The organism is Streptomyces litmocidini, assembly GCF_014649755.1.
Classification (GTDB): domain Bacteria; phylum Actinomycetota; class Actinomycetes; order Streptomycetales; family Streptomycetaceae; genus Streptomyces; species Streptomyces litmocidini.
In genome coordinates, this window is record NZ_BMTQ01000002.1 from 585,163 (window position 1) to 698,487 (window position 113,325).

Below are 113,325 nucleotides of genomic sequence, written 5' to 3' on the forward strand. Positions count from 1 at the left end.
AGGATCTCCATGATGGTCACCAGCGGGACGCCCAGTTCGTTCAGGATCGTGCCGGCGGTGTGGCGGCTCCCGTCGTAGAGGCGCCGGTCGTCGATCCCGGCCTCGTCGAGCAGCTCCTTGAACTCCTCCCAGTCCTGGCGCGGGTCGAGCGGTCGGCCGTCCGCTCGCGCGAACACGACATCGTGGTCCTCCCACAGCTCACCCGCCGCGGCGCGCTCCTGCTCCTGAAACGCCTGCAGTTCTCGCAGCGGCGGGATGAACGGTGGCGGGATCGGCACTGGCTCCTGGCTCTTCTTCGTCTTGGGCCGGGTGAACACGAGACCGCCGCCCTTCCGCAGGGGGCAGGTGCTCGCATGCTTCGTGCACGTCTTCTCGCAAGGCTTGGGGCAACCGCGCTTGTAGCCCTTGTGGGTGGTGCAGGCCGGCGGGCACGGCTCGAACCGGTGAAGCCGGCCGCCGCAGGCGTGTGGGTCGGTGCAGCCGTGCCTCCAGGTGAGCCGCTGGAGCTGCCAGCGCGGGTGGAACAGCCCCGCATCCAGGTCGACGTACTTCCACCGCATGCCGAGCGTCTCGCCCTGGCGGAAGCCCATGCCGACACCGACCAGCCACCGCACGAACGTCGGCCGCTTGGCCGCCGCCTCCAGGAAGGCGTGAGCCTCCTCCTGGGTGAAGGGGTTCGTCTCAGTCTCGTCCACGGTCGGCGGGTCCACCAGCGTCGCGACGTTCTCCACGATCATCCGGCGTCGGTGCGCGATCTTCAGCGCCCGGGACAGGATCCGGTGGGTCTTCAGCACGTGGGAGGGGGCGTGGCCCTCACGGAGCATGGCCGCGTACATCATCTCCAGGTGCTCCGGCTCCAGCTTGTTCAGCCGGTGCTGACCTACGCCAGGGATGATGTCGTTGCGGGTCTTGGACCAGTAGTCGTCCAACGACCGGGGCTTGAGCTTCAGGCTCGCGATCGTGGTGAGGTAGGTCTCCATCCACTGCGCGACGGTCGGCACGCGGCCGGCCTTCGGGGCGCGCTGCTCGTCGCGGAGCTTCTCCAACTCCTTGACCTTGCGCTTGATCTCGGGCTCCGTCTTGGCCCGACGGTGGCGACGGTCGGGGCTCCCGTCCGGCTTCACGCCCATGGTGACGCGACCGTGCCACCACCCGTCGCTTCCCAGGTAGATGGACGACTCCATGTTCGGCTTGCGGATCATCTTCGCCTTTCATGAGCGAGGCGGCCCCGGTTGAGTCCGGGGCCGCCTCAGGGAGGTTCGCTGATCAGGTAGTGGACAGCTCCAACTGGGCTACGAACGCGTCGAGTTCGGCCCGGCGGATACGGCGGATACGGCCGACCTTGGTGTACGGCAGCTTGCCGGCGGCCATCAGCTCGTAGATGGTCGACCGTCCGAGGGAGAGGTACTCGGCGGCCCCCTTGACGGTGAACAGTGCGCGGGTGGGGGCGGGGTTCGCGGCGGTGGTCACTACGTACGCCTCCTTGGCGGGTTGCGGGACTCCTCAGCGGAGGTGAGGTTGGGGAGCGAGGGCGATGGGGGTGGTCGGCATGTGTCCGAGGTGAGGATTTTTGCGTCACTGCGTCATCAGCGTCACTCAGGGGTGCTGACCTGCGAGTTTTGGGTGACGCAGGGGGCTGCGGGCTGCGTCACCGGTGACGCAGCCGTCCGTCACGGCGTGACGCAGGTGACGCAAGGTGACGCAGAGATTCGGGTTCTGCGTCACCCCTGTCGATGCAGCTCAGGAGCGGTTTTCGGGCCCGTGGTGACGCAGGTGACGCAGCGTCTTCCTACTTAGGAAAAAGAGGGGGCTGTGTCTGTTGTTGTGCGCACCTTCGGGCGTGAAGAAGGAGCCGCGATGCGGCACGACCATCGAGCGGCGGCACGCCGCCGAAGAACAAGAGGAGCACCGCCGCGCCGGGCCCGGGGTGCTCCTCTTGCCTGTGCGGCCGGGCCGCGTGGTGCGGATCTAGAACGCCTGCTGCTGCTCGTCGGCCGGGGGCTTGGGGCGGGTCATCTCGATGTAGCGGGCGCTGTTCTTGCGGCCCCAGTCGACGAGGACGCCGCGGGCGGCCAGGACGGGCTGCAGCCGCTTGAGCCGGTCGGACAGGACCTTGCCGGTGGTGGGCCACCCCTTGGGCAGGGGACGGAAGTCCTCGCCGGTGTAGAGCTGAGTCAGCGCGTGCAGCCACTCGGCCGACGTCATCCGCACCTCGATGCCCGGTTCAGTGCCGGCGACGTGCTTGAGGACGGTCTGCGCGAGCAGGTCGCCCTCGATGACGTCGTCGTTGAGGTCGTCCAGGCTCGCCCGGTAGGCGTCCAGCGCCCCGAAGTTCCGGGCAGTGTCGAGCTGGGCGCACAGGTGCGCGAAGTCCGCCATCCGCAGGTCGGTGGGGATGTCGGCCCGGGCCGCGCGGACCTCGACGGCCAGGTCGAGCACGGACCCGAGGATCACCGGCAGCGCCTCGGCAAACTCCCTCCACAGCTCCGCCTCGGTCCGCCGCACCCTCGGGCGCTCCAGCCGGAGCGGGAGGAGGCGTTCGGCGAGGTCGGGGCGGATGACGCCGACGTCGATCCCGGTGAGCAGCATCGGCCGGCGGTAGCGCGAGCGCACCACGTCGCCGTCGGTGAACAACGCGCGCTTGATGTTCTCCGCGCCGGTGACGATGCAGCACATCAGGTCCGACAGGTCCGGGCCCAGGTGGGAGAGGTTGTCCAGGCCGGTGACCCACCCGGCGGCCACGGCGGTGATCAGATTCTCCTCGTCCTTCGGCGCGCGCCGGAGGTCACCGCTCATGCCCTCGATGATCCGCACGAGCATCTTCCCGGCGGTGGACTTGCCCGCGCCCTGCGGCCCGGTGAGGAACGGGGCGGGGACCGGGACGTCCGGGCCCAGACAGCCGACCAGCCAGGCCAGGGCCAGGGACTCGGCGCGGGCGTCGGAGAAGTTGCACAGCCGCATCAGCCGGTCGATGCCCTTGCCGTCGGTCTTCTGCACGGGGAGCGGGAGTTCGCCGGTGAGCTGGGTGCGCCGCCAGCACACCTCACGGGGGTCGGGGATGCGGATGTCCCAGCCGGTGGGGTGGATGCGGACGGACCGGCCGTCGTCGCGGCCCAGGTCCAGCCAGGTGGCGCCGTCGAAGCCGGGGGCGACGCGGATGTGGACGGGCTGGACGTCCTCGGTGAGCGCGAGTGCTTCGATCAAGTCGAGTGCCTCCTTGAGAGCGGTTCCGTTGAAGACGCCGAGCCCGTCGCGGAACAGGCCGACCATGAGTTCCTGGCGGTGGCTGCCGGTGGTGCCCTGGGAGCGGATCGGGCGGGCGACGGGGTGGCCGTTGCGCTGGGCGTAGACGGTGCCGTCGACCGTGCGGAAGTAGCGGAAGTGCTCCTGCGCGTAGTCGGCGATGATCGCGCGGGCGGGATTCTTCTCGTCCTCGGACATCGCTACATCCCCAAAGCGGTGAGGGCGTTGGACCACGCGTCGATGCAGTGCCGGGGAGACTCGCCCTTGGCCTGCGCGGCGGTGAACAGGCGGGCGATGTGCTCCTCGGTGAGGCAGCCGCACCGGCCGTGCGCGGAGAGCACCGCCAGGAACGTCCGGTACACCGTCGCGTGCACCCCGCTGACCGTGTCGGTGATCCGCTGCTCCGCCATGGCAATCCCCCGCTCCAGGTAGGCGGGCGAGCGGTGCCGGCACCGGCCGCCCCTGGCAGGAGCGGGCACGGTCACGGCGCGAGGCGCGGGCCGGACGGCGGTGGGCGCTTTCTCGGCGAGCGCGCGTACGACGTCCGGGAGGTCCGTCAGGGTGCCGGTGCCGGGGCCGAGCCAGCGGGCGTAGGACATCGTGGACTTCAGGTCGACACCGGGCCGGACGCCGTTGACCGACCGCATGGTGCCGGAGTAGATCCAGTGCTCGCCCCGCGTCGTCGCCACGGTGCGGGTGGGCGGCAGGGTCGCACGGGCCCAGGCGACGGCGTCGGCGTCGTCCAGGTCCACGACCGTGACCCCGGCGCCGCCCGGGTGATAACCGACGACCCCCGCGTCCCGCCAGGCGGTCGCCCACGCGGGCGAGGTGAGGATGCGCGGCTCGGTGGTGGCGGCAGCCCAGGCGTGGCAGGGGCGCGGGCAAGCACAGAGGCCGGGGGTCTTCATGTTCGGCCGGCCGCCGCACGCGTTGCCCGCGCAGGTGCGGCAGTTACCGAGCGGCCCTTTCCCAGCGCGCAGCGGCAGGACCGGCAGGCCCAGGGACGCCAGGTGCAGCGCGAGGGCGAGGTGGCCGGTCCGGACTTCTCGCCGGATCGGGACGGCATGAGTCATGCTGGATATCTCCAGTTCTCTAAGCGGTGCTGGATGTGAGGGCGGCCCGGTCTTTGGCGAGATGGCGGGCCGCCCTTGGCGTTGTCAGAACGGCGGCTCGTCGCTGTAGCCGCCGCGCGGAGTGCGGCGCGGGAGCGGGAGGAGGGCCCAGGAGTGGTCCTCGTGCCAGCAGGGGCAGGGGTCCCACTCGGTGCCGGCGTACTCGCCGGTTTCGGGGTCGCCGTAGTCGTAGGCGTGGCCGCCCGCGCCGTCGCAGCGGGGGCAGTCGGGGCGGGGGGTGTCGGTGAGGGTCAGGGCCCTGCGGGGCCAGTCCGTGACGCGTAAGCGCAGGCGCAGCATGGTTCTCCTCAGTGGTGGTTGATGGTTCCGTTGGCGCGGCCGAAGAGTCCGGTCGCGGTGATGTTCTGCGTGATGTGCGTCGTCGACCCGCCCCCGTTGCCGGTGCCGGTCGCCGCGCGTCGGACGGTGCGCAGCAGGAGGGGGACGGCGGTGACGGCGGCGACGACGAGGGCGGCGGCGGACCACAGGGCATGGCTCATGGCGATCAGTCCCGGGGCGGCGTAGGAGAGTCCGATCCCGGCGGCGGCGATCCCGCCGCCGAGGGTGGGGGCGAGCAGGGCGGTGGTCTTGGCCCAGGCCGGGATCGGCTGTGCGGGCGTAACCGGAATCTGGGGTGCGGGTGCGGGGTGGGTGTAGGCGAGGGTGCGGACCCCGTTGGGGAGGGTGACCCAGTCGACCCCGGACGGGATGTCGGCCGGGAGGATCACGGGCTGGGCGGTGGTGGCCGGCGGCGGGGTCCAGGGACGCGGGGTGGTGATCTCGTACGCGGTCGTCTCGTGCACAAGGTGCCCCTTCTCAGCGGGCCGGGCAGCACTCCGAAGGTGGGGTGCTGCCCGGTGCCCTGCTTGTCGTGTCGCTTGTCGTCTGGCTTGTCGTCTGGCTTGTCGTGCGGCTTGTCGCTTGTCTTGTCTTGTCGCTTGTCGCGTCCCAGGTCAGAAGCCGTTTTCGGGCCCCTGAGAGCCACTGAGAGCCCTTCCCGGCAGAGACGGGCGACAGGCGACAAGGTCAGTCCTCGGCGGGGCCACCGGTGGCGTGGCGGTGGTGGATGTAGCGGGTCTTGGTGCCGCTGCCGGTCCGGACCGTGATGCCCTGCTCGGTCCACTCCTTGAGCCAGCCGACGACCGTCTGACGGCTGGTGCCGTGCTCGTCGGCGAGCGCGCGGGCGATGGCCGACGCCCCGGTGCCCTCCGCTCCGGCGGCGAGGAGAACGTCGAGCGCGGCCTGACGGGCGGCGCCCTCGTTCTGCCCGTTCCGGAACGCACTCAGGTTCAACCCGCGCGGCCGCTCGCGCTCCTCCCGCTCGTCCTCGTCGGGCTCGCCGGTGGTGCCGAACTCGGCGTCGATGAGGGCCTGGAACCGTGCGTCGAACGCCTCGTTCGCCACTGAGGCAGCCGGGGCGGGGGCGTCACGGAGCGCGGAGAGGTTCAGCCCGCCCGGTCGGGCGGGCCGGTCCTCGGCCGCCGGTGCGGGGCACTCGTCGACCATGGTGTCGCGCATCCAGGCGATGCGGTCGGTGTCCCAGCGCCGGGCGTAGCCGGGTCCGGCGGCCTTGGCGGAGACGTCGTCCAGCCGGGGGTGGAGGGTGGAGGTGGCGTGGACGATGTCGGCGATCTGCTGGGGCAGGATCCGCCAGGCCTTGAACAGGCCGGCCGGGGACTCGGGGGTGCCCATGAAGCCGGAGCCCTTGTAGGGGGCCTGGGTGACCTTGAGCCCGCGTGAGCCGGGGAACACCTTCTGGAGGTCCATGCCCTCGACCTCCCCGCCGGTCAGGCAGACCCGGGCCTTGGCCTCGCGGCGGATCATCAGGTTGCCCAGCACCGACCCGGTCGCCCCGAGCGCGGTCAGCACGGTGCGGATGCCCATGGCGCGGAACTGCCGGATGATCTCAAGGATCTTCGCGGCGAGCTTGCGCATCTTCGGGTCGTTGGAGGTGAGGATCTCGGCGCCCTCGTCGATCACGATCATGATCTGCGGGATCCGCTTGGAGACCGGCAGCAGATCGGTGTTCGCCTTCGCCATGAGGTCCTGATAGGCGACCTTGCGGTGCTTGCCCACCGCGACGGCCGTCTCCAGCATCAGCATGGCCTCCTCGTAGGAGGAGGCGAGCCAGTCGATCCCGGGCCGCACCGCCTCCCCCTCACCCTGGGAAGCCAGGGCGGGACGGACCCAGGGCAGGCCGGCCGATCCGGCGTTCAGGTCGATCACCCAGCTCAAGATGTCCTCGGCGCGAGCGAACCCGGCGAACACGTCATGGACGAAGTTCGTCTTGCCCGACCCGGTCGGCCCGACGATCAGGGCGCACTGCTCGCGCAGGTAGACCCGCACCTCCTTCCCGTCCGTCCGCACCCCCCAGGGCAGGCCGGTGTGGATGGACAGGGGGCTGTAGTCGGTGGGGTAGCCGATCTCCTCGGCCAGGACATTGACGGTGGTGACGTCGATCAGGACCCGTCCCTGGTTGATGCCCTGGGAGGCGGTGGCGGTGCAGCCGTGCGGGAGACGGGCATCGGCGGAGAGCTGCGGCGCGTACTGCGCGATCCGCTCGTACGTCACCCCACCGGCGGGGAGTTCGGCGTCGATCGTGAAGCCAGTCCCGGTGGGCCACTGCTCGACGGCCAGGACGCGCAGGGTGATGCCGCCGCAGACGCGCTGGACGCGGTCGACCCACTCGGCCGCGATGGCCCTTCGTTCGGCGGACAGTTCGCGGGAGACCTGGCGTTCGGCGGCGGCCAGGGCCTCGAGTTCGCGGGCCTCTTCGTGCAGGAGGGTGGAGCGGGCGGCGGCGCCGATACCCACCCCGAGGGTGGCGAGCGAGCCGAGGGCGGTCCAGGTCAGCGGGCCGGTGGTGATGGCCCAGGTGGTCCATCCGGCGCCCAGGAGCCAGGAGGCGGCGCGCATGGCGATGGTGCGGGCGGCCAGGCGCTCACGCCAGCTGGTGACGGTGTGGCCGATGGCCCCGGCGGTACCGATGGCCAACGCCCAGGTGGGGGGCATGTGGGTGGCGGCGCCGGTGGTGGCGAGGGCGAGGGCTCCGGTGGTGGCGGACAGGGCGCCGGTCACGGGTCCGTGACCGGCCGCCCAGTCCCACACCGGCCCCGTAGAGGCGGTGGTGGGTGCCATGGTCAGACGTTCCATCCCTTCTCGGCCTCGGGCCCGTTGCGCGGGTCCTCGTGGCGGGCGATGTCCTGCTCGTGCGCGGTGCGGAACAGCGGCCCCATGTCCTCGGCGACCGCGACCGCGGACATGAGGGCGCCGAAGATGTCGTTGAAGCCGTCGGCTACCTCCTTCTCCAGCGGGAACTCCGAGTCGGCACGCTCGGCCAGGATCCGCATCACGTTCGCCACGCTCGTGAGCGCGGCCGGGAGCCCTTCGACCATGGCGAGGATCTCCATGGCGCTCTCGGGCTCATAGCTGTTGGCGGCGGCTTCCATCTCCGCCGCGTACTCCTCGAACCGGAAACCCGACACGATCTCTCCCTCACTGCTCTCACTGGTAGATGTGCTGGGGACGAGTCCGGCCGGACGCTCGGCGGTGTCCCCGATCTGCTCGCTCTCCTCTGCGGCCTCGGCGTCCGCGATGGCCTCCAGGACCGTGAGCTCGGCGCGGGTGACGCGGTCCCGCTCGTCCCGCTCGTCGGCCGCCTGCTTGAGCAGGCGGGCGTAGAGGCGGCGGCCGGGGTGCTGCAGCCACGCCCACCCGAGCTTCCGGCCGAGTGGGGTGGTGACCATGCCGACGATGCCGAGCAGCCCGGCCAGCAGCGCGGCGAGCAGGCGGCGGCCCTGGAACCGGGCCGCCGACCTCCGCAGCGCCTTGCGGGCCCTCGCTCGTGCCGGGGCCTTGCGGATCTCGGCGCGCCGCTCGGCGACCTTGCCGGCCGCCTGCGTGTCACGGGCCCTGCGTAGCTTCCCGAGGACCGTGCCGCGGGCGGTGCCGAGGCGGCCGGCGGCCTTGCCGACCGCCCGGCCCAGCGGCCCCTTCTTCGCGGCGGCCGTGGTGCGGGCGGCGGTCTTGGCGGCCCGGCGGGCGTCGGCGACCTGACGGCGGGCCGCCGTCGTCTCCGCCCGCCGCCCCGCCCTCGACGGCGAGGCCGAACGGGCCTGCTCGCGCAGCGCCTTGACCTGCCCGAGCCGTCCCCGCGGCTTCCCCGCACCCGAGGACCCGACCGGCGACGAACCGGTGCCGGCCGCCCGCGACCCGGCACCCTTCGCCAGACCCGCCTTCCGGCCGCCCGTGCCCGCCGACGTGCTCGCGGACCGCAGCGCACCGGACCGGGCACTCCGGCCCGACGCGGCAGACGCTCCGGCCCGCTTCCCGGTCCTGCTGCCGGTGGCGGAGCCGGAGCCGCGCCGGGGCTGGGACGGGACACCGCCGAGCCCGCCGCGCGAGCCGCCAGCCGCCTTCCCCGCCGACGCGGTGCTGTGCCTGCCCGCCTTCGCCTGCCGGGCCTGCTTGGCGGCGGTGGTCTTGGCGGTGCGGGCGGTGGTGGCGCCCAGGACGACGGCGCCGGTCGCCGCGAGAGCCGCCGCGACCGGTCCGCCGGCCAGGGCGGCCCCGGCGAGCAGCGTCACCGTGGCGTTCGCGCCGGTCAGGGCGAGGGGGACGACCGGCCAGCCGCCCGCCGTGTGCTCCACGGACGGCTTCTCGGGCTTGGGCGTCTCCTCGGCCGGGCCGGAAGCCGGGACGACGGGGGGAACCGGCTCGGGGTCGGTGAGGATCGGTTCGGTGCTGAGGTCCGTCATCGGGCCGCCCCCTGACCGGTCAGGTCGTTCATCTCCAGGGCGAAGTAGACGACGATGGAGCCCTTCATCGGCGGGTACTGGCGGATCGCGTCGAGCCGGAGCCGGTTGAGGATGTCGAACCGGGTGTCCCACGGGTCCGGGGTGCAGGTGCCGGAGATCGTGCAGGCGCTCATCTGACGGTTCTGCAGGGACAGCACATACATGTGCGTGCCCTGCGCGGTGTTGCTCTCCACGAGGAAACCTCCAGGTCAAGCAGCGAGTGGGGGAGCGTCCGCGCACGGGACGCACATGCCGAGCGAGGGCGGGATGCGGTACCCGGCGTTCCGCCCGCACTCCGGGCAGATCCGGCGGGCGGCGTTCGCCCGCTCCAGGGCCGCCCACCGGGCGGGGGTCATCGGACGGACCGGGCGGGCCCGGTCGATCCGGTACAAGAAGGCGACCAGCGGTTCGCGCCGGCGACGGGGGCGTTCGAGCTGGGCCACCACCGGCTGGCCACCGGGCCGGAGTCCCAGCGCCCGCAGCTGCCGGAAGGTGGCCAGCCCCTCCGGCGCCAGGCGCCAGCGGTAGACGGGGAGCGTGCTCACCGGCCGGCCGCCTCAAGGGTGCGGGCGGTGGGCGTCTCGCGGAGTTCCTGGTAGCGGGCGGTGACCCAGCCGGTGGACCAGCCGCACAGCTCGGCCGCCTGCCGCACCGACAGGCCGGCGGCGAACGCCGCGGCTACCGTCCGGCGGGCCAGCTCCTTGCCCTGCTGCTCCTGGGCGGGGCCGGCGGCGAGGAGTTCGGCGCGTTCACGCTCGGCCCGCTCGGCCTGCTCGCGCTGTTCACGCGCGGCCTGCTCGGCGCGCTCCCGGCGCTCCTTCTCCATCCGCGCGGCGGCCTCGCGTTCACGGCGTTCACGCTCAGCGCGCTGCTGTTCACGCTCGCGCTCATGGCGTTCACGAGCTTCGCGCTCGGCCCGCTCGGCGGCCTCGGCCCGCTCCCGCTCCTCGCGCCGGGCCCGCTCCTCCCGCTCGGCCTGTTCACGGACGAGCGCGGCCTCGTGCTCGCGCTGTTCACGCGCCATCCGGGCCTCGAACTCCCGCGCCTCCCGCTCCCGCTTGGCGGCGGCTTCGGCGCGCTCGGCGGCGGCCTTCTCTCGTGCTGCCCGCTCGGCGCGTTCACGCTCCTGGATGGCCGTGAGCGCATTCGTGATGGCCGTGCGGTAGGCCAGGCCGGTCTCGGCCGTGACGATCAGCAGCAGCGGCGCCACCGCGTGTACCGCCACCCCGACCAGGTCTTTTGCCAGGGCGGAGTCGGCGATGTTCAGGGCCAGGGTCATGCCGCCGGTCATCCACCGCAGCACCACCGGCCACCGCCCGCCGTGCCCGCCCAGACGGGCCAGGACCGAGTCCAGGCGGACCACGATGACGACGGCCGCGTCCACCACGAGGGGCAGGATCGGGGCGGTCCACCGCCAGTCGGCGGGGGTGTGGGCCCGCATCAGCGGGGTGACGGTGAGGACGGAGAACAGCATCGCCCCGGCCACGATCAGCCACGTGCCCACCGACAGGGCGCGTTCCGCTGAACGGATCTGAACACCGTTCATGACACCGCTCCGTTCCGCCGGAACGGCATGATCGACCAGCCTGTGGGGGTGCCGCCGACGAGTCCCGGAGCCGTCCAGCCCGACGGGTTGGCGCCCAGGGTGGCGGCGTGGTCCTTGGCGGCCTGAACGCTCGCGTGAACACTGTGCGGGGCCCCGTCCCGCAGCAGCAGCGCCATCGGCACCACAGCCGCCCGGCGGGCGACGTCCAGCTCCTCCCGCAGCGCCCCGACCTCGGCCGCCGACTCCTTCAGCGCGGTCTCGCACTCGGCCACGTGCTCGCGCAGGATCGCGGCGTCGCTCTCGGCCGACTCCACCCGGCCGTTCAGGTGGTCCACCCGAGCGACGTGCCGGCGGTGCAGCTCCGAGGCCCGGGCGTTCGCCTCGACCGCATCGGCACGCGCCTGCTCCGCGTCCTCCAGCAGACGGCGCAGACGCTCGGCCGTCACCACCCGGATCATGCGGCACCGCCCAGCGTGGCAGCGCGGTTGCTCAGCGAGCGACGCTCGGCCAGCACCCGCCGGCGGGCCCGGCGGATGCGCTGCTCGTCCAGCTTCGTGGCCGGCCGGTCCAGCGTCTTGATCACCGCGTCCAGCAGCTCGACGTCCGCCAGGATCAGCGGCATCTCCAGCTCGACCGCGTCCAGCTCCACGTCCGACGGCTCACCGTCGAACGCCAGCGCCCCGCTGGTGGCGGGGAGTGTGATGATGGACTTCATTGGGTGTGTTCCTTCCTGAGAGGAACGGCCCGAACGAGGTCCCGGAGTTGCAGCTCCGGGGCCTCTCGCCGTTTGGAACCATCCGGCTCCCCTCGACCCCGCCCGTACGGTGCCCCGCGAAGGGGCCCGGACGGGCGGAGGAGGCAACCGGCCGCCGTCCGCAGGGGTGCGGGGCGGAGAGGTCGGGTTGCGCTGATCCGTACGCGAGGACAGAACTCGCATACGCCGCCCACTTGTCGCTTGAGGGGGACGGATACCTCGGCACTCTGTTCAGTTCTCAAGCAGCAGCCGCTTCCATCGAGCCAGCCCGCCTACACGGAGCTCTCCGGGCGCCGGGAGCAGCCCAAAGAAGGCCCTCCCACACTCGCTGTCCTGGGACTGCGAAGCGCTTGGGAAGACTGTGGCGCACAGTCCCGGGACTGTCAACAGTCCTGGGACTGTGTTTGACTGGACTCAGTCGAGAGGAGTTCGCGTGGCACCGAAGTGGCGGGAACTGGCGGACAAACTGGCGGAGCAGATCAGGAACGGGGAGTACGCCCCGGGCCAGCAGCTTCCGCAGATCCGCGACCTGGTCGAGGTGGGCGAGGGGTCGAAGACGACCGTCCACGCGGCCTACAAGGCGCTGGAGGCAGAGGGCCTGGTGACCTCGTCTCGCGGGCACGGGACTGTGGTACGGGAGCGGGCGCCGCTCAAGCGACTGGGTATTGCTCGATACGACAAGGCGAAGTGGCGGGACGGAGATGAGGTGGCGTTCATCGCAGACCGGGTCGCTTCTGGACGGGCATACAAGCGCGGCGAGCAGACACAGACAGTCAGCCGCATCGTGGCGCCCCCCGCCGTGGCGGCGGCACACGGACTCCCCGAGGGCGCCGAGGTGTACGCGCGGGCTCGCCTCGTGAAGGAAGGGGACCAGCCGACGCACACCCTGACCAGCTACTACCGCCCGGAACACGTCGAGGGAACGCGCATCGTGGACCCGACCCCCGGCCCCGCCGGCCGGGGCGGCGGCTTCCGCGTCCTTTATGACGCGGGGTACGAGATCGACCACATGCGGGAGGAGTTGTTCGCTCGCGCCGCGAAGCCGGAGGAGGCGGAGCAGCTCAAGCTCCTGCCGGGAGAGTGGGTGGTCGAACTGCACCGGAGCACGTTCACGGCGGACGGCACGCTCGTGGAGTTCGCCATCGGCGTGCACGCGGCGACGCGCTTTGCCTGGGCATACGACTTCAAGGTGCCCGACTCGGCGGCAGAAGGGGAAACGCAGTGATCTCCGATCGGAACTGGGCCGATGCCGAACGCCTCTGGGAGTTCCAGCAGATGGGCCACGAGCCGCGCCCCTGCTCGGTCGGCATCGGCCTGGGTAGCCACGACCTGGGCGTGGCAGACGTGACGGTCGACCTGTACCGCCGCGGTCTATTTCCCCTGATCGTCTTCACTGGAGCCACCAGCCGCACGACTGAAAGACGAATGCCTCGCGGCGAAGCAGAGCACTACCGAGACCGGGCGCTGGAGTTGGGGGTGCCCGCGACCGCGATCCTCGTCGAGCCCCATGCTCGGAACACGGGCGAGAACATCCGGCTGTCCCGTGCCTTGCTCGTCGAGCAGGGGGTGGACGTGCAGTCTGTGCTCCTCATCAGCAAGCCGTACGAGGAGCGGCGGGCGTACGCGACCGCCCGGAAGCTGTGGCCGGACGTTGACATCGTCAGTGCGTCGGCGTCCATGACGCTCAAGGAGTACGTCGACTCGATCCAGGACGCCACGCTCGTATTGGACATGCTCGTCGGTGCACAGCAACGCCTGCTGCTCTATCCGCAGCGCGGCTTCATGATCTCGCAGGACGTACCGGAGGACGTTCTGGCGGCTTATGAGCGGCTACGCGACGGGGGTTTCGTGAACCGACTCATGCCGGAGTGAGAGGCCAGGAAGCTGTGCGGAGAATTGGCCAATCCGGCAGTGCACTGTCTCTGCGAGTACGTGACGCGTTGGACCACGGGTGACCGTGGTTGGACAACCCGCTGACAAAACATGTTCCGACCTGCGCTGATCTCCGTTCTGGCGACCTATGGCTGTGCTGCTCGATGCCGCAGCCGCCGGGCTCTACTCTCCGTGCACTAGGGCCTGTCCGGCGGATCATGGCCGTAGCCATATAAGGATGGCTGCCTGGTGACGTGGGTGTGTTCTTCGCGGAACGCATGTTTCTCGTGAGCTGGGGCTACCTCAGAGGCACCCTGGACGCGGGTTCACCTGATCGACTGAACCTGTACCGCCTCACAACGCGTCAATTCCCGGCCAGACCGGGGCTCTTCGTCGGCCATGCAAGGCGAGGTGCGGGCAAACGGTGATCGCTGACCATCAGGATGGGCTTGATCACCGGCAGACGCCGGTCTTACCTGTGAGAGGCGGGCAGGACGAGATGGACAAGGGTGAGCTGGCCAATGTGGTCGCTACGACGGCCGATATTCCCAAGGCTTTGGCCAAGAAGGTCGTGGACGCGTGGATTGCAACGATCACCGACACGTTGAAGCAAGGTGGGGACGTGATCCTGCCCGGCTTCGGCGTGTTCTACGTCAAGCAACGCGCTGAAGGGACTGGGCGGGACCCGCAGACGGGCGAGACTATCGCGGTCGCCGCGGCCCGTGTCCCCAGCTTCAAGGCGGACAAGGGCCTCAAGACCGCAATGAACTGAAACGGCGGACCCGGCTCCCGGCCGGTACAAAGCAGGGCGGCAGGGTGCCTCCCGGTACTGGCTCTCGCCGGAACCTGACCGCGATGTGTCTCTACGGCAGAGTCTGGCGAATCGGCTTGGATCGCCACACTGACGGTGGCGATCTGTCGCGGGAAGTCCCACCCTCTACTGAGGCCGATCTCCGGCAGTGGCCGGATCTATCACGGAAGAGATCCGAGAATATGAACAACACCGAGATGGCCGCGGTCTTCGCGGAGCAGTGCGACCTGAGCGAGACGAAGTCCAAGGTGGCGCTCAATTCACTTCTCGAATCCATCACCGGCGCGCTGAAGAGTGGTGAAACGGTGGCGCTGGACGGGTTCGGGACTTTCGAGAAGCGTCAGCGCGAAGCGCAGACCGGCACCAAGGCATCTGCCACGGTCGCGTTCACGGCCGACAAGGCCCTCACGGACGGTGTGAACTAGGGCCCGTCCGGCGGATCACTCGACGAGCCAGAGCCTGATGGCTGCTGTGGTGATGGTGCCGTGGAAGACGTAGGCACGTTTGTCGTATCGGGTGGCGACGGCCCGGTGGTGTTTGAGCCGGTTGATTGTCCGCTCGACTTCGTTGCGGCGTTTGTAGAGCTGGCTGTCGAAGCTGGTGGGCCGACCGCCCTTGCTGCCACGGCGTTTGCGGTTGGCCCGCTGGTCCTTCGGCTCCGGGATCGTGTGCTTGATCTGTCGTCTTCGCAGGTGGCTGCGGTTGCGGCGTGAGCTGTATGTCTTGTCGCCGCTGACGTGGTCAGGCCTGGTGCGGGGGTGCCCGCCTCCGGGCCGGCCGACACGGATCCGGGCAAGGACTTCGGTGAACTGGGGTGCGTCGCCCCACTGGCCCGGAGTGACCAGTAAGGCCAGTGGGCGGCGGCCACCCTCGCCAGCGAGGTGGATCTTGCAGGTCAGGCCGCCCCTGGACCGACCAAGCCCCTCGTCGGGACGGTGGTTTCGAGGCGTCGTCCTTTTTTCGGAACCCTGGGGGCGGCCTTGCGGGCCCCGGCCGCGTGCTGGTGGACCCGGCACGTGGTTGAGTCGACGCCCACCATGCTCCAGTCGAGCCGGCCCGCCAGATCGGTATCGGCCTGGACCGACCGCAGGATCCGATCCCATGTGCCGTCGGCGGACCAACGCCGATGACGTTCGTAGACCGTCTTCCAGCTGCCGTATCGCTCGGGGAGGTCTCGCCACGGGACCCCGGTCCGCACCCGGAACAGGATCCCGTTGACCACCTGGCGGTGGTCACACCAGCGTCCACCGCGCAGGCCGGCGGCGGGCAGATGCAGCGCAAGCCGCACCCACTCCGCATTCGTCAGATCACCCCGCCCCATGCCCGGACCAACGACCGGACAAGCAGACAGTCACAAGATCCGCCGGACAGGCCCTAGGCCGAATCCGACTCTGGTGACCACAGCTGTTCCCTCATGAGAAGGAGCTCTGCCGTGCCCGGAACCCTCGCAGTGGCGTCGGATCGGAGCGGTCGCAATTCGGCCAACCTGGCGCCGAATGACCTAGCAGCAATTAGAGGTAGTTAGCAGCTGTTAGTCGTCTCATGGCGTCTCATGGCGTTTCACCTGCGGCGATGCGTCAGTGAGCGGTTCTTGTTGCAGCCGGTCGCCAACCTGATCCGCCGCCCCTACGCTCTCAGTGCACCCCAAATCTCGGGTAGTTCATATCTCATCGCGCCCCGCCTGAAGGGAGCTTCGCCATGCCCGCTTGGCCGCGTATCACCTGCCCTGTCTGCCGGCGTTCTGTCGCCGTCAACCCAGACACTCGTCGGATCGCTGATCACAAACACCCACGCCCCCGAGAGCGTGCCCTTGACCTGATCTTGTGTCACGGATCCGAGAGACAGGTCGAGTTGGGCGGAGTGATGTTCTTGCCGTTCGCGGCTGAGGAGCCGAACAGAGAAGCCACGCTCTTCTGATCTGTCTGACGGCCGGCCTACGCATCGGGTGAACGCTTCGGCGAGCTCCCACCCGTATGCAGCCGAGCGCGAGGTGGTCTCAGTCCTGGTCTCAGAATGACTCGGTTCCGGAGACGTCCACGACTGTTCGGCAGGGTCCGCTTGGGTCGCTGACCTGCGGCGCAGACGTTTTGGCGGACCTCCACGGACGCCCCCGGAACAAGATCGGACAACTCGTAATGCGTAGGTCTCGGGTTCGAATCCCGAAGGCGGCTCGGAAACACCCCAGGACTCACTCGCCGTGACCTGGGGTTTTTTCATGCCCGGGGCGTGCCGGGCCGGCCGCGGCGGCCGGGCGGTCCGCGTCTCCTCGCCCGGCACGGCCCCGAGCGGGTCGTCCCCCGGGACGGTTGTCGGACGGATGGGGTGGCGGGCCGTCAGGTGGCCGGGTGCTTCGGGTCCGCCTCGCGCACGAGCCGCGAGAGGTCGTCCGCGTGCGCGGTGGACCCGGGGCCGGGATCCGGATCGGTGAGCACCCGCGCGACCTCGGTCCGCGGGATCGCGGCGCAGCGGATCGGGGCCGCGAGGCTCTGATCGGCGAAAGCGGGATTCGGCGGCATCGCACGGCGCCGCCCGGGGCGATCCCGTGGGCCCTCGTCATGCGGGGTCCCGGGCCCGCGTCCCGGGCCCGCGTCCCGGGCCCGCGTCCCGGGCCCGCGTCCCGGGCCCGCGTCCCGGAGGGGGCCCGGTCGGGCGTCGTCCGGCCCGGCCTCTTCCGGTGCCGGAGGGGCGAGGGCCCGGTGGCCCGGGGCGGGACGCCCCGGGCGGGCGGGTCAGTGGGGGAGGCCCGGCTGGTCGAAGGTGGCCGGGACGGGGAGGGTCGACCAGTGGGAGAACGGCCAGGCGACCACGACGGCGCGGCCCACCACGTCCGTCACGGGCACCATGCCGCCCCGGGGGTCGCTCCGGTGGTAGCGGGAGTCCTGCGAGCTCTGCCGGTGGTCGCCCATCACCCACAGGTGGCCGGCGGGGACCGTGACCTCGAACTGGCCTTCCGGGTCCGTGCTGCAGGCCGTGTTCCCCTGGAAGACGTACGGCTCGGTCAGGGGCTTGCCGTTGACCTTCAGGGGGCCCGTGCCCTTGCACTCGACGGTGTCCCCGGCGACGCCGATGACCCGCTTGATGAGGTGCTGTTCCCCGGCCGCCGGCATCAGGCCCACGAAGCCCAGGGCCTTCTGCAGCGTGGTGGGCTGCTTCACCGGCCGTCCCACCAGCCAGTCGCCGGGGTCGCGGAAGACCACGACCTCGCCCCTGTCGGGTTCCGCGCCGAACCACGGGGTGAGCTTGTCCACCAGGACCCGGTCGTCGACCTGCAGGGTGTTCTGCATGGATCCCGAGGGGATCAGGAACGCCTGGAGCAGGAACGTCTTGATCAGGAACGCCAGGACGAGCGCGATCCCCGCGAGGAACGGCAGCTCGATCCAGAAGGGCCGGCGCCGTTTCGCGGCGCGGCCGGCCGCCGGGGCGGCCTCGCCCGGAGGGCCTCCCTCCGGGCCCTCCCGGTCGGATCGCTCCTCGGTCGCCAAGTCGCTCATGTCCACCCTGACTTCGTCGTGTCCGTGTCGTCTGCACGGACCCTATGCCCGGGAGCGCCCGTACGGCGGTCCCGGAGCGCTCTTCACCACGTACGGGTGACCCCGAGGCCCCTCAGGGGCCCGGCTGCTCGCGCTCCTGCTGGGCCAGGAGGTATCCGGCCTGGAAGCGGCTCTCGGCGCCGAGGGCGGCCATCACGTCGGCGACGTGACGGCGGCAGCTGCGGACCGAGAGCCCCAGGCGGCGGGCGATCGCCGCGTCCGTCAGGCCCTCGGTGAGCAGCCGGACGATGGTCTGCTTCAGCTCGTCGGAGATGTCCATGATGGTCTGCCGGTCCCACTCCGTCTCGAACGGCAGGGCCTCCAGCCACAGTCGCTCGTACGCGCCCACCATGAACGCCACCACGTGCGGTTCGCGGACCAGGACCGCCGCGTGAGGGTCGTCCGGGACCGGGATGACCGCCGTCGAGCGGTCGAAGACGAGCATCCGCATGAACTCGTCGTCCAGGGTGCGGACCTGGGCCCCGAGCCGGCCGACCCGCTCCACGTAGGCGCAGGTGCCCGAGGAGAAGCGGGCGGTGTGCTGGTAGAGGACGCGCATCCGGACGCCGCGGCGCAGGAGTTCCTCGTCGCGGGCCACCGCCTCCTCCAGGACCTCGGCGCGCCGTCCGCCGCCCGGCTGCGCCGTCATGACCTCGCGCTCGCAGGTCCGGCCCAGTTCGGTGATGGCCTCCCGCACCGCGCGGAGGTCGGTGAGCAGCTCCACGTACTCCGCCTGTCGCAGGTGCGTCAGCCGGAGCAGGTGGGACTCGTACAGCGGCATGAAGGCCATCAGCTGCTCGCGGGTGCGTTCCATGTGCTGGCGGCGGGCGCGCATCTCGCGTTCCAGCGGCCCCAGGGTGCGCTGGACGGCCTCGTCCGGCGCCACCGGGAGCACGGCCCGCTCCGGGGTGCGGCGCAGCAGGCCCATGTCGAGGAGGGCCGAGACGGCCGACTCCACGCGGGAGAGGGGGAGTTCGAGTTCGTCCGCGAGGTCGGCGGAGTACGCGGGCGGCCGGGCCGGGTCCCTGGCCAGGAGGCAGGTGTAGACCCGGGTCAGGGGGTCTTCGGGGTCCTCGGAGGGGGGTGCGGGGAGGGCCGTTCCCGCCGCTCCCGTCGCCTCTTCGATCGCTGCCGGGGCGGTGGGTTCCGGGGCCGCTCCCGTGGGTTCCGGAGCCGTTCCGGCGGATGCCGTGTCCGCCGGAACGGCGGAGTCCGGAGTTCCGTCGTCGCCCTGGGCTCGCAGTATGTCTGGTATCGCCACCTTTTCCCCCGTTTGTGACGGCGTCCTCTTGCTGCCATGCAGCCTAATGAGCCATGCACTCCGCCCCATAGTCATGCCGCCCTGGATACGTTCGTACCACCGCCCACAAGGTCAAAGCGCACCAAGCTCGCGCAGCCAGCGAACATCGCAAATCCCCATGCACACCCATGAATCGCCCCTCGCCGAAGCGGAAAGAGAGCACACGACATGAAGCGGCGGATCCGCACCACCCTCCTCACCACCCTGGTCGTCGGCCTCGCGGGCCTCACCACCGTCACCGCCGGCGCCGTCACCGGCGGCACGGGCACCGACGACACCGGCTGGGGTGCTGCCGTCCTCACCGGCACGTACGACACCGGCTGGGGCGCGCCCGCCGCGGGCACGGGCACGAACGACACCGGCTGGGGGTGACCGGATGACCCTGCTCGACTGCACCCTGCGCACCGGCGGACGGCTCACCGGCGGATCCGTACCTCCCGCGCTGGCCGCCGACTACCTCGCGGTCTGCGCGCGGCTCGGCATCGACGTCATCGAGCTGGGCGACGTCCACGACCCCGCCGACCGCTCCGCCCCGCACGGCGCACTGCTGCCGGTCCCGCTCCCCGAGCGCTACGGCCCCCGCTTCTCCGTCCTCCTCGACACCGCGCACCTGCCCGCCACGGACGCCGCCGCCACGGCATCCGCCGGGCGGATCGCCGACGCCCTGGCCATGGGACCCGTGTCCGTCGGCCTCGTCCGCCTCGCCGTCCGGTACGACCGGGTGGCCCGTGCCGCCGCCCCGCTGCACCGCCTGCGGGAAGCCGGCTTCGGCGTCTGCCTCTTCCTCACCCACATCGACCTCGCCTCCTATCCGGAGCTCGACCGCTGCCTCGGCGAGAGCGCCGCACTGGGACCGCTCGACGCCGTCTTCCTCGTCGACTCCCTCGGCTCGCTCCGCCCCGAGCGCGTCATCGAACTCGTCCAGTCCACCCGCGCCGCCGTGTCCGCGCCCGTCGGCATCCACGCCCACGACAACCAGGGCTTCGCCCTGCACAACACCGTCGTCGCCGGAAGCGCCGGAGCCACCTGGCAGGACGCCGCCGTGCACGGGATCGGCCCGGGCGCCGGCCTGACCCGTACCGAGCAACTGCTCGCCCTCCTCGGCGCCGCGCCCACCGACCTCGCGCCCCTCCTCGCACTCATCGCCACGCACGTCGCGCCGCTCAAGCAGCGGTACGGATGGGGGGCCGGGCCCCGCCAGGTCATGGCCGGCCTCGCCCGCATCCCGGTCGCGTCGGTGACGGGCCTCGACCCCCGGCAGCCACCCCGCGCCTCGTAGTCCTCCGCAGTCCCGTAGTCCCGCAGTCCTCCGCGGCCCCCGCAGGTCCCGTCGTGTCCGGGGCCGATCCGACCGCGCCCGCGCCCCGCCGCACCGCACCCGACCGTGCCCGCACCCCACCGCACCCGACCGCGCCCGCACCCCACCGTGCCCGCAGTCCCAGGAGACCCCATGCCCTTCACCTCGCCCATCCTGCCGCCCGGAGAAACGGCCCCCGCCTCCACTCCGTACCGCGACCTCCCCCCGAAGACCGGAGACGCCCCCATGGCCGACCGCCGCTTCCGCATCGACCGCAGCGCCGCCACCGAGGAGTTCGGGCTCGCGTGCCAGCGGATCATCCCCTGGCCGGGCGGGGACGCCGAGCCGCCCGTCGGCGCCATGGCCTGCTTCCTGAAGCCCGGCGGGGACTCCGACCCCGACTGCCACAACCAGGACGAGGTCATGGTCATCCTCGGCGGCACCGGGAGCGTGACCCTCGACGGGCACCTGGAGCCGCCGTTCCGCGCCGGCGACGTCGTCGTGCTGCCCCGGAACCAGGAACACGTCGTCCACAACACCGGCGACACCGAGCTGAGCTGGCTCTCCCTCTACTGGCCGCTGCGCGAGCCCGCCGTCCGTACCGACAACGAGGAGGTCGCCGCATGAGCGCCGACGCGTCCACCCACTGGATCACCGCCACCCCGCCCACCCCCAACGGCGACCTCCACATCGGTCACCTCGCCGGGCCCTACCTCGCCGGCGACGTCCTGCGCCGCTTCCTCGCCGCCGAGGGCGCCGGACCCGTCCGCTACACCACCGGCCTCGACGACCACCAGAGCTACGTGCCCGTCCGCGGCCTGAACGACGGCGGACGCAAGGGCGAGGAGGTCGCCGACGGCTACGGCGCCTCCATCGAGTCCGTGTGGCGACAGGCGGGCGCCGACTTCGACGCGATCGTCCGCCCGCGCCGCGACGTCGGCTACCAGTCGGCCGTCCAGGAGTTCTTCGGCCGCCTGTACGACGCCGGGCACATCGTCGCCCGCACGCGCCCCCTGCCGTACTGCGCCGGCTGCGAGCGCTGGCTGTACGAGGCCCACCTCAAGGGCGACTGCCCGCACTGCGGCTCCGGCTCCAACGGCAACGCCTGCGAGCCCTGCGGCCGCCCCAACGACTGCGCCGACCTCGAGAACCCCGTCTGCACCGCCTGCGGCGCCACCCCCGAACTCCGCGACTGCGAGCGGCTCTACTTCCCCCTCGCCCCCTGGGAGGAGCGGCTCACCGCCTTCTGGGACCAGGTCGACATGCCGCCGCACCTGCGCTCCCTCTGCGAGCGGATGCGGGCCGAAGGACTCCCCGAGATCGCCGTCAGCCACCCCTCCGAGTGGGGCGTGCCCGTGCCCGTCGAGGGCTTCACGGAACAGCGGATCTACGTCTGGTTCGAGATGGCCCCCGGCTACCTCCTGGAGTGGACCGGCGCCGGCGGCACCGGCCCCGCGCCCGCCCCCGTCCAGTTCTTCGGCTTCGACAACGGCTACTTCCACGCCCTGCTGTTCCCCGCCGCCTTCCGGGCGTACGACCCCGCGATCGCGCTGCCGAAGGCCTTCGTCGTCAACGAGTTCTACCGGCTCGAAGGGCTCAAGTTCTCCACCAGCAGGCGCCACGCCATCTGGGCGCACGAGGAGCTCGCCCGGACGAGCGCGGACGTCCTGCGCTACCACGTCCTCTCCGACCGCCCCAACGGCCGCCAGACCAGCTTCAGTTCCTCCGCCCTCGAACTCAGCCGCACCCGGCTCGCCGAGCGCTGGGACGGCTGGCTCGGCCGCCTGCTCACCGCCGTCGCCGAGTCCGCCGACGGATCCGCGCCGGCCGAAGCGCCGCAGGGCCCCGCCTGGGAGCGGCTGCGCGCCCGACTGACCGAGACCGTCGGACAGCTGAGGGAGGCGTACGGGGCGGAGATCGGCGGCTACGACGCGCGGCGCGCGATCGCCCTGCTCGACGAAGTCGTCTGCCTCGCCGAGGACTTCGGGTACGTGAACGGCTTCGAGGCCGAGCGTCCGGACGGCGCCGCCGCGCACCGCTCCGCGCTCTCCGCCCAGCTCGCCGTCGCCGCCGCCCTGTCCGCCTGGGCCGCGCCCGCCCTCCCGTACGGCTCCGCCCGGCTCACGGCCCTCCTCGGCCTCGCGCCGGAAACCCGCCGGGTGGACGCGGAGGCCCTCGCGCCGCTCGCCCCGGGGACACCGGTGGCGGCCTGGCCCGGGGCGGTCTTCAGTGCCTGAGACGCCGGGGGACCCGCTGCCCCGCGGCGCTGTCGTCGGGCCCTTCTCCGGGCCCCGGGCCGCCTGGGGCGAGCACCTGGAGCGGGCGGCCGAACGGTACGGAGCGGCCGTGAACTGGGAGCTGTACGACGACCGCGGGGAGGCCGGGACGGCCCGGCGGATCGCCGAGGCGGTCGTCGCCGAAGGCCGGCACGCCCTGGTCGTCGGACACTTCAACAGCGCCGGCGCGGCGGCCGCCCTCCCCGTCTACCGGGCCGCCGGACTCCCCGTCCTCCTCCCGCTGGCCACCACCCCCGGCCTCCTCGCCGACAGCGCCGGCACCCTCCTGCGCTGGTGCCCCGACGACCGCGCCCAGGCGGCCGACCTGCTCGCCGCCGTACGGGACGCGGGACACGCCCGGGTCGCCGTCACGCACGACGGCAGCGCGTACGGGGAGCGGCTCGCCCTGCTCGTACGGGACGTCCCGGCGGCCGCGCGGCCCGCCGTCCCGTCGGGGGCCGTGGTCTCCGACGGGAGCGGCCCCGCGACGGGCGCCGTTCCGGTGCCCGCGGCCCTGACCGGGCCCTCCCCGGACCTCCTCGACGGGCCGGACCTCTTCGACGGGCCGGAAGGGCGGGACGTCTCGGCACTCACCGCGCTCGTCGTCTGCGGGACCCACGTCGGGGCCGCGCGGACGGCCCGGGAGTGGCGGGCGGCCGGGTTCGAGGGCGCGTTCTGGTTCACCGACGACTGCGCGGTGGACGAGTTCGCCGAACTCCTCGGCCCTGTCGCCCCCGCGTACGTCGCCCGGATGCGCGGCGGACCCGAAGCCCACGTGGACGCGGCCTTCGCCGCCGCCACCGCCGCGCTCGCCGAGGACCCGGCACGCACCGGACGCACCCTCCTCGCCGCCGTACGGGCCCACGCCGACCGGGGGTTCACCGCGCTCGGCGAGCCCGAGCCCGGGAGCGCGGGGTGGGACTTCGTGCCCGTGCCCGCGCCCGCGGCGGACGGGGCGTCCGCCCGCACCGGGGGCCGGCACGGGCGGGCCTACGACGTCATCGTCGTCGGCGCCGGGGTCGTCGGCTCCGCCACCGCCTCCGCCCTCGCCCGGCACGGCGCGCGGGTCGCGCTGGTCGCCCCCATGGACGGGCGGGACGAGCACGCCACCGCCTGGTCCGGCGGGCTCGTCCGGTCCTTCGAGGCCGACCCGTACCTGCGCGGGCTCGCCCTCCGCAGCCACCACCTCGCCTGGGGGCCCGCCGCGCTCGCGCCGGGACCGTACGGCTTCATGACCACCGGGTCGCTCGTCCTCTGCGGCGACGCCGACCTGGAACAGGCCGAGAAGGGCGTCGCCGAGCTCAACGGGGCCGGTGTGTCGGCGGAGTTGCTGGGGCCGGAGGTGCTCGGGGCCCGCTTCCCCGGACTCTCCGTCGACGGCGTCACCGCCGCCGTCTGGGAACCCCGGGCCGGTTACGCCGATCCGCCCCGCACCGCACGCGTCTACCGCGACCGCGCCCTCGCCCACGGGGCCCGGCTGCTGCCCGCCCGGGTGCGCGAACTCGACGCACCGCCCGGCGCCGACCGGGTCCGCGTCCTCCTCGAACCCGGCGGCCCCGTCGAGGCCCTCGCCGTCGTCCTCGCGGCCGGCGGCGGCACCGGGGAGATCGCCGGGCACCGGCTCAGCGGCGCGGACGCCGGACGCACCAAGAGCATCCGGTACGGCTTCTTCCACCACCCCGCCACCGCCGGCCTGCCGACCGTCGTCGACATGGTCAGCGGCGTCTGGGGGCGGCCCCAGCTCACCGGCGAGGCGGCCGGCGGCTACATGGCCGGACGGCCCGTCGACGAATGGGACGTACCCCCGGGCGGGCTCGCCACGCTGACCGACGAGCACGTGGCGTACATACGCCGGGGGGCGGCGGCGCGGTGGCCCTGGCTCGCCGATCCCGCGACCCGCTTCCTCGGCGGACGCCAGGGCGTCGACCTCTACACCCCGCACTCCCGTCCCCACCTCGGCCGCGAGCGGCCCGGCAGTCGGATCGTGCTCGCCACGGGGTGGTCGGGGGCGGGCTTCAAGACGGCGCCGGCGGCGGCGGAGCTCGCGGCGGCGGAGGCGCTGGGCGTCCTGGAAGGCACCTGACCCCCTCCGGCTCCCACGCCCCGGGGCCCTTCCCGCCACCCGCCGCCCGGACCACGCCCCGCGGGGCGGCACCCCTCCCGCACCCGCCCGTGTGGGGCCCGCGCCCTGCTGGGCGGCGCCCCCGCCCGTGCGAGGCCGCGCCCTGCGGGGCGGCACTCCCCCACCCCCCCCGTGTGGGCAATCGTCCCGCTGGGCGGGACGGGTGGGCACACGGGACGGCGCCCATAGCGGCGCCTCCGCGTTCCGGGCCTGAACCCGCACCCCGTCGTGCGGCGCACGTTCCGGTGCGGGTCCAGGCACAGCAGCCTCGGGCGCCGTTCCGTTGTGCCCACCCTCCCCCGAGCTCTCGGCTTCGCTCGAGCAGGGGACCCCCCCTCGCCCCAGCGGAACGACCGCCCCCAACGGCGGGGCGGGCGCAGCCCGCAACGGGGCGCGGGGCGGGCACCGCCCCGGTGGGGAGCGGGTCGGCTCAGGCGAACGAATGTCCATCACTCACTCGAAGGTGACACCGTGACCGATCTGCTGCAGCGGCCCGACGCCGCCCCCCGCAGCGCCCTCGGCGTGCGCGCTCTCGTCGTGTTCTACGTCAGCAGCCTCGTCGGGACCGGCATCCTTCTGGTGCCGGGGCTGACGGAGCGGCAGGCCGGGCCCGCCGCGCTGCTCGCGTGGCTGGCGCTGGCCCTCAGCTCGTACCCCTTCGCCCGTTTCTTCGCGGAGATGTCGGCCTGGCGCCCCGATGCCTCCGGTCTCGCCGCGATGGTGGAGGCCGGGTTCGGGCGCCGCCCGGGGCGGGCGGCGGCGTTGCTGCTCGTCGCCACGTACGTCATCGGGAATCCGGTGATGGGCATCGTGTCGGCCCGGTGCCTGCTCGGGCTGCTCGGCCAGCCCGACGGGCCCGTGTACCCGATCGCGATCGGCTTCATGGCGTTGTCCGCCGCGTTCACGCTGCTCGGGCTCACGGCCGGCGCCCGCGTGCAGACCGCCGCGCTGCTCGTGCTGCTGGTCGGCCTCGGCGGCGCCGTGGTGCTCGCGGTGCCGCGGTTCGACGCGGGGGAGTACACCCCGTTCCTCACGCACGGCTGGGGCGGCGTCGGCATCGCCGTCGTCACCGCCTTCTTCTCCTTCCTCGGCTGGGAGAACGTCTCGACCCTCGCCGAGCAGGTCGACGACCCCGCCCGCAGCTACCGGCGGGCGATCCGCTGGGCGGTGCCGATCGTCGGGCTGCTCTACGCGGCGGTGACGGCCGCCTACCTGGCGGTCCCGGGCGACGAGCCCGTCGTCATCACCGCCCTGCTGGGCGCCTCGCTCGGCGACGGCGGTGCGATCGCCGGTGATCTCCTCGCCCTCGGTCTCGCGGTGGTCGCCACCAACGCCTGGGTGCTCGGCGCCACCCGGGTCGTCCGGGCGGCCGCCCGCGAGCGGATCCTGCCGCGCGCCCTGGCCGACCGCCCGGTGCGGGCGACCGTCGCGCTGGCCCTCGCCTACGCGGCCGTCCTCGGCGCCCTGACCGTCACGGGGACCGGCGAGGAGCTGGTGCTCGTCGTCACCAGCAGCGCGTTCCTGCTGCTGTACGTGGCCGCCGCCGGGGCCGCCCTGCGGGCGCGCGGCACCGGCCGCGCCCTGCGCGCGACGGCCGTCGTGACCCTGGTGATCGCGGCCGTCTTCCTCTCCTTCGCCGGTACGGGACTGCTGTTCGCCCTGCTCCTCGCCGCCGGCTGCGTCGCCCTCTCCGGCCGCGCGCGTACGTCCTGAACCCCTTCCCACCGAAAGGCACTTCGCCATGAACGAGACCGTGAACGAGACCGTGAACGCGACCACCCCCGTCTACGACGTCGTCGGTGTCGGCTTCGGGCCCGCCAACCTCGCCCTCGCGATCGCGATCGAGGAGCACAACGAGCAGGCCGCGCCCGAGGACCGGCTCACGGCCGTCTTCCTGGAGAAGCAGCCGGACTTCGGCTGGCACCGGGGCATGCTGATCCCGGACGCCACCATGCAGGTCTCTTTCCTCAAGGACCTGGCCACGATGCGCAATCCGCGCAGCCGCTTCGGCTTCGTGCCGTACCTCCACGACCGGGGCCGCCTCGTCGACTTCATCAACCACAAGGTGCTGTTCCCGACCCGCGAGGAGTTCCACGACTACCTCCGGTGGGCCGCCGACGGCGTGGACCACATGGTCCGTTACGGCCTTGAGGTCACCGCGATCCGCCCGGTGGGAACGGCGGGGACGGCGGGAACGGCGGAGGCGTCGGGCCCCGTCGTCGAGGTCGACGTGGCCGCCTTCGGGGAGGCGGAGGCCGCCACCTACCGGGCCCGGAACCTCGTCATCGGGACCGGCCTCGTGCCCCGGCTCCCCGAGGGCGTCGAGTCCTCCGAACGCCTCTGGCACAGCAGCGAGTTCCTGCACCGCCTCGCCGCGCTGCCCACCGACGCGCCGCGCCGTTTCGTCGTCGCGGGAGCCGGTCAGAGCGCCGCCGAGATCGCCGACCACCTGCACCGGACGTACGAGGGGGCCGAGGTGGTCGCCGTCCACACCCGGTACGGCTACAGCCCGGCCGACGACAGCCCCTACGCGAACCGGATCTTCGACCCGGCGGCCGTCGACCTCTACCACGGTGCCGAGCCGTCCGTCCGCCGGACGCTCATGGACTACCACCGCAACACCAACTACGGCGTCGTCGACATGGACCTCATCGAGGAGCTCTACCGCCGCTCGTACCAGGAGAAGGTGCGCGGCGAGCAGCGGCTGCGGATCCTCGGCGTCACCCGGCTCACCGAGGTCGAGGAGGGCCCCGACGGAGTCCGCGTCCAGGTGCGGAACCTCGCGACGGGCGAGACGGAGACGATGGAGGCGGACGCGGTCGTCTACGCCACCGGCTACTCCGAGCCCGACCCGGCCCGGCTGCTCGGCGAACTCGACGCCGCCTGCGCGCGCGACGAGGACGGCCGGCTGCGGGTGCGCCGCGACTACCGGGTGCAGACGGTGCCCGAGGTGGAGGCCGGGATCTACCTGATGGGCGGCACCGAGCACTCGCACGGCATCACGGCCAACCTGCTGTCGATGGCCGCCGTCCGGGCCGGCGAGATCTGTGACTCCCTGGCCGCCGGGCGCCGTTCCGACAGGCGGGCGCCGGTGGCGGCGACCGGCTGATCCCCCGTACAACACCTGTACCCACACTTCGACGAGAGGGCACCATGAGCACCACCACCCCCACGGAGCCCGGCGACGCGCTGCCCGTCACCGAGCGGACCCGGCTGCGCCGGATGCGCCACAAGGGGAGCCACCGGCGGGCCGACCTGGACGCCGTGCTCGCCGCGGGTTTCCTCTGCCACCTCGGCGTCACCGTCGACGGCACGACGATGGTGGTGCCCACCGCGTACGGCGTGGACGGCGACCGGCTCTACCTCCACGGTTCGGTCGCCAGCCGCAGCCTGGTCCAGGCCCCCGACACCACCGTCTGCGTCACGGTCACGCACGTCGACGGCCTCGTCCTCGCCCGCTCCGTCTTCGAGCACGGGGTCAACTACCGGTGCGCGATGATCTACGGCGTTCCCGAGATCGTCACCGACCCGGAGGAGAAGCTCCGCGGCCTGCGGGCCCTGACCGAGCAGAGCTCGCCGGGCCAGTGGGAGTACGCGCGGCAGCCGAGCCGCAAGGAGCTGGCCGCGACCGCGGTGCTCGCGCTCGACCTGACCGAGGCCTCGGTGAAGACCGCCGCCGGCCCGCCGGACGACGGCGAGTCCGAGGACGCGGCGCTCGGCCTGTGGGCGGGGGTGCTCCCGGTGGTGACCGTCTTCGGCGAGCCGGTCACGGACCCGATCCTTCCGGCGGACTTCGCCCCGCCGGCCCACATCGCCTCGCGCGCGGGGCGGGTCCTGGGCGGGGACCCGGCGGCCGCCGCGGGGGTGTAGGCGGGGGCGGATCCCCGCGGGGCGGGGCCGCTCCGGGCCGTACGGGGCGAGCCGCCCGGGGGCCGCGCCCGGGGCAGGACCGAGCCCAGCCGCGTGTGCGGCTGGGCTTTCCCGCGTCCGGGCGTCCGGGCCCGTCCCCGGACGTCCGGTCCGGGACCGTGTCCGGGGTCGGTGGCCGGGGTCAGTCGCCGTGTCCGGTGCCTCCGCTGCCGAAGCCTCCGCTGGAGATGCCGCCCCACTTGCGCTTCTCCTCGGACGGCGGTTCGGACGAGGTCTCCGTGCCGCCGTTCTTCAGCTGGTAGGGCATGAGCCGGTGCGCGCCGTCGGTCTGCGGCATCTCGGCCGGCCTGCGGTATTCGGACGTCTCGCCGGGGAGTGCGCCGGTGTCGGGCCGGTGCGGCTGCTCCTCCGGCTTCGGGGGCTCGGGTTCGCGGTTGCGGACCCGGTACCCGTACCAGAAGGCCCCGATGAGGATGGCCACGAGGACGAGACCGCCGAGTACCTGCCCCATGCCCTCCTGCCAGACTCCAGCGGCCAGGTCCTCTGCTGCGCTGAGAGTGTTCATACCAAAAGGATTACCCGATTCCGCTTCTTCGAATGCGTCGAGCGGCCGTCCTCCGGGAATCCCCGCCGAATCCTCCGATCCGGCTGAAACATTTCCGCGCCCCCATCGCGTCAATGAGGTGTACGGCGACCACGCCACGTGACCGCGAGGGAAAGGAGGGGCATGAGAAAGTCCCGCGCGGACGAGTTCCACGAGTTCGCCTCCGCACGCACGGGGCACCTGTTCCGCTCGGCGTGCCTGCTGACCAGCGGCGACACGCATCTCGCCGAAGACCTCACCCAGGAGACGCTCGGCCGGATGTACGCCCTCTGGGGCCGCGTGGCCCGGATCGGGAACCCCGCCGCGTACGCCCAGACCGTGCTGGTCCGCACGTTCCTCAGCCACCGGCGGCGCCGCTCGGCCACCGAGCGCCCCCTCGGCGAACTGCCCGACCGCGCCCCCGCGCAGGGCGAGGACCCGGCACTGCGGATCGCGCTGCTCGACGCGCTGGCCGCGCTCGCGCCGAAGGACCGGGCGGTCGTGGTGCTGCGCTACTGGGAGGACCGCAGCATCGAGGAGACCGCCGACGCCCTGCACATCAGCTCCGCCGCGGTGCGCACCCGCTCGGTGCGCGCGCTCGCGAAGCTGCGGGAACGGCTCGGCGGCAGCCTCGTCGCCTTCGCCGGCCGCTGAGCGCGGTACGGCTGCCCGCACCCCCCCCACCCACCTCAGTACTCCCCTTCTCGTCCACTGACCGGAGACGGTGATCTCGGCATGCCCCAGAACGAAGGAACCCAGCACGACGGAGCCCCGCACGAGCGCTTCGAGGAGGAGCTCGGCGCGGTCCTGCGCAGCACCGGCGACGGCTTCGCCGTCGACGACCGGCGCGAGCTGGTCGCGGCCGGGCTCCGGCGCGGCCGGCGCCGCCTGGTGCGCCGCCGCCTCGCGGTGACCGGCGGCGTCGCCGCGCTCGCCGCCGTCGGCCTCGGCGGCGTCTACGGCGGTTCGCTGCTCGACCCCGCCGGACGGGCGACGACGACCTCCGTGGCGGCGCCCCCGCAGCCCACCCGGGCCGGCGACGCCGGCGCCCGCACCGGCAAGAAATCCTTCCTCGACGCCCAGATCCCGGTGAAGGACATCGCCGCCGTCCTCAAGGCCCACACCCCGGCCGGACGGTGGCGGTTCGACGACCTGGACGGCAAGGGCCAGTCCGCCACCGGCGTCTACGACGACGGCCACGGCGAGGCGGGCGTCAGCGTCGGCCTCTACCGGGCCGGAGCGACCGCCGAGGCCGGCATCGACCAGGTCACGTGCCCCGACAAGGCCCTCGTCCCCCTCGACTCCTGCACCAGCGAGACGCTGCCGGGCGGTGACCGGCTCATGGTGCTCCAGGGGTACGAGTACCCCGACAAGCGCGAGGAGACCAAGAACTGGCGGGCGGTCCTGCTCACCCGGGACGGGACCGTGATCGACGCGAGCGAGTACAACGCCGCCGCCGAGAAGGGGGCCGCGATCAGCCGTGAGAACCCGCCCTTCAGCCCCGCCCAGCTGAAGGCCCTCGTCACGGCCGACGCCTGGGAGCCGCTCCTGCGGCAGCTCCCCGAGCCGCCCGAGTCCCCCGAGGGCCCGGGCCGGGCGCCCTCCGTGCCGAGCGCGGCCGTCGTCCAGGCCACCCTGCGCTCCCTGCTGCCCGCCGGCGTCACCGTCGGGTCCCACGGCGGCGGGGACGGCCACGGCTACGTCGTCGTCGACGACGGCAAGGGCGCGAGCCTCGTCGGCGTCGACGTCCAGCCCCTCCCCGGGGACGGGATCGAAGGCCTCTTCACCGGCGCCGGCGTCGTCACCCTGCCCGACGGCACCAAGGTCAGGTCCACGCAGCAGCCCGGCGAGAAGGGCGGCGCCGGAGTCGTCCGGTGGAGCGTCGACACCCTGAGCCCGAAGGGCTTCCGGGTCAGCGTCTCCGCCTTCAACTCGGGCGCGCAGCACGAGACCGCCACGCGCGCCGAGCCCGCGCTGACGATGGAGCGGCTGAAGACGATCGCGCTCAGCCCGAAGTGGCGGAAGCTGCCGCCGAAGTAGGCGGGAGAGGGGTACGGGCCCGGAGCCCGTGCCCCTCCCCCCGGGGCGGGCTACTTCGCGTCCGCGTACCGCTCGACCGTCGCCGTCGTGAACGGGAACCGGACCGGCGTCTCCCCGAACGCGATCCGCCCGGCCTCGTCCCCGGCCGCCCGGATCGCCTCCGTCACCGCCCCCGCCTCCTCCGCCGGACAGTGCACGATCACCTCGTCGTGCTGGAAGAACACCAGCTCGGCCCGCGTCCCCGACAGGGAGCGCCGCAGCGCCGCCAGCATCAGCAGCGCCCAGTCGGCGGCGCTGCCCTGCACGACGAAGTTACGGGTGAACCGGCCGCGGGCCCGCGCGTTCCCCGAGGCGTACCCGGGGGCGAACTCGCCGCCCTCACGCTCCGGTTCGCCGGCGTCCTGCGGGATCCCGGCCTCCTCGTCCCCGTCCGAGCCGACCGCCCGCGGGCTGGTCCGGCCCAGCCAGGTCCGCACGAGCCGGCCCTCCTCACCCGCCTTCGCCGCCTCGTCGACGTAGGCCACCGCGCGCGGGAAGCGGCGCCGCAGCGCCGCCAGGTTCTTCAGGCCGTCGCCGCTCGTCTGCCCGTAGACCGCGCCGAGCAGCGCGATCTTGGCGTGCTCGCGGTCGCCGGAGAAGGCCCGGTCGGAGAGCCGGGTGTAGAGGTCGTCGGGGTGCCCGGCGACCTCCATCAGACCCGGGTCGCGGGAGATCGCGGCGAGGACGCGCGGCTCCATCTGGTCGGCGTCGGCCACCACGAGCCGCCAGCCCTCGTCGGCGACCACCGCCCGCCGGATCACCTTCGGGATCTGCAGGGCGCCTCCGCCGTTCGCCGTCCAGCGCCCGGTGACCGTGCCGCCCGGCAGGTACTCCGGCCGGAAACGCCCGTCCCGCACCCAGTCGGCCAGCCACGACCAGCCGTGCGCCGTCCAGATCCGGTACAGCTTCTTGTACGCGAGGAGGGGCTCCACCGCCGGGTGGTCCAGCTCGGCGAGCTCCCAGCGGCGCGTGGACCTGACCCGGATCCCGGCCTGCGCGAAGGCCCTCACCACATCGGCCGGCAGGTCCGGCCGGACCCGGCGGCCGAACGCCGCCGACACCTCGTCCGCGAGCTCCGCGAGCCGGCGCGGCTCGCCCCCGCCCGCGTACCGCTCGCCGAGCAGCTCGCCCAGCAGCTCCCGGTGCACGTCCGCCCGCCACGGCAGCCCCGCCCGGTGCATCTCGGCGGCCACCAGCATCCCCGCCGACTCGGCGGCCGTCAGCAGTCGCATCCTGCCCGGGTGCTCCGCCCGGTCGTGACGGCGCAGCTGCTCGGCGTAGACCGCGAGAAGCCCGTCGAACGGCACGGAGACGGTGGGGCGCGGCTCGAAGAGCGAGTCCTGAGAACCGGGCTCGGCGGCGCGCTGCGGAGGGTCGGGCGGCACGGGGGCGTTCCTCAGGCGCGCCCAGGCGGCGGCGGCCGACCGGGGCTCGCCGAGCCGGCCCTCGTGGCCCAGGAGGAGCTGCTCGGCGTCCTCCACGTCGTAACACCGCTCGACGCGGACCCCGGCGGCGAGCAGCCGCGGATAGACCTCCGCCGTCGACCGCCACACCCAGCGGGCCACCTCGGGCCGCGCCCGCACGGCCGCCACCAGGTCCGGCTCGCGCCGCACCCGGCCGGCGGGCAGCCCGTCCGGGCCGAGGGGCACGAGCAGGGCTCCGTCCCCTTCGGCCTCGGCCGCCAGCGCCCACCTCTCACTCATGCCCGCGAGTCTGACACCCCCCACTGACACCCCCGGCCTTCCGGCCGGCGGCCCCGCCCGCGGCGGGGGGCGCGGGTCACGCCGCCGCGTGGAAGAGGGCCGCCGCCGCGCCCCGCGAGTCGACCCCCAGCTTGTTCAGGATGTTCGCGACGTGGAACTTCACCGTGGACTCGCTGATGTGCAGCTCCTCCGCGATCCTCCGGTTCCGGTGCCCGAGCGCCAGGTGCCGCAGGACCTCGACCTCCCGCGGGCCGAGCCCGGTCAGCGGGTGCGCCGCCTCGACGGGCGCCTCCGGGGTGGCCAGCGGGACGACCGCCGTGATGGTCGTGCCCCAGCCGGGGACCGCGTCCATGTCGAGCCGTCCGCCGAGCACGTCGAGCCGGTCCCGGATCGTCCCGGCCCCCAGGTCGCAGGGGGCGAGCGCACCGGCGCCGTCGTCCCGGACGGATGCCCGCAGTTCGTGCTCGGTCAGCTGCCAGCCGACGTGGACGCGCCGCACGGAGTCCTGCTCCAGGACGATCAGGAGCAGCGACCGGACGATGGCCCGCGCGCTGTGGGCGACGTCCGCCGCGAGCGAGCGCGTCGAGTCGGGCGCGCCCAGTTCGAGCCGGACCCTGCTGTGCCGGAGCATCGGCCGGAGTTCGCCGGCGAGCCGCTCGAAGGCGTCCTGCGCGGGTTCCTCCGCGAGCGCCCGGTCCCGCCGCTGTTCGGCCCGCATCTCGATCAGCGCGGACGCGGCCAGGTCGGTGGCGGTGGCCCGGGCGGTCGTGTCGTCGAGGGCCCGGCTGCGGAGCACCCCGAGGACGCCGGAGAGCGCGGCCGCGTGCGCGCCGGTGAGTTCGGCGATGACCCGGGCCCGGGTGTCGGCGGCGGCCCGTGAGCGGGCGAGCGCGCCCGGCAAGGCCTCCGTCGCGAACCGGTCGAAGTGCGCGGTGACCAGGTCCCACAACGCCTGCGCCACGGTGAGCGCGGCCGCGTCGACGGGGGCGGCGCCGTCTGCCCGTACGAGCACGAGGACCGCCCCGCGCCGGGTCGCGTGACTGGTGACGGCGACGACCTCGCGCGCGCGGCCGCCGATCGTCGCACGGCCCTGCCAGGGGGCACCGGGTACGCCGGCCGCGAGCAGCGGGGTCAGTTCGGCGGCGGTCATCAGCTCCGTACCGCCGAGCGCCTTGAAGGGGGAGTGGGCGCAGTGGGTGGAGAGTTCGGCCGCGTCGACGTGCGGGACGATCGGGGCGAGGGCGGCCGAGACCTCGGGAAGGATCTCCCCGAGCGGCTGCCGGATGATCTCGTACGCGGTGGTCAGCGTGGACGCGTCCATGCGGTTCAGCCTAGTGCGGGACGACCAGGTGACGGCCCGTCTTCCGGCCAGGTGGGACTGGCCGTTGGACGGGCCGGGATCGGGTGGCCGACGGCGCAGTCTTGGGACGTCGAAGAGCGAACGGACGGCGTCGGAGGCCCAGATGGAAGCGATCGTGTACGAGGAGTTCGGCGGCCCCGAGGTGCTGCGCCACGAGACAGGTGTCGCGAAGCCGGAGCCCGGACCCGGCGAGGTCCGGGTCAAGGTGGCGGCGGCCGGGGTCAACCCGGTGGACTGGAAGCGGCGTTACGGCTGGGTCGAGGCGTTCTACCCGACCGCTTTCCCCGCCGTCCCGGGCCTGGAGTTCGCCGGCACCGTCGACGCCCTCGGCGAGGGCGTCGACGACCTGGCCGTCGGCGACGAGGTCCTCGGCTGGACGAAGACCGGCGCCTACGCCGAGTACGCCATCGCCGGCACCGTCGCCCCCAAGCCCGCCGGGCTCTCCTGGGAGGCCGCCGCGAGCCTCCCGGTGGCCGGCGAGACCGCCCAGCGCGTCCTGGACCTGCTCCGGGTGCGGGAGGGCGAGACGCTGTTCCTGCACGGCGCGGCCGGCGTCGTCGGCTCGGTGGCCGTCCAGCTGGCGGTCGCGGCCGGGATCACGGTGATCGGCAGCGCCTCGGAGTCCAACCACGCCCACCTGCGCGAACTCGGCGCGATCCCCGTCGCGTACGGGGACGGCCTCGCCGACCGGGTCCGCGCCGCCGCCCCGGAGGGCGTCGACGCGGTCTTCGACGCGGCCGGCCACGGCGTGCTGCCGGTCGCGATCGAGCTGCTCGGCGGCGGCGACGCGGCGAAGGAGCGGATCGTGACGATCGCGGCGACGGACGCGGAGGAGCACGGCATCGTCTTCTCCGGCGTCACGGGCGACCCGGACGACGTGCGGCGCGGCCTCACCGCCCAGGCCCGCATGGCGGCGGAGGGCGCGCTCACGGTCCGCCTGGCCGAGACGCTGCCGCTGAAGGAGGCGGCCCGTGCCCAGGAGACGAGCGAGTCGGGCCATGTACGCGGCAAGATCGTCCTGATCCCGTAGCACCCCGGCACCCCGCCCGCCCCCGTTGCGGGCCACACCCGCCGGGCGGTGCCCGCCGGGCCGCACCCGCCGGGGCGGTGCCCACCCCTCGCGCCCCGCCGTTGTGGGCAGTCGTTCCGCTAGGGCGGAACGGGTGGGCACAACGGACGGCGCCCTTGCCGGCGCCCGAGGCTCCCGCGCCTTGACCCGCACCGAACGTGCGCCGCACGACGTGGTGCGGGTCGGGGCGCGGAACGCGGAGGCGCCGCTGATGGGCGCCGTCCCGTGTGCCCACCCGTCCCGCCCAGCGGGACGATTGCCCACACGGAGGTGGGCGGGGGCGCCGCCCAGCAGGGCGCGGCCCCACACGGCGGGTGGGCCGGGGCAACGCCCCGCAGGGCGCGGGCCCCACACGGCGAGTGGGCGGGGGCGCCGCCCAGCAGGGCGTGGGCCCACACGGCGGGCGGGGGGAGGGGCGCCGCCCCGTCGGGCGCGCGTCCCCACGGGCAGGGGCGGGCGCCGCCGCAGGGCGCGGGCCCACACGGCGGGTGGCGGAAGCGGCTCCGCCCGCCGGGCGCGGGCTCGTACGGGCGGGAGCACCGTCCAGCGAGGCGCGGCCCCAGCGGGGTGGCAGGGGGCCGGGGCCGCTCGCCCCCACGGGGGTGGGGCGGGCGGCCCCGTGCGGGCGGGGCGGTGACCCGGCTCCGACCCCGGTCACCGCCCCGTCGTCCCACCATGGCCGCTCAGCGGGTGAGGCGCCATGCGGGAAGCGCCGCCGAGACGACCGCGACCGTCGCGCAGGTGCCCGCCGCCGCGCCGATCACCGTCCACGGGAGGGCCAGGACCACGGGTGCCGAGAGGGCCGCGAGGCCCGCCCCCAGGGCACCCAGGACGACGCCCGTCACCGCCAGGCCGAGCCCCGTGCCGATGGCGACGGCGAGCGCCGCCTCGCCGGTCACGACCCGCAGGATCTGGCCACGGGTGGCTCCGGCGAGCCGCAGCGAGGCCAGTTCTCCGCCCCGTACGGAGGTCGCCATCAGCAGGGTGTTGGCGAGGCCGATCACCGTGTAGACGAGGGCGATGCCGAGGACCAGGATCATGCCGAGACGGTTCTGTGGGCTGCCCTTCGAAGGCCGGTGCGCGGAGGAGACGGTTCCGCCGCTCGCCTCCAGGGCCCGGACCGTCGCCGTCCCGCCCCCGCGCGCGTCGATCCGGTCCGGGGCGGAGCCCGGCGCGTTCGCCGGGGTGACGTACGGCCCGTTGTCGCCGGTCCCGAGCGCGAGGACGGCCGCGACCCGGAGCCGTACCGGACCGCTCCCGTCCGCCCGCCACACCTCCACCGCCTCGCCGACCCGGTGCCGCTCGAACTCCTCGTTGACGACGATCGACCGGTCGTCCAGGTCCCGCAGGTCCCCGGCGACCACCGGCAGCCGGGCGAGCTCCGCGAACGCGGCCGGGTCGGCGACCGTCCGCGCCCCGTACTTCACGACGGCCTCGGCCCCGTCCCGTACGAAGACGGAGGTCGCCCCGGTGGGGGACACCACGGCCCCGTGCGGCGCCGCCACCGGCTTCAGGTCCTCCCCGTGCGCCACGTACTGGGCGGCCGTCTGTTCCCGCGACTCCGCCTCCTTCGCGCGCGTGACGCTCGTCGCCGAGCCGAACAGCGTCCCGGCGAGCGCCACGGTCACGAGGACGGGCGCGGCGACGGCGGCGGTGCGGCGGACGGCGGCCGCGCTGTTCTCCCGCACGAGCGTCCCCACCGCGCCGCGCGACCGCAGCAGCCGGGCCACCGGCCGTACGAGGAGCGGGGAGAGCAGGGCGACGCCGGTGATCAGGAGCATGGGGAGGGTCGTGTACGTCTTCCGCTTGAGCAGTGCGGACGGCTCGGCGGCACAGGTCCAGACGAGGAGACCGAGCCCGGCCAGGAGCAGGCCGGTGCCGAGGACGGCCCGGCCGAGGGGCAGGACGTCGGCGTCGACGTCCGCCTCCCGCAGCGCGGCCGTCGGGCCGACCTTCCCGGCCCGCCGGGACGCGGCGACGGCACCGGCCAGGGCGACGGTCACGCCGGTCCAGAAGGCCGTGTGGAACGGCCAGGAGGCTTCGCCGATCGTGAACCACGCGGGCGCGAGGCCGCCGTCGACGAGGGCCCGGGCGAGGAGGGGCGCGCCGAGGGCGCCGAGTGCGCACCCGGTGGCGGAGGCGAGCACGCCGAGCACCGCCGCCTCGGCGAGGAGGAGCCGCCGGATCTGGCCGGGGGTGGCCCCGGCGGTCCGCAGGAGCCCGAACTCGCGTCGGCGCAGCGCGACGGCGAAGGCGAAGGTGGAGGCGACGACGAAGACGGAGACGAAGGCGGTGACGCCGCCGGAGGTGCCGAGGAGGGCGCCCAGGGTGACGAGTGCGCGGGCGTCCCGCTCGGGGTCGGGATCGGCCCGTGTGCGCTCGCTCCCGGTGAGGACCCGGGCGCGGTCGCCGACGAGCGCCCGGACCTCGGCGGCGGGGGCGTCGACGCCGACGGCGTCGGGGCCGCCGGAGGCGGTGACGGTCCAGCGGGCGCGGAGCTCGCGGACCACTCGGCCGTCCACAGGCTGTGGACGGTCGAGCCGCAGCTCCACGGGCACGGTGCGGGGCCCGCGCCGCACGTCCAGTGTCAGCCGGTCCTGGCCCTGGACGACGACGGGCGAGGAGGCGAACCGCCGGGGAGAGCGCTCGGGAGCGTGAGAGGTGGCGGAGAGGCCGAGCCCCATGGTGGCGAGCAGCCCGACGCCGAGCGCGAGCGCGACGAACCCGCCGAGGAAGGAGGCCCAGCGGTCCCGGAGGCCGGAGAGGACGACGGTCAGCACGCCGCACCCCCGAAGCCGGCCTCGACCGCGTCCGTCCCGCCGCTCGTCCGGCGCCCCGTGCCGCCGTCCGTCCCGCCGCTCGTCCGGCGGCCCGTGCCGCCACCCGTGCCGCCCTCCGTCCCGCCACTCGTCCGGCGGCCCGTCCGGCCGCCCGTGCCGCCCTCCGTCCCGCCACTCGTCCGGCGGCCCGTCCGGCCGCCCGTCTCCAAGGCCGTCATCCGTGCCGTGACCGACTCCACGGTCGGGGCCGTCAGTTCGCCCGCGAGGTGCCCGTCCACCAGGAAGACCACGCGGTCCGCGCGGGACGCCGCCACCGGGTCGTGGGTGACCATGACGATCGTCTGGCCGTCGTGGTCGACGAGGTCCCGCAGCATGTCGAGGACCTCGCGGCTCGTCGTCGAGTCGAGCGCGCCGGTCGGTTCGTCGCCGAAGAGGACGGCGGGCCGGGTGATCAGCGCGCGGGCGATCGCGACCCGCTGCTGCTGGCCGCCGGACAGTTCGCCGGGCCGGTGGCGTTCCCGGCCGGCGAGCCCTACGCGCGCGAGGGCCTCCCGTACCTCCCCGCGGGACGGGCGGCGGCCGGCGAGCCGGAGCGGGAGGGCCACGTTCTGCGCGGCGGTCAGGGAGGGCAGCAGGTTGAAGGACTGGAAGACGAAGCCGATCCGCTCCCGCCGCAGCAGCGTGAGGCGCCGTTCGCCCAGCCCGTCCAGGACGACGCCGCCGACCTCCACGGTCCCCGCGGTGGGCCGGTCGAGCCCGGCGGCGCACTGGAGGAGCGTGGACTTGCCGGAACCGGAGGGCCCCATGACGGCGGTGAAGGTCCCGGTACGGAAGTCGAGGTCGACGCCGTCGAGGGCACGGACGTCCCGGTGGTGCCGGGCGAGCCCCCGGAGCCGTACGGCAGGGGCGGCGGCAGCGGCGGGAGAAGCGGCGGCGGCGGTGGTCGTGGTCATGGCTCAAGCGAACCGTTCCGGCCCGTCCCGATCACGACCACCACCGGGCGTCCCGGAGGTGGGCCTGGCCCTACCCCTCCCGTACCGCCTCCACGAACACCTCCGGCGCGTCGAGGGGTTCGCGCCCGCCGAGCAGCGCGCGCAGGTCGCTCCGCTCCGCACCCGTGCCGTCCATGAAGCCGTGGGCGATCGCCGCGTACGTGCTCGCCGGCATCGGCACCCGGAAGGGGGCGGCCCCGGCGGCGGAGATCGCGGCCTCGTGGCGGGCGATCGCGACGTCGTCCTCCCCGTACCCGGCGGATATGGGGAGGAGGGTCTCCACGCCGGCGAAGGCCTCCGGGAGGGTCTCCGGGGCGTCGAAGTCGAGCGGGCGGGTGCCGGGAAGCCCGGCACGGGTGCCGAGGACGACGTCGTCGCGGCCGGCGAGCCGCTCGGCGACGAGAGAGCCGAGGGCGCCGGAGACGCCGGTGACGAGCAGCGTGGATTCCCCGGGGGCCGTGATGGCTGAGACCATCGTGATCGGACGGACAGGAGTGCGGAAGGAGGCACATTGATGTCGGAGGGGCACACGGAGGTGACCACCGAGCCCTTGGTCAGCTGTGCCGAGGACTGCGGGGTGCGGGACGTCCGGGACCGGCTCGGCGACAAGCGGACGGTCCACGTCGTCGTCGAACCGGCCGCCGGACCGCGGCGGTTCAAGGGGCTCCAGCGGCTCGTCACCGGCGTCTCGCAGCGGATGCCGACGCTCACGCTGCGCCGCCTCGAACGGGACGGGCTCGTCTCGCGGACGGTGTGCCCGACGACCCCGCCGCAGGTGGAGTACGCGCTGACCGGGACCGGGCACAGCATGACCCACCTCATCAAGCAGCTGATCGACTGGTCGCTCGACCACCGCGCGGTGATCGCCCGGCCGCGCGGGGAATGGGACGCGAGGGGCACGGCGTGAGTGGCGGCACCACCATCGACAGGGCCTTCGAGGCGCTGTACGCGAGCGACGACGGCTCCCTCGACACGGCGGCCTCCCTGCTCGCCGCCGACCCGGGCGCGGACGCGGAACGGGCCCGGCGGGGCGAGGAGTTCGTACGGACGCTGTGGGGACGGGGCTGGCAGCCGGCCGACCTGGTCCGCGTGGCGCGCCGCGAACTCGCCGACGAGCACGTACGGCTGCTCACCGGGCTGATCAGGACGGAGACGGCCCGGTACGAGCGGCTGCCGCACCGCTGGCAGGCGCAGATCGACGCACTGGACGCGGCGGAGGGCGGGCGTCCCGCGGACCGCTTCTCGCAGGCGACGACCGTCCTGGAGCTGTACCGGCTGCTCGTCCGGCTGCCGCGCCTGGACGCGGTGGGCCCCGTCCCCGGGGAGGCACTGCCGCCCGCGGCGGCGGGCGAGCCCCGGATGCTCACCCGGATCAGGGCGCTGCTCGCGAAGGCGGAGGCGACGGGCTACCCGGACGAGGCGGAGGCGCTGACGGCCAAGGCCCAGGAACTCATGGCCCGGCACAGCCTGGACGAGGCCACGCTCGCGGCGGGGGCGCCGTCCCCGGAGACGCCGGGCGCGATCCGGATCGGGGTGGAGCCGCCCTACGAACAGGCGAAGGCGATCCTGCTCGACGCGGTGGCGACGGCGAACCACTGCCGGGCCGTGTGGAACGAGGCGTACGGCTTCTCGACGGTCGTCGGCTTCGAGGCGGACCTCGACCCGGTCGAGCTGCTCTACACCTCGCTCCTCGTCCAGGGCACGGCGGCGATGACGCGGGCGGAGGCGGAGCAGCGGGCGGGCGGCCGCAGGCGCACGAAGTCGTTCCGCCAGTCCTTCCTCCTCGCGTACGCGAACCGGCTCGGCGCCCGGCTCTCGGCGACGTCCCGGCGGGTGGCGGCGGAAGCCCCGACGCTCCTCCCGGCCCTCGCGTCGCGCGAGGTCGCGGTGTCGGCCCGCACGGACGAACTCTTCCCGGAGACGAGGGCGACGCGGGTGCGGGCGGCGTGGGACGAGGCGGGCTGGAACCACGGCGCGACGGCCGCCGACGCCGCCGGTCTCCACCCGAACCGTCCCCGCTTGCCGTAGCGCCCCCGGCCGGGCGCGGGCCGCACCCACCGGCCCGACGCCAACGCCGCGGGGGAGGGAGACCCCGGCGGCGGCCCGGATCGTGTGGTTACCGACCGTTTGGGGTGGTTTCGCGGATACGCTCTGGAGCATGAGCTGGCTCCGGGCGCTGAAGGAGACCGCCCGCTCCGGGCTCACCGTCGAGCGGCGGCGGCTCGAACCCGTCGTCGCGGCCCGCGGCGCCCTCGGCCTCGCCCTGGTCGTCGGCCTCTCCCTCGCCCTCTTCGGCCCCGCCGTCGCCGTCTCCTCCGCCTTCGGCGCCTTCCAGGCGGCCATCGCCACCTTCCAGCGTTCCTGGCGCCCCCGCCCCACCCTCGCCCTGGCCTCCGGCGCCAGCCTCGCCGTCTCGACGTTCCTCGGCTACCTCACGGGCGCGCACGAGGCCCTCTTCCTCGCCCTGCTGCTCCTCTGGACCTTCCTGGCGGGTCTGGCCTGGGCCGCGGGCCCGACCGCCGGCATCATCGCCTCCTCCAACGTGGCGATCATGCTGGTGACGGTCACGCTCCCGACCTCCGTCGCCACCGCTGCGGGTCACGCCCTCGTGATCTTCGCGGGCGGAGCCGCCCAGGCCGCCCTCGTCGTCCTCCTTCCCGTCCGCCGCTGGGGCGCCCAGCGCGACGCCCTCGCGGACGCGCTCGCCGCGGAGGCGGACTACGCCCGCCGGCTGCGCCACGATCCGGTCGCCCCGTTCGATCCCGTACCGCTCATGACGGCGCGGAGCGCGGCCGCCGTGACGCCCCGCCAGGCCAGGACCCGCCCGGCGGAGCTGCACGGTGCGCGGGGGGTCGCGGAACGGATCCGCCCGGTGCTCGCCTCGCTCGCGGACCCCGCGGTCGGCGTGCCGGAGGAGGGGCCGGAACGGGCCCGGGTGCGGGAGCTGCTGGCCGCGGCGGCCGAGGTGCTGGACGCCGCGGCGCACGCGATCCGGCACGGCGAGCCGATGACGGCGCCGCCGCCCGCGCTCGCCGCGCTCCGCACCCCGGACACCGGCGCGGTCCTCAAGGGCCCGCCCCACCGGGCGGCCCTCCGCCTGACGGCCCTGCTCGGCGACGTCGTCGAGGCGGCGGACCCGGGCACGAGGACGCCGGAGGCCCCGGCCGGAGCGGACACCCGCACCCGCCCCACCCTCCTCCGCCTCGTGCCGGTCGTCGTGGCGGAGGTGCGTGCCGAGCTGCGCCCCGACTCCCCGGTGCTGCGGCACGCGGTCCGCGTCTCGGCGGTCACGGCCGTCGGCTACCTGCTGGGCACGTGGCTGCCCTTCGGCCACGGCTACTGGGCGCCGATGGCCTCGGTGATGGTGATGCGCCCGGACTTCTCGCAGACGTACGCGCGCTCGGTGGCGCGCTTCGGCGGCACCCTGGTCGGGGTGGCCCTGGCGACGGCGGTCGTCCGGTCGGCGCATCCGGGCACGTACCTGTCCGCCGCGCTCGCGGTGGCGTGCGCGTTCGGGATGTACCTGCTGATGCGGACGGGGTACGCGGCCGGGCAGACCTTCGTCTCCGCGTACGTCGTCTTCCTGCTCGGCATGGCCGGCGCGGGCCTGACCCAGACCGTGCGGGAGCGGGTCCTGCTGACCCTGCTGGGCGGAATCCTGGCGATGCTGTCGTACGCCGTCTACCCGGCCTGGGAGACGCCCCGGCTGCGCGGCCGGCTCGCGGACTGGCTGGCGTCGGTCGGCGCGTTCGCGGCCGTCGTCACCGCGCGGTACGCCGATCCTGCCGGTCCGGCCGGCCCCGACGTGCGGGAGGCGCTCCTGAGGACCCGCGCGGCCCGGGTCGCCTGGCAGGAGGCGGTGGCCCGGGCGACCCACGAACCGGTGCGGCACCGGGGGCTCTCGCACGCGGCGGTGGAGCAGGCCGAGCACGCGCTCGCGGAGTTCGGCCGGGTGGCGATGCTCCTGGAGGCGCACCTGCCGGAGCGCGGCACCCCGCCCGTGCCCGCGGCGGCGGCCCTCGCCGAGTCCCTGCGCCGGTCGACGGAGCGGGGCGCGAAGGAGGTGAGGGAGCGGAGGGAGCCGCACTGGGACGATCTGCGCGGGACCGTCACGGCCTGGTCGGCGCGGCCGCCGGACCACTTCCTCCTCGACAAGGGCGCCGCCCTGCTCCTGGAGTGCCTGGACGAGCTCACGACGGCCCTCATGGAGCCGAAGCGGTCCGCGTAGCTCCACCGGCAGCTATTGACAATGGGATTCGTTTTCATTTACGCTGCACGGCATGGCACGCAATGAACTCCGTCCCGTCGTCAAGCTCCGGTCCACCGCCGGAACCGGATTCACCTACGTCACCCGCAAGAACCGCCGCAACGACCCCGACCGGCTCGCCCTGCGCAAGTTCGACCCGGTCGCCGGCCGGCACGTCGACTTCCGAGAGGAGCGCTGACGCCCCCCGGCCCGTGGTCCGGCGGGGGATACCCGCCGGTAGAACTCTCCGTCGCGTAGCCGCTACACCACCCCCTGTGCACGTGCATCTGCTCATGCAGCGGCAAATGAACACAGCTATGATCCGAGGAAGTTGACACCTGCACCAAGCAACTCGGGGAGCTACCAGTGCACCATGCGCCTCACGCGTACAACGGCATGGCGGCCACGGAGCTGCGAGGAGTCGTGTGGCAGAAGAGCCGGCACAGCAACTCCCAGGGATCCTGCGTGGAGTTCGCCAAGCTGCCGGGGGGCGACGTCGCCGTGCGCAACTCGCGCCACCCCGACGGGCCCGCCCTCGTCTACACCCCGGCGGAGATAGAGGCGCTCCTGCTGGGCGTCAAGGACGGGGAGTTCGACCACCTGGTGTGAGCCGCGGACGGCATGCGGAAGGGCCCCGGCGCACCGTGCGCCGGGGCCCTTCCGCATGCCGTCCGCGGGGGCTACTGGTCCGGCCCGATCCGGAACAGTGCCCACACCACCTTGCCCTGGAGCGTCCCGGCGAGCGGGTGCCAGCCCCAGCTGTCGCTGAACGAGTCCACCAGGAACAGGCCGCGCCCCGACTCGGCGGAGAAGTCCTCCTCGCCGCCGCGCGCCTCCGGGCTCTCCCGGCTGGGGTCGCGCACGGCGCACACCAGGCGCGAGGTCCAGCGCATCAGGTGCAGCCGGACCGGCGGGTTCTGGCTCTCCTCCTGCGGCGCGTCGGCGGGCACGGCGTGCCGCAGCGCGTTGGTGACGAGTTCGGAGACGACCAGGGCCACGTCGTCGAAACGCTCCGACAGTTCCCAGCGGTCGAGCGTGGCGCTGGTGAACTTGCGGGCCCCGCGCACGGCTTCGTACCGGGCGGGCAGGGCGCAGGAGGCGGAGGTGGAGACGGCGCCGGGATCGATCGGCGGAAGGCCCTGCCGTAACGGCTCGAGCACGGTCGATCCATTCGTCCCCATGCGAGGCACTCCCGGGAATCGCGACTGTGGTGCGACAACACGACAACACGAACGAGTACGCGGCTGCGCGGGCTCCATGGTTCCCAATGCGCCCACTGGATGCAAGGGCAGATGCACGTGCACGCGCCGGACCTGTCCGTCCGCGTGCCGAATCTGTGCATAAGTCGTCCGCACGATGAGGGGAACTTTCCGCGTTCCGCACCCACTGTGCCCGCACTGTGCGCGTCGACGCCCGGAAGTAGCCGCCTTTCCGTAATCGAATGTGTACGCGCTGAAGCGTTTGATGGCAGAATCCGGGGCTCGACGGGGGCTCGACACCGTGAAGGGGAGGCGAAGAGCCGTGACCGCAGGCGAATCGAGCGGAGCGAGCGGGAGCGTGGTGCGGCGCATCCTGCTGGGCTCCCAGCTGAGGCGGCTGCGCGAGTCGCGCGGGATCACCCGCGAGGCGGCCGGCTATTCGATCCGTGCGTCCGAATCCAAGATCAGCCGTATGGAGTTGGGCAGGGTGAGCTTCAAGGCCAGGGACGTCGAGGATCTGCTCACCCTCTACGGAGTCGGGGACGAGGCCGAGCGCGGCGCGCTCCTCGGGCTCGCCCGCGAGGCCAACGTGGCCGGCTGGTGGCACAGCTTCGGCGACGTCCTGCCCGGCTGGTTCCAGACCTACATCGGTCTGGAGGGCGCCGCCTCCCTCATCCGCGTCTACGAAGTGCAGTTCGTCCACGGCCTGTTGCAGACCGAGGACTACGCCCAGGCCGTCGTCACCCGGGGCATGCCCGACGCCCCGCGCGCCGAGATCGACCGCCGGGTCGCCCTCCGCCTGGAGCGGCAGAAGGTCCTGGTCTCCGAGCGCGCCCCGCAGTTCCACGCCGTCCTCGACGAAGCCGCGCTGCGCCGCCCCTACGGCGACCGGTCGGTCATGCGGGGGCAGTTGAGGCACCTCATCGAGATCTCCGAGCACCCGGGCGTCACGCTCCAGGTCATGCCCTTCAGCTACGGCGGTCATGCCGGCGAGAGCGGCGCCTTCACGATGCTGAGCTTCCCCGAGTCCGACCTCTCCGACGTCGTCTACCTCGAACAGCTCACCAGCGCCCTCTACCTCGACAAGCGCGAGGAGGTCGCCCAGTACCAGCGGGTGATGGAGAAGCTCCAGGAGGAAGGTCCGGATCCGGCCGAAAGCAGGGACCTTCTCCGGGGGCTCCTCCAACTCTCCTGACACGTCAGTACGATGACGCCACATCAGTCGCACTGCAGGTAGCGGGTAGAGGGGTCTTCAACCATGTCGCACTTCACCGACCTGGCCCACCAGTACATCGACGGCGAGTGGAAGCCCGGCAGCGGTTCGTGGGACATCATCGACTTCAACCCGTACACCGGGGAGAAGCTCGCGTCGATCACCGTCGCGACCGCCGCCGAGGTCGACCGCGCCTACCGCGCCGCCGAGCGCGCCCAGGCCGCGTGGGCCGAGACCAACCCGTACACCCGCCGGCTCGTCTTCGAGCGGGCGCTGCGGATCGTCGAGGACCGCGAGGAGGAGATAGCCGGGACGATCGTCGCCGAGCTCGGCGGCACCCGGCTCAAGGCGGCCTTCGAGCTGCACCTCGCCAAGGAGTTCCTGCGCGAGGCGATCCAGCTGGCGCTGCGCCCCGAGGGCCGCATCCTGCCGTCCCCGGTCGACGGCAAGGAGAACCGGGTCTACCGCGTCCCGGTCGGCGTCGTCGGCGTCATCTCCCCCTTCAACTTCCCCTTCCTCCTCTCCATCAAGTCGGTCGCGCCCGCGCTCGCCCTGGGCAACGCCGTCGTCCTCAAGCCGCACCAGAACACCCCGATCTGCGGCGGCACGCTGGTCGCGAAGGTCCTGGAGGAAGCCGGTCTGCCGGCCGGCCTGCTGAACGTCGTGGTCACCGACATCGCCGAGATCGGCGACGCGCTCCTGACCCACCCGGTCCCGAAGGTCATCTCCTTCACCGGCTCCGACAAGGTCGGCCGCCACGTCGCCACGGTCTGCGCCCAGAACTTCAAGCACGCCGTCCTCGAACTCGGCGGCAACAGCGCCCTGATCGTCCTCGACGACGCCGACGTCGACTACGCGGTGGACGCGGCCGTCTTCAGCCGCTTCGTGCACCAGGGCCAGGTCTGCATGGCCGCCAACCGCATCCTGGTGGACCGCACCCTGGAGGAGGAGTTCACCGAGAAGTTCGTGGCGAAGGTGAAGACCCTCCGCGTCGGCGACCCGGCCGACCCCGCCACCCACATCGGACCCCTCATCAACTCCCAGCAGGCGGAGGCCGTCTCCTCGGTCGTCGACCAGACGGTCGCGGCCGGCGCGACGGCCCTGCTGCACGGCACGGTCGACGGCAACCTCGTCTCCCCGTCCGTCCTCACCGGCCTCGCCGCCGACGCCCCGGTCCTGAGCCAGGAGATCTTCGGCCCGGTCGCGCTGATCGTCCCCTTCGACGGCGAGGAGGAGGCCGTGCGGATCGCCAACGACACGCCGTACGGGCTCAGCGGCGCCGTCCACACCGGGGACGTCGAGCGGGGCGTACGGATCGCCAGGCGCATCCACACCGGCATGATCCACATCAACGACGGCACCGTGCACGACGAGCCGATCGTGCCCTTCGGCGGCGAGAAGCACTCGGGCGTGGGACGGCTCAACGGCGAGGCGATGGTGGAGTCCTTCACCACCCAGAAGTGGATCTCGATCCAGCACGGCCGCAGCCGGTTCCCCTTCTAGGACAGCAGTTGTCCGCAAGGGTCCGTAGCGTGGTCGGTGTCGAAAAGCCACAGCAACGGAAGGCGGACCCATCATGGTGGCCCTTGTTCCCGCGGAGCAGCCCGGCGACGAGCGCGGCGCGTTCCTCAACTTCGTCGAGGCCCAGCGCGCGGCGCTCCGCCGCTCGCTCCTCGGACTCACCGAGGAGCAGGCGGCGAGCCGCCCCAGCGCCAGCGAACTCAGCCTCTCCGGCCTGCTCAAGCACGTCGCCGAGGTGGAGCTGAACTGGCTGCGCCTGGCCCAGCAGCGGCCGAACGAGCGGCAGCGCACCGAGGAGACCTGGGGCGAGGCCTTCCGGCTCGTGGACGGCGAGACGGTCCCGGAGGTCGTGGCGTTCTGGGAGGGCGTGGCGAAGCAGACGGAGGAGTTCGTCCGCTCCGTGCCGAGCCTGGACGACACCTTCCCGCTGCCGCCCGCGCCCTGGTTCCCGAAGGACGGGCGGGTGTCGGTGCGCTGGATGCTGCTGCACCTGGTCCAGGAGATGGGCCGGCACGCCGGCCACGCGGACATCGTCCGCGAGTCCCTGGACGGCAAGGGTTCCTTCGATCTGATCGCGGAGGAGAACGGCACCGCTTAGTCAAGATTGACTAACATGGGTGCATGTCGGCGATCCGTCTTCTCGTCCTGGGCGCGGTCAAGCAACACGGCCGCGCCCACGGCTACCAGGTCCGCAACGACCTGGAGTACTGGGGCGCGCACGAGTGGTCCCACGCCAAGCCGGGCTCGATCTACCACGCGCTGAAGCAGATGGCGAAGCAGGGACTGCTGCACGCGCACGAGGTCGCGCCGAGCACGGCGGGCGGTCCGCCGCGCGTCGAGTACGAGCTGACGGAGGCCGGTGCGGAGGAGTACTTCGCGCTGCTGCGCGAGGCGCTGACCACGTACGACCAGAAGACCGACGTCCTGTCGGCCGCCATCGGCTTCATGGTGGACCTGCCCCGCGCGGAGGCCGTGGAGCTGCTGCGCCGGCGGGTGCGGGCGCTCGACGCGTGGCGGGCGGAGGTCACCGGGTACTACACGCCGGAGGGCGGCCCGGACCAGCTCGGGCACATCGGCGAGATCATGCACTTCTGGGTCCACTCGGCGGACGCGGGCAAGGAGTGGACGCTCGGCCTGATCGAGCGGATCGAGGGCGGGGCGTACGTGTTCGCGGGCGAGGGCGAGGCCTTCGTGGGGGTGCTCGGGGAGGGCGAGGAGAACCCGTACGCGAAGCCGTAGGGGGCCTGACGCCGTGGCGGCCCCGGCCGGCCGGTCAGCGCAGGGCGTTGCCCTGGTGGTCGAGTTCGAGCTGCGGGCGCCCGGTGACGATCAGCCAGGCGGGCAGCGAGGCCAGGCAGAGCAGGGCGAGCATCGCGGGGGACGAGGCGAGGACGGCGCCCGTGAAGAGGCTGATCCAGCCCTGCCGGGTGGTGGCGAGCAGGACGCCGAGGACGGCGGAGGAGACGGCGACGGCCGGATGGACCTCGGGGACGAGGGCCTGGGCGAGCAGCCCGAAGGCGGCGCCGACGAAGACGGCGGGGAAGATCCGGCCGCCCCGGAAGCCGCAGGAGGCGGCGACGAGCAGGGCGAGGAGTTTGACGGCGGCGAACTTGGCGAGTTCCCCGGAGGACCAGCTGCCGACCGCGGCGGTGAGCTCCTTGGTCTCCGCCAGGCCCTTGAAGAGTGTCTCCTGACCTCCGAGGGCGCCCAGGAGGCCGAGGACGAGGCCGCCGAGGGGCAGCATCAGCATGGGGTGCCGCAGGCGCCGGAAGGCGGCGTGGACGTGCGGGAAGAGGAAGCAGGAGGCCAGGCCGAAGACGGCCGCGGCGGAGGCGATGACCAGGGCCGCGAGGAGGTCGCCGAAGCCGGGGTCGGTCAGCGGCGGGAGCCCCACGTCGAAACTGGGCTCGGCGAGCAGCTGGGTCGTCATCGCGCCGGTGCCGGCGGCGACGAGCGGGGCGAAGAGCCGGTCCCAGAGGGAGCCGCGGCCCGGCTGTCCCACCAGCGCCTCGGAGATGAGGAGGGCGGCCGCCACGGGGGTGCCGAAGAGGGCGCCGATGGTGGCGGCCGAGGCGAGCGCGACCCAGGCCGCGCCCGGCACGGCGGGGGCCGCCTTGCGGCCGAGCCAGTGGGTGAGGGCGGTGTTGGCGGCGATGATCGGGTTCTCGGGGCCGAGGCTGACGCCGCCGGCCAGCGTGAGGGTGCTCGCCAGGAGCAGTCCCGGCACCACCCCGGGGGCGAGCGGTGCCCCGCCGATCCCTTCGGAGGCCGGGTCGGGCCCGGCGTGGCCGGGCACCTTCCACACGACGAGGCCCACGGCGATGCCCGTCGCCGTGAGCGTGACGATCGTCCAGAGGGCGGAGTGGTCGCCGATGCCGAGCGCGTCCGGCAGGTCGTTCCAGAGGACGTGCTGGAACTCCTCGGCGAGGGCGCTGATCCCGAGGAACAGCAGGCCCGCCCCCGCCCCGACGAGCAGGGCGGGCAGGATCTGGGGGAGCAGGAGCCGGACGGGCGCCTCCACGGGAGGCGGAGCATGATCGATGGCCACCGCCCCACCATAAGTGCGCAAATGCCGCACAACATGCCGAACATCGCCCGAACAACACCCCGGACGGCACTTGCACCTCACGTCGCGTCAGGACCCAGGCTGAACGGCGTACCGAACGAGAAAGGGCGGACGGCCGATGGGCTACTCCGTGGGACAGGTGGCCGGCTTCGCCGGGGTCACGGTGCGCACCCTGCACCACTACGACGCGATCGGGCTGCTCTCGCCGGGCGGCCGCAGCACGGCGGGCCACCGCCGTTACGACGACGCGGACCTCGACCGGCTCCAGCAGATCCTGTTCTACCGGGAGCTCGGCTTCCCCCTCGAAGAGGTCGCCGTCCTCCTCGACGACCCGCACGCCGACCCGCGGGAGCACCTGCGGCGGCAGCACACGCTGCTGACCGCGCGGATCGGCGAGCTCCAGAGGATGGCGGCGGCCGTCGAGCACGCCATGGAGGCGAAGAAGATGGGCATCAACCTCACCCCCGAGGAGAAGTTCGAGGTCTTCGGGGACAAGGACCCCGAACGGTTCGCGGAGGAGTCCGCCCGCCGCTGGGGCGGCACGCACTCCCACGCGCAGGCCCAGGCCCGCGCCGCCGAGTACACCAAGGAGGACTGGCAGCGCATGAAGGACGAGGTGGACGCCTGGGGCGCCGCCTACGCCGCCCTGATGAGCGAGGGCCGGAGCCCGAGGTCCGAGGAGGCGATGGACCTCGCCGAGGCCCACCGCCGCCACCTCACCGCCTGGTTCTTCGAGTGCCACCCCAGGACCCACGTGGAACTCGCCGAGATGTACGTCGCCGACGAGAACTTCCACGCGTTCTACGAGGCGATCCACCCCGGCCTCCCCGAGCACCTGCGGGAGGCCGTCCGGGCGAACGCCGAACGCCGGGCGGCCTGACGGACCGCGCCCCCACGGCGCCCCGGGCGCGCGGCGCGACCACCACCGATCGGGCGCGGCGCGACCACCACCGCTCAGGCGCGCGGCGCGATCACCGCCGCCGTGCCGTACGCGCACACCTCCGTGCCCACGTCCGCCGCTTCCGTCACGTCGAAGCGGAACATGAGCACGGCGTTCGCGCCGCGCGCCTTCGCCTGCTCCACCAGGCGCTCCATCGCCTGGTTGCGGGTCTCCACCAGGGTCTTCGTCAGACCCTTCAGCTCACCGCCGATCATCGACTTCAGCCCCGCCCCGATCTGGCTGCCCAGATGGCGGGACCGGACGGTGAGCCCGAAGACCTCGCCGATCACCTGCCGGACCTCGAAACCCGGCACGTCGTTCGTCGTCACGACCAGCACTTCGGGGTGCGGCCCCTGACCGCCCCCGTACTCCTCGATGCCCATCGGCATGCACCTCCTGCCCCCCAGCCTCGGGCCGGCGCGGCGGGTCCGCATCCCGTGGGGCCGGGTGGAACCGGGCGCCCTCGAACCGCGTTGATAGCTTGGGGCCAGCCGTCCCCACGCCCCCACCGACCGCAGGAGCCCGGAACCCGTGAACACGCTTGCCCTCGGACCGAGCTGGCTGGACCCGGACTATCTGATCCAGACCTTTGGTCTGATCGGTGTCCTGGTCATCGTCTTCGCCGAGTCCGGCCTCCTCATCGGGTTCTTCCTGCCCGGCGACTCGCTGCTCTTCACCACCGGCCTGCTCGTCACCACGGGCAAGCTCGACACGCCGCTGTGGCTGGTGTGCACCCTGGTGGTGGCCGCAGCCGTCCTCGGCGACCAGGTCGGCTACCTCTTCGGCCGCAAGGTCGGCCCGTCCCTCTTCAAGCGCCCCGACTCCAAGCTCTTCAAGCAGGAGAACGTCGAGAAGGCGCACGAGTTCTTCGAGAAGCACGGCCCGAAGTCGCTGATCCTGGCCCGCTTCGTCCCCATCGTCCGGACGTTCACGCCGATCATCGCCGGCGTGAGCAGGATGAACTACCGCTCGTTCATCGTCTTCAACCTCATCGGCGGCCTGCTGTGGGGCGCCGGCGTGACCCTGCTCGGCTCCGCCCTCGGCAAGGTCGAGTTCGTCCACAAGCACATCGAGCTGATCCTCGTCGGGATCGTCCTGATCTCCGTGGTCCCCGTCGTGATCGAGATCCTCCGGGCCCGCTCCCAGTCGAAGAAGAACCCGCCCCGCAGCGACCACGACGCCCCCGGCACCCCGAACCCCCGGGGCCGCCACGCCAAGCGGTAGCGGCCGCCGGGGTCCGACCCGGAGGAGCAGGTCCTAGAAGCCCCGGGTGCGCTTCGCCGCGCGCCGCGCCGCCGCCGCGCCCGGGGCCCGCATGAACAGGCGGGCCAGCTCGCTCCCCAGGTTCACGCCGATCGCGATCGCCAGGGCGAGCGCCGCCGCCTTCGCGAGCGAGGTGAAACCCTGGTCCAGATTGTGCTGGGCGATCGCCAGCACCCCGAAGTACGTCGCCGAACCGGGCAGCAGCGGCCCGATCGCCGCCGTCACGTACGGCAGCGACGACGTGTGGTGATAGCGGGCGATCAACTGCCCGAAAAGCCCCACCAGACCGGCCGCCACCGCCGTCGCCATCACCGCCGAGGCCTCGGCGGTCACCGCGATCGACGCGTACACCACCCACGCCACCCCGCCGTTCAGCGTCGCGAACAGCACCGTCGCCCGCGACTGCTGCAACAGGATCGCGAAGGTCGCGCACAGCACCATCGACGCCAGGATCTGCGCCACCGGCCGCTCCACCGGCCGCAGCGCCCCCTCCGGGTTCAGCTCCGCGCCGAACTGCACCGCAAGGTACAGCACCGACAGCACGCCCACCACGATCGCGACGAAGAAGTACGCCACCTCGAGCAGCCGGGCCGAGGCCGTGATGTAGAAACCGGTCAGCCCGTCCTGCACGGCCGCCACCAGCGCCCGCCCCGGGATCAGCGCGAACAGGCCACCGGTGATCACCGCCGAGGGCCGCAGATCCGCGTGCAGCAGAGTCAGCAGCACCCCCATCGCCGCCGGCGGCATCGCCGCCACCAGGAACTGGTAGAACTCCGGCATCCCGCGCCCCGCGAACAGCCACGCCAGCCGGTCGCCGAGGACCGCGCCGAGCGCCGCCACGAGGAACACCGTCAGACCGCCGCCGAGCAGCACCGAGGCCGCACCGGCCAGGACCCCGGCCGCCGCCGTCAGGACCCAGCCGGGGTACGGATGCCGGTTCCGCCGGATCTCCGCGAGCCGCCGGTACGCCTCCTCCGGCGTCACCTCGTGCGCCTGCGCGTTGATGTCCGCCAGCAGCTGGTAGACGGCCGCGAGCCGCGTGTAGTCCGTCCCCCGGCGGCGCACCGTCCGGTTCGCCGTCACCGGATCGTCCACCAGCGAGGGCTGATAGGTGACGGACAGCAGCGTGAAGGTGACCGTCGGCTCCACCCGGTCCAGACCGTACGAGCGGCAGATCGCGAACATCGACGCCTCGACGTCCTCCGCGCCCTCCCCGCCCGCGAGCAACAGCTCGCCGATGCGCAGCGCCAGGTCGAGCACGCGCGGCACCGAAGGCCCGGACTCGTCCTCCTTGCGCGGCGCCTCCGGCACCGGCCGCTCACCCACCGGCAGCCGCAGCATCGTCCGCATCCGGTCCTGCCACGGCGCGTCCTGCGAGAGCCGCACCAGCGGCACCCCGTACGCCGGGGTGAAGGCGGACGGCGAGTTCTTCGCCGAGTACGTGGCCGGAGGGGCGAACGCCGAACCCTCCGGCTCCTGCGGCGGCTCCGGCACCAGACCGGGCGGAAGGGCGAACTCCGAGGTCGGATGCTCCTCCTCGGCCGGCACGGGCTGCTCCACCCCCGCCGGCGGCACGAACGCGCTCCGCGCCTCGTCCGACTGCGGCTTCCGGTCCTCAGGAGCACCGTCCTCCGGCTCCGCCACCACTCTCTCCGCCCTCATCCCCGGGGAATCCTGGATTCCAGTATGAAGGTGCGACAGGCACGAGAAAGGCGGCGCACCCCCAGAGGTGCACCGCCTTCCCCTCGGCCCGGCCCCAGGGGCTCAGTGGCCGCCCTGCTCCTTGGCACGCGCGAACGACTTCTCGATCTCGGCCTCGGCCTCGGCGCGACCGACCCAGTCGGCGCCCTCGACCGACTTGCCCGGCTCCAGGTCCTTGTAGACCTCGAAGAAGTGCTGGATCTCCAGGCGGTCGAACTCCGCCACGTGGTGGATGTCCCGCAGGTGCTCCATGCGCGGGTCCGTCGCCGGGACGCACAGCAGCTTGTCGTCGCCGCCGGCCTCGTCCGTCATGCGGAACATGCCGATGGCGCGGCACTTGATCAGGCAGCCCGGGAAGGTGGGCTCGTCGAGGATCACCAGCGCGTCCAGCGGATCGCCGTCCTCGCCGAGGGTGTTCTCCACGTAACCGTAGTCGGTCGGGTAGGCCGTCGACGTGAAGAGACGACGGTCCAGGCGGATGCGACCGGTCTCGTGGTCGACCTCGTACTTGTTCCGCGATCCCTTCGGGATCTCGATGAGAACGTCGAACTCCACGGGTGGCTCCTCCTGAATCAACACAAGTGAATGCTCGCGACGACGCGCGGTGATTAAGTGTCCCTCACGCACGTGGGTGATCGCGAAAGGGGCTGGTCAGCAATGCCGGAGCCGAGGACGTGGCAGCTCACCGCGGGCTCCGCCGCCCTCGGTCTCGCCCTGGCCGCCGTCGCGGTGACCGCGGCCGGACCGTGGGACGGAGGCCAGCGTACGGCCGAGCGGACCCGCGCCGCCGCCCCCACGGCGGGTGGCGCGCATCACGCCCCGCTCCCCGCCCCCGCCGCTCCCCGCCGTCCCGCGCCCGCCCCCAGCGCCCCCGGCGTCCTCACCGCCCTGCACGCCCCCGCCCCCGCCGGGCACCCCACCGACCTCGCCGCCGTCCTCGTCCCCCTCCTCGCCGACCCCGGCCTCGGCACCCTCCGCACCGCCTCCGTCGTCGACACCGCCACCGGAAAGCAGCTCTACGGCGAGGGCGCCGGCACCCCCATGACCCCCGCCTCCACCGTCAAGATCGCCACCGCCGCCGCCGCGCTCTCCGCCCTCGGCCCCGACCACCGCATCCCCACCACCGTCACCGCCGCCCCCGACGGCAGGAGCATCACCCTCACCGGCGGCGGCGACCCCACCCTCGACCCCGCCCGCCTCAAGTCCCTCGCCGAGGACACCGCCCGCGCCCTCAAGGCCCGCGGCCGCACCTCCGTACGCCTCGCCTACGACACGAGCCTCTACCGCGGCCCCTCCCTCCACCCCATCGGCCCCAACGAGAACCTGGCCCCCGTCGTCGCCCTCATGACCCGCGAAGGACGCCTCGACGACAGCACCAGCGGCCCCGCCCCCCGCGCCGCCGACCCGGCCCGCGACACCGCCACCGCCTTCGCCGGGTTCCTCGCCGGGGCCGGCGTCACGATCACCGGCGACCCCGCCCCCGGACCCACCCCCCGGGCCGCCCCCCTCGCCCGCACGGAATCCGCCCCCCTCGCCGACCTCGTCGAACGCACCCTCACCCACAGCGACAACGACCTCGCCGAAGCCCTCGCCCGCCAGACCGCCCTCGCCCGCAGGCAGCCCGCCGGCTTCCAGGACGCCGAGAAGGCCGTCCACGACGAGCTCGCCCGCCTCCGCCTCCCCCTCGCCGGCGCCCGCTTCGCCGACGGCAGCGGACTCGACCGCCGCGACCGCGTCTCCGCCGCCCTCCTCACCGGCCTCCTCACCCGAGCGGCCGACCCCACCCGCCCCGCCCTGCGCCCCCTCCTCACCGGACTGCCCGTCGGCGGCTTCACCGGCACCCTCGCCACCCGGTTCGCCACCGCCCCCGCGGGCGCCGGACTCGTCCGCGCCAAGACCGGCACCCTCACCGGCGTCAACACGCTCGCCGGAACCGTCGTCACCCCCGACGGACGCCTCCTCGCCTTCGCGTTCCTCGCCGGGCGCACCGCCTCCCCCTTCGAGGCACAGTCCGCCCTGGACCGCCTCTCCGCCGCCCTCGCCGACCGGAAACGACCACACGCGCCCCCCTTCGAACCCTGACCGAACAGGCGCCGAACCCGTACGGTTGACGCATGACGAGCATCGGTGGCGCAGGCACATCCGGGATGGTCGACTGGAACCTCGCGGTCGCGACCGCGACCCGCCTCGTGCGGCCCGGACCCGAAGTCAGCCGCGACGAGGCCCGCGAGGTCGTCGCCGAACTCCGCAGGCACGCCAAGGCCTCCGAGGAGCACGTCCGCGCCTACACCCGGATGATCCCCGAGGGCACGGACCCCGCCGCCGACACCCCCGTCCTCGTCGTCGACCGCGCCGGCTGGATCAAAGCCAACGTCGCCGGCTTCCGCGAACTCCTCACCCCCCTCCTCGGCAAGATGCAGGAACGCCGCTCCGGCACCCCCGGCAGCGCCGTCCTCGGCGCCGTCGGCGGCAAGGTCACCGGCGTCGAACTCGGCGTGCTGCTGTCCTTCCTCGCCTCCCGCATCCTCGGCCAGTACGAGACCTTCGCCCCCGCCACCCGCGACCTCCCCGCCGGCGCCGGCGGCGGCGGACGCCTCCTCCTCGTCGCCCCCAACGTCGTCCACGTCGAACGCGAACTCGACGTCTCCCCCCACGACTTCCGGCTCTGGGTCTGCCTCCACGAAGAGACCCACCGCACCCAGTTCACCGGCGTCCCCTGGCTCCGCGACCACCTCCAGGGCGAGATCCAGTCGTTCCTCGCCGCCACCGACGTCGACCCCGGCACCGTCGTCGAACGCCTCCGCGAAGCCGTCCAGACCCTCGCCGGCGGCCGCCCCGAAGGAGAAGAGGGCGAGCCCGCCCCCTCCCTCGTCGAACTCGTCCAGACCCCCGAACAACGAGAGATCCTCGGCCGCCTCACCGCCGTCATGTCCCTCCTCGAAGGCCATGCCGACTACGTCATGGACGGCGTCGGACCCCAGGTCGTCCCCTCCGTCGCCGAGATCCGCGAGAAGTTCCAGGCCCGTCGCGCCCGCGGCGCCTCCCGCCTCGACCTCGCCCTGCGCAGGCTCCTCGGCCTCGACGCCAAGCTCCGCCAGTACCGCGACGGCGAACGCTTCGTCCGCGCCGTCGTCGACCAGGTCGGCATGGACGGCTTCAACCGCGTCTGGACCTCGCCCAACACGCTCCCCACCAAGGCGGAGATCGCGGCACCCGCCGACTGGATCGCGAGGGTGCACCGTAAGGCAGACTCCTGAGGCGGATGCGGCACACGACACGGGACACGTCAGAACATCCCGCCAATCACCCATCCGAGGGACCCTGACCATGGGGTGAGGCGTGCAATGCTCGGGTAACGGCCGGGTTTCTGTCACCATCGACGCACTCTGAGTGACCGAACCCCCCTTTCCGACCGTTAAGACACCGACCGAGGCACCCCACCCCCATCACGAAGGGAACCGGACATGGGTCCCCATCCTGCGGTCGCGGCGATACGCCTGGCGGTCCGCCGCGTACTCCACGACGTCCTCACCGACCACACCACCGACGAGGAACCGCTCGTCCTCGTCGCCTGCTCCGGCGGCGCCGACTCCATGGCACTCGCCTCCGCCCTCGCCTTCGAGGCCCGCAAACTCCCCCTGCGCGCCGGCGGCATCACCGTCGACCACGGCCTCCAGGACGGCTCCGACACCCGAGCCACCGAGGTCGCCGCACGGATGACCGCCCTCGGCCTCACCCCCGCCGAAGCCGTCACCGTCACCGTCGGCCGCGAGGGAGGACCCGAAGCCGCCGCCCGCGACGCCCGGTACGCCGCCCTCGACGCCGCCGCCGAACGCCACGGCGCCACCGCGATCCTCCTCGGCCACACCCGGGACGACCAGGCCGAAACCGTCCTCCTCGGCCTCGCCCGCGGCTCCGGCATCCGCTCCCTCTCCGGCATGGCCGCCGTCTCCGGCACCTCCGGCCGCTACCGGCGCCCCTTCCTCCAGCTCGACCGCCAGACCGTCCGCAAGGCCTGCATCGCACAAGAACTCGCCGTATGGGACGACCCCCACAACAGCGACCCCGCCTACACCCGCTCCCGACTCCGCCACGAGGGCCTCCCCGCCCTCGAGAAGGCCCTCGGCAAAGGCGTCGTCGAAGCCCTCGCCCGAACGGCCCAGCTCTCCCGCGACGACGCCGACGCCCTCGACACCTGGGCCGCCGACGCCGAGACCGCCGTACGCGACGAGGCGGGCGCCCTCGAATGCGCCAAACTCCACGGACTGCCCCCCGCCGTACGCCGCCGGGTCCTGCGCCGCGCCGTCATCGCCGAAGGCGCACCCGCCGGCTCCCTCTTCGCCCGCCACATCGAAGAAGTCGACCGACTCGTCACCGGCTGGCGCGGCCAAGGGGCCATCAACCTGCCCGGCCGAGTCGAAGCCCGTCGCCAGGGTGGCAGACTGGTCATCCGGCAAGGCTGACGCACGCTGCAACGAAAGTGACCCGGGTGAACGAGAAGGACATGGGCACCGACCTCCAGTCGGTGCTCATCACCAAGGAAGAGATCGACGCCAAGCTGGCAGAGCTGGCCGCGAAGATCGACGCGGAATACGCGGGCAAGGACCTGCTCATCGTCGGCGTCCTCAAGGGCGCCGTGATGGTGATGGCGGATCTGGCACGCGCCCTTTCCACCCCCGTCACCATGGACTGGATGGCCGTCTCCTCCTACGGCGCCGGCACCCAGTCCTCGGGCGTCGTCCGGATCCTCAAGGACCTCGACACCGACATCAAGGGCAAGCACGTCCTGATCGTCGAGGACATCATCGACTCCGGCCTGACCCTGTCCTGGCTGCTGTCGAACCTCGGCTCCCGCGAGCCCGCCTCCCTCGAGGTGTGCACCCTCCTGCGCAAGCCGGAGGCCGCCAAGGTCGCCATCGACGTCAAGTGGATCGGCTTCGACATCCCCAACGAGTTCGTCGTCGGCTACGGCCTCGACTACGCCGAGAAGTACCGGAACCTCCCGTTCGTCGGCACGCTCGCCCCCCACGTCTACGGCGGCTGAGACTTCGCCCCCTCGGGGAACCCGCACCGCCTTCCCTCCGTTGAACCACGGGAAGGCGGTCGCGGGCGACGATGCTGAGGTACCGTCCGAAGAACAGCTTTTTCACACAGCAGCTCTCACAGCAGCATTTTCCTACGGGCAGGAGGGACGGAGCGACACCGCTCCGTATGGATGGACGTGAAGCGATACTTCCGTGGGCCGGTCATGTGGATCGTGCTGGCCGTCCTCGCCGTGGTCGTGCTGATGCAGGTCGTCGGCTCGTCCGAGGGCTACAAGACGGTGGACACCGGCCAGGTCGTCCAGGCGATCGACAAGAACCAGGTCAAGCAGGCAAAACTCACCACCGGTGATGAGCAGCTCATCAAGATCGACCTCATCGACGGTCAGAAGATCAACAAGGCCGACAAGCTCCAGGCCAGCTACATCGGCACCCAGGGCGCCGACCTCGCCGACAAGCTCCAGGAGAAGTTCGAGGCCGGACAGATCGAGAAGGGCTACACCGTCTCCCCGACGAAGCAGTCGCCCTTCGTCTCGATCCTGCTCTCGCTCCTCCCCTTCGTCCTCATCGTGGTCGTCTTCCTCTTCCTGATGAACCAGATGCAGGGCGGCGGCTCCCGCGTCATGCAGTTCGGCAAGTCCAAGGCGAAGCTCATCACCAAGGACACCCCCAAGACCACCTTCGCCGACGTCGCGGGCTCCGACGAAGCCGTCGAGGAACTCCACGAGATCAAGGAATTCCTCCAGGAACCCGCCAAGTTCCAGGCCGTCGGCGCCAAGATCCCCAAGGGCGTCCTCCTCTACGGCCCCCCCGGCACCGGCAAGACGCTCCTCGCGCGCGCCGTCGCCGGCGAAGCCGGAGTGCCCTTCTACTCGATCTCCGGCTCCGACTTCGTCGAGATGTTCGTCGGCGTCGGCGCCAGCCGCGTCCGCGACCTCTTCGAACAGGCCAAGGCCAACGCCCCGGCCATCGTCTTCGTCGACGAGATCGACGCCGTCGGACGCCACCGCGGCGCCGGCCTCGGCGGCGGCCACGACGAACGCGAGCAGACCCTCAACCAGCTCCTCGTCGAGATGGACGGCTTCGACGTCAAGGGCGGCGTCATCCTCATCGCGGCCACCAACCGCCCCGACATCCTCGACCCCGCCCTCCTGCGCCCCGGCCGCTTCGACCGGCAGATCGCCGTCGACCGTCCGGACATGCAGGGCCGCCTGGAGATCCTCAAGGTCCACCAGAAGGGCAAGCCGGTCGCCCCGGACGTCGACCTCAGTGCCGTCGCCCGACGCACCCCCGGCTTCACCGGCGCGGACCTCTCCAACGTCCTCAACGAGGCGGCGCTCCTCACCGCCCGCAGCGACCAGAAGCTGATCGACAACAAGGCCCTGGACGAGGCGATCGACCGCGTGGTCGCGGGCCCGCAGAAGCGGACCCGCATCATGTCGGACAAGGAGAAGAAGATCACCGCGTACCACGAGGGCGGCCACGCCCTCGTCGCGGCGGCCTCGCCGAACTCCGACCCGGTCCACAAGATCACCATCCTGTCCCGCGGCCGGGCCCTGGGCTACACCATGGTGCTCCCGGAGGAGGACAAGTACTCGACCACGCGCAACGAGATGCTCGACCAGCTGGCGTACATGCTGGGCGGCCGCGCGGCCGAGGAGCTCGTCTTCCACGACCCGACCACGGGCGCCGCGAACGACATCGAGAAGGCCACCGCCACGGCCCGCGCGATGGTCACGCAGTACGGCATGACGGAGCGGCTCGGCGCCATCAAGTTCGGCGGCGACAACACCGAGCCCTTCCTCGGCCGTGAGATGGCGCACCAGCGCGACTACTCGGAAGAGGTCGCCGCGCTGGTCGACGAAGAGGTCAAGAAGCTCATCGAGACCGCGCACAACGAGGCGTGGGAGATCCTCGTCGAGAACCGTGACGTCCTCGACAACCTCGTCCTGCAGCTCCTGGAGAAGGAGACGCTGGGCAAGGAGGAGATCGCCGAGATCTTCGCCCCCATCGTCAAGCGCCCGGCCCGCCCGGCCTGGACCGGCTCCAGCCGCCGCACCCCGTCCACGCGTCCGCCGGTGCTCTCCCCCAAGGAGCTCGCCCTGACGAACAGCGCGAACGGCTCGGCGACCCCGGCGGTCGACACCACCAAGGGCATCGACATCGCCCCGGTCGACACCCCCGAGGACTGACGCCCGGCACCCCGGAATGGAAGCCGCGCCCCCACAGGTTCTAGCCTGTGGGGGCGCGGCTCTTTCGCGCGCACACAGTCAGACGGAACGAGGCACAGGATGACCGACCCGGTGACGCTGAACGGCGGGGGCACGATCGGCGAGTTCGACGAGAAGCGCGCCGAGAACGCCGTACGGGAGCTCCTCATCGCGGTCGGCGAGGACCCGGACCGCGAGGGGCTGCGCGATACGCCCGGCAGGGTGGCGCGGGCGTACAAGGAGATATTCGCGGGCCTGTGGCAGGAGCCCGAGGACGTCCTGACGACCACGTTCGACCTGGGCCACGACGAGATGGTGCTGGTCAAGGACATCGAGGTGTACTCGACCTGTGAGCACCACCTCGTGCCCTTCCGCGGGGTCGCCCACGTGGGCTACATCCCGTCCACGTCGGGCAAGATAACCGGCCTGTCGAAGCTGGCGCGCCTCGTGGACGTCTACGCCCGTCGTCCCCAGGTGCAGGAGCGGCTCACCACGCAGGTGGCGGACTCGCTGATGGAGATACTGGAGCCGCGCGGCGTGATCGTGGTCTTCGAGTGCGAGCACATGTGCATGTCGATGCGGGGCATCCGCAAGCCGGGCGCGAAGACCATCACCTCGGCCGTCCGGGGCCAGCTGCGCGACCCCGCGACCCGTGCCGAGGCGATGAGCCTCATCATGGCGCGCTGAGCGCCCGTCTCACTGACTTTCGGCCCGGGCCTTGCCCGGGCCGTTGTCGTCGTCCTCCGGGAGCTTGCAGACGCGTTCCAGGAAGAGGGCGGCGGCGATGACGGCGATGCCCGCCGCGACCGAGCAGGCCGCGTAGAGGGCCTGGTCGCGGCGGGCGGGGACGTCGAGGGAGCCGAGGAGGAAGACGCCCGTGCCGCCGTACATGCCGGCGACGAGGGCGGCGACGAGGGCGCTCGCCTGGCCAAAGACCACCGCGCGGGCCGCCATCAGGGGCTCGACGCCCTTGGCGCCGGGGCGCCGCTCGCGCTGGGCCTTGAGGCGGGCGCGGAGGGAGAGGGCGGTGGCGGTGATGACGACGGCGATGACGGCGAGGACGATGGGCGCGGCGATCGGCACGCTGGGGAGGGTGCCGATCGAGTCCCAGAGGCGGGCGGCGCCCCAGGAGAGGATGCCGGCGACCAGGAACAGTCCGGTGAGTACCTTCAGCCGCAGTTGTTTCACCGGGTGTCCTTCGTGTGGTCGTCGGTCGTGGTCGCCGGGCGGTCTCCCCGAGCGTAACGACTACTCGGGCGGACGGAGTTCCAGGTCGGCACGGGGAGTGACGCCTTCGTGGCCGAGGGCGGTGAGGAGGTCGGCGATCGGGCCGTGGCCGGGGATCCGGGCGTCGGGGTCGACGTCGTGCCAGGGGACGAGGACGAAGGCGCGCTGGTGGGCGCGGGGGTGGGGGAGGGTGAGGACGGGGTCGTCGGAGACGACGTCCGCGTACGTCACGATGTCGACGTCGAGGGTGCGGGCGCCCCAGCGTTCCTCGCGGACGCGGTGGAAGGCCTCTTCGACGGCGTGGGCCCGTTCCAGGAGGGAGGAGGGCGGGAGCGTCGTCTTCACGAGGGCGATGGCGTTGAGGTAGGAGGGCTGGGTGTCGGGTTCGACGCCCCAGGGGGCGGTCTCGTAGACGGGGGAGACGGCTTTGACCCGCAGGCCGGGCGTGTCGCCGAGGGCGTCGATGGCGCCCTGGAGGGTCTCCAGGCGGTTGCCGAGGTTGGCGCCGAGGGCGAGGACGGCCCAGCGGGGGTTGGAGAGGGTGGTGTCGGCCGCGTCGACGGTGGCGACGACGGAGGCCGGTACGGGCTGGACGGTGGGGTCGCTCTGCGTCGGCTTCATCGTCGGCTCCGGGTGATCGTGATGGTCACGTCGTCGAAGGGCACCGTGATGGGTGCGTCGGGTTTGTGGACGACGACCTCCACCTCTTGTACCCCGGTGTGGCTGAGGCATTGCTGGGCGATGCGCTCGGCGAGGGTTTCGATGAGGTCGACGGGCTCGCCCTGGACGACGTCGACGACCTCTTCGGCGACGATGCCGTAGTGCACCGTCTTGGTGAGGTCGTCGTCGGCGGCGGCCGGGCGGGTGTCCAGGCCGAGGACCAGGTCCACGATGAAGGTCTGGCCCTCCTCGCGCTCCTTGGGGAAGACGCCGTGGTGGCCCCGGGCCTTGAGGCCGCGCAGCGCGACACGATCCACGCGAATCACTCCTGCTGTCGTAGTTCGGGTGGCCACGCAGCCGGGTGCGGACGGCCGGGTGTCCACTTCGAATCTACCTGCGGGGGCCGACAGCGCTTGCCCGTGGGGGGCCGGGGGTGGGTCAGGCGGGGGGTTCGGTGGGTTCGGTGCCGGGTCCGGTGCCGTCCGTCTCCTCGGTCTCGCCGAGGACGGGGGAGGCGTGGTGGGACCAGATGCGCCAGCCCGCGGGTGTGCGGCGGAACACGTTGGTGGCGACGACGAGCTGGCCGACGAGGGGGCCGAGTTCGGCGCCGTCCTCGGCGGGTCCGCCGCTGAGGATGTTCTCGGTGCAGGTGACGAGGGCGGTGTCGTGGGCGAGGGAGATCCGCAGGTCGGTGAGGAAGAACTGGATGTAGTCGGTGTTCGCCATGATCAGGGCGTACGAGCGGAGGACCTCGCCGCGGCCGGTGAGGACGGGCCAGCCGGGGTGGACGCAGGTGACGGGGGTGGTGTCGTCGTCGAGCCAGAGGGTGGCGAGGCCTTCGAAGTCGCCGGTCTCCATGGCCTCGTAGAAGGCGGTGTTGGCGGCTTCGACGGCTGCTTCGTCGGTGGCCGGGTCGGTGCGGCTCACGCGGCTCCTTCGACGGCCCTGGCGACGCGTACGGCGTCGGCGGTGGCGCGCACTTCGTGGACGCGGACGGCCCATGCGCCGGTGTGGGCGGCGATGGCGGAGACGGCGGCGGTGGCGGCGTCGCGTTCGCGGGCGGGGGGCGGGGTGGAGCCTTCGCGGGTGAGGACGTGGCCGAGGAAGCGTTTGCGGGAGGCGGCGACGAGGAGGGGGCGGCCGAGGGCGCGGAGCTCGGGGAGGTGGGCGACGAGGGCGAGGTCGTGGGGGGCGAGTTTGGCGAAGCCGAGGCCGGGGTCGACGACGATGCGTTCGGGGGCGATGCCGCCGTCGACGACGGCTTCCATGCGGGTGCGGAGTTCGGCGAGGACTTCGCGGACGACGTCGTCGTAGACGGCGAGTCTGTTCATGTCGTGGCTGAAGCCGCGCCAGTGCATGACGACGAAGGGGACTTCGGCGGCGGCGACGGCGGGGACCATGGCGGGGTCGGCGAGGCCGCCGCTGACGTCGTTGACGAGGACGGCGCCGGCTTCGACGGCACGGGCGGCGACGGTGGCGCGCATGGTGTCGACGGAGACGGTGACGCCTTCGGCGGCGAGGCCGCGGACGACGGGGATGACGCGGCGGAGTTCTTCTTCCTCGTCGACGCGGGTGGCGCCGGGGCGGGTGGATTCGCCGCCGACGTCGACGAGGTCGGCGCCTTCGGCGACCAGGTGGAGGCCGTGTTTGACGGCGGCCGTGGTGTCGAACCAGCGGCCGCCGTCGGAGAAGGAGTCGGGGGTCACGTTGACCACGCCCATGACCGCGCAGCGGTCCCACTCCGGCAGGCCCTGGGCCGTGCCCCGGTCGATCGTCGTACTCATGTGTCCAGCGTAGGGCCCAGGGGTGATATCAGGCCGCGTGGAGGGGCCGCCCGGGCGGGGCGTGCTGGGGTCAGGCGGCTCGGACCTCGTGGTCGGCCGTCCGGGCGGGGGTGAGGTGGGCGCAGGTGCGGGGGGCCGGGGCGGGGCGGCGGCGGGTGAAGGGGCGGGGCAGGGAGAGGTTCACGAAGCCTTCGGCCTGCATGGCGGCGAGGCCGATGCGGGGGAGGTCGCGGCTTTTGCGGTAGACGACGAAACGGGGTTCCCAGCGTGGCTGGAACTTGGCGTTGAATTTGTAGAGCGATTCGATCTGGAACCAGCGGGAGAGGAAGACGAGGAGTCCGCGCCAGATGCGGAGGACGGGGCCGGCGCCGATCTTCTCGCCGCGGGCGAGGGCGGCGCGGAACATGGCGAAGTTGAGGGACACGCGGGTGATGCCGAGGCCGGGGGAGGCCTGGAGGGCGGCGACGATGAGGAGCTCGTTCATGCCGGGGTCGGCGGAGCGGTCGCGGCGCATGAGTTCGAGGGACATGCCGTCGGGGCCCCAGGGCACGAAGTGGATGATCGCTTTGAGGTCGCCGTAGGGGGAGGCGTCGTCGTCCTTGTGGGCGGTCGCTATGACGGCGTCGCCGTCTCCGGGGGCGCCGATGCGGCCGAGGGCCATGGAGAAGCCGCGCTCGGTGTCGGTGCCGCGCCAGTCGGCGGCGGCGTGGCGGAGGCGTTCGAGCTCGTCGTCGTCGAGGTCACGGACGCGGCGGACCTGGGTGGTGTAGCCGTTGCGTTCGATGCGTTTGACCATTTGGCGGACGTTGCGCATGGCGCGGCCGGAGAGGGAGAAATCCGCGACGTCGACGACCGCCTCGTCGCCGAGTTCGAGGGCGTCGAGGCCGGTTTCGCGGGTCCAGACCTGGCCGCCGGTCTCGGAGCAGCCCATGACGGCGGGGGTCCAGGAGTGGGCTTTGGCTTCGTCCATGAAGCGTTCGATGGCGCCGGGCCAGGCTTCGACGTCGCCGATGGGGTCGCCGCTGGCGAGCATGACGCCGGAGACGACGCGGTAGCAGACGGCGGCTTTGCCGCTGGGGGAGAAGACGACGCCCTTGTCGCGGCGGAGGGCGAAGTGGCCGAGGGAGTCGCGGCCGCCGTGCTGGTCGAGGAGGGCGCGGAGGCGGGTCTCGTCCTCGTCGGTGAGGCGGGCGGCGGGGTGTTCGGGGCGGAAGGCCAGGTAGATGGTGGTGAGGGCGGTGAGCATGCCGAGGGCGCCGAGGGAGTAGCCGACGGTCCAGTCGACGCCCTTGGTGTAGCCGACGGGGCCTTCGATGCCGAGGAGTCCGTAGAGGACGTGTTCGAGGCGGTCGGCGAGGCTGGGGCTGCCGATGACGCGGTGGGGGTGGGCGCTGACGATGACGAGGCCGAGGGCGATGGATCCGGCGCCCATGAGGACGAAGTTGGCGAGGGCTCGCCAGCGGCTGCGGGGGTCGGGGAGGGCGGCGAACTCGCCTCGGTGACGTACGAGGAGTGCGAGGAGTACGAGGGAGAGGAGGGCGCCGAGGGCGGAGTGGCGCCAGACGAATTGGGCGGCGGCGCCGAGGGGGAGGAGGACGACGGCGGCGCGCCAGGCGCGGCGTTTGTGCCGCTTGAGGCCGTGGGCGAGGAGCAGGAGGAGGACGCCGGCGCTCAGGGAGAGGGCGGCGGAGAGGGGGCCGAGGGTGCCGGGGAGGACTTCGGCGACGGCGTGCATGCGGCTGGTCCGGAAGCGGGGGAAGACTCCGGCGGCGATGTCGATGAGGCCGATGACGGTGCAGGCCGTGCCGACGTGGGCGGGGACGCTCTCGGGGCGGGGGCCGCGGAGAATCCGCCGCATCCGAACCGGAACCAATCCCGATTTGTCCCCATCTACCGTGACAGACATGGCTTCCCGTACTTCTCGTGGTCCTGCGCAGGGTCTTTGACTCCGGTCGGGCCCCGAGGCGCGTTCGGTGGGCCGTTCCGGCTGGTGCGCCTTCTATGACGACGGCGTACCGGACCGGGTTCATTCGTCCACAGGAAAATCTCGGAAAGAAGGCTCGGTCGTCTCATGGGTCTCACCAGCGACAAAGTCCTCGTGTCGGCCGTGGTGCTGGCCGTGGCGCTGTTCCTGGCCACGGTCTGGCTGTGGCCGAGGCTGGCGCGGCGCGGCTGGCGGCCGGTCGCGGGCCGGGTGGGGCTGCTGCTCGTGACGCAGGTGGTGCTGTTCGCGACGGTGGGGCTGGCGGCGAACCGGTCGTTCCTCTTCTACGGTTCCTGGGCCGATCTGTTCGGGCAGGAGCAGGAGATGGGGGTGGTCGTCGACCACGCGGCCGGCTCGAAGCACCTCCGGGTGCTGGGGACGCAGGCGCTGGACGTGCCGGGCGGCGGCCGTCCTTCGGTCGGGGGGCAGATCCAGAAGGTCATGGTGGCGGGCGGCCGCTCGGGGATCGTCTCGCCGGCCTACGTGTACCTGCCGCCCGAGTACTTCCAGCCGCAGTACGCCAAACGGACGTTCCCGGCCTCCGTGGTGCTCACGGGGTATCCGGGGATGGCGGAGAACCTGCTCAAGGGACTCAACTATCCGAAGACGGCGTACCTCCAGGCGAAGGCGGGACGGATGCAGCCGATGATCCTGGTGATGCTGCGTCCGACGGTGGCGCCGCCGAGGGACACCGAGTGCGTGGACGTTCCGGGGGGCCCGCAGACGGAGACCTTCTTCGCCCAGGACCTGCCGAAGGCGGTCTCGGAGACGTACCGGGTGGGGAAGAGGGCGCGGAACTGGGGGTTCATGGGGAACTCGACGGGCGGCTACTGCGCCCTGAAGATGGCGCTCCACCACCCGGACCGGTTCATGGCGGGGGTGGGTTTCTCCGCGTACTACCGGGCGGCGGAGGACGTCACGACGGGGGACCTGTTCCACGGGGACGACGGGCTGCGCAAGCGGGGCGACCTGCTGTGGAGCCTGGATCACCGGCCGCGGGGGGAGACGTCGCTCCTGGTGACCTCGTCGAAGCGGGGCGAGGGCAACCTGAAGGAGACGCGGCGGTTCATCCGGAAGGCGAAGAGCCCGGTGACGGTCTCGTCGATCATCCTCGACAGCGGTGGCCACAACTTCAACACGTGGAACCGCGAGCTGCCGCCGGGCCTGATCTGGATGGGCGGAAGGCTCAGCGCGAACTAGGCCCCGCCTTCCGGATCACGCCGGGCTCGTGGCCGGGCGGGGCTCTACGGGCGCGCTCCGGGGTCCGTGGGTGCCGTGGCCCGGCGCAGGGCGCGGTGGACGCCGGCCGGGGTGAGGACGCCGAGCGGCCGGCCGTCGTCGCCGGTGACGGTGAGGCGGCCGCCGTCGTGCTGGAGGAGCGTGGCGAGGGCGTCCTTGAGGGAGGTCCCGAGGGGTACCCGGGGGTCGCCCTGGCCTCCCCCGGGGGCCCCGGCGTACCGCTCGGTGCCCTCTGTCCAGGAGTCGAGGTCGGTTTCGGTGACGGGGGTGACCGCGAGCCGCTTGAGGCCGCGGTCGCTGCCGACGAAGTCCGCGACGTAGGGGGTGGCGGGGGAGCCGAGGACGGTGGCGGGCGTGTCGAACTGTTCGATGCGCCCTTGTCCGTAGACGGCCATGCGGTCGCCCATGCGGACGGCCTCCTCGATGTCGTGGGTGACGAGGAGGACCGTCTTGCGGACGGTGGCCTGGAGGGCGAGGAACTCGTTCTGGAGGCGCTCGCGGACGACGGGGTCGACGGCGCCGAAGGGCTCGTCCATGAGGAGGACGGGCGGGTCGGCGGCGAGCGCGCGGGCGACGCCGACGCGCTGGCGCTGGCCGCCGGAGAGCTGGGCGGGGTAGCGGGGGCCGTGGACGGCCGGGTCGAGGCCGACGAGTTCGAGGAGTTCGGCGGCACGCGCGCGTGCGGCGGTCTTCTTCCAGCCGAGGAGGGCGGGGACGGTCGCGGTGTTGTCGAGGACCGTGCGGTGGGGGAAGAGTCCGACCTGCTGGATGACGTACCCGATCTTGCGGCGCAGGGCGACCGGGTCGACGCCGGCGACGTCCTGGCCGTCGACGAGGACGCGGCCCGAGGTCGGTTCCACGAGCCGGTTCACCATCATCATCGTCGTCGTCTTGCCGCAGCCGGAGGGGCCGACCAGGGTGACGAGTTCGCCCTCGGCGACCTCGAAGGAGAGGTCGTCGACGGCCGTGGTGCCGTCGTCGTACCGCTTGGTCACGCGTTCGAACCGGATCATGGTTCCCCATTCTGTCCCCCGGGCGGCGGGAGTGTGTGAAGGGCGTGTTGCCGCATTGTGGCGAGTCTCGGGGATTGTCGGTGGCGGGGGTTAGGGTCGTCACACAAGAGTTCGGGAGGGCGGGCGACCCGGGGGAGGGACGATGAGCGCGCCGAACTGTCTGGTCACGAACGACTGGATCTGCGGTGAGTACCTGCGCACGCGGGGCGGGGAGTTGACGGACGCGCTGCTCCAGCATGTGGGAATCACGGTCGTGTCGGTGCTGATCGCGCTCGCCGTCGCGGTGCCCCTCGCGCTGCTGGTCCGCGCCCGGCCCCGGTTCGCCGGCCCGGTCCTCGGCCTGACCACCCTGCTCTACACGATCCCGTCGCTGGCCATGTTCTCGCTGCTGCTGCCCTTCTTCGGACTGTCGGCGGCGCTCGTCGTGACGGGCCTCGTGCTGTACGCGCTGACGATCCTCGTGCGGAACACCCTGGCGGGCCTCGCCGCCGTCCCGGCCGAGACGCGGGAGGCCGCCCGGGGCATGGGGTACGGCTCGCTGCGGATGCTCTGGCAGGTCGAGCTCCCCCTGGCGCTGCCGGTGCTGATGGCCGGGGTGCGGATGGCGACGGTCTCCACGGTCGCGCTGACGACGATCGGCTCGGTCGTCGGCCGCGGCGGCCTGGGCAACCTCATCGAGGACGCGCTGCCGACCTTCTTCAAGGCACAGATGCTCGCCGCCTCGGTGCTGTGCGTGCTGCTCGCCGTCGCCGCCGACCTGCTGCTCCTGGGCCTCCAGCGGCTGCTCACGCCCTGGACCCGCATACGGACCGCGCCGGGGGGTGGGTGAGGTGGGCATCGTGACGGACGCCTGGGGCTGGCTCACCACCGGCGCGCACTGGACGGGCGCGGACGGCATCGGGCGGCGGCTCGCCGAGCACGTGTACGTGAGCGGGGCGGCGCTCCTCGTCGCGTCGGCGCTCGCCCTGCCGCTGGGCCTGTGGCTGGGCCACCTCGGCCGGGGCGGGGCGCTCGCGGTGAACGTGTCGAACGTGGGGCGGGCGATCCCCGTCTTCGCGGTGCTCGCGCTGTTCATGGTGTCGCCCCTGCGGAACGCCGGCTATGTGCCGACCGTGGTGGCCCTGGTGCTGTTCGCGATGCCCCCGCTCCTCACCAACGCGTACGTGGGGGTGCGGGAGGTGGACCGGGCGGCGGTGCGGGCCGCCCGCGGCATGGGGATGACGGGCGGCCAGGTCTTCTTCCGGGTCGAACTCCCGCTGTCCCGGCCGGTGCTGATGACCGGGATCCGCTCGGCCGCGGTACAGGTGGTTGCCACGGCGACGATCGCCGCGATGGTCGGACAGGGCGGCCTGGGCCGGATCATCACGGCCGGCTTCGCCACGTACGACACCGCTCAAGTGGTCGCGGGCGCCGTGCTGGTGGCGCTGCTCGCCCTCCTGGTGGAGGGCGTCCTGGTGGGCTTGGACCGCCTTTTCGCACATGACGGACGATTGACCGAACGCTGACTGGGATGGGTGATCTGGTGAACAGGGTCTCGCGTATCGCGGGCGCGCTGCTGGGTACGGCGGCGCTGACCGTCGCCCTCGCCGCGTGCGGCGGCGACAGCCTGGAGGAGGGCAAGAAGAAGGACGCCGGGGGGTCCGGCGGCGGGGAGAAGGGCTCGCTGGTGGTCGGCGCGGCTGCCTTCACGGAGGCCAAGGTCCTCGCCGAGCTGTACGCGCAGTCGTTGCGGCCCGTCGGGTACTCGGTGTCCATCACGACGGTGAAGAACCGCGAGTTGTACGAACCCTCGCTGGAGAACGGCGAGATCGACGTCGTCCCGGAATACGCGGCGACGATCGCGGAATTCCTCAACGCGAAGGTGAACGGCCCGAAGGCGCCCGAGGACGCGCCGGTCGCCTCGGGCGACGTGACGGCCACGGTCGGCGCGCTGCGGAAGCTCGCCGAACCGCGCGGACTGAAGGTCCTCGCGGCCGGAGAGGCCGTCGATCAGAACGCCTTCGCGGTGACCAAGGAATTCGCCGCGAAGAACAAGCTGACGACGCTTTCCGATCTCGGCCGCGCGAAGCTCAAGGTGAAGATCGCGGCCGGTGACGAATGCGCGGTACGGCCCTTCTGCGCGCCCGGCCTGAAGAAGGCGTACGGGATCGACGTGGCCGGGGTCGACCCCAAGGGAGTCGGCACGCCGCAGGCCAAGCAGGCGGTGAAGGACGGGGTGGACCAGCTGGTCCTGACGACCACCACCGACGCCACGATCGACGGCTACGGCCTCGTCCTCCTCACCGACGACAAGAAGCTGCAGAACGCCGACAACGTGCTGCCGGTGGTCAACGCCAAGGACGCCGGTTCCCCCGAGATAGCGGCCGCGCTCGACCGTCTCACCAAGGTGCTGACCACAGCGGATCTCGCCGAACTCAACCGCAAGGTGGACGCCGAGCGGGCGAAGCCGGAGGACGTCGCCAAGGAGTATCTGGAGGCGAAGGGGCTGCTCAAGAAGTAGGAGATGGGAGAGGGGAGTCGGCCCGAAACGGAACCGGAACCACCGATATCCACTTCTGGTGGCGAGAAGTGGCCAAGAGATTGCCGGGCCGACACCCCACATGACGCCTACGCACGGTAAATTTCAGGCCATGCCACGTGGACGCCACCGCCATTCCCCGCCTCTGCACAAGCTGCTGCCGCCCTCCGCGGTCGCCGGCACCGCGGTCGTGTGCGCCGCGGCCGCCTGGCTGCCCGGCGACCCGGTGATCGCGCGGCTGCTCGCGGCCGCGGCGGCCGCCGCCGCCGTCACCGGCGCCGTCCTCATGCGCAGTTGGGACCGGAGCGCCGGCCGCAGGGTCGCCGAGCTCGACCGGGCGCGCGCCGCCGACCAGTGGAAGGCCGAGGAGCGGACCGCCGAGCTGGAGTCCGACCTGGAGGAGTCCCGCGCGCTGCGCTCCCGGCTCGAGGCCAAACTCCGCGCCAAGCGCGTGGAGCTCGCCGGACTGCGCGGCGAACACGCCGACCTGCTCCGCCGGTACGCCACCGCGGAGACCGAGCGGGCCAGCGCCCTGGAAGGCCGCCGCGTCCTCGCCCTGGAGACCGGCGGCACGACCGGCACCGGGGCCAAGGCGCTGCCGGCCGCCGGCTCCACGCCCACCCCCGAGGCCTTCCGCCGCGCCGCCCGGGCCCTGCGCGACCTCCCGCGCAACGCCGCCGCCCAGCAGGCCCGCCGCACGGCCGAGGCGGCCCGCGCCCGCGACCTCGCCGAGCGCGCCCGGGAGACGGAGGAACCGCAGGGGAAGCACGCGGCGGCCGCCGGAACCGAGCAGCACACCCGCACGGCCGCCTCCACCACCCTGCCCGCGGTGCCGGTCGCGGCCGCGGTCGTCCCGTACGCGGCCCGCAGGCCCGCCCCGCGCCCCGAGGGCGGCTTCGACTTCTTCGGCACGCAGAAGGCGGCGGCCGTCATCGAGGACGTGCAGAACAGCGACCTCGCCGACGTCGTGGGCGAGGAGGTCCTGGCCTCCGGGACCCTGCTGCTCACCCCGGTCGCCGCGCCCGCCGTCCCGGCGCCCCCGCGGGCGATCGGCCAGGTCATCGACCTGACGGCGCACGACGAGACGGAACAACTGGACGTGGCCGAACTCCGGGGCGCGATCAGCTCCTGACCCCCGAGCCCCCACCGCCGCGAGTGCCGCCCCCTGCTGGGCGATGCCCCCGCCCGCGCGGGGCCCGCGCCCTGCTGGGCGGCTCCCTTGCCCGCGCGGGGCCCGCGCCCTGCGGAGCGGCACCTCCCGCCCGTGTGAGACCCGCGCCCTGCTGGGCGGCGCCCCGCCCACCGCCGTGTGGGCAATCGTCCCGCTGGGCGGGACGGGTGGGCACACGGGACGGCGCCCATCAGCGGCGCCTCCGCGTTCCGCGCCCGGACCCGCACCGACGGCGGCGCCGCGCACGAGGTGCGGGCTCAGGCGCAGCAGCCTCGGGCGCCGGCAAGGGCGCCGTCCGTTGTGCCCACCCTCCCCCGGGCTCTCGGCTTCGCTCGAGCAGGGGGACCCCCCTCGCACCGGCGGAACGACCGCCCACAACGGCGGGGTACTGCCCGGCGGGCGCGGGGGCGGGCACCGCCCCGGTGGGCGTGCGCTCACAGGCGGGTGTTACTTGTCGATGTCGCCCACGACGAAGAAGAGCGAGCCCAGGATCGCCACCATGTCCGCGACCAGCGTCCCCGGCAGCAGTTCCACCAGCGCCTGGATGTTGTTGAACGACGCCGAGCGCAGCTTCAGCCGGTACGGGGTCTTCTCGCCCTTGGACACCAGGTAGTAGCCGTTGACGCCGAGCGGGTTCTCGGTCCAGGCGTACGTGTGCCCCTCCGGTGCCTTGAGCACCTTCGGCAGTCGCTGGTTGATCGGCCCGGGCGGCAGCTCGGCCATCCGGTCCAGGCAGGCGTCCGCCAGGTCGAGGGAGTTGTGCGTCTGGTCGAGCAGGCACTCGAACCGGGCGAGGCAGTCGCCCTCCTGCCGCAGGGCGACCCGCAGGGTGTCCTGCAGCTCCCCGTACGCGAGGTACGGCTCGTCGCGGCGCAGGTCGAAGTCGACGCCCGAGGCGCGGGCGATGGGTCCGGACACCCCGTACGCGTGGACGGTCTCCGGGCGCAGGACGCCGACCCCCCGCGTACGGCCCCGGAAGATCTCGTTGCCGAGGACCAGCCGGTCGTAGACGTCCATCCGCGACCGGACGTCCGCGACGGCCTGCCGGGCCCGCCCCAGCCAGCCGGCGGGCAGGTCCTCCTTGAGGCCGCCGACCCGGTTGAACATGTAGTGCATCCGGCCGCCGGAGACCTCCTCCATCACCGTCTGGAGCTCCTCGCGTTCCCGGAAGGCGTGGAAGACGGGGGTGATCCCGCCCAGTTCGAGCGGGTACGAGCCGAGGAACATCAGGTGGTTGAGGACCCGGTTCAGCTCGGCGAGGAGCGTCCGCGTCCACACGGCCCGCTCCGGGACCTCCATGCCGAGCATCCGCTCGACGGCCATGACGACGCCGAGCTCGTTGGAGAAGGCGGACAGCCAGTCGTGGCGGTTGGCCAGCATGATGATCTGCCGGTAGTCCCGGGCCTCGAAGAGCTTCTCGGCGCCCCGGTGCATGTAGCCGATCACCGGCTCGGCGTGCCGGACGACCTCGCCGTCGAGCACGAGCCGGAGCCGGAGCACGCCGTGGGTCGAGGGATGCTGCGGTCCGATGTTCAGCACCATGTCGGTGCTCTCCGCCGCGCCGCCGATTCCGACCGTCGTCTCCGTCATGCGGCCAGTATCCCCCGAGCGGCCGGTGCTCCCCGAGGCCCGGGGGCCCCGGGCCCCTCGGGTCAGCGGGCGGCGTCCGGGACCCGCTGGGTCAGCCAGAGGAAGTCGCCGAGACCGCCGCGGGCGGTGAGTTCGGCCGCCTCGCCGGCGGAGGCGAGCGCGCGGACGTAGCCGGCGGGGTCGGTCGAGGCGAGCGCGAGCGGCGGCCGTTCCCCGGACACCCCGAGCCGCCGCAGCGCCTCCCGCTGCGTGACCAGTTCGGCGGCGGGCAGGCCGCCGTCCCCCGGCGCGGCCCCGCACGCGTCCAGGGCCACGTGGGAGGTCACGTCGCAGCTGCCGTCCGGGACCGGGGGGACCTCGCGGCCCGCGCGGAAGCCGGTGAGGGAGCCGAAGGGCGGCCGGGCCTCCCGTACGTGCGCGTAGTCCACGGCCACCGCGCGGCCCGCGGCCAGGGAGGCGACCGCCGCCGCCCAGGCCTCGTCGCGGGGCCGTCCGATCTCGGCCCGCGCGCCCGGTTCCCGCAGCGGCCACCAGCGGGCCAGCCAGTCGGCGTCCGGTCCGTGGACGGGCGCGCCGAGCCGTTCCGTGCCGTCCGTACGGACCTCCACGTACCGGACGGTGCCCGTCGCGTCCGTCTCGGCGACGTCCGTCGGCACGTTGTCGAGCCACTCGTTCGCGAAGAGCAGCCCGCGCACGTCCCGCGGCACCCGGTCCGTCCACTCCACCCGCTGGTCGAGGCCGTCCGGGCGGGCGGCGCGTTCGACCGCGTACGCCCGCACCGAGAGCGAGGGGCCGACGGCCGCGAGCACCGCCGTCAGCAGCTCGCCGCGGCCCGCGCCCACGTCCACCAGCTCGACCTCGGAGGTCCCCAGTTCCTGGGCGACCTCGCCGAGCAGCCGGGCCACGGCCGCCGCGAAGAGCGGGGAGGCGTGCACCGAGGTGCGGAAGTGCCCCGCCGGACCCTCGGGGCGCAGGTAGAAGCCCCCGGGGCCGTACAGCGCCCGTTCCGTGGCCTCCCGCCACCCCTGCCACTGACACGTCTCATCCGTCACGTGCCCCAGTGTCCACCTCGGGGAGTAGGGGGCCGGAGCCAAGGATCGACCCCACGGTTGATCCCGGCACCCGTCCCTTTCCCTACTCTGGGTGACGTGCAGCGCCTCTACGACTTCATCCGCAGACACCCGACGGGCGTCGACGGCTTCTGGGCCGTCGTCCTCCTCGGGTTCTCCCTGCTGTGGGTGGGGACGACCTACCCGACGGTGGACCACCCCGTCGCCTACGGCCTGGTCGCCGCGCTGTTCTCGCTGGTCGTGGCCCTGCGCCGGCGTGCTCCGGAGAAGATGCTGGTGCTCGCGGTCGCGCTGGGCGTCGCCCAGCTCGCCCTCGGCCTGGTGCCGTTCATGGCCGACTTCGCCATGCTCGTGATCATCTTCACGGTCGCGGCGCACGACGGACCCCGCTGGGCGTCCAGGCTCGCGCTCATCGGCGGACTGTCGGCCTCCACGCTCTCGCAGCTCAGATGGCCGATGGAGGGCACGAGCTCCGGCGCGGCCAAGGTCTTCTTCGTGATCATCATGACCGTGCCGTTCGCCCTGGCCTGGGTCCTCGGCGACTCGCTCCGCACCCGCCGCGCCTACTTCGCGCAGCTGGAGGAGCGGGCCTCCCGCCTGGAGCAGGAGCGCGAGGCCCAGGCCAAGGTGGCGGTCGCCGCCGAGCGCGCTCGGATCGCCCGCGAGCTGCACGACGTCGTCGCGCACAACGTGTCGGTGATGGTGGTCCAGGCCGACGGCGCCGCCTACGTCATGGACTCCTCCCCGGAGACCGCCAAGCAGGCCCTGGAGACGATCTCCACCACCGGCCGGCAGGCGCTCGCCGAGATGCGCAGACTCCTGGGGATCCTGCGCACCGGCGAGCACCAGGAGGCCGGGGAGTACGTGCCCCAGCCCGACGTGCGGCAGATCGAGGACCTGGTGGAGCAGGTCCGGGGCGCCGGCCTCACCGTCGACTTCGCCGTCGAGGGGAGCCCGCGTCCGCTGCCCAGCGGCGTCGAGCTCACCGCGTACCGGATCGTGCAGGAGGCCCTCACCAACACGCGCAAGCACGGCGGGCCGGACGCGGGCGCCAGCGTGCGCCTCGTCTACTTCGACGACGGTCTCGGCCTGCTCGTCGAGGACGACGGCCGGGGCGCTCCGCAGGAGATGTACGAGGACGGGGGCGCCGACGGGCGGGGCCACGGTCTGATCGGCATGCGCGAGCGGGTCGGCATGGTCGGCGGCACCCTGGACGCGGGCCCGCGTCCGGGCGGCGGTTTCCGGATCAGTGCCCTGCTCCCCCTCAAGCCCGCTCACTGACGACCCCTAAGGAACTGACCTGATGTCCATCCGCGTGATGCTCGTCGACGACCAGGTGCTGCTGCGGACCGGTTTCCGCATGGTGCTCGCCGCCCAGCCGGACATGGAGGTCGTGGCGGAGGCCGGCGACGGCGTCGAGGCCCTGGAGGTGCTGCGCTCCACGGCGGTCGACGTCGTCCTGATGGACGTGCGCATGCCGAAGCTGGACGGGGTGGAGACGACCCGGCGGATCTGCTCGCAGCCGGATGCCCCCAAGGTGCTGATCCTGACGACGTTCGACCTCGACGAGTACGCCTTCTCGGGGCTGAAGGCGGGTGCGAGCGGCTTCATGCTGAAGGACGTGCCGCCGGCGGAGCTGCTCGGCGCGATCCGGTCGGTGCACAGCGGGGACGCGGTGGTGGCGCCCTCGACCACGCGCCGGCTCCTCGACCGCTTCTCTCCGATGCTGCCGTCCTCGGGGAAGGAGACGCGGCCCGTCGACAGGGCGCTGGAGCGGCTGACGGAGCGGGAGCGCGAGGTGATGATGCTGGTCGCGCAGGGCCTGTCGAACGGCGAGATCGCCGCCCGGCTCGTCCTCTCCGAGGCGACGGTGAAGACGCACGTGGGCCGCATCCTGACCAAGTTGGGCCTGCGCGACCGGGTCCAGGTCGTGGTCCTGGCGTACGAGACGGGCCTGGTCCGGGCCGGCGGCGGTGGGCTGGGCTGAGCCGTGCTGCTGTGGATCAACGGGCCGTTCGGCGGAGGAAAGACCCAGACCGCGTACGAGCTGCGGCGCCGCCTGCCGGGCAGCGTGGTCTGCGACCCGGAGCACATCGGCTTCGGCCTGCACCGGACGCTGCCGCCGTCGCTGCGCGGGGACTTCCAGGACCTGCCGGCCTGGCGGCGGGGGGTGTACGAGGTGCTCGACCTGGCGTTGGGGAAGTACGGGGACGGACCGGTGATCGTCCCGATGACGCTGGTGGATCCCGGGTACTTCACGGAGGTCGTCGGGCGGCTGAGGGAGGCGCACGGCGAGGAGCGGGTACGGCACTTCGCGCTGCTCGCCGAGCGGGAGACGGTCCTGAAGCGGCTCGCGGAGCGGGGACTCGGACGCGGACTCAAGCGGGAGAGCTTCGCCGTCGCCAAGCTGGACGAGTGCCTGGAGCGGCTGGCCGGCCCGGAGTTCGCCCACCACCTCCGTACCGACCGGATGCCGGTCCCGCGGGTCGCCGACGAGGTGGCGCGGCTCGCCGGGCTGCGGATCGCGCCCGACACGGACGGGCCGCTGCGCCACCGGCTGCGGCGGATCCGGATCGGCCTCTCCCACCTCCGCTTCGACTGACGGGGCCGGTCTCAGCGCAGCACCGACTCCAGGAAGTCGCTGCCGAGGCGGGCGACGACGGACACGTCGAGCTGATGGTGCACGTACCGGCCGCGGCGCTGGGTGCTGATCAGCCCGGCCTTCTTCAGGACCGCGAGGTGGCGGGAGACCTCGGGGGCGGTGATGTCGTACGCGTCGGCCAGTTCGCTCGTCGTGCTGGAGCCCCGCGCCAGGCTGCGGCAGAGTCGCATCCGCATGGGGTGGGCGACGGCCTCCAGGCGCAGCTTGACCGCCTCGACGGAGGCCGCGCCGCCGAGGTCGCGGGCGGGGATCGGGTACTGGACGACGGGCTGCCATCCGGGGGTGTGGAGGGCGAAGAGGTGCGGCCAGCCGAAGGCCGTCGGCAGGAACGTCAGCGCGGTGCCCTCGGCGCTGGTCCGGCCCTGGACCAGTTTGTCGACGACGATCCGGGAGCCGTGCGCGTCCTCCTCCAGGCTCATGGCGGGGGAGGCGTCGGCGACGGCCTCGGCCAGTCCCTTGCGGCGCATCAGCTCCGTCTTGTGGCGGGCGTCGGCGGCGAGCTGGAGCCGGACGCGGTGCCAGGTGTCCGCGAAGAAGGCCTCCTCGCAGTCCTCCAGGAGCCGCCGGATCCACGCGCGGGTGCCCGGCGGGTCGGCGAGCATCCGTTCCACGAACGCGGCCTGGCGCGGGCCGCGCGCGGCGGCCAGGTCGAGGGCGCGGCGGCGCATCCGTTCGTCGACGAGCGGTGAGGGGGCGCCGTCCGTGTAGTGGCTGTTGCAGGAGATCTCCAGGGCGGAGCCCACGAACTTCTCGTCGTCCATGCGGTCGAGGTCGTCCAGCTCCTCCGCGAGGGTCTCCCGGGGCCGCGCCGGGAGCAGGATGTCCGAACGGGTGTTGTTCCACATGAAGTCGGCGTCGACGAGCCGGTCCGCGAGCTCCGGCTTCAGGGCCGCCGTCGTCGTGGTGGTCCAGGCGTGCAGCCGGGGGTGGTGGGCGGGCACGGCGAGGGTGTGCAGGGCGGAGCCCAGCTCGGCCAGCGGCGAGGGGCAGAAGGTGATCCGCTCGTGCGGCAGTCCGGTGATGTCGATGGTCACGCTCACCCGTCCATGGTGAGGGGTGGGACGGGGGCGTCGTCGTCCCGTTTGACGACCCCCGTCAATCGACGGCCCCCGGATTGACGGGGGTCGTCAACCCGGGGGCCGGAGCGCGGCGGCGCGGCGCACGGTGGGGGCATGAACGCGCTGCACCAGTACCTCTTCGACGCCTACCGGGCCGCCCGGCTCGGCGAACCGGCCCCGCCGGCGCCCGGCACCCACGACGCCGCCGTCCTGCGGGCCGCCCGCGACCACCGCCGTTTCGAGCGGGTGGTGGCGGGCCGCAGGGCCGGCGGCGGCCTGCGCCTGCGCCTCCGCGCGGCCCTGCGCCGCCGCCGACCGTCCTTCTGACGGCCCGGGAAACCGCCTCGTCCTTCGAGACGGACTCCGCCCCCGGCCTCCGAAACCCGGCCCCCGGGACCGTCACCCCTCGACGCGCGCCAGGAAGTCCCGTACCGCCTCCTTCACGTCCTCCGCCGTCCACTCCAGGCCGGGGCCCGTCACCGTCAGCTCCGTGAGCGCGACGCCCGGCGGGCCGCCCGCGCCCGGGGCGGCCCAGCGGCGGAAGAAGGCGACGCCGGTGTCCTCGGTCTGGGCGAGGGCCGCCGCCGTCAGGACGTCCGGGTCGTACGGCAGCCAGACCTGGAACTGGTGGGTGTGCGGGGTCTCCGGGTGGACCCGGGACCAGCCGGTGCCCGCCTCCGCGAACGCCTCCCGGACCGCGTCGGCCACCACGCGCGCGTGCGCCACGTACGAGGGCAGCCGGGGCAGCTCGACGTCCAGGCCCCGGAGCGCGGAGAGCGCCGCCGGGTACTGCTGGAAGACCGCCCCGCCGTACCGGTGCCGCCAGGTCCTGGCCTCCTCCATGACCTCCTCGGGGCCGGCGAGCGCGGCCCCGGACATGCCGCCGAGGGACTTGTAGAACGAGACGTACACGCTGTCGGCGAGCCCCGCGATCTCCGGGAGGCCACGGCCGAAACGGGTCGTGGTCTCCCACAGCCGGGCCCCGTCGAAGTGGACCACCGCGTCCCGCTCCCGGGCCGCCTCCACGACCTCGGTCAGCTCCTCCCAGGACGGCAGCACGAAGCCGGCGTCCCGCAGCGGCAGCTCCAGCATCAGCGTCCCGAAGGGTTCCGGGTGGTCCCGCACCTCCTCGGCGGTCGGCAGCCGGGGCGCGTCGGTCGGGTGGACCGTGCGGAGCCCCGAGACGGCTCCGAACGCGCCGTTCTCGTGGACCTCGGGGTGGGCGATCGGGTGGAGGGCGACGACGGGGCTGCCGGTGCGCCCGGCCCAGCAGCGCAGCGCGACCTGCTGGGCCATGGTGCCGGTGGGGAAGAAGACGGCGGCGGGGAGGCCGAGTTCCTCGGCGACGCGCCGCTCCAGCTCCTCCACGAGCCCGTTCCCGTACATGTCGAGCGGGGCCTCCCCGCGGCCCGTGGCCTCCGCCCAGGCGGCCAGTTCGCGCAGCCGCGGGCCGGCCGTGCCGTCGACCGGGGCGTTCCACAGGCGGCGCTCGGCGCCGCCCCACACCTTCGCCCGGTGGAGCCGGGCCGCTTCCTCGTCCACAGGAGTCTCCGCAGGAGTCACAGGATTCATGGGCCGATCATCACACCACCACCCACACCCTGTGGACGGTCCACGGAGCGCCGCGAAACGCTGGCGTAGCATGACCAGAAATCGTCCGGTACCCGCCGAGGACTGGAACGGAAGGCCGTCCCCACCGTGAACGCACCAGCAGCGCCAGAGCCCAGGGCCTCGGAGCCCCGGGCCGAGGACCGACCCGCCCGCCTCACCGTCGGAGTCGTCGGCGCCGGCCGGGTGGGCCCCGCCCTCGCCGCCTCGCTCCGGCTCGCCGGGCACCGCCCCGTCGCCGTCTCGGCGGTCTCCGACGCCTCCCGGCGGCGCGCCGCCGAACTCCTGCCCGACGTCCCCGTCGTCGAGCCCGCCCGCGTCCTCGCCCTCGCCGACCTGGTCCTGCTGACCGTGCCGGACGACGCGCTGCCCGGACTGGTCGAGGGCCTCACCGACACCGGGGCCGTACGGCCCGGACAGCTGCTCGTGCACACCTCCGGGCGGTACGGGGCGCGGGTCCTGGACCCCGCCCGCCGGGCCGGCGCCCTGCCGCTGGCCCTGCACCCCGCCATGACCTTCACCGGCACCGCCGTCGACGTCCAGCGGCTCGCCGGCTGCTCCTTCGGGGTGACCGCGCCCGAGGAGCTGCGGCTCGCCGCCGAGGCGCTGGTGATCGAGATGGGCGGCGAGCCCGAGTGGATCGCGGAGGCGGCCCGGCCGCTCTACCACGCGGCCCTGGCCCTCGGCGCGAACCACCTGGTCACGCTGGTGGCCCAGTCGATGGAGCTGCTCCACAAGGCCGGGGTCGCCGCCCCCGACCGCATGCTGGGCCCGCTCCTGGGCGCCGCCCTGGACAACGCCCTGCGGTCCGGGGACGCGGCCCTCACCGGGCCCGTCGCGCGCGGGGACGCCGGCACGGTCGCCGCCCACGTGTCCGAGCTGCGCAAGCACGCGCCCGGCACCGTCGCCGGTTATCTGGCGATGGCCCGCACGACCGCCGACCGGGCGCTCGCGCACGGCCTGCTCAAGCCCGAGCTGGCCGAGGACCTGCTGGGCGTGCTGGCCGAGCCGTCGGGCGGGGCCGCCCGCCCCGGAGACCCCGCCGACCCCGCCGACGGGCCGCAAGGAGACGACCGATGACCCCGTCCGCCCGCAAGAGTGCCGAGGGCGGCCGTGCCGTCCACCACGAGCCCGCCGAGCTGGTGTCCACGGTCGAGGACCTGGAGGACGCGGCAGCCCGCCGGGGCGCGTCCGGACGCACCGCCGTGGTCATGACCATGGGCGCCCTCCACGAGGGCCACGCCACCCTGATCCGGGCCGCACGCGAGCGCATCGGCGCCGAGGGCTTCGTGGTCGTCACCGTCTTCGTCAACCCGCTGCAGTTCGGCGCCGGCGAGGACCTCGACCGCTACCCCCGCACCCTGGACGCCGACCTCGCGCTCGCCTTCGACGCGGGCGCGAGCGTGGTCTTCGCGCCCTCCGTGGACGAGGTCTACCCGGGCGGGGAGCCCCAGGTCCGGATCACCGCCGGACCCATGGGCGAGCGGCTCGAAGGCGCCTCCCGGCCGGGCCACTTCGACGGCATGCTGACGGTCGTCGCCAAGCTGCTCCACCTCACCTCGCCCGACCTGGCCCTCTTCGGCCAGAAGGACGCCCAGCAGCTGGCCCTGATCCGCCGCATGGTCCGCGATCTGAACTTCCGCGTCGAGATCGTCGGGGTGGAGACCGTCCGCGAGGCCGACGGCCTGGCCCTCTCCAGCCGCAACCGCTACCTCTCGGACGGGGAGCGCCGGACGGCGCTGTCGCTGTCGCGGGCGCTGTTCGCCGGCCGTGAGCGGCTCGCCGCCCAGGAGGCGCTGCGCGCGCGTGCCGCCTCGCTGCCGGGCGCCCAGGGCCGGGCCGAGAACCGGGCCGAGGCGCTGTCGCGGCTGGGCGAGGCCCGGGCCGCCGCCGACGCCCACGCGGTCGCGCAGGCCGCCGAGGGCGGCTGTGCCGAGGCCGTACGGGCCGCGGCCCGCGCCGTCCTGGACGAGGCCGCCAAGGCCGAGCCGCCGCTCGTCCTCGACTACCTGGCCCTCGTGGACCCGGCCGACTTCACCGAGGTCGCCGACGGCCACGACGGGGAGGCGGTCCTCGCCGTCGCCGCGCGCGTGGGGAGCACGCGGCTCATCGACAACATCCCCCTGACCTTCGGAGCCACCAAGTGACCGGAATACGGCTGCACGCGCCCGCGCCGGGCTGGGCCATCGACGCCGACGTCGTCGTGGTCGGCTCCGGGGTCGCCGGCCTCACCGCCGCCCTGCGCTGCACCGCCGCCGGGCTCCGCACGGTCGTCGTCACCAAGGCCCGGCTCGACGACGGCTCCACCCGCTGGGCGCAGGGCGGCATCGCGGCCGCGCTCGGCGAGGGCGACACCCCCGAGCAGCACCTCGACGACACCCTCGTCGCCGGTGCCGGGCTCTGCGACGAGCGGGCCGTGCGGGCCCTGGTCACGGAGGGCCCCGGCGCCGTCCGCCGGCTGATCGCGACCGGTGCCGACTTCGACAAGACCGCCGACGGCGAGATCGCGCTGACCCGGGAGGGCGGCCACCACCGCCGCCGGATCGCCCACGCGGGCGGGGACGCGACCGGCGCGGAGATCTCCCGCGCCCTGGTCGAGGCGATACGGGACCGGGGCGTGCGCACCATCGAGCACGCCCTCGTCCTGGACCTCCTGACGGACGCCGGCGGCCGCACGGCGGGCGTGACCCTGCACGTCATGGGCGAGGGGCAGCACGACGGCGTCGGCGCCGTCCACGCGCCCGCGGTGGTCCTCGCCACCGGCGGCATGGGGCAGGTCTTCTCCGCCACCACCAACCCGGGCGTCTCCACCGGCGACGGCGTCGCGCTCGCGCTGCGGGCCGGGGCCGAGGTCTCCGACCTGGAGTTCGTCCAGTTCCACCCCACGGTGCTCTTCCTCGGGGCCGGTTCCGAGGGCCAGCAGCCGCTGGTCTCCGAGGCGGTACGGGGCGAGGGCGCCCACCTGGTCGACGCCGACGGGGTCCGCTTCATGCTCGGGCAGCACGAGCTGGCCGAGCTGGCGCCCCGGGACATCGTCGCCAAGGCGATCACGCGCCGGATGGAGGAGCAGGGCGCCGAGCACATGTACCTCGACGCCCGCCACTTCGGCGCCGAGATGTGGGCGGAGCGCTTCCCGACGATCCTGGCGGCCTGCCGCGCCCACGGCATCGACCCGGTGACGGAGCCGATCCCGGTCGCCCCGGCCGCCCACTACGCCTCCGGCGGCGTCCGCACGGACCTGTCGGGCCGGACGACCGTGCCCGGCCTGTACGCGTGCGGGGAGGTCGCCTGCACGGGCGTCCACGGCGCCAACCGGCTGGCCTCGAACTCGCTCCTGGAGGGCCTGGTCTTCGCCGAGCGGATCGCCGACGACGTCGTGGCGCGCGCGCCCGGCCGCGGGCCGGCCGTCCCGGTGGAGCACCCGGCCCCGGTGGTCCTGCCGCTGCTCGACCCCGGCGCCCGGCGCCGCATCCAGCGCACCATGACCCTGGGCGCGGGAGTGCTCCGGTCCGCCGCGAGCCTGCGCACGGCCTCCGAGGAACTGGACGCCCTCCACCTCGCGCCCGTCCCGAGCGAGCCCGTCCCGGCCGGGACCGCCGAGACCCCGGGCCGTCCCGGTGGGGCCGACGACCGGAAGCCCGGCGACCGGAAGTCCGCCGAGCCGGGTGTCGAGTCCTGGGAGACCACCAACCTGCTCGCCGTCGCCCGCCTCCTGGTCGCGGCGGCGTCCCGCCGCGAGGAGACCCGCGGCTGCCACTGGCGCGAGGACCGCCCCGACCGGGACGACGCCCGGTGGCGCAGGCACCTCGTCGTCCACCTCACCCCGGAGCGGGCCCTCGACGTCCGCACCACCGAGACCTTCGACTTCCCCCCCACCGTCGATGCCCCCAGGGAGCCGTAAGTGAGCACGCCCGAGGAAGCCCGTCCCGAGCCCGTGGACGTCCCTCTCATCCAGATCAACACGGTCTCCGACGAGGAGGCCGGCGGCTGCGGCGACGGCTGCGCCTGCGGCGACGGCGAGGAGTTCGAGTGCGGGCTCGACCCCGCCCTCGCGCAGCTGCTCGCCGACGCCGGCCTCGACCCCGTCCAGGTCGAGGACATCGCCCACCTCGCGATCGCCGAGGACCTCGACGGCGGGATCGACGTCACGACCGTGGCGACCGTCCCCGAGGAAGCCGTCGCCACGGCCGACTTCACCGCCCGCGAGGCCGGCGTCGTGGCCGGTCTGCGGGTCGCCGAGGCCGTCCTGTCGATCGTCTGCACCGACGAGTTCGAGGTCGAGCGGCACGTCGAGGACGGCGCGCGCGTGGAGGCCGGGCAGAAGCTGCTCAGCGTCACCGCCCGCACCCGCGACCTGCTCACCGGCGAGCGCAGCGCGCTCAACATCCTGTGCCGCCTCTCCGGCATCGCCACCGCCACGCGCGCGTGGGCGGACGCCCTGGAGGGCACGAGGGCGAAGGTCCGCGACACCCGCAAGACGACGCCGGGCCTGCGCGCCCTGGAGAAGTACGCGGTCCGCTGCGGCGGCGGCGTCAACCACCGCATGTCGCTCTCCGACGCCGCCCTGGTGAAGGACAACCACGTGGTGGCGGCCGGCGGCGTCGCCGAGGCCTTCAAGGCCGTCCGCGAGCTGTTCCCGGAGGTGCCGATCGAGGTCGAGGTCGACACGATGCACCAGGTCCGCGAGGTCCTGGACGCGGGCGCCGACCTGATCCTGCTCGACAACTTCACCCCGCTGGAGACCGAGGAGGCCGTCGCCCTGGTCGCGGGCCGCGCCGTCCTGGAGTCCTCGGGCCGGCTGACCCTGGAGAACGCGGCGGCGTACGCGGCGACCGGCGTGGACTACCTGGCGGTCGGCGGCCTCACGCACTCCTCCTCGATCCTCGACATCGGCCTGGACCTGCGCGAGGTGCGGGCCTGATGCTGCTCACCATCGACGTCGGCAACACGCACACGGTGCTCGGTCTCTTCGACGGCGAGGAGATCGTCGAGCACTGGCGGATCTCCACGGACCCGCGCAGGACCGCCGACGAGATGGCGGTCCTGCTCCAGGGCCTCATGGGCATGCACCCGCTGCTGGGCGTCGAGCTGAGCGACGGCATCGAGGGGATCGCCATCTGCGCGACGGTCCCCTCGGTGCTGCACGAGCTGCGCGAGGTGACCCGCCGGTACTACGGGGACGTGCCGGCGGTCCTGGTGGAGCCGGGCGTGAAGACGGGGGTGCCGATCCTCACGGACAACCCCAAGGAGGTCGGCGCCGACCGCATCGTCAACGCGGTCGCGGCCGTCGAGCTGTACGGCGGCCCGGCGATCGTCGTGGACTTCGGCACGGCCACGACGTACGACGCGGTCAGCACGCGCGGGGAGTACGCGGGCGGCGCGATCGCGCCGGGCATCGAGATCTCGGTGGAGGCCCTGGGCGTCAAGGGCGCCATGCTCCGCAAGATCGAGCTGGCCCGGCCGCGCAGCGTGATCGGCAAGAACACGGTCGAGGCCATGCAGTCGGGCATCGTCTTCGGGTACGTGGGCCAGGTCGACGGCGTCGTGGCCCGGATGAAGCGGGAACTGGTCGGGCCGAAGGGCGACCCCTCCGACGTCACGGTGATCGCGACCGGCGGCCTGGCGCCGATGGTCCTCGCCGACTCGAAGGAGATCGACGCGCACGAGCCCTGGCTGACCCTGATCGGCCTGCGTCTGGTCTACGAGCGGAACGTGTCCCGCATGTAGGGGTGGGTTCGGCGCGCCGCGATGATCGCTAAGCGAAAATTGTCCGATTAGCGCGTAGTGTCGGCCCATGCCCACGCCATACGGATCCCGCGGCGGCATGGCGTTCAGCGCGGACGAACTGCGTGTGCTCCGCCGCGCCCTCGCCACTGCCCTCCACCCCGCCCCCCTCCAGGAGGAGGACGTCCAGGACTGCCTGCGCCTGACCGAATCCGTGGACGAGGCGGTACGCGAGGCGGGCCGGCTGCGCGCCTTCCTCCTCGCCGACCTGGTCCGCTACCGCGAGGCGCTGCCCGGGTCCCTCGGCGGCTACCTGGAGCTCCTCCGGGACGCGCTGGCCGCCGGCTACGACCCCGGCGCCGACGACCTCGCGGCGCTGCGCGCGCTGCGCCGCAACCCGGCCGCCGCCGAGCTGCTCGCCCGCTGCCAGGTCCTCGCCGAGCGTTCCGTGCGCGCGCGCCTGGCCCGGGTCTCCCAGGCCACCGCCCCGGCCGCGTCCTCCGGCTCCCGGGCCCGGCTGCTCGCCCTGCCCGGCGGGCGCGCGGCGGGCGACGAGCCCAAGCCGACCCCGCCCGCCCCGGCCGAGCGCCCGGTGCCCAAGCCCTCCGAGGCGTTCCCGCCGCGCCGCCGCCCCGTACCGCCGCCCCCGCCCGAGGAACGGGCCGCCGGATAGCTACCCTGGTCGCCATGGACTACGTATCCGCGCTCGTGCCCCCCGTCGTGATGGCCGCGTTCTTCATCGGCCTCGTCGTCACGATCGTCAAGAGCCAGGGCGGCCCGAACAAGGCCAAGGAGGACGCGGCCGTGGACGCCGCCCTCGCCCGCGCCGAGGCGGCCCGCCAGGCGGACGGCCCCGCCGCCTCCTGAGGCCCCGCGCCACCCCCGCGGACCCGGTGACCCGCGGGCCCGCGCCGCCCTCGCGGATCCCGCACCACCGAGGACGCGCGACCTTTCGAGGTCGTGCGTCCTTTTTGTTGGTTTCCTGTCGGAAATGGCCACGTATTGACGTTTCGCGCACTAGGGTGGCGCTGTGCCCCGTCCATTGGGAGAGCTCGAAGACGCCGTCATGACGCGCGTCTGGCAATGGAACCGCCCGGTGACCGTCCGGGAAGTCCTGGAGGACCTCCAGCAGGAGCGGTCCATCGCCTACACCACCGTCATGACCGTCATGGACAATCTCCACCAGAAGGGCTGGGTCCGCAGGGAAGTCGAAGGCCGCGCCTATCGATATACGGCGGTCTCCACCCGCGCCGCCTACTCGGCGGCCCTGATGAACGAGGCCTGGACGCAGAGCGACAACCCCGCCGCCGCGCTCGTCGCCTTCTTCGGGATGATGTCGCCGGAACAGCGGGAGTCGCTGAACGACGCCATCCGGATCGTCCAGCGCGACAGCCCCCTCCCCCCCTCCCCGCGGGAGCCCGAGGGTGACGAGGGGACGGCCCGCCCGTAGCGATAGCGTCCCCCCATGTCGACCTCCGCCAAAGCCGTCACCGTCCGCAGGGCCCGCACCAGCGACGTCCCCGCGGTCCGCCGTCTCGTCGATCCTTTCGTGCAGCGCGGCATCCTGCTCGACAAGGCCACCGTCACCCTTTACGAGTCCATCCAGGAGTTCTGGGTCGCGGAACGCGACGAGGACGCCGCCGTCGTCGGCTGCGGCGCGCTCCACGTCATGTGGGAAGACCTCGCCGAAGTCCGCACTCTCGCCGTCGATCCCGACTTCAAGGGCGCCGGCGTCGGACATCAGGTGCTGGACAAGTTGTTGCACACCGCCCGATGGCTCGGGGTGCGGCGGGTATTCTGCCTGACCTTCGAAGTCGACTTCTTCGCGAAGCACGGCTTCGTCGAGATCGGCGAGACCCCGGTCGACGGAGATGTCTACAGCGAGCTCCTGCGTTCCTATGACGAGGGAGTCGCCGAGTTCCTCGGTCTCGAACGAGTGAAGCCGAACACCTTGGGCAACAGCCGGATGCTTCTGCACCTGTGACGCGGAACCCCGGGATCCCCTCGCGGATCCCTATGTCCGAATCGCGCACGTTTCCCGTGCCGTCGGGGTTCTGAACCTCTCCCAGGGGTTTGTGTTTTTCCGGGAAAAGCGGTTTCCTTTCCGCGTACTGCATTTTCGATGAAAGGAAATCCGGTGGCACAGAAGGTTCAGGTCCTTCTTGTCGACGACCTCGACGGCGGCGAGGCGGACGAGACCGTGACGTTCGCTCTGGACGGCAAGACCTACGAGATCGACCTCACCACCGCCAACGCGGAAAAGCTTCGTGGCCTGCTCGAGCCGTACACGACGAGCGGCCGTCGCACCGGTGGCCGCACCACCGGCGGACGCGGCAAGGGCCGCGCCGTGGCCACGGGCAGCCAGGACACCGCGAAGATCCGCGCGTGGGCCAAGGAGAACGGCATGAACGTCAACGACCGCGGTCGCGTTCCCGCCGACATCAAGGCTGCCTACGAGGACGCGAACCGCTGAGGCGACAGCTGCTGAGCCGTCCCGCGGGTACGGGCCCTCAGCAGCCGCACCCGATGGCACTCCGCCGCGGCGGCGGCCACGAGACGCACCAGACAGGGGGCGCCCGCACCGCCCCACGGCGCGGACCGCAGCACCGGAAGCGAGGACTCGACCTCGCGGCCCGGTGCGGGCGCCCGCAGCCACACCGAGGCGCCCGGCGCGCCGGATCCGCCCCACCCCGGGGGAAGGGGTGCGGTCATCCGGCCGTCGGCACCGAGGACCGCGAGATCCAGTGAGATCCCGCCCCACTCCAGCCAGTCGAGCAGACCCGGCAGCTCCTCCGCGCTCCCCGCGGCCACGAGCAGCCCCATCCGGCGCCCCATCAGGGCCACCGGACCCGCCGCCGCGCCCACCCGGCGCAGCACGCCCCGGCCGGCCTCGACGGGCACCTCCAGGACGTCGAAGCGCAGCCCGGTGACCAGTCGCACCGGCGGCCCCGCCTCCGTCGCCCAGCCGAGCCGCTCCTCGTACCACCGCGCGACACCGCCGTCGATCGGCGAGCGGGGCGGCGGGACGGTGAAGGCCATACCCGGGGAACTCCCGGGGGGACGTCTTGGTTACGCCCGCGGTGACACAGCGTCCCCGCGCGGTCGCCCGAGGTGTCCGGGATGGGGTCTAAGGGTGCATTCGAGCGCGCAAGGGTGTTCGCTGGTAGCGGAGGGAACCGGGGTGCGCCGCATGGAGTGTCGGTCCTCACGGGTAAGACATTCCTAGTGGGGAGGGGCGACCCGCGGGCTCGGACGTCTCACGTTCGCCATCGGCGTACTGATGGCGCGGGTAACTACTTGGCCTGCGGGAACATCGTCTCGCACCATCGGGTTGGAGCATTTGTCGGCTGTTCGGCAGCAGGTCTCCCCGCTGAAGAGGGGGTGATCCGGACGGATGTCGGCAGTTGGAATGAGCGGTCCCCGCTTGCGGGACTAAGCTGCGGAAGGACAGGGAGGGGATCGACCCCTAACTGACTGACCGCTCTGAGGAGCGATTAACGATGTTCGAGAGGTTCACCGACCGCGCGCGGCGGGTTGTCGTCCTGGCTCAGGAAGAAGCCCGGATGCTCAACCACAACTACATCGGCACCGAGCACATCCTTCTGGGCCTTATCCACGAGGGTGAGGGTGTCGCCGCTAAGGCCCTGGAGAGCCTCGGGATTTCGCTCGAGGCGGTCCGCCAGCAGGTGGAGGAGATCATCGGCCAGGGCCAGCAGGCCCCGTCCGGGCACATCCCCTTCACCCCTCGTGCCAAGAAGGTCCTGGAGCTGTCGCTCCGGGAGGCACTCCAGCTCGGCCACAACTACATCGGCACCGAGCACATCCTGCTCGGCCTGATCCGCGAGGGCGAGGGCGTCGCCGCCCAGGTCCTCGTGAAGCTGGGCGCCGACCTCAACCGGGTGCGGCAGCAGGTCATCCAGCTGCTCTCCGGCTACCAGGGCAAGGAAGCCGCCACGGCCGGCGGTCCTGCCGAGGGCACCCCCTCGACGTCCCTGGTCCTCGACCAGTTCGGCCGGAACCTCACCCAGGCGGCCCGCGAATCCAAGCTCGACCCGGTCATCGGGCGCGAGAAGGAGATCGAGCGGGTCATGCAGGTGCTGTCCCGCCGCACCAAGAACAACCCGGTCCTCATCGGCGAGCCCGGCGTCGGCAAGACGGCGGTCGTCGAGGGCCTGGCGCAGGCCATCGTCAAGGGCGAGGTGCCCGAGACCCTCAAGGACAAGCACCTCTACACCCTGGACCTCGGCGCGCTGGTCGCCGGCTCCCGCTACCGCGGTGACTTCGAGGAGCGCCTGAAGAAGGTCCTCAAGGAGATCCGCACCCGCGGCGACATCATCCTGTTCATCGACGAGCTCCACACCCTCGTGGGTGCGGGCGCCGCCGAGGGCGCGATCGACGCCGCCAGCATCCTCAAGCCGATGCTGGCCCGCGGTGAGCTCCAGACCATCGGCGCCACCACGCTCGACGAGTACCGGAAGTACCTGGAGAAGGACGCGGCCCTCGAGCGCCGCTTCCAGCCCATCCAGGTCGCCGAGCCGTCGCTGCCGCACACCATCGAGATCCTCAAGGGTCTGCGCGACCGGTACGAGGCCCACCACCGGGTCTCCATCACCGACGAGGCCCTCGTCCAGGCCGCGACCCTGGCCGACCGGTACATCTCGGACCGCTTCCTCCCGGACAAGGCGATCGACCTGATCGACGAGGCCGGCTCCCGGATGCGCATCCGCCGGATGACCGCGCCGCCGGACCTCCGCGAGTTCGACGAGAAGATCGCCGGCGTCCGCCGCGACAAGGAGTCCGCGATCGACTCGCAGGACTTCGAGAAGGCCGCGTCCCTGCGCGACAAGGAGAAGCAGCTCCTCGCCGCGAAGGCCAAGCGCGAGAAGGAGTGGAAGGCCGGCGACATGGACGTCGTCGCCGAGGTCGACGGCGAGCTGATCGCCGAGGTCCTCGCGACCGCCACCGGCATCCCGGTCTTCAAGCTGACCGAGGAGGAGTCCTCGCGTCTGCTCCGCATGGAGGACGAGCTCCACAAGCGCGTCATCGGCCAGAAGGACGCCGTCATCGGCCTCTCGCGGGCCATCCGCCGCACCCGTGCGGGTCTGAAGGACCCGAAGCGCCCCGGTGGCTCGTTCATCTTCGCCGGCCCGTCCGGCGTCGGTAAGACCGAGCTCTCCAAGGCGCTCGCCGAATTCCTCTTCGGCGACGAGGACGCGATGATCTCCCTCGACATGTCGGAGTTCAGCGAGAAGCACACGGTTTCCCGTCTCTTCGGTTCGCCGCCCGGATACGTCGGCTACGAAGAGGGCGGCCAGCTCACCGAGAAGGTGCGCCGCAAGCCGTTCTCCGTCGTGCTCTTCGACGAGGTCGAGAAGGCCCACCCCGATATCTTCAATTCCCTTCTCCAGATCCTGGAGGACGGTCGCCTGACCGACTCCCAGGGCCGGGTCGTGGACTTCAAGAACACGGTCATCATCATGACGACCAACCTCGGGACCAGGGACATCTCGAAGGGCTTCAACCTGGGCTTCGCCGCCCAGGGCGACACGAAGTCCAACTACGAGCGGATGAAGGCGAAGGTCAGCGACGAGCTGAAGCAGCACTTCCGCCCGGAGTTCCTCAACCGTGTGGACGACATCATCGTCTTCCCGCAGCTGACGCAGGAGGACATCCTCCAGATCGTCGACCTGATGATCAGCCGCGTCGACGAGCGCCTCAAGGACCGGGACATGGGCATCGAGCTCTCCCAGTCCGCGAAGGAGCTGCTCGCCAAGAAGGGTTACGACCCGGTGATGGGCGCCCGGCCGCTGCGCCGGACGATCCAGCGCGAGATCGAGGACACGCTGTCGGAGAAGATCCTCTTCGGCGAGCTGCGCCCCGGTCACATCGTGGTCGTGGACACGGAGGGCGAGGGCGAGGAGCGCAAGTTCACCTTCCGCGGCGAGGAGAAGACGGCCCTGCCGGACGCCCCGCCGATCGAGGCGGCGGGCGGCTCGGGCCCGAACCTCTCGAAGGACGCGTGACGCACGCGCTGAGCGCTGAGCGGTAAGGGGCGGCCCCGGAACCCGATGGTTCCGGGGCCGCCCCTTCGTGCGTTCAGTCCGAGACCACGACGCGGAGGGCGAGCCGTTCGGCGCCGGTGACGAGTCCGGTCGCCCGCACCGTCAGCAGGCCGCCGAGTTCGGCGAGCGGGGCGAGGTCGTGGCTGCCGGGGGCGAGGTAGAGGTGCCGGACCGACGGGAAGACCTCCACCACCCGCCGGAGGGCCGGGGCGTCGACCTGGGCGGCGAGGTGGAGCGAGGTGACTCCCGGGAGGACGGTTCCGGCGGGGCAGTCGGCGAGGTCCGGCCCCCGGACCGCGAGGACGTCGACGCCCGTCAGCCCGGCGAGCTGCCGCCAGCGCTCGGAGGAGAGGGGCTGCGCCTCCCACAGGTGCAGCTCGCGCAGCTCCGGGAGCCGGGACAACGCGTCGAGACCGTCCTGGGGGAGGGCGCTGATCGAGAGCTGACGGAGCGGCGCCGCTGCCGGCAGGTCGGCGGACGTCCAGTCGGCGCTCGGGGACAGGCTGAGCGAGAGCCTGTTCAGCCGCGTCAGGCCGGTCAGGGGGGTGAGGTCCGGCAGGCGGTCGAACACCTCCAGGGTGAGACGTCGCGGTTCACCGTGTCCGAGGAGCGAGGCCCTCGTCGCGGCGGTCACGCGGTGGTGGATCTGCAGCCGCCGGGGGCGCAGACCGAGCCGGATCAGCTCGTGGGCCTGGGGGTCGTCCTGGACGGTGTAGTAGAGGCCCGTGGGGTCGAGCCGCGCCACGATCTCCTCGGCGTAGGAGCGGGTCTCGTACCGGTGCCAGGCCCAGATCATCTGGGAGCGGACGGCGACCGAGGGGTGGGAGACGAACCGGGACAGGTAGAGGAGCGCGGCGTCGTTCTGGACGTGGGAGGCCGCGACGACCGCCAGGTGGGCCGCGTCGGCGTCGAGGCCGTCCGGGCCGGGCAACAGGTCCAGGAGCATGCTTCCCGCCGAGGCCAGCAGCTTGGCCTCGGCGACCGTGCGGGGCGGGACGACCTCCCCCGTACGCTCCAGGACCCGCTCCCGTACCTCCGGTGGGACCTCCGTCGCGTGGTCCAGGGCCGTGGCCGCCAGCATCACCAGGCGGAGCCGGGTCCGGCGGTCCTCCGCCGCGTCCGCCGCTGCCAGCAGCTCCCGCAGGATCTCCGCGCACTCCCGCGGCCGCGCGTGCCCCACCGCCATGCGGATGACGTCCTCCCACTGGTCGTCGGCGGCGTGGCGGACCAGGACGCCGATGTCCCAGTGGTCCACCAGGGCCTTCGCGGCCAGGTGGTCCTGGAAGGTGCGGTGGACGAAGTCGACAGTGTCCTCCGTCGGCTCGCGCAGGAGGCCGCTGCGGTGGAGGAGGTGGGTGAAGACCGCATCCGGCGGATGCTGCGCGGCTTCCTGGACCGCCGGGACCGCCTCCCGTACGAGGGACTCCGCGTGGGCCCGGTCCAGCTGGGTGCGGCCGTTGAGCGTCAGCCAGTACGCGAGGCGCTGGATCAGCTGGATCTGGGGCGCCTCGTCGAGGGCGATGCCCGACGGGGCGCCCATGTCCCGCTCGCGGTCGCGGCGGGCGAGGAGCATCGACAGGGCGGCCTCGTAGAGCGCCTTGCGGCCGCGGGGCAGGAAGCCGCGCCGGTCGCGGTGGAGGGCGCAGATGAGACCGCACATCAGGGGGTTGGTGGCGAGCCGGCCGATGTGCTCGGTGGTGCGGAGGGCGTCGAGGAGCGGCTGCTCGTACGGCTTCGCCTCCGGCCCGGCGGCCCGGTGCCAGCGGCGTACGAAGGTGGTGACCTCGGCGCGGGTCATGGGGGAGAGGGTCAGCTCGGTGAAGCCGTCGCCGGCGAGCCAGTCGTCGCGCACGGCCGTGGGGCGCGAGGTGACGAGCCAGCGGTTGCCCCCGTATGCGGAGAGGAGGTCGCGGAGCCAGTCGCGGGCCCGGCTCCGTTCGGCCTCCGGGACCTCGTCGATGCCGTCGACGAGGACGACGGCGCGGCCGGCGGCGAGGACCCGGTCGGCCCAGCCGTCGGGCGGGGTGAGGGGGCAGCCGGCGGCCGGGAGGAAGCGGTCGGGGGCGGGGAGCCGCTCGCCGTGGCGGGTCAGGGCGCGCAGGGGGAGGACGAAGGGGACGCGGCCCTGGAGGTACGTCATGCCGTCCGGGCGCCCCCCGGTCGCGGCCGAGACCGTCAGCCACTGGACGAGGGTCGTCTTGCCGGAGCCGGCCAGGCCGCGCAGCAGGACCCTGTCGTGCCGGGCGAGGGCGAGGTCGGCGCGGACGGCCTGTTCCGGCTGGTGCGGGAGGCGGTTTCCCGCCTCGTCCAGGAGGACGGTCCCGGAGGCCTCGCCCGTCGCCTCCAGGGACAGGTAGGCGAGGTCCAGCGGCCACCGGTCCGGGGAGTGGTGCAGGTCGATGCCGTGGATCGTGAGGCGGCCGTGCTTCTCGGCGAGGTGGTCCAGGTACCGGCGCTCGAACTCCGCGTCCCGCGAGTCCGTCCTGGGCGTCCGGCGGACGACCTCGTCGACCTTCGCGAGGAGTTCGGCCTGGGACCGGGTCTGTTCCACCAGGCTGCGGGCGATGAACGTGGAGCGCTGGGTGAAGAACTCCAGGAGGTGCAGGCAGGCCCACTCGGTCATCGACTCCAGGTAGAGGACCGAGTCGGTGGAGAGGCCGTCGGGGGCCGGGGCCGCCGCCCGCAGCCGGCGGGCGAGGTCGCGGTGGCCGAGGCGGACGGCCTGGACGTCGTCCATGTCGAGGTCGCCGAGGGCGAGGAGGGTCCGCGTGAGGGTGTCGGTGACGGCCCCGGTCTCGTCGGCGGGGAAGGGGGCTTCGCCGGGGCCGCCCGTCGAGCGTCCGACGAGGGTGGCGGCGAGCTTGTGGACGTCCTTCTCCGTGAGCGTGCGCTTCTCGCCCCGGAAGGAGACCAGGGAGGAGAGCCGGATCTTCGAAGAGCCGGTGAGGCCCGCCCCCGGGCCGTCGCTGACCAGCAGTTTCCTCAGGAGCGGGCTGATCGCGGCCGAGGCGAGGCGCGTGCCGATGAGTGCCGGTTCCATGTGTGTCCCCCCGTGGGTCCCGAAGTGATCAGCGTAGTGCGGGACGGGCTTCCGACGGGCTCGGTCGCGTGACCCAGGTCCCATTCGGGGCCGGGCGCTGGTGACAAGGCGCACAGGGGTCGGGGAGGGTACTAAGCGGGATAGTGGCTTACATCGGTGGCGAAACGGGACGTTCAGGGATCAACCTTCGGGGTTTCGGCCCCGGCGGGGCCGAACCGGGCCGTGCGCCGCGTTCTGGGCGGTTCGGGGCGGGCTCGACATGCGGATAAACCGGATTCGCGAGGTTGTTTTGTCCGATTTCGCGGCTCGGTCTCCGGGCTGTCAAGGGCCGTATTCCTCCGGAGATCGCTACGACGCGATGTCGTAGATGGGGTGTTTTGGGATGAGCTGGGGCTCGGGTTACCAAGGATGAGCAAGCCCGGCGTGGAGCGCCTTCCGCGTCGGGTCCCGTACGTCCCGGAGGTTTTCCCCCGTATGTCGAAGCGCGTCATGAACCCCGCCGCCCGTATCGCCGCCGTTGCTCTCGCCACCGCGGGTCTGGGAGCGTCGCTGGTGGCCGGAGCAGGGTCCGCCTTCGCCGCCGAGGGCAAGGCCACCGCCCCGGCCGCGCTGACCGCGTCCGCCGCCGTCGCCGCCCAGGCCGACGCCCAGGCGCACGCCGCCGCCCAGGTGAAGGCGGCCGTCGCCAAGGCCGCCGCCGTGAAGGCCACGCCCGTGAAGGCCGTCAAGAAGGCCGCCCCGGCCTGGGTCAAGCCGGTCGCCTCGTACGCCCTCAGCGCCAGCTTCAACCAGGGCGGTGCCATGTGGGCCCACAAGCACTCCGGTCAGGACTTCGCCGTCCCGATCGGCACCCCGGTCCACGCCGCTGCCGCCGGCACCGTCGTGAAGGCCGGCCCGTACGGCGGCGGCGACGGCCCCGCGTACGGCAACGCGATCGTCATCAAGCACGGCAACGGCACGTACTCGCAGTACGCCCACCTGTCGAAGATCAAGGTCTCCATCGGCCAGAAGGTCGGCGCCGGTCAGCGGATCGCCCTCTCGGGCAACACCGGCAACTCCTCCGGCCCCCACCTGCACTTCGAGATCCGCACGACCCCGAACTACGGCTCCGCCGTCAACCCGATGGCCTTCCTGCGGGCCCACGGCGTCGGCGTCTGACGCACCCGGTCGCTCAGGCCCCCTGGGCCTGCTCGATCAGATCGAGGGCGACCTCGAGGACGGCTTCCTGCTTCTCCTCGGGGTCGCCCTCGACGTTCTCCATGAAGAAGGTCCCGGCGTGCAGCGCGAAGATCGCGCTCACGGCGCGGACCTTGTTCTTCATCGGGGACTCGGGCTCCTGGATGAACTGGTTGAGCGAGAGGAAGCGCTCCTTGAAGGTGAGCCCGATGCTCAGGTCGCGGACGGTCGCCTGGTTCTCGTGCATGAAGCGGAAGAGCGGGGTCGCGGCGCGCAGGGCCTTCTGGTAGCGGCGCAGGATCTCCTGCTTGGTCTCCAGGGTGCGCGGCTGCTCGCCGGCCCAGGCGACCAGCTCGTCGATGGGCCGCGCCAGGTCCTGGAAGATCCCGATGATGATGTCTTCCTTGGTCTTGAAGTGGTAGTAGAGCGCGGCCTTGGTGACGTCGAGCCGCTCCGCGATCTCGCGCAGCGAGGTCTTCTCGTACCCCTGCTCGGCGAAGAGTTCGAGAGCCACGTCCTGGATGCGCTGGCGGGTGTTGCCTCGGGCCATGACGGGTCTCCGCTTTCCAGAAAACTTACTTGACGCCCGGCTAGTTACCGGCCTACCTTCCTCAGTGTAGTAACTAGCCGGGCGGCAAGTAAGGGAGCGACGGGGACCGACATGGCGACGACACAGAACGACAGGACAGCACAGGGGGAAGCCGCGGGGCCGCAGCCGCGCAGCGTACGCGTCGTCCTCCTCGCCCTCATGATCGCGATGCTGCTCGCGATGCTGGACAACATGATCATCGGCACCGCGATGCCGACGATCGTCGGTGAGCTCGGCGGCCTGGAGCACCTCTCCTGGGTCGTCACGGCCTACACCCTGGCCACCGCCGCCTCCACCCCCCTGTGGGGCAAGTTCGGCGACATGTTCGGCCGCAAGGGCGTCTTCCTCACCTCGATCGTGATCTTCCTGATCGGATCGGCGCTCAGCGGCATGGCCCAGGACATGGGCCAGCTCATCGGCTTCCGCGCCATCCAGGGCCTCGGCGCCGGCGGCCTCATGGTCGGCGTCATGGCGATCATCGGCGACCTGATCCCGCCCCGCGAGCGGGGCAAGTACCAGGGCATGATGGCCGGAATCATGGCCCTCGCCATGATCGGCGGCCCCCTCGTCGGCGGCACCATCACCGACCACTGGGGCTGGCGCTGGTCCTTCTACATCAACCTGCCGCTCGGCGTCGTCGCCCTGGCCATGCTCACCACCGTCCTGCACCTGCCGAAGAAGCAGCGCGCCACGGGCACCCGGATCGACTTCCTCGGCGCCGCGCTGCTGACCGCCGGCATCACCGCGATCGTCCTCGTCACCACCTGGGGCGGCACGGAGTACGCCTGGGGCTCGGCCACCATCGTCGGCCTCGCGATCGGCGGCGCCGCCGCCCTCGCCGCGTTCCTCTTCGTCGAGACCCGCGCGAGCGACCCGATCATGCCGCTGCACATCTTCCGCAGCCGCAACTTCACCCTGATGTCCCTGATCGGCTTCATCACCGGCTTCGTGATGTTCGGCGCGGTCCTCTACCTGCCGATCTTCCAGCAGGCCGTCCAGGGCGCCTCGGCCACCAACTCCGGCCTGCTGCTCCTGCCGATGCTGCTGTCGATGATGGTCGTCTCGCTGCTCGTCGGCCGCTTCACCACCAGCACCGGCAAGTACAAGGTCTTCCCGATCGTCGGCGGCGCGCTCATGGTGGCCGGCCTCTTCCTGCTCTCCACCATGGACACCGGCACCTCGCGCCTCGTCTCCGGGATCTGGATGGCCGTCCTCGGCGCCGGCATGGGCTTCCTCATGCAGATCACCATGCTGGTCGCCCAGAACAGCGTGGAGATGAAGGACATGGGAGTCGCCTCCTCCTCCACCACCCTCTTCCGGACGCTCGGCTCCTCCTTCGGCGTCGCGATCATGGGCGCGCTCTTCACCAGCCGCGTCCAGGACGAGATGGCCTCCCGCGGCGGCGGCGGGTTCACCGAGCGGACCGCCCAGCTCGACGCGGCGAGCCTCGCCAAGCTGCCGGCCGCGCTCCGCGAGGCCTACCAGCACGCGGTCGCGTCCGGCACGCACGGCGCCTTCCTCGTCGGCTCGGCCGTCGCCGTCCTCGGCTTCGTCCTCGCCTTCTTCGTCAAGGAGGTGGCGCTCCGCGGCGCCGGACCGGCCGCGGCGCCGAAGGCGGAGTCCGGCGACGACGCGCCCAAGGTCGCCGAGACGGTCTGAGGCCGGCGGGAAGCACGGCGGAGGGGCCGGGTCCACGTCGTGGACCCGGCCCCTCCGCCGTACCCCTACTCCGCCAGTCGCAGCACCGGGAAGCTGCCCGTGTTCGTCGGCGCGTGGTCCGGCAGCCACAGCACCGCGATGGCGCCGCCCACCCCCTCCGCGGTCCCCTCCGCGGCCACGTTCCGGAAGGTCAGCCGGGCGCCGAGGACCCGGGCCTGCCCCGCCGCGATCGTCAGGCCCAGACCGTGGCCCTGGCCCGCGCGGTCGCTCGCCCCCGTGCGGAACCGGCTCGGACCCTCCTTCAGGAGCGCCTCGGGGAAACCCGGACCGTGGTCGCGGACCCGGACCACCCGGCCCTCGACGGTGACCTCCACCGGCGGCTTGCCGTGCCTGGCCGCGTTGGCCAGGAGATTGCCCAGGACCCGCTCCAGGCGGCGCGGGTCGGTGTTCACCCAGGACTCGTGCACGACCCGGACGACGACCTCCGGATCCAGGGCACGCACCCGCCGCTCCACGAACTCCCCGAGCGCGATCTCCTGGAGCTCGGCCCGCTCCGACGCGCTGTCGAGCCGGGCCACCTCCAGGACGTCCTCGACCAGCGTCCGCATGGCCTGCGCCCGGTCCCGTACGAGCTCGGTCGGCCGCCCGGGCGGCAGCAGCTCGGCCGCCGTGAGCAGCCCGGTGACGGGGGTGCGCAGCTCGTGCGCGATGTCGGCGGTGACCCGGCGCTCCGCCTCGATCCGCTCGTTCAGGGCGTCGGTCAGGGCGTCGACGGCCCAGGCCAGGTCGTCGGTCTCGTCCCGTACGACTCCGCCGACCGCGTCCCGCACCCGTACGTCCGTGTTCCCCTGGGCCACCCGGCCGGCCGCCACGGCGGCCTTCCGCAGCCGCCGCGAGAGCCCGCCGCCGATGAGCACGCCGAGCGCGCAGCCGCCGAAGACCACCGACACCGAGCCGATCACGAGGGCCCGGTCCAGATCGTTCATGATCGTCGCGCTGCGGTCGGCGAAGGGGATGTGCAGCGACAGCACGTCGCCGTTGGCGAGCGGCACGGCCGCCCACACGTCCGGCGGCCCGCCGTGCCGGTGCTCCTGCACGTACGTCCCGCGCCGCTTGTCCCGCATCAGCTGGTCCAGCTGGTCCGGCAGCGCCGGGTCGTTGATCTTGGTGCCGAAGCGGGGCTCCTTCGGCTTCGACGTCTCGTACATCCGCTGGGCGAAGAGCAGCCGCTCCATCTGCACCTCGCGCGCGTTGTCGAGCATCGAGATGCGGGCGGCGTTGTGCACGACGATGCTCAGGGTGACCGCGATGAGGGCGCCGACCGCCGCGATGGCGACGGCGATCTTCCAGCGGACCCCGGTGCGCAGGGGCAGCAGCTTCACACGCACGAGTACGGGCCCTAGCCCTTGAGCTTGTAGCCGAAGCCGCGCACGGTCTCGATCCGGTCCTGGCCGATCTTGGCGCGCAGCCGCTGCACGTGGACGTCCACGACCCGGGTGTCACCGCCCCAGCCGTAGTCCCAGACCCGTTCCAGGAGCTTGTCCCGGGACAGCACCGTGCCCGGCGCCGACGAGAACTCCAGGAGCAGCCGCATCTCGGTCGGGGTCAGCGCCACCGGCGCCCCGCCCTTGCGGACCTCCATGCCCTCGGTGTCGACCTCCAGGTCGCCGAAGACGAGGAGCCCGCCGCCGTCCGGCGCGTCCTCCCGCTCGCCCGCCCCGGCGCCGCCCGCGTGCCCGAAGCGGCGCAGCACGGCCCGGATGCGGGCCATGAGCACCGAGCCGTCGAAGGGCTTGGTCACGTAGTCGTCGGCGCCCGCCTCCAGGCCGAGCACGACGTCGATCGAGTCGGCGCGCGCCGAGAGCATGATCACGGGCACGGTCGACTCGTCGCGGATGCGGCGGCAGAGGCTGACCCCGTCCATCCCCGGCAGCATCACGTCGAGGAGCGCGATGTCGGGCCGCTGCGCCCGGAAGGCGTCCAGGCCGGAGAGCCCGTCGGGCATGGCGGTCACCCGGAAGCCGTCCCGCTCCAGGGCGAGCTGGGTGGCCTCACGGATGACGTCGTCGTCCTCGACGAACAGGACATGGGTCTCGGCCATCGTGCGTGTCCTTCGGGGGTCTGCGCGTTCTCTCGGTCAGCGGGGGGGCAGCGGGGGTCCGGGGCGATCAGCAGGGGTGCGGGCGGTCCGCGGGGGCCGGGGGCGGCCCGGGCGGTCCGCGGTCCGGTCCGCGGTTCAGTCGGCGGGGGACGCGCTCGGCGCGGGCTCCGTGACGTCGCCGTCGCCGACGGCCCTGCTGTAGTCGTTGTGCACCCAGTCGTGCTGGGTGAACCTGTTTCCCGACCAGCGGTAGGTGATCACGTCCTCGCCCGAGGGGTACGCCACCGGGTCGCCCTTCGCGTACACCTGCTTGGTGACGACGAGGTCGCCCCGGTCGATCGTGGCGTAGACCGCCGCGTCCTCGGCCATGAACACGTTCTCGTACCGGTCGCTCTGCTTGCGGTAGACGTACGTGCCGATGCCGACGGCGTCGCCGCAGGTCATCACGTTGACGACGACGTCGGGGGCGGAGGCGTTCGTGAGGTCGCCGTAGGAGGCGTCCACGGGGTACGCGTCCGCGACGCACGGCTTCAGATCGCCCTTCAGCCGCTCGCCGATCTTCGGGTCGGCCTTCAGGAGCGCGATCGGGTCCACCCGCTCGGCGTACCGCAGGCCGGAGGAGCCGGAGGCGGAAGGGGTGGGCGCCGCGGCGGCGATCTCGTCGGTGCGGGCCGCGCCCTCGTCACGGGAGCCGGTGCCGCCGGTGGAGCAGGCGGCCAGGGACAGCCCGACGGCGACGAGCCCGGCCGTCGCCGTGACGCCCGCCGCCCTGACGGCACGGCGGGGGCGGCGGCGCCCGGTGGGGCACCGGTCGTCGCCGCCCGCGCCGGGGTGGTCTCCGTGTGGTCTGCCGTCGGGTCCGCCGTCTAGGCCGCGCACCGCTCCCGCCCCCCCTCGTCGCCTCGTACGGTCGTCCGCTCCCCGGTCCGCCCCAGGGCCCGGGCGTCGAGGTCACGGCTCTCCAGCTCCTGGCGGAGCCGGGCGAGCGCGCGGTGGAGCGTCGACTTCACCGTACCCGTCGACATGCCGAGCGCCGCCGCCGTCTCCTCCGTGCTCATCTGCTCCCAGTGACGCAGGACGACGACGCTGCGCTGCTTCGGCGCGAGCACCTTCAGGACGTCCATGAGGAGCGCGCGGTCGGCGTGCTGCTCGGTCGGGTCCTCGACGCTCGCGTCCGGCAGCTGCTCGGTCGGCACCTCCTCCAGCTTGCGGGAGCGCCACCACTCGGTCCGGGTGTTGATCATCACCCGGCGCAGGTAGGCGTCGGCGAGGGACTTGTCGGCGATGCCGTCCCAGCGGCCGTACGTACGGGCCAGCGCCGTCTGGAGCAGGTCCTGGGCGTCGACGGGGTCGGCGACGAGCCGGCGGGCACTGCGCAGCAGCGCGTCCTGCCGCGTGCGTACGTACTCCTCGAAGTCGAGCACCTCGCCCTGCCGCATCCCAACCGCCTCCATCCCCGTGGCCCGTCCTCGTGTCGTGGACGACGCTACGGAGCGGTTGTCACGGGGCTGTGCGGGGCAGCCGTCGGTCGACGCACGGCTACCCATCGGTTGTGTAACAACGGGGGCGGAAGAGGTTTGAGGCCCCGCTCCGGGGGAGCGGGGCCTCGAACGGGCCGGACGGGCGGCCTCAGGACAGCGGGAGCCGGTAGCGGTCGCCCTCCAGCGGTTCCACGAGACCGTCCGCGACCAGGCCGTCCAAGGCCCTGCCCCGCTGCACCGGCTCGTCCCAGACCGCGTCCAGGGCCGCCTGCGTCACCGGCTCCGCCGAGTCCCGCAGCACCGCGAGGAGCCGGCCGCGCACCTGCCGGTCGGTCCCGGCGTACGTCTGACCGCGCCGCGGCGGACCGTCGTGAGCCGGCTTCCCCGAGAGCCGCCAGGCGCACCGCTCGGCGATCGGGCAGCGCCCGCAGTCCTCGTTCTTCGCCGTGCACACCAGGGCGCCCAGCTCCATGGAGGCGGCCGCCCAGCGGGCGGCCGTCGCCTCGTCGTCCGGCAGCAGCGCCCGGGCGAGCCGCCGCTCGGCGGCCGTGGTCGCGTTCGGCGGGTACTGGACGCCGGTCGCCGCCCGCGCGAAGACCCGGCGCACGTTGGTGTCCAGGACCGGGTGCCGCTGCCCGTACGCGAAGGAGGCCACCGCCGCCGCCGTGTACTCGCCGATCCCGGGCAGCGCGAGCAGCTGCCCGTGGTCGCGGGGCACGTCGCCGTGGTGCCGTTCCGTTATGGCGACGGCCGCGGCGTGCAGCCGCAGCGCCCGGCGCGGGTAGCCGAGCCGGCCCCAGGCGCGGACCGCCTCGCCGGGGGCCTCGGCGGCCAGGTCGGCCGGGCGCGGCCAGCGCGCCAGCCACTGCTCGTACACCGGCAGGACCCGGACCACCGGGGTCTGCTGGAGCATGAACTCGCTGACCATGACGCCCCAGGCACCGGCCTCGGGGCGGCGCCAGGGCAGGTCGCGGGCGTGCCGGTCGAACCAGGCGAGGACGGGCCCGTGCAGCTCGGCGGGGAGCGCCGGGGCGACGGGGGCCGTGGACGTGGGGGGAGTGTCGATGGAAGTCATGGCACCTCCGATCCTGGCACGTCCCCGACGGGATCAGTACGCGCCGTGGCGCGCGCGGGAGCGACGCTGGGCGTGCGCGGGCGTGTGTGCGGTGGCGTGCGGGTCCGTCCCGCGCCCCGCGCACCACACCACGGCCGAGCTCCGGCTCGACCGGGCCGTCTCCACCAGCGACCGCACGGGCCGCTCCGCCGCCCGCATCACGACGAGGGCGATCAGGGCGCCGGCGATCAGGCCGACGGTCACGTCGTGCGGGTAGTGGACCCCGGCGAAGACGCGGGAGAAGGCCATGAGCAGGGCCATCGGCACGGTCAGCCAGACGATCCCGCGCCAGGACAGGGCGAGGGCGATCGCGGCGGCACCCGCGATGGCCGAGTGGTTGCTGGGGAAGGACCAGTCGCCGTGCGGCGGGCAGGCGACGAGCGAGACGGGCGCGCCGACGACCGCGCGGCACGGGCGTTCCTCGTCGATCAGCGACTTCAGGGCCTCGCTCACCACGTAACCGAAGCCGGTGGCGACCGGGGCGAGCAGCGCGAGCGCCATCGCCCGGCTCGACCCCTCCCGGGAACGCCACCAGCCGACGAGGAACAGCACGGCGAAGAGCAGCAGCCCGAGCTCCGTCCACACCTCGGCGAGCCACTGGAACCAGTGGGGCGTGGAGTGGGCGAAGTCGGCGACGTCGAGATACAGACGGTCGGAGAGGTCGAGAAGGGTCTTCATGGTGCATGACGCTAACCGGAATCCGGAGCTCGGCGCCCCGGGCCATCGGCCAGAACGACCCCCGACGAAAGTGGGGGGCCGCGACGGGCGCCGGTTCCCTACGGTTTGCCTCGGGTTTCCGCCGGGGCTGCCGGCAGGATTCCCCTCGGGTTTCGGGAGGGGCCCGGCAGGGTTCCGTCGGGTTTCCGCAGGGCCCCGGCAGGCTTCCGTCGGGATCCCGGCACGGTTCGGTCGAGATCCCGGGGAGGCTCCGGCACGGTTCCGACGAGATCCCGGCAGAGTTCCTCCGCGCCTCCGGAAGGAGTTCCCCGGACCGATGGATGTGATCATCGGCAAAACTTGGCCTCTCGGGCGGCGGGTGGGGCGGGAGTTGGGCCGGATCTCTCGTAAGGTTCGGGTCGTGGGATCTTTGCGCAATCCGGTCGGGCCGCTTCCCTCCACCATCTACTGGCGACGGAGGGCGGTGGCGGCGTGCCTGGTGGCGCTGCTCGCGCTCCTCGCCGTGTGGGCCGTCACCTCCGGTGACGGCGGCGGGAAGAAGCCCAACGACGCCGCCAACGGCTCGTCGCCGACCCCTCCTTCGATCACCCCCGGGCCCTCCGGCACCGGCCCGGCGATCAGCCAACAGCCCGGCGGACGCGACGAGTCGGGGGACTCCGGCGAGACCGGAGGCGACAACGGCGGTGCGGGGGGCTCCGACGCGGACGCGGACGCCGACGCCGGTACGGCCTCCGGCGCCGAGGGCGCGGCGGGCGTCACGGGCACCGGCAAGAACGGCGACACCGACGGAGCCGGCGGCGACGGAGGCGCGGGCACCGGCGCGGGCCGGCAGGTCCCGGCCGACTCCCCGCTCCCCAACTGCCCCGCCACCGCACTGGATCTGACCCTCCGCTCCACCAAGGTCACCTACGAGGCGGGGGAGAAGCCCCGCTTCCAGCTCGTCGCGAAGAACACCTCGAACACCACCTGCAAGGCCGACTTCGGGCCCCGCCGCGCGGTTCTGACGATCAGTGACGACCGGGACCAGGAGGTCTGGTCCAGCGCCGACTGCCCGCGCCCCGGCACCCCGCTCCTGCTGCGCGTCTCCGCGCACGCCACCGTCACCCACACCGTGGAGTGGGACCGCCGCCGCAGCGCCTCGCAGTGCGCCACCACGCCGGCGGGCCAGGCCGGCCCCGGCACCTACCTGGTGGAGGCGGAGTTCCCGGGCGCGAAGGTGCTCGCGGCGTCGTTCCGGCTCGCGAAGGACTGAGCCGAGCGGGTGCGCACCGGCCGAGCCGAGCGTCGCGCACGCCGAGCGTCGCGCACGCCGAGCGTCGCGCACGCCGAGCGTCGCGCACGCCGAGCGTCGCGCACGCCGAGCGTCGCGCACTCCGAGCGGGGCGTCGCGCACGCCGAGCGTCGCGCACCCCGAGCGGGGCGTCCTAGACGTACCGCTCCAGGATCGAGGACTCCGCGAGGCGCGACAGGCCCTCGCGGACGCTGCGGGCCCGCGCCTCGCCGACGCCGTCGACGGTCTGGAGGTCGTCCACGCTCGCCGCGAGCAGCTTCTGCAGCCCGCCGAAGTGCTCCACCAGACGTTCGATGATCGCGCCGGGCAGCCGCGGCACCTTCGCCAGGAGCCGGTAGCCGCGCGGCGAGACCGCAGAGTCGAGGGTCTCGGGCGAGCCGCTGTAGCCGAGGGCCCGCGCCACGACCGGAAGCTCCAGGAGCTCGGTGTGGGTGAGCGCGTCCAGCTCGGTGAGCGCCTCGGCCACCGTCCGCGAGCGCTTCGCCGTCGGCTCCGGAACGTAGTCCCTGATCACCAGCTCGCGCTCCGGCTCCACACCCGCGATCAGCTCGTCGAGCTGGAGCGAGAGGAGCCGCCCGTCGGTGCCGAGCTCCACCACGTACTCGGCGATCTCGGTGGCGATCCGGCGGACCATCTCCAGGCGCTGCGCGACCGCGGTGACGTCCCGGACCGTGACCAGGTCCTCGATCTCCAGGGCGGAGAGCGTCCCGGCCACCTCGTCGAGCCGCAGCTTGTACCGCTCCAGGGTCGCGAGCGCCTGGTTGGCGCGGGACAGGATCGCGGCCGACTCCTCCAGGACCCGGCGCTCACCGTCCACGTACAGCGCGATCAGACGCATCGACTGCGAGACGGAGACGACCGGGAACTTGCACTGCTTGGAGACCCGGTCCGCGGTGCGGTGGCGGGTGCCGGTCTCCTCGGTGGGGATGGAGGCGTCCGGGACGAGCTGCACGCCCGCGCGGTGGATCTTGGTGATGTCCTTGTCGAGGACGAGCGCGCCGTCGAGCTTGCACAGCTCGCGCAGGCGCGTGGCGGTGAACTCGACGTCCAGCTCGAAACCGCCGGTGCACATCGAATCGACCGTCTTGTCCAGGCCCAGGACGATGAGACCGCCCGTGCTCCCCCGGAGGATCCGCTCCAGGCCGTCGCGCAGCGCGGTGCCCGGCGCGACCGCGCTCAGGGCGGCGCGCATCAGCGCTTCGTTGCCGGAGCCCGCGCCGGACTTTCCAGGAGCTGCTGCCCCGTCCTTGGCTGCCACTGCACTCCTCCGGCTCGTACGGATGGGCGAGACCAGGGCAAAGTCTAGCGACACCGCCCCGGCGGAGTTGTGGCCGTGCGCGGTGCCGGGGCGCGGAGGTCCCCCCGGAGGGGGTCCGGGGAGGGTGGCACGGCCCCGTGGACACGGCCCCTCCGGGGTCCGGTGGTCCGGGGACGGGACCCGCTCAGTCGCCCGGCACCTCCTGCGCGCCCTTGCTCCGTCGGCTCCGCGGCAGCACCCGCAGCGCGTCCCCCACGTCCGCCACCTCCGTCACCCTCATGCCGGCCGGCACCTTCCCCGGGTCCCCCGGCACCAGCGCGTGGGTGAAGCCCAGGCGGTGCGCCTCGGCGAGCCGCCGCTGCACGCCCGTCACCCGCCGCACCTCGCCCGCGAGCCCGACCTCGCCGATCGCCACCAGGTTCTTCGGGAGCGGGGTGTCGCTCGCCGCGGAGGCCAGCGCGAGCGCGATCGCCAGGTCGGCCGCGGGCTCGGTGAGCTTCACGCCGCCCACGGTCGCGCTGTAGATGTCCCGCTTGCCCAGCGCGCTGATCCGGCCGCGCTGCTCCAGGACCGCCAGCATCATCGAGACCCGGGAGGTCTCCAGACCCGAGGTCGTCCGCCGCGGCGACGGGATCTGCGAGTCGACCGTCAGTGCCTGCACCTCGGCCACCAGCGGCCGCTTGCCCTCCAGGGTGACCGTCAGGCACGTCCCGGGCACGGCCACGTCACGCCGGGTCAGGAAGAGCCCGGAGGGGTCGGCGAGCCCGGTGATGCCCTCGTCGTGCAGCTCGAAACAGCCGACCTCGTCGGTCGCCCCGTACCGGTTCTTCACGCCCCGGACCAGGCGCAGGCGCGCGTGCCGGTCGCCCTCGAAGCTGAGGACGACGTCGACCAGGTGCTCCAGGAGCCGGGGACCCGCGATGGCCCCCTCCTTGGTGACGTGACCGACGAGGAGCGTCGACATCCCGCGCTCCTTGGAGGCCCGGATGAGGGCTCCCGCGACCTCGCGGACCTGGGCCATGCCGCCGGGCGCGCCGTCGATCTCGGGGGAGGCGACGGTCTGCACCGAGTCCAGGACCAGCAGGGAGGGCTTCACCACGTCGAGGTGTCCGAGGACGGCCGACAGGTCGGTCTCGGCCGCCAGGTACAGATGGTCGTCGATCGCGTTGATCCGGTCGGCGCGCAGCCGGACCTGGCTCGCGGACTCCTCGCCCGTGACGTACAGCGTGCGGTGCTCGTCGCTCGCCGCCTTGGCCGCCACGTCGAGCAGCAGCGTGGACTTGCCGACGCCCGGCTCGCCCGCGAGCAGCACGACGGCGCCGGGCACCAGGCCCCCGCCGAGGACCCGGTCCAGCTCGTCGACGCCGGTCGAGCGGGCGGTCGCCTGCCGGCCGTCGACCTGCCCGATGGGGAGGGCGGCGGTGGAGACGCGGCCGGCGGCGGTCGTCCGGACGGCGGGCGCGCCGTACTCCTCGACCGTCCCCCAGGCCTGGCACTCGGGGCAGCGGCCGAGCCACTTGGCCGTCTGCCAGCCGCACTCGGTGCAGCGGTAGGACGGCCGGTCCTTGGCGGTTTTCGTACGGGCAGCCATGGGCCCCACCGTATCCGCCGCCACCGACAACGGGACCCGGCCGTCCGCCGGGGGAGCCCCACGGCACCGGAACACCCGCTTCCTGTCCCCTTTCGAGCGATAGCTTCACCCGTAAGAATGAGAATCGAGCGACCGGTACGAAGAGTGCCCTCCGCCCTGCCTACGGTCGCCCAGTGACGAGCAGCAGGCTGGATCCCCCCGCACGCACCACCGGCGCACACCGGGCGCACCGCGCCGCGGACCGGGGACCGCGCACGCTCGGCCGGCGTCCCCCCGCCCGTTACGAGGCCGCCCTCGACGGCCTCTTCACGTACTGCCTCTCCGTGCTCTGCGACCACGACACGGCCACCGCCGTCCTCGGCGACGTCCTCGCCGTCGCCGAGCGCCACCACGGCCGCTGTCCCTCCGACGAGGACGGCCGCACCGCCTGGCTGTACGCCCTCGCCCGCTGGGCCTGCCTGCGCAGCCTCGGCGAGCAGCGCGGCAAGCGCCAGGGCGCCCACACCGGCCGCCCGGCCGTCACCGCCCCCGAACCGCCCCGGGTCTCCGAGGAGACCGCCGAGCGGCGCCGCGCCGAGCTCGCCCTGCTCGCCTGGCCCGAGGCCGCGGGCACCACACCGGAGCAGCGCGAGGCCCTGGAGCTCGCCGTGCGCCACGGGCTCGACCACCGCCAGGTCGCCGCCGTGCTCTCCCTCGACCCGCTCGCCGCCCGCGAGCTCCTCGCCTCCGCCGGCTGCGAGGTCGAGCGAACCCGCGCCGCCCTCGCCGTCGTCGAGACCGGCAGCTGCCCCACCGTCGCCCGGCTCACCGGCGACCACCGGGTGCTCCTCTCGGCCGCCCTGCGTGCCGAACTCGTCCGGCACGTCGACGACTGCCCCCGCTGCCGCCGCGCCGCCGAGCGCGTCGGCGCCACCGGCCCCTGGCCCGGAGCCACGGCCCTCCCGGCCGGTCGGCTGCCGCTCGTCGAGGCGCCCCGGGCCGCCGCGTACATGGCGATGCTGCACGTCCCACGCGCGCGTGCGGGAGCCCCGCGCTTCGCGCCGACCGGCTTCCCCGTGGACCCGAAGGACCACGTCGCCCGCCGCGACCGGATGCGGGCCCGCGCGGTGACCACCACGGTCGTCGCCGCCGTGGTCGCCGCCCCCGTCCTCGCCCTGTGGACCTCCTACCGCGGCGCCCCGGACACGGACGCCGCCGGCCACGACGGGGCCAGGATCAGCGCCCGCGAGGCGGACGGACCGACCGGTCCGGACGGCGGGTCCTACGACCGTTACGAGAACGCGGGCAACGCCCGCACCACCCCGGAGCCGAGCTTCACCCAGGGCAGCCGCGCCCCCGACGTCTCCGTCGAGGTCGTCAGCCCGGGCGCCCCCACCGGGTCCGCCCGGCCCGGCGAACCCGCCGCCGGCTGGATCACGGTCACCGCCGCCGGCCACGGCGACGTCACCCTGCTCACCCTCACCGCCGCCGGCGGCTCGCCCGTCGACTGGTCGCTGTGGACGGACGCCCCCTGGCTGTACGTGAGCCGGGCCTCCGGCACGCTCCGCCCCGGCGAGGAGATCACGATCGCCGTCCGCGTCGACCACGGCCGCGCGCCCGCCGGCGCCTGGAGCGCGCGCGTGGGGGTGAACCCCTCGGGCGCGGTGATCAGGATCGACGGCCGCGGCCCGGCCAAGCCGCCGACCGGCCGGGTGATCACGCCCCCGCCGGTCACGACCACGCGGCCGACCACCCCGCCCACGTCCCCGCCCACGACGGAGCCGACCGCCCCGCCCCCGACGGAGCCGACGACACCGCCCACGACCGAGCCCACCACCCCGCCGCCCACCACGGAACCCACGACGGAGCCGACCACCCCGCCCCCGACGACCGAGGAACCCTCGCCCACGAACTCGGACCCGGGCACACCCCCGTCGTCACCGGAGGAACCGCCCCCGTCCTCCTCCTAGGATTCCCTAGGAGGGGTCCGCCGGGTGCGGAGCCACCAGCGGCAGCTGCGAGGCGAGCCGGGCCTCGCACAGCCCGGCCAGGACCTCGTACGCCTCCTCGCCCATCATCTCGACCAGCTCGGGCCGGTACGAGACGTAGACCGGCTCGGCGCCGACGTGCGCCGACGTCGCCGTCGTGCAGTACCAGTGCAGGTCGTGGCCGCCCGGCCCCCAGCCGCGCCGGTCGTACTCGCCGATCGACACCTGGAGCACCCGGCTGTCGTCGGGGCGGTCGATCCAGTCGTACGTCCGCCGCACCGGCAGCTGCCAGCACACGTCCGGCTTCGTCTCCAGCGGCTCCCGGCCCTCCTGCATCGCCAGGATGTGCAGCGAGCAGCCCGCGCCACCCGCGAAACCGGGCCGGTTCTGGAAGATGCAGGACCCCTCCCAGCGGCGGGTCTGCCGGTCGCCGTCCTCGTCGAGCTGCACCCAGCCCGACTCCGTGCCGACCTCGTGGAACTGCCACAGCTCCGGCGTCAGCCGGGCCACGTGCTCCGCGACCCGCTTCTCGTCGTCCTCGTCGGAGAAGTGCGCGCCCAGGGTGCAGCAGCCGTCGTCGGGCCGCCCCTCCTGGATGCCCTGGCAGCCGTTGCCGAAGATGCACGTCCAGCGCGAGGTCAGCCAGGTCAGGTCGCAGCGGAAGACCTGCTCCTCGTCGGTCGGATCGGGAAACTCGATCCACGCGCGCGCGAAGTCGAGGCCCTTCTCGTCGGGCTCCTCGGGCTTGCCCCGCTTCTGCTTCCCGACCTTGACGGTCTTCACGGCCTTCGCCGCGTGCGCGCTCCTGGCGTCCTTCACGCGCGAGCCGTCGTTCTCTTTGTCCGGCTTCGCCTTCTTCGTCTTTGGCACGACACCAAGCGTATGCGGGGCGGAGCAGTACCGTTCCGCCCATGAGACTCGGAGTCCTCGACGTCGGTTCGAACACAGTGCACCTGCTCGTGGTGGACGCCCACCCCGGAGCCCGGCCGCTGCCCGCCCACTCGCACAAGGCGGAGCTGCGGCTCGCCGAACTGCTCGACGAGCGGGGCGCGATCGCGCCCGACGGCGTCGAGCGGCTCATCGCGACCGTGCGGGACGCGCTCCTGGCCGCCGAGGACAAGGGCTGCGAGGAGGTGCTGCCCTTCGCGACCTCCGCGGTCCGCGAGGCCAGCAACGCCGACGCGGTCCTCGCGCGCGTGAAGGACGAGACCGGCGTCGACCTCCAGGTCCTCACCGGCGAGGAGGAGGCCCGGCTCACCTTCCTCGCCGCTCGCCGCTGGTTCGGCTGGTCCGCGGGCAAGCTGCTCCTCCTCGACATCGGCGGCGGCTCCCTCGAGGTCGCGTACGGCATCGACGAGGACCCGGACACGGCGGTCTCCCTGCCCCTGGGCGCCGGCCGCCTCACGGCGGGCTGGCTGCCCGGCGACCCGGCCGACACCGCCGACGTGAAGGCGCTGCGCCGCCACGTGCGCGCGCAGATCGCCCGTACGGTCGGCGAGTTCAGCCGCTTCGGCCGCCCCGACCACGTCGTCGCCACCTCCAAGACCTTCAAGCAGCTCGCCAGGATCGCGGGCGCGCCCGGTTCGAGCGAGGGCCTGTACGTCCAGCGGATCCTGACCCGCAAGTCCCTGGAGGAGTGGGTCCCGCGCCTCGCCGCCATGACCGTTCCCGAGCGCGCCGCCCTCCCCGGCGTCTCGGAGGGCCGCGCCGGACAGCTCCTCGCGGGCGCGCTCGTCGCGGAGGGCGCGATGGACCTCCTCGGCGTCGAGGAGCTGGAGATCTGCCCCTGGGCCCTGCGCGAGGGGGTCATCCTGCGCCGCCTGGACCACCTGCCGGGGCACTGAGGGGTTTCACGGGGGGTGTGGGCAGGGCCCGCGACCGGCCCCTCCCGCTCCGAGGGGGCGAACCGCCCCTGCCGCGACCCCGGACGTGACCGAAGCCGCCCCTCCCGAGGAGTGGCCGAAGCCACCCCCGCCGCCGTCCCGGACGTGACCGAAGCCGCCCCTCCCGAGGAGTGGCCGAAGCCACCCCCGCCGCCGTCCCGGGCGCGACCGAAGCCGTCCCCGCCCCCAGGAGTGGCCGAAACCACCCCCGTCGCCGCCCCGGGCGTGACCGGAACCACTCTCCGGCCCCCGGCCCGCCCCGTACCCTGTCCCCGTGGCAGAACCAGTGGTGCGCATCCCGGATGCGAAGGTCGCCCTGTCGACGGCCTCGGTCTATCCGGAGTCGACGGCGACGGCCTTCGAGATCGCCGCGCGCCTCGGGTACGACGGCGTCGAGGTCATGGTGTGGACCGACCCCGTCAGCCAGGACGTCGAGGCGCTGCGCCGGCTCTCCGACTACCACCAGGTCCCGGTCCTGGCCGTGCACGCCCCCTGCCTCCTCATCACCCAGCGCGTCTGGTCCACCGACCCGTGGGTCAAGCTCCAGCGCGCCCGGGCGGCGGCCGAGCGGCTCGGCGCGTCGACGGTCGTCGTGCACCCGCCGTTCCGCTGGCAGCGCCAGTACGCCAAGGACTTCGTGACCGGCATCTGGCGGATGGCGGACGAGACGGACGTGCGCTTCGCCGTCGAGAACATGTACCCGTGGCGGTACAAGGACCGCGAGATGCTGGCGTACGCCCCCGAGTGGGACGTCACCAAGGACGACTACCGGCACTTCACCGTCGACCTCTCGCACACCGCGACCGCCCGCACCGACGCCCTCGCGATGGTCGACCGCATGGGCGACCGGCTCGGCCACGTCCACCTCGCCGACGGCAAGGGGTCCGCCAAGGACGAGCACCTCGTCCCGGGGCGCGGCACCCAGCCCTGCGCCGAGGTCCTGGAGCGGCTCGCGCTCTCCGGCTTCGACGGGCACGTCGTCATCGAGGTCAACACCCGCCGCGCGATGTCAGCCGCCGAACGCGAGGCCGACCTCGCGGAGGCCCTGGCCTTCACCCGCCTCCACCTGGCCTCCGCCGTCCGCCGCCCGACCGAGCGGGCCCCCCGCCCATGACCGAACCGGCCCCGCGC

General features: G+C 73.1%; 109 protein-coding genes and 1 pseudogene (2 of these 110 cut by a window edge). 59 read left to right on the forward strand and 51 right to left on the reverse strand.

Features of this window, described 5'->3' with window-relative positions:
* The 13 genes from IE180_RS06025 to IE180_RS06085 form a co-directional block, all read right to left on the reverse strand.
* Positions 1-1,202, reverse strand: the 5' portion of a protein-coding gene (locus tag IE180_RS06025; protein WP_229860320.1) for a tyrosine-type recombinase/integrase. Its footprint begins 205 nt before the window's first position; the window shows 1,202 of its 1,407 coding nt (coding positions 1-1,202); it begins with the start codon at positions 1,200-1,202; its stop codon lies beyond the left edge, outside the window.
* Positions 1,203-1,266: 64 nt separating this feature from the next.
* A complete protein-coding gene (locus IE180_RS06030; protein ID WP_190155674.1) occupies positions 1,267-1,470 on the reverse strand; it encodes a helix-turn-helix domain-containing protein in 204 nt (67 codons plus the stop codon).
* Between the two features lie 498 nt (positions 1,471-1,968).
* Positions 1,969-3,441 (reverse strand): AICE element replication initiation protein, encoded by a 1,473-nt coding sequence (locus IE180_RS06035; protein ID WP_190155675.1) that lies wholly within the window; start codon positions 3,439-3,441, stop codon positions 1,969-1,971.
* Between the two features lie 2 nt (positions 3,442-3,443).
* The gene (locus IE180_RS06040; RefSeq protein WP_190155676.1) at positions 3,444-4,316 is read right to left on the reverse strand and encodes a bifunctional DNA primase/polymerase; all 873 of its coding nucleotides are present in this window, start codon (positions 4,314-4,316) and stop codon (positions 3,444-3,446) included.
* An 84-nt stretch (positions 4,317-4,400) separates the two neighbouring features.
* On the reverse strand, positions 4,401-4,655 hold the full coding sequence (locus IE180_RS06045; protein ID WP_190155677.1) for a hypothetical protein: 255 nt from the start codon (positions 4,653-4,655) through the stop codon (positions 4,401-4,403).
* Positions 4,656-4,663: 8 nt separating this feature from the next.
* Complete coding sequence (locus IE180_RS06050) at positions 4,664-5,158, reverse strand: hypothetical protein (protein ID WP_190155678.1); 495 nt, start codon at positions 5,156-5,158, stop codon at positions 4,664-4,666.
* Between the two features lie 223 nt (positions 5,159-5,381).
* Entirely contained in the window at positions 5,382-7,493 is a 2,112-nt protein-coding gene (locus tag IE180_RS06055; RefSeq protein ID WP_190155679.1) for a hypothetical protein, read from the reverse strand.
* A gap of 2 nt (positions 7,494-7,495) precedes the next feature.
* Positions 7,496-9,112 (reverse strand): TrbL/VirB6 family protein, encoded by a 1,617-nt coding sequence (locus IE180_RS06060; protein ID WP_190155680.1) that lies wholly within the window; start codon positions 9,110-9,112, stop codon positions 7,496-7,498.
* Positions 9,109-9,345 (reverse strand): hypothetical protein, encoded by a 237-nt coding sequence (locus tag IE180_RS06065; protein ID WP_190155681.1) that lies wholly within the window; start codon positions 9,343-9,345, stop codon positions 9,109-9,111. The genes IE180_RS06060 and IE180_RS06065 overlap by 4 nt, the downstream gene beginning before the upstream one ends.
* A 15-nt stretch (positions 9,346-9,360) precedes the next feature.
* Positions 9,361-9,696 (reverse strand): RRQRL motif-containing zinc-binding protein, encoded by a 336-nt coding sequence (locus tag IE180_RS06070; RefSeq protein ID WP_190155682.1) that lies wholly within the window; start codon positions 9,694-9,696, stop codon positions 9,361-9,363.
* Positions 9,693-10,697, reverse strand: coding sequence for a DUF2637 domain-containing protein (locus IE180_RS06075; RefSeq protein ID WP_190155683.1), 1,005 nt, complete (start codon positions 10,695-10,697; stop codon positions 9,693-9,695). The genes IE180_RS06070 and IE180_RS06075 overlap by 4 nt, the downstream gene beginning before the upstream one ends.
* On the reverse strand, positions 10,694-11,143 hold the full coding sequence (locus IE180_RS06080) for a hypothetical protein (protein WP_190155684.1): 450 nt from the start codon (positions 11,141-11,143) through the stop codon (positions 10,694-10,696). The genes IE180_RS06075 and IE180_RS06080 overlap by 4 nt, the downstream gene beginning before the upstream one ends.
* An 8-nt stretch (positions 11,144-11,151) precedes the next feature.
* Positions 11,152-11,412, reverse strand: a complete 261-nt coding sequence (locus IE180_RS06085; protein ID WP_190155685.1) for a DUF6284 family protein — start codon at positions 11,410-11,412, stop codon at positions 11,152-11,154.
* 472 nt (positions 11,413-11,884) lie between these two features.
* Between IE180_RS06085 and IE180_RS06090 the strand changes: the two genes are divergently transcribed.
* The 4 genes from IE180_RS06090 to IE180_RS06105 all read left to right on the forward strand — a co-directional run bounded on the left by IE180_RS06090 (position 11,885) and on the right by IE180_RS06105 (position 14,559).
* Complete coding sequence (locus IE180_RS06090) at positions 11,885-12,676, forward strand: GntR family transcriptional regulator (RefSeq protein ID WP_190155686.1); 792 nt, start codon at positions 11,885-11,887, stop codon at positions 12,674-12,676.
* Positions 12,673-13,323, forward strand: a complete 651-nt coding sequence (locus IE180_RS06095; protein WP_190155687.1) for a YdcF family protein — start codon at positions 12,673-12,675, stop codon at positions 13,321-13,323. The genes IE180_RS06090 and IE180_RS06095 overlap by 4 nt, the downstream gene beginning before the upstream one ends.
* Before the next feature lie 424 nt (positions 13,324-13,747).
* On the forward strand, positions 13,748-14,095 hold the full coding sequence (locus tag IE180_RS06100; protein WP_268255431.1) for an HU family DNA-binding protein: 348 nt from the start codon (positions 13,748-13,750) through the stop codon (positions 14,093-14,095).
* Between the two features lie 221 nt (positions 14,096-14,316).
* On the forward strand, positions 14,317-14,559 hold the full coding sequence (locus tag IE180_RS06105) for an HU family DNA-binding protein (RefSeq protein ID WP_190155688.1): 243 nt from the start codon (positions 14,317-14,319) through the stop codon (positions 14,557-14,559).
* Between the two features lie 15 nt (positions 14,560-14,574).
* On the opposite strand, the gene IE180_RS06110 is transcribed toward IE180_RS06105, so the two are convergent.
* From IE180_RS06110 to IE180_RS37100, 4 genes are all read right to left on the reverse strand, one after another.
* Positions 14,575-15,455 (reverse strand): IS5 family transposase gene (locus IE180_RS06110; RefSeq protein ID WP_373302680.1). Its coding sequence is split into 2 segments (ribosomal slippage): positions 14,575-15,107 and positions 15,107-15,455, totalling 882 coding nucleotides; the frame shifts between segments, so codons are not numbered across the junction.
* Positions 15,456-16,467: 1,012 nt separating this feature from the next.
* A complete protein-coding gene (locus tag IE180_RS06115) occupies positions 16,468-16,650 on the reverse strand; it encodes a hypothetical protein (protein ID WP_190155690.1) in 183 nt (60 codons plus the stop codon).
* 213 nt (positions 16,651-16,863) lie between these two features.
* A complete protein-coding gene (gene lepB, locus IE180_RS06120; protein ID WP_190155691.1) occupies positions 16,864-17,625 on the reverse strand; it encodes a signal peptidase I in 762 nt (253 codons plus the stop codon).
* Positions 17,626-17,737: 112 nt separating this feature from the next.
* Complete coding sequence (locus IE180_RS37100) at positions 17,738-18,925, reverse strand: helix-turn-helix transcriptional regulator (protein ID WP_268255432.1); 1,188 nt, start codon at positions 18,923-18,925, stop codon at positions 17,738-17,740.
* Positions 18,926-19,132: 207 nt separating this feature from the next.
* Between IE180_RS37100 and IE180_RS06130 the strand changes: the two genes are divergently transcribed.
* From IE180_RS06130 to IE180_RS06165, 8 genes are all read left to right on the forward strand, one after another.
* Positions 19,133-19,336, forward strand: a complete 204-nt coding sequence (locus IE180_RS06130) for a hypothetical protein (protein ID WP_190155692.1) — start codon at positions 19,133-19,135, stop codon at positions 19,334-19,336.
* Positions 19,337-19,340: 4 nt separating this feature from the next.
* Positions 19,341-20,243, forward strand: coding sequence for a hydroxymethylglutaryl-CoA lyase-like TIM-barrel protein (locus tag IE180_RS06135; protein WP_190155693.1), 903 nt, complete (start codon positions 19,341-19,343; stop codon positions 20,241-20,243).
* A 171-nt stretch (positions 20,244-20,414) separates the two neighbouring features.
* Positions 20,415-20,888 carry a cupin domain-containing protein gene (locus IE180_RS06140; protein WP_190155694.1) on the forward strand — a complete coding sequence of 158 codons (474 nt, stop codon included), beginning with the start codon at positions 20,415-20,417 and terminating at the stop codon, positions 20,886-20,888.
* Positions 20,885-22,498 (forward strand): class I tRNA ligase family protein, encoded by a 1,614-nt coding sequence (locus IE180_RS06145; RefSeq protein WP_190155695.1) that lies wholly within the window; start codon positions 20,885-20,887, stop codon positions 22,496-22,498. The genes IE180_RS06140 and IE180_RS06145 overlap by 4 nt, the downstream gene beginning before the upstream one ends.
* The gene (locus tag IE180_RS06150; protein WP_190155696.1) at positions 22,491-24,620 is read left to right on the forward strand and encodes an FAD-dependent oxidoreductase; all 2,130 of its coding nucleotides are present in this window, start codon (positions 22,491-22,493) and stop codon (positions 24,618-24,620) included. The genes IE180_RS06145 and IE180_RS06150 overlap by 8 nt, the downstream gene beginning before the upstream one ends.
* A 510-nt stretch (positions 24,621-25,130) precedes the next feature.
* The gene (locus IE180_RS06155; RefSeq protein WP_190155697.1) at positions 25,131-26,372 is read left to right on the forward strand and encodes an APC family permease; all 1,242 of its coding nucleotides are present in this window, start codon (positions 25,131-25,133) and stop codon (positions 26,370-26,372) included.
* A gap of 28 nt (positions 26,373-26,400) precedes the next feature.
* On the forward strand, positions 26,401-27,768 hold the full coding sequence (locus tag IE180_RS06160) for a lysine N(6)-hydroxylase/L-ornithine N(5)-oxygenase family protein (protein WP_190155698.1): 1,368 nt from the start codon (positions 26,401-26,403) through the stop codon (positions 27,766-27,768).
* A gap of 44 nt (positions 27,769-27,812) precedes the next feature.
* On the forward strand, positions 27,813-28,529 hold the full coding sequence (locus IE180_RS06165; RefSeq protein ID WP_190155699.1) for a pyridoxamine 5'-phosphate oxidase family protein: 717 nt from the start codon (positions 27,813-27,815) through the stop codon (positions 28,527-28,529).
* A 181-nt stretch (positions 28,530-28,710) separates the two neighbouring features.
* Here IE180_RS06165 and IE180_RS06170 read toward each other — a convergent pair whose 3' ends face one another.
* Entirely contained in the window at positions 28,711-29,094 is a 384-nt protein-coding gene (locus IE180_RS06170; RefSeq protein ID WP_190155700.1) for a DUF6479 family protein, read from the reverse strand.
* A 162-nt stretch (positions 29,095-29,256) separates the two neighbouring features.
* Between IE180_RS06170 and IE180_RS06175 the strand changes: the two genes are divergently transcribed.
* Together IE180_RS06175 and IE180_RS06180 are read left to right on the forward strand one after the other, a co-directional pair.
* Complete coding sequence (locus tag IE180_RS06175) at positions 29,257-29,766, forward strand: SigE family RNA polymerase sigma factor (RefSeq protein WP_190155701.1); 510 nt, start codon at positions 29,257-29,259, stop codon at positions 29,764-29,766.
* Positions 29,767-29,847: 81 nt separating this feature from the next.
* Complete coding sequence (locus tag IE180_RS06180; RefSeq protein WP_190155702.1) at positions 29,848-31,152, forward strand: hypothetical protein; 1,305 nt, start codon at positions 29,848-29,850, stop codon at positions 31,150-31,152.
* A 50-nt stretch (positions 31,153-31,202) separates the two neighbouring features.
* Here IE180_RS06180 and IE180_RS06185 read toward each other — a convergent pair whose 3' ends face one another.
* Together IE180_RS06185 and IE180_RS37335 are read right to left on the reverse strand one after the other, a co-directional pair.
* Entirely contained in the window at positions 31,203-32,894 is a 1,692-nt protein-coding gene (locus IE180_RS06185) for a bifunctional 3'-5' exonuclease/DNA polymerase (protein ID WP_190155703.1), read from the reverse strand.
* Between the two features lie 76 nt (positions 32,895-32,970).
* Positions 32,971-34,215, reverse strand: a complete 1,245-nt coding sequence (locus IE180_RS37335; protein ID WP_190155704.1) for a LuxR C-terminal-related transcriptional regulator — start codon at positions 34,213-34,215, stop codon at positions 32,971-32,973.
* Between the two features lie 142 nt (positions 34,216-34,357).
* Between IE180_RS37335 and IE180_RS06195 the strand changes: the two genes are divergently transcribed.
* Positions 34,358-35,284 (forward strand): NADP-dependent oxidoreductase, encoded by a 927-nt coding sequence (locus IE180_RS06195; protein WP_190155705.1) that lies wholly within the window; start codon positions 34,358-34,360, stop codon positions 35,282-35,284.
* 722 nt (positions 35,285-36,006) lie between these two features.
* Here the strand turns inward: IE180_RS06195 and IE180_RS06200 are convergent.
* The 3 genes and pseudogenes from IE180_RS06200 to IE180_RS06210 form a co-directional block, all read right to left on the reverse strand.
* The gene (locus tag IE180_RS06200) at positions 36,007-38,103 is read right to left on the reverse strand and encodes an ABC transporter permease (RefSeq protein ID WP_190155706.1); all 2,097 of its coding nucleotides are present in this window, start codon (positions 38,101-38,103) and stop codon (positions 36,007-36,009) included.
* A gap of 194 nt (positions 38,104-38,297) precedes the next feature.
* Positions 38,298-39,056, reverse strand: a pseudogene (locus IE180_RS06205) (ABC transporter ATP-binding protein); the annotation flags it as partial.
* Between the two features lie 70 nt (positions 39,057-39,126).
* A complete protein-coding gene (locus tag IE180_RS06210) occupies positions 39,127-39,570 on the reverse strand; it encodes a Rossmann-fold NAD(P)-binding domain-containing protein (protein ID WP_190155708.1) in 444 nt (147 codons plus the stop codon).
* A 39-nt stretch (positions 39,571-39,609) separates the two neighbouring features.
* Between IE180_RS06210 and IE180_RS06215 the strand changes: the two genes are divergently transcribed.
* The 5 genes from IE180_RS06215 (at position 39,610) to IE180_RS06235 (ending at position 43,950) form a co-directional block, all read left to right on the forward strand.
* Positions 39,610-40,002 (forward strand): winged helix-turn-helix transcriptional regulator, encoded by a 393-nt coding sequence (locus IE180_RS06215; protein WP_190155709.1) that lies wholly within the window; start codon positions 39,610-39,612, stop codon positions 40,000-40,002.
* Positions 39,978-41,123 carry a DUF2786 domain-containing protein gene (locus tag IE180_RS06220; protein ID WP_190155710.1) on the forward strand — a complete coding sequence of 382 codons (1,146 nt, stop codon included), beginning with the start codon at positions 39,978-39,980 and terminating at the stop codon, positions 41,121-41,123. Before IE180_RS06215 ends, IE180_RS06220 begins: the two co-directional genes overlap by 25 nt.
* 130 nt (positions 41,124-41,253) lie before the next feature.
* Positions 41,254-43,323, forward strand: a complete 2,070-nt coding sequence (locus IE180_RS06225; RefSeq protein ID WP_190155711.1) for an FUSC family protein — start codon at positions 41,254-41,256, stop codon at positions 43,321-43,323.
* A gap of 52 nt (positions 43,324-43,375) precedes the next feature.
* Complete coding sequence (rpmG, locus tag IE180_RS06230; RefSeq protein ID WP_030694602.1) at positions 43,376-43,540, forward strand: 50S ribosomal protein L33; 165 nt, start codon at positions 43,376-43,378, stop codon at positions 43,538-43,540.
* A gap of 197 nt (positions 43,541-43,737) precedes the next feature.
* Positions 43,738-43,950, forward strand: a complete 213-nt coding sequence (locus IE180_RS06235) for a DUF397 domain-containing protein (RefSeq protein ID WP_063992029.1) — start codon at positions 43,738-43,740, stop codon at positions 43,948-43,950.
* 71 nt (positions 43,951-44,021) lie between these two features.
* On the opposite strand, the gene IE180_RS06240 is transcribed toward IE180_RS06235, so the two are convergent.
* Entirely contained in the window at positions 44,022-44,522 is a 501-nt protein-coding gene (locus tag IE180_RS06240) for an ATP-binding protein (protein ID WP_190155712.1), read from the reverse strand.
* A gap of 340 nt (positions 44,523-44,862) precedes the next feature.
* Here IE180_RS06240 and IE180_RS06245 point away from each other — a divergent pair, with 340 nt between their 5' ends.
* The 4 genes from IE180_RS06245 (at position 44,863) to IE180_RS06260 (ending at position 48,513) form a co-directional block, all read left to right on the forward strand.
* Positions 44,863-45,735, forward strand: a complete 873-nt coding sequence (locus IE180_RS06245; protein ID WP_190155713.1) for a Sco1979 family transcriptional regulator — start codon at positions 44,863-44,865, stop codon at positions 45,733-45,735.
* A 63-nt stretch (positions 45,736-45,798) separates the two neighbouring features.
* Positions 45,799-47,256, forward strand: a complete 1,458-nt coding sequence (locus tag IE180_RS06250; protein WP_190155714.1) for an aldehyde dehydrogenase family protein — start codon at positions 45,799-45,801, stop codon at positions 47,254-47,256.
* 73 nt (positions 47,257-47,329) lie between these two features.
* A complete protein-coding gene (locus IE180_RS06255) occupies positions 47,330-47,872 on the forward strand; it encodes a DinB family protein (protein ID WP_190155715.1) in 543 nt (180 codons plus the stop codon).
* A gap of 23 nt (positions 47,873-47,895) precedes the next feature.
* Entirely contained in the window at positions 47,896-48,513 is a 618-nt protein-coding gene (locus IE180_RS06260; protein ID WP_190155716.1) for a PadR family transcriptional regulator, read from the forward strand.
* Between the two features lie 34 nt (positions 48,514-48,547).
* Here IE180_RS06260 and IE180_RS06265 read toward each other — a convergent pair whose 3' ends face one another.
* Entirely contained in the window at positions 48,548-49,822 is a 1,275-nt protein-coding gene (locus tag IE180_RS06265; RefSeq protein ID WP_190155717.1) for an ion channel protein, read from the reverse strand.
* A 136-nt stretch (positions 49,823-49,958) separates the two neighbouring features.
* On the opposite strand from IE180_RS06265, the gene IE180_RS06270 reads away from it, so the two are divergent.
* Positions 49,959-50,720 (forward strand): MerR family transcriptional regulator, encoded by a 762-nt coding sequence (locus IE180_RS06270; protein ID WP_190155718.1) that lies wholly within the window; start codon positions 49,959-49,961, stop codon positions 50,718-50,720.
* A 74-nt stretch (positions 50,721-50,794) separates the two neighbouring features.
* Here IE180_RS06270 and IE180_RS06275 read toward each other — a convergent pair whose 3' ends face one another.
* The gene (locus IE180_RS06275) at positions 50,795-51,163 is read right to left on the reverse strand and encodes a YbjQ family protein (protein WP_123453020.1); all 369 of its coding nucleotides are present in this window, start codon (positions 51,161-51,163) and stop codon (positions 50,795-50,797) included.
* Between the two features lie 148 nt (positions 51,164-51,311).
* On the opposite strand from IE180_RS06275, the gene IE180_RS06280 reads away from it, so the two are divergent.
* On the forward strand, positions 51,312-52,004 hold the full coding sequence (locus tag IE180_RS06280) for a DedA family protein (RefSeq protein ID WP_190155719.1): 693 nt from the start codon (positions 51,312-51,314) through the stop codon (positions 52,002-52,004).
* Between the two features lie 33 nt (positions 52,005-52,037).
* Here IE180_RS06280 and IE180_RS06285 read toward each other — a convergent pair whose 3' ends face one another.
* Positions 52,038-53,690, reverse strand: coding sequence for a threonine/serine exporter family protein (locus IE180_RS06285; protein ID WP_190155825.1), 1,653 nt, complete (start codon positions 53,688-53,690; stop codon positions 52,038-52,040).
* 117 nt (positions 53,691-53,807) lie between these two features.
* Entirely contained in the window at positions 53,808-54,299 is a 492-nt protein-coding gene (locus tag IE180_RS06290; protein WP_123453014.1) for an inorganic diphosphatase, read from the reverse strand.
* Between the two features lie 102 nt (positions 54,300-54,401).
* Between IE180_RS06290 and dacB the strand changes: the two genes are divergently transcribed.
* From dacB to folE, 6 genes are all read left to right on the forward strand, one after another.
* The gene (gene dacB, locus IE180_RS06295) at positions 54,402-55,826 is read left to right on the forward strand and encodes a D-alanyl-D-alanine carboxypeptidase/D-alanyl-D-alanine endopeptidase (protein ID WP_190155720.1); all 1,425 of its coding nucleotides are present in this window, start codon (positions 54,402-54,404) and stop codon (positions 55,824-55,826) included.
* A 32-nt stretch (positions 55,827-55,858) separates the two neighbouring features.
* The gene (locus IE180_RS06300; RefSeq protein WP_190155721.1) at positions 55,859-57,001 is read left to right on the forward strand and encodes an Rv3626c family coenzyme F420 biosynthesis-associated protein; all 1,143 of its coding nucleotides are present in this window, start codon (positions 55,859-55,861) and stop codon (positions 56,999-57,001) included.
* 207 nt (positions 57,002-57,208) lie between these two features.
* Complete coding sequence (tilS, locus tag IE180_RS06305; protein WP_190155722.1) at positions 57,209-58,207, forward strand: tRNA lysidine(34) synthetase TilS; 999 nt, start codon at positions 57,209-57,211, stop codon at positions 58,205-58,207.
* A gap of 41 nt (positions 58,208-58,248) precedes the next feature.
* Positions 58,249-58,788: a hypoxanthine phosphoribosyltransferase gene (gene hpt, locus IE180_RS06310; protein ID WP_030219931.1), complete on the forward strand. Its 540-nt coding sequence runs from the start codon at positions 58,249-58,251 to the stop codon at positions 58,786-58,788.
* 171 nt (positions 58,789-58,959) lie between these two features.
* Complete coding sequence (gene ftsH, locus IE180_RS06315; protein WP_190155723.1) at positions 58,960-60,978, forward strand: ATP-dependent zinc metalloprotease FtsH; 2,019 nt, start codon at positions 58,960-58,962, stop codon at positions 60,976-60,978.
* Positions 60,979-61,077: 99 nt separating this feature from the next.
* Positions 61,078-61,683 carry a GTP cyclohydrolase I FolE gene (gene folE / locus IE180_RS06320; protein WP_190155724.1) on the forward strand — a complete coding sequence of 202 codons (606 nt, stop codon included), beginning with the start codon at positions 61,078-61,080 and terminating at the stop codon, positions 61,681-61,683.
* A 9-nt stretch (positions 61,684-61,692) separates the two neighbouring features.
* Here the strand turns inward: folE and IE180_RS06325 are convergent, their stop codons facing one another.
* From IE180_RS06325 to IE180_RS06350, 6 genes are all read right to left on the reverse strand, one after another.
* Positions 61,693-62,184, reverse strand: a complete 492-nt coding sequence (locus IE180_RS06325) for a DUF3180 domain-containing protein (RefSeq protein ID WP_190155725.1) — start codon at positions 62,182-62,184, stop codon at positions 61,693-61,695.
* Between the two features lie 60 nt (positions 62,185-62,244).
* The gene (gene folK, locus IE180_RS06330) at positions 62,245-62,844 is read right to left on the reverse strand and encodes a 2-amino-4-hydroxy-6-hydroxymethyldihydropteridine diphosphokinase (protein WP_229860322.1); all 600 of its coding nucleotides are present in this window, start codon (positions 62,842-62,844) and stop codon (positions 62,245-62,247) included.
* Entirely contained in the window at positions 62,841-63,200 is a 360-nt protein-coding gene (folB, locus tag IE180_RS06335; protein WP_190155727.1) for a dihydroneopterin aldolase, read from the reverse strand. Before folB ends, folK begins: the two co-directional genes overlap by 4 nt.
* Before the next feature lie 121 nt (positions 63,201-63,321).
* Positions 63,322-63,810 (reverse strand): nuclear transport factor 2 family protein, encoded by a 489-nt coding sequence (locus IE180_RS06340; RefSeq protein WP_268255434.1) that lies wholly within the window; start codon positions 63,808-63,810, stop codon positions 63,322-63,324.
* Positions 63,807-64,667, reverse strand: coding sequence for a dihydropteroate synthase (gene folP, locus IE180_RS06345; RefSeq protein ID WP_444545779.1), 861 nt, complete (start codon positions 64,665-64,667; stop codon positions 63,807-63,809). Before folP ends, IE180_RS06340 begins: the two co-directional genes overlap by 4 nt.
* Before the next feature lie 70 nt (positions 64,668-64,737).
* Positions 64,738-66,573, reverse strand: a complete 1,836-nt coding sequence (locus IE180_RS06350; RefSeq protein WP_190155729.1) for a phosphatidylglycerol lysyltransferase domain-containing protein — start codon at positions 66,571-66,573, stop codon at positions 64,738-64,740.
* Positions 66,574-66,738: 165 nt separating this feature from the next.
* Between IE180_RS06350 and IE180_RS06355 the strand changes: the two genes are divergently transcribed.
* Complete coding sequence (locus tag IE180_RS06355) at positions 66,739-67,851, forward strand: alpha/beta hydrolase (protein ID WP_190155730.1); 1,113 nt, start codon at positions 66,739-66,741, stop codon at positions 67,849-67,851.
* A gap of 44 nt (positions 67,852-67,895) precedes the next feature.
* On the opposite strand, the gene IE180_RS06360 is transcribed toward IE180_RS06355, so the two are convergent.
* Positions 67,896-68,903 (reverse strand): ABC transporter ATP-binding protein, encoded by a 1,008-nt coding sequence (locus tag IE180_RS06360; RefSeq protein WP_190155731.1) that lies wholly within the window; start codon positions 68,901-68,903, stop codon positions 67,896-67,898.
* A gap of 142 nt (positions 68,904-69,045) precedes the next feature.
* On the opposite strand from IE180_RS06360, the gene IE180_RS06365 reads away from it, so the two are divergent.
* The 4 genes from IE180_RS06365 (at position 69,046) to IE180_RS06380 (ending at position 72,553) form a co-directional block, all read left to right on the forward strand.
* Entirely contained in the window at positions 69,046-69,732 is a 687-nt protein-coding gene (locus tag IE180_RS06365) for an ABC transporter permease (RefSeq protein WP_190155732.1), read from the forward strand.
* Between the two features lies 1 nt (position 69,733).
* A complete protein-coding gene (locus IE180_RS06370) occupies positions 69,734-70,408 on the forward strand; it encodes an ABC transporter permease (protein WP_190155733.1) in 675 nt (224 codons plus the stop codon).
* A 5-nt stretch (positions 70,409-70,413) separates the two neighbouring features.
* The gene (locus IE180_RS06375; protein WP_190155734.1) at positions 70,414-71,403 is read left to right on the forward strand and encodes an ABC transporter substrate-binding protein; all 990 of its coding nucleotides are present in this window, start codon (positions 70,414-70,416) and stop codon (positions 71,401-71,403) included.
* 130 nt (positions 71,404-71,533) lie between these two features.
* Positions 71,534-72,553, forward strand: coding sequence for a hypothetical protein (locus IE180_RS06380; protein WP_190155735.1), 1,020 nt, complete (start codon positions 71,534-71,536; stop codon positions 72,551-72,553).
* 486 nt (positions 72,554-73,039) lie between these two features.
* On the opposite strand, the gene IE180_RS06385 is transcribed toward IE180_RS06380, so the two are convergent.
* Entirely contained in the window at positions 73,040-74,182 is a 1,143-nt protein-coding gene (locus IE180_RS06385; RefSeq protein ID WP_190155736.1) for an NADH-quinone oxidoreductase subunit D, read from the reverse strand.
* Between the two features lie 62 nt (positions 74,183-74,244).
* Positions 74,245-75,234, reverse strand: a complete 990-nt coding sequence (locus IE180_RS06390) for an SAM-dependent methyltransferase (RefSeq protein WP_190155737.1) — start codon at positions 75,232-75,234, stop codon at positions 74,245-74,247.
* A 96-nt stretch (positions 75,235-75,330) separates the two neighbouring features.
* Here IE180_RS06390 and IE180_RS06395 point away from each other — a divergent pair, with 96 nt between their 5' ends.
* From IE180_RS06395 to IE180_RS06405, 3 genes are read left to right on the forward strand one after another with little or no spacing between them, the layout of a single operon-like run.
* Positions 75,331-76,533 carry a sensor histidine kinase gene (locus tag IE180_RS06395; protein ID WP_190155738.1) on the forward strand — a complete coding sequence of 401 codons (1,203 nt, stop codon included), beginning with the start codon at positions 75,331-75,333 and terminating at the stop codon, positions 76,531-76,533.
* A gap of 22 nt (positions 76,534-76,555) precedes the next feature.
* Positions 76,556-77,239, forward strand: coding sequence for a response regulator (locus tag IE180_RS06400; RefSeq protein WP_190155739.1), 684 nt, complete (start codon positions 76,556-76,558; stop codon positions 77,237-77,239).
* A gap of 3 nt (positions 77,240-77,242) precedes the next feature.
* The gene (locus IE180_RS06405; protein ID WP_190155740.1) at positions 77,243-77,854 is read left to right on the forward strand and encodes an AAA family ATPase; all 612 of its coding nucleotides are present in this window, start codon (positions 77,243-77,245) and stop codon (positions 77,852-77,854) included.
* 11 nt (positions 77,855-77,865) lie between these two features.
* On the opposite strand, the gene IE180_RS06410 is transcribed toward IE180_RS06405, so the two are convergent.
* The gene (locus tag IE180_RS06410) at positions 77,866-78,948 is read right to left on the reverse strand and encodes a DUF5937 family protein (RefSeq protein WP_190155827.1); all 1,083 of its coding nucleotides are present in this window, start codon (positions 78,946-78,948) and stop codon (positions 77,866-77,868) included.
* 138 nt (positions 78,949-79,086) lie between these two features.
* Between IE180_RS06410 and IE180_RS06415 the strand changes: the two genes are divergently transcribed.
* Positions 79,087-79,299, forward strand: a complete 213-nt coding sequence (locus tag IE180_RS06415) for a hypothetical protein (RefSeq protein ID WP_190155741.1) — start codon at positions 79,087-79,089, stop codon at positions 79,297-79,299.
* 72 nt (positions 79,300-79,371) lie between these two features.
* On the opposite strand, the gene IE180_RS06420 is transcribed toward IE180_RS06415, so the two are convergent.
* A complete protein-coding gene (locus IE180_RS06420) occupies positions 79,372-80,544 on the reverse strand; it encodes a threonine aldolase family protein (protein ID WP_190155742.1) in 1,173 nt (390 codons plus the stop codon).
* 126 nt (positions 80,545-80,670) lie between these two features.
* Between IE180_RS06420 and IE180_RS06425 the strand changes: the two genes are divergently transcribed.
* From IE180_RS06425 to IE180_RS06470, 10 genes are all read left to right on the forward strand, one after another.
* Complete coding sequence (locus tag IE180_RS06425; protein WP_190155743.1) at positions 80,671-81,660, forward strand: Rossmann-like and DUF2520 domain-containing protein; 990 nt, start codon at positions 80,671-80,673, stop codon at positions 81,658-81,660.
* A complete protein-coding gene (gene panC / locus IE180_RS06430; RefSeq protein ID WP_190155744.1) occupies positions 81,657-82,727 on the forward strand; it encodes a pantoate--beta-alanine ligase in 1,071 nt (356 codons plus the stop codon). The genes IE180_RS06425 and panC overlap by 4 nt, the downstream gene beginning before the upstream one ends.
* Positions 82,724-84,481, forward strand: a complete 1,758-nt coding sequence (locus IE180_RS06435; protein WP_190155745.1) for an L-aspartate oxidase — start codon at positions 82,724-82,726, stop codon at positions 84,479-84,481. The genes panC and IE180_RS06435 overlap by 4 nt, the downstream gene beginning before the upstream one ends.
* Complete coding sequence (gene nadC / locus IE180_RS06440) at positions 84,482-85,501, forward strand: carboxylating nicotinate-nucleotide diphosphorylase (RefSeq protein ID WP_190155746.1); 1,020 nt, start codon at positions 84,482-84,484, stop codon at positions 85,499-85,501.
* Positions 85,501-86,307, forward strand: a complete 807-nt coding sequence (locus IE180_RS06445) for a type III pantothenate kinase (RefSeq protein ID WP_190155747.1) — start codon at positions 85,501-85,503, stop codon at positions 86,305-86,307. The genes nadC and IE180_RS06445 overlap by 1 nt, the downstream gene beginning before the upstream one ends.
* A 97-nt stretch (positions 86,308-86,404) precedes the next feature.
* Positions 86,405-86,977: a hypothetical protein gene (locus tag IE180_RS06450; protein WP_190155828.1), complete on the forward strand. Its 573-nt coding sequence runs from the start codon at positions 86,405-86,407 to the stop codon at positions 86,975-86,977.
* 14 nt (positions 86,978-86,991) lie between these two features.
* Positions 86,992-87,171, forward strand: coding sequence for a hypothetical protein (locus tag IE180_RS06455; protein ID WP_093875466.1), 180 nt, complete (start codon positions 86,992-86,994; stop codon positions 87,169-87,171).
* Positions 87,172-87,334: 163 nt separating this feature from the next.
* Complete coding sequence (locus IE180_RS06460) at positions 87,335-87,754, forward strand: BlaI/MecI/CopY family transcriptional regulator (protein ID WP_190155748.1); 420 nt, start codon at positions 87,335-87,337, stop codon at positions 87,752-87,754.
* Positions 87,755-87,769: 15 nt separating this feature from the next.
* Positions 87,770-88,288, forward strand: coding sequence for an amino-acid N-acetyltransferase (locus IE180_RS06465; RefSeq protein ID WP_190155749.1), 519 nt, complete (start codon positions 87,770-87,772; stop codon positions 88,286-88,288).
* A 153-nt stretch (positions 88,289-88,441) separates the two neighbouring features.
* Entirely contained in the window at positions 88,442-88,777 is a 336-nt protein-coding gene (locus IE180_RS06470) for a histone-like nucleoid-structuring protein Lsr2 (protein ID WP_190155750.1), read from the forward strand.
* Here the strand turns inward: IE180_RS06470 and IE180_RS06475 are convergent.
* Positions 88,756-89,343 (reverse strand): SCO3374 family protein, encoded by a 588-nt coding sequence (locus IE180_RS06475; RefSeq protein ID WP_190155751.1) that lies wholly within the window; start codon positions 89,341-89,343, stop codon positions 88,756-88,758. The genes IE180_RS06470 and IE180_RS06475 overlap by 22 nt on opposite strands.
* A gap of 461 nt (positions 89,344-89,804) precedes the next feature.
* On the opposite strand from IE180_RS06475, the gene IE180_RS06480 reads away from it, so the two are divergent.
* Positions 89,805-92,327 carry an ATP-dependent Clp protease ATP-binding subunit gene (locus IE180_RS06480; RefSeq protein WP_190155752.1) on the forward strand — a complete coding sequence of 841 codons (2,523 nt, stop codon included), beginning with the start codon at positions 89,805-89,807 and terminating at the stop codon, positions 92,325-92,327.
* A gap of 73 nt (positions 92,328-92,400) precedes the next feature.
* On the opposite strand, the gene IE180_RS06485 is transcribed toward IE180_RS06480, so the two are convergent.
* On the reverse strand, positions 92,401-95,406 hold the full coding sequence (locus tag IE180_RS06485) for an NACHT domain-containing protein (RefSeq protein ID WP_190155753.1): 3,006 nt from the start codon (positions 95,404-95,406) through the stop codon (positions 92,401-92,403).
* A gap of 474 nt (positions 95,407-95,880) precedes the next feature.
* On the opposite strand from IE180_RS06485, the gene IE180_RS06490 reads away from it, so the two are divergent.
* Positions 95,881-96,564, forward strand: a complete 684-nt coding sequence (locus IE180_RS06490) for a M23 family metallopeptidase (RefSeq protein WP_190155754.1) — start codon at positions 95,881-95,883, stop codon at positions 96,562-96,564.
* Between the two features lie 13 nt (positions 96,565-96,577).
* Here IE180_RS06490 and IE180_RS06495 read toward each other — a convergent pair whose 3' ends face one another.
* The gene (locus IE180_RS06495; protein WP_190155755.1) at positions 96,578-97,132 is read right to left on the reverse strand and encodes a TetR/AcrR family transcriptional regulator; all 555 of its coding nucleotides are present in this window, start codon (positions 97,130-97,132) and stop codon (positions 96,578-96,580) included.
* A gap of 111 nt (positions 97,133-97,243) precedes the next feature.
* On the opposite strand from IE180_RS06495, the gene IE180_RS06500 reads away from it, so the two are divergent.
* Entirely contained in the window at positions 97,244-98,830 is a 1,587-nt protein-coding gene (locus IE180_RS06500) for an MDR family MFS transporter (protein ID WP_190155756.1), read from the forward strand.
* A gap of 65 nt (positions 98,831-98,895) precedes the next feature.
* Here IE180_RS06500 and cseC read toward each other — a convergent pair whose 3' ends face one another.
* The 6 genes from cseC to IE180_RS06530 all read right to left on the reverse strand — a co-directional run bounded on the left by cseC (position 98,896) and on the right by IE180_RS06530 (position 104,204).
* Positions 98,896-100,212, reverse strand: coding sequence for a two-component system sensor histidine kinase CseC (gene cseC / locus IE180_RS06505; RefSeq protein WP_190155757.1), 1,317 nt, complete (start codon positions 100,210-100,212; stop codon positions 98,896-98,898).
* A 17-nt stretch (positions 100,213-100,229) separates the two neighbouring features.
* On the reverse strand, positions 100,230-100,931 hold the full coding sequence (cseB, locus tag IE180_RS06510; protein WP_190155758.1) for a two-component system response regulator CseB: 702 nt from the start codon (positions 100,929-100,931) through the stop codon (positions 100,230-100,232).
* 135 nt (positions 100,932-101,066) lie between these two features.
* Positions 101,067-101,810: a hypothetical protein gene (locus IE180_RS06515; RefSeq protein WP_190155759.1), complete on the reverse strand. Its 744-nt coding sequence runs from the start codon at positions 101,808-101,810 to the stop codon at positions 101,067-101,069.
* The gene (locus tag IE180_RS06520; RefSeq protein ID WP_190155760.1) at positions 101,798-102,370 is read right to left on the reverse strand and encodes a SigE family RNA polymerase sigma factor; all 573 of its coding nucleotides are present in this window, start codon (positions 102,368-102,370) and stop codon (positions 101,798-101,800) included. The genes IE180_RS06515 and IE180_RS06520 overlap by 13 nt, the downstream gene beginning before the upstream one ends.
* 190 nt (positions 102,371-102,560) lie before the next feature.
* Positions 102,561-103,487 carry an iron-sulfur binding domain-containing protein gene (locus tag IE180_RS06525; protein ID WP_229860323.1) on the reverse strand — a complete coding sequence of 309 codons (927 nt, stop codon included), beginning with the start codon at positions 103,485-103,487 and terminating at the stop codon, positions 102,561-102,563.
* Positions 103,488-103,520: 33 nt separating this feature from the next.
* On the reverse strand, positions 103,521-104,204 hold the full coding sequence (locus tag IE180_RS06530; RefSeq protein ID WP_190155761.1) for a phosphatase PAP2 family protein: 684 nt from the start codon (positions 104,202-104,204) through the stop codon (positions 103,521-103,523).
* Between the two features lie 400 nt (positions 104,205-104,604).
* On the opposite strand from IE180_RS06530, the gene IE180_RS06535 reads away from it, so the two are divergent.
* The gene (locus IE180_RS06535; RefSeq protein WP_190155762.1) at positions 104,605-105,456 is read left to right on the forward strand and encodes a hypothetical protein; all 852 of its coding nucleotides are present in this window, start codon (positions 104,605-104,607) and stop codon (positions 105,454-105,456) included.
* Positions 105,457-105,628: 172 nt separating this feature from the next.
* Here IE180_RS06535 and disA read toward each other — a convergent pair whose 3' ends face one another.
* Both disA and radA read right to left on the reverse strand, forming a co-directional pair.
* Positions 105,629-106,753, reverse strand: coding sequence for a DNA integrity scanning diadenylate cyclase DisA (disA, locus tag IE180_RS06540; protein WP_190155763.1), 1,125 nt, complete (start codon positions 106,751-106,753; stop codon positions 105,629-105,631).
* A gap of 184 nt (positions 106,754-106,937) precedes the next feature.
* Entirely contained in the window at positions 106,938-108,344 is a 1,407-nt protein-coding gene (radA, locus tag IE180_RS06545) for a DNA repair protein RadA (RefSeq protein WP_190155764.1), read from the reverse strand.
* 173 nt (positions 108,345-108,517) lie between these two features.
* On the opposite strand from radA, the gene IE180_RS06550 reads away from it, so the two are divergent.
* On the forward strand, positions 108,518-110,293 hold the full coding sequence (locus IE180_RS06550) for a BACON domain-containing protein (protein ID WP_190155765.1): 1,776 nt from the start codon (positions 108,518-108,520) through the stop codon (positions 110,291-110,293).
* 6 nt (positions 110,294-110,299) lie between these two features.
* On the opposite strand, the gene IE180_RS06555 is transcribed toward IE180_RS06550, so the two are convergent.
* On the reverse strand, positions 110,300-111,181 hold the full coding sequence (locus IE180_RS06555; RefSeq protein WP_190155766.1) for a DUF3109 family protein: 882 nt from the start codon (positions 111,179-111,181) through the stop codon (positions 110,300-110,302).
* A gap of 41 nt (positions 111,182-111,222) precedes the next feature.
* Between IE180_RS06555 and IE180_RS06560 the strand changes: the two genes are divergently transcribed.
* The 3 genes from IE180_RS06560 to IE180_RS06570 all read left to right on the forward strand — a co-directional run.
* Positions 111,223-112,155, forward strand: a complete 933-nt coding sequence (locus IE180_RS06560; RefSeq protein ID WP_190155767.1) for a Ppx/GppA family phosphatase — start codon at positions 111,223-111,225, stop codon at positions 112,153-112,155.
* Positions 112,156-112,468: 313 nt separating this feature from the next.
* Positions 112,469-113,308, forward strand: coding sequence for a sugar phosphate isomerase/epimerase family protein (locus tag IE180_RS06565; RefSeq protein ID WP_190155768.1), 840 nt, complete (start codon positions 112,469-112,471; stop codon positions 113,306-113,308).
* On the forward strand, positions 113,305-113,325 hold the 5' portion of the coding sequence (locus tag IE180_RS06570) for a TetR/AcrR family transcriptional regulator (protein WP_190155769.1). 591 nt of this gene lie beyond the right edge of the window; 21 of the gene's 612 nt are visible here — the first part of the coding sequence; its start codon is at positions 113,305-113,307; the stop codon falls past the right edge of the window. Before IE180_RS06565 ends, IE180_RS06570 begins: the two co-directional genes overlap by 4 nt.

Coding starts and splice junctions, on each gene's coding strand:
- folK (WP_229860322.1), bottom strand. CDS start 62,844: ATGAAGCCGACGCAGAGCGACCCCACCGTCCAGCCCGTACCGGCCTCC.
- IE180_RS06445 (WP_190155747.1), top strand. CDS start 85,501: ATGCTGCTCACCATCGACGTCGGCAACACGCACACGGTGCTCGGTCTC.
- IE180_RS06350 (WP_190155729.1), bottom strand. CDS start 66,573: ATGTCTGTCACGGTAGATGGGGACAAATCGGGATTGGTTCCGGTTCGG.
- IE180_RS06225 (WP_190155711.1), top strand. CDS start 41,254: ATGAGCTGGCTCCGGGCGCTGAAGGAGACCGCCCGCTCCGGGCTCACC.
- folP (WP_444545779.1), bottom strand. CDS start 64,667: ATGAGTACGACGATCGACCGGGGCACGGCCCAGGGCCTGCCGGAGTGG.
- ftsH (WP_190155723.1), top strand. CDS start 58,960: ATGGACGTGAAGCGATACTTCCGTGGGCCGGTCATGTGGATCGTGCTG.
- IE180_RS06035 (WP_190155675.1), bottom strand. CDS start 3,441: ATGTCCGAGGACGAGAAGAATCCCGCCCGCGCGATCATCGCCGACTAC.
- IE180_RS06170 (WP_190155700.1), bottom strand. CDS start 29,094: ATGAACACTCTCAGCGCAGCAGAGGACCTGGCCGCTGGAGTCTGGCAG.
- IE180_RS06055 (WP_190155679.1), bottom strand. CDS start 7,493: ATGGCACCCACCACCGCCTCTACGGGGCCGGTGTGGGACTGGGCGGCC.
- IE180_RS06275 (WP_123453020.1), bottom strand. CDS start 51,163: ATGGGCATCGAGGAGTACGGGGGCGGTCAGGGGCCGCACCCCGAAGTG.
- IE180_RS06105 (WP_190155688.1), top strand. CDS start 14,317: ATGAACAACACCGAGATGGCCGCGGTCTTCGCGGAGCAGTGCGACCTG.
- IE180_RS06270 (WP_190155718.1), top strand. CDS start 49,959: ATGGGCTACTCCGTGGGACAGGTGGCCGGCTTCGCCGGGGTCACGGTG.
- IE180_RS06380 (WP_190155735.1), top strand. CDS start 71,534: ATGCCACGTGGACGCCACCGCCATTCCCCGCCTCTGCACAAGCTGCTG.
- IE180_RS06185 (WP_190155703.1), bottom strand. CDS start 32,894: ATGAGTGAGAGGTGGGCGCTGGCGGCCGAGGCCGAAGGGGACGGAGCC.
- IE180_RS06400 (WP_190155739.1), top strand. CDS start 76,556: ATGTCCATCCGCGTGATGCTCGTCGACGACCAGGTGCTGCTGCGGACC.
- IE180_RS06385 (WP_190155736.1), bottom strand. CDS start 74,182: ATGACGGAGACGACGGTCGGAATCGGCGGCGCGGCGGAGAGCACCGAC.
- IE180_RS06145 (WP_190155695.1), top strand. CDS start 20,885: ATGAGCGCCGACGCGTCCACCCACTGGATCACCGCCACCCCGCCCACC.
- IE180_RS06060 (WP_190155680.1), bottom strand. CDS start 9,112: ATGACGGACCTCAGCACCGAACCGATCCTCACCGACCCCGAGCCGGTT.
- IE180_RS06040 (WP_190155676.1), bottom strand. CDS start 4,316: ATGACTCATGCCGTCCCGATCCGGCGAGAAGTCCGGACCGGCCACCTC.
- IE180_RS06115 (WP_190155690.1), bottom strand. CDS start 16,650: ATGCCGCCGAATCCCGCTTTCGCCGATCAGAGCCTCGCGGCCCCGATC.
- IE180_RS06240 (WP_190155712.1), bottom strand. CDS start 44,522: ATGGGGACGAATGGATCGACCGTGCTCGAGCCGTTACGGCAGGGCCTT.
- IE180_RS06085 (WP_190155685.1), bottom strand. CDS start 11,412: ATGAAGTCCATCATCACACTCCCCGCCACCAGCGGGGCGCTGGCGTTC.
- IE180_RS06490 (WP_190155754.1), top strand. CDS start 95,881: ATGTCGAAGCGCGTCATGAACCCCGCCGCCCGTATCGCCGCCGTTGCT.
- IE180_RS06195 (WP_190155705.1), top strand. CDS start 34,358: ATGGAAGCGATCGTGTACGAGGAGTTCGGCGGCCCCGAGGTGCTGCGC.
- IE180_RS06475 (WP_190155751.1), bottom strand. CDS start 89,343: ATGGCCTTCACCGTCCCGCCGCCCCGCTCGCCGATCGACGGCGGTGTC.
- IE180_RS06140 (WP_190155694.1), top strand. CDS start 20,415: ATGCCCTTCACCTCGCCCATCCTGCCGCCCGGAGAAACGGCCCCCGCC.
- IE180_RS06220 (WP_190155710.1), top strand. CDS start 39,978: ATGGGACGCGAGGGGCACGGCGTGAGTGGCGGCACCACCATCGACAGG.
- IE180_RS06375 (WP_190155734.1), top strand. CDS start 70,414: ATGGGTGATCTGGTGAACAGGGTCTCGCGTATCGCGGGCGCGCTGCTG.
- panC (WP_190155744.1), top strand. CDS start 81,657: ATGACCCCGTCCGCCCGCAAGAGTGCCGAGGGCGGCCGTGCCGTCCAC.
- IE180_RS06260 (WP_190155716.1), top strand. CDS start 47,896: ATGTCGGCGATCCGTCTTCTCGTCCTGGGCGCGGTCAAGCAACACGGC.
- IE180_RS06480 (WP_190155752.1), top strand. CDS start 89,805: ATGTTCGAGAGGTTCACCGACCGCGCGCGGCGGGTTGTCGTCCTGGCT.
- IE180_RS06135 (WP_190155693.1), top strand. CDS start 19,341: ATGACCCTGCTCGACTGCACCCTGCGCACCGGCGGACGGCTCACCGGC.
- IE180_RS06130 (WP_190155692.1), top strand. CDS start 19,133: ATGAAGCGGCGGATCCGCACCACCCTCCTCACCACCCTGGTCGTCGGC.
- radA (WP_190155764.1), bottom strand. CDS start 108,344: ATGGCTGCCCGTACGAAAACCGCCAAGGACCGGCCGTCCTACCGCTGC.
- IE180_RS06360 (WP_190155731.1), bottom strand. CDS start 68,903: ATGATCCGGTTCGAACGCGTGACCAAGCGGTACGACGACGGCACCACG.
- IE180_RS06530 (WP_190155761.1), bottom strand. CDS start 104,204: ATGAAGACCCTTCTCGACCTCTCCGACCGTCTGTATCTCGACGTCGCC.
- IE180_RS06045 (WP_190155677.1), bottom strand. CDS start 4,655: ATGCTGCGCCTGCGCTTACGCGTCACGGACTGGCCCCGCAGGGCCCTG.
- IE180_RS06210 (WP_190155708.1), bottom strand. CDS start 39,570: ATGGTCTCAGCCATCACGGCCCCCGGGGAATCCACGCTGCTCGTCACC.
- IE180_RS06485 (WP_190155753.1), bottom strand. CDS start 95,406: ATGGAACCGGCACTCATCGGCACGCGCCTCGCCTCGGCCGCGATCAGC.
- IE180_RS06160 (WP_190155698.1), top strand. CDS start 26,401: ATGAACGAGACCGTGAACGAGACCGTGAACGCGACCACCCCCGTCTAC.
- IE180_RS06175 (WP_190155701.1), top strand. CDS start 29,257: ATGAGAAAGTCCCGCGCGGACGAGTTCCACGAGTTCGCCTCCGCACGC.
- tilS (WP_190155722.1), top strand. CDS start 57,209: ATGGGTCCCCATCCTGCGGTCGCGGCGATACGCCTGGCGGTCCGCCGC.
- cseB (WP_190155758.1), bottom strand. CDS start 100,931: ATGGCCGAGACCCATGTCCTGTTCGTCGAGGACGACGACGTCATCCGT.
- IE180_RS06255 (WP_190155715.1), top strand. CDS start 47,330: ATGGTGGCCCTTGTTCCCGCGGAGCAGCCCGGCGACGAGCGCGGCGCG.
- IE180_RS06450 (WP_190155828.1), top strand. CDS start 86,405: ATGGCGTTCAGCGCGGACGAACTGCGTGTGCTCCGCCGCGCCCTCGCC.
- IE180_RS06235 (WP_063992029.1), top strand. CDS start 43,738: ATGGCGGCCACGGAGCTGCGAGGAGTCGTGTGGCAGAAGAGCCGGCAC.
- IE180_RS06215 (WP_190155709.1), top strand. CDS start 39,610: ATGTCGGAGGGGCACACGGAGGTGACCACCGAGCCCTTGGTCAGCTGT.
- IE180_RS06420 (WP_190155742.1), bottom strand. CDS start 80,544: ATGAATCCTGTGACTCCTGCGGAGACTCCTGTGGACGAGGAAGCGGCC.
- IE180_RS06250 (WP_190155714.1), top strand. CDS start 45,799: ATGTCGCACTTCACCGACCTGGCCCACCAGTACATCGACGGCGAGTGG.
- IE180_RS06495 (WP_190155755.1), bottom strand. CDS start 97,132: ATGGCCCGAGGCAACACCCGCCAGCGCATCCAGGACGTGGCTCTCGAA.
- IE180_RS06355 (WP_190155730.1), top strand. CDS start 66,739: ATGGGTCTCACCAGCGACAAAGTCCTCGTGTCGGCCGTGGTGCTGGCC.
- IE180_RS06520 (WP_190155760.1), bottom strand. CDS start 102,370: ATGCGGCAGGGCGAGGTGCTCGACTTCGAGGAGTACGTACGCACGCGG.
- IE180_RS06500 (WP_190155756.1), top strand. CDS start 97,244: ATGGCGACGACACAGAACGACAGGACAGCACAGGGGGAAGCCGCGGGG.
- folE (WP_190155724.1), top strand. CDS start 61,078: ATGACCGACCCGGTGACGCTGAACGGCGGGGGCACGATCGGCGAGTTC.
- IE180_RS06180 (WP_190155702.1), top strand. CDS start 29,848: ATGCCCCAGAACGAAGGAACCCAGCACGACGGAGCCCCGCACGAGCGC.
- IE180_RS37335 (WP_190155704.1), bottom strand. CDS start 34,215: ATGGACGCGTCCACGCTGACCACCGCGTACGAGATCATCCGGCAGCCG.
- lepB (WP_190155691.1), bottom strand. CDS start 17,625: ATGAGCGACTTGGCGACCGAGGAGCGATCCGACCGGGAGGGCCCGGAG.
- IE180_RS06415 (WP_190155741.1), top strand. CDS start 79,087: ATGAACGCGCTGCACCAGTACCTCTTCGACGCCTACCGGGCCGCCCGG.
- IE180_RS06300 (WP_190155721.1), top strand. CDS start 55,859: ATGACGAGCATCGGTGGCGCAGGCACATCCGGGATGGTCGACTGGAAC.
- IE180_RS06525 (WP_229860323.1), bottom strand. CDS start 103,487: ATGACTTCCATCGACACTCCCCCCACGTCCACGGCCCCCGTCGCCCCG.
- IE180_RS06465 (WP_190155749.1), top strand. CDS start 87,770: ATGTCGACCTCCGCCAAAGCCGTCACCGTCCGCAGGGCCCGCACCAGC.
- IE180_RS06075 (WP_190155683.1), bottom strand. CDS start 10,697: ATGAACGGTGTTCAGATCCGTTCAGCGGAACGCGCCCTGTCGGTGGGC.
- IE180_RS06560 (WP_190155767.1), top strand. CDS start 111,223: ATGAGACTCGGAGTCCTCGACGTCGGTTCGAACACAGTGCACCTGCTC.
- IE180_RS06165 (WP_190155699.1), top strand. CDS start 27,813: ATGAGCACCACCACCCCCACGGAGCCCGGCGACGCGCTGCCCGTCACC.
- hpt (WP_030219931.1), top strand. CDS start 58,249: ATGGGCACCGACCTCCAGTCGGTGCTCATCACCAAGGAAGAGATCGAC.
- IE180_RS06455 (WP_093875466.1), top strand. CDS start 86,992: ATGGACTACGTATCCGCGCTCGTGCCCCCCGTCGTGATGGCCGCGTTC.
- IE180_RS06365 (WP_190155732.1), top strand. CDS start 69,046: ATGAGCGCGCCGAACTGTCTGGTCACGAACGACTGGATCTGCGGTGAG.
- dacB (WP_190155720.1), top strand. CDS start 54,402: ATGCCGGAGCCGAGGACGTGGCAGCTCACCGCGGGCTCCGCCGCCCTC.
- rpmG (WP_030694602.1), top strand. CDS start 43,376: ATGGCACGCAATGAACTCCGTCCCGTCGTCAAGCTCCGGTCCACCGCC.